The 112,001-nt window shown below is 70.5% G+C and carries 106 protein-coding genes; 46 read left to right on the top strand and 60 right to left on the bottom strand.

The window, feature by feature from the left end; genetic code table 11:
• Together AB0I98_RS13900 and AB0I98_RS13905 are read right to left on the bottom strand one after the other, a co-directional pair.
• On the bottom strand, positions 1-954 hold a 954-nt coding region (locus tag AB0I98_RS13900), incomplete at its 3' end, for a serine/threonine-protein kinase (protein WP_362940145.1).
• Between the two features lie 245 nt (positions 955-1,199).
• The gene (locus AB0I98_RS13905) at positions 1,200-1,943 is read right to left on the bottom strand and encodes a VOC family protein (RefSeq protein ID WP_362940148.1); all 744 of its coding nucleotides are present in this window, start codon (positions 1,941-1,943) and stop codon (positions 1,200-1,202) included.
• A 134-nt stretch (positions 1,944-2,077) separates the two neighbouring features.
• Here AB0I98_RS13905 and AB0I98_RS13910 point away from each other — a divergent pair, with 134 nt between their 5' ends.
• A complete protein-coding gene (locus AB0I98_RS13910) occupies positions 2,078-2,713 on the top strand; it encodes a TetR family transcriptional regulator (protein WP_362940720.1) in 636 nt (211 codons plus the stop codon).
• Positions 2,714-2,803: 90 nt separating this feature from the next.
• On the opposite strand, the gene AB0I98_RS13915 is transcribed toward AB0I98_RS13910, so the two are convergent.
• A complete protein-coding gene (locus tag AB0I98_RS13915; RefSeq protein WP_362940151.1) occupies positions 2,804-3,256 on the bottom strand; it encodes an Lrp/AsnC family transcriptional regulator in 453 nt (150 codons plus the stop codon).
• 82 nt (positions 3,257-3,338) lie between these two features.
• On the opposite strand from AB0I98_RS13915, the gene AB0I98_RS13920 reads away from it, so the two are divergent.
• Positions 3,339-3,959 carry a LysE family translocator gene (locus AB0I98_RS13920; protein ID WP_362940154.1) on the top strand — a complete coding sequence of 207 codons (621 nt, stop codon included), beginning with the start codon at positions 3,339-3,341 and terminating at the stop codon, positions 3,957-3,959.
• A 30-nt stretch (positions 3,960-3,989) separates the two neighbouring features.
• Here the strand turns inward: AB0I98_RS13920 and AB0I98_RS13925 are convergent, their stop codons facing one another.
• Positions 3,990-4,472, bottom strand: a complete 483-nt coding sequence (locus AB0I98_RS13925; protein ID WP_362940156.1) for a nitroreductase/quinone reductase family protein — start codon at positions 4,470-4,472, stop codon at positions 3,990-3,992.
• The gene (locus tag AB0I98_RS13930) at positions 4,472-5,794 is read right to left on the bottom strand and encodes an acyl-CoA dehydrogenase family protein (protein WP_362940159.1); all 1,323 of its coding nucleotides are present in this window, start codon (positions 5,792-5,794) and stop codon (positions 4,472-4,474) included. Before AB0I98_RS13930 ends, AB0I98_RS13925 begins: the two co-directional genes overlap by 1 nt.
• Before the next feature lie 76 nt (positions 5,795-5,870).
• On the opposite strand from AB0I98_RS13930, the gene AB0I98_RS13935 reads away from it, so the two are divergent.
• On the top strand, positions 5,871-7,043 hold the full coding sequence (locus AB0I98_RS13935; RefSeq protein WP_362940162.1) for an acetyl-CoA acetyltransferase: 1,173 nt from the start codon (positions 5,871-5,873) through the stop codon (positions 7,041-7,043).
• An 8-nt stretch (positions 7,044-7,051) separates the two neighbouring features.
• Here the strand turns inward: AB0I98_RS13935 and AB0I98_RS13940 are convergent, their stop codons facing one another.
• On the bottom strand, positions 7,052-8,260 hold the full coding sequence (locus AB0I98_RS13940) for an esterase-like activity of phytase family protein (protein WP_362940165.1): 1,209 nt from the start codon (positions 8,258-8,260) through the stop codon (positions 7,052-7,054).
• 172 nt (positions 8,261-8,432) lie between these two features.
• On the opposite strand from AB0I98_RS13940, the gene AB0I98_RS13945 reads away from it, so the two are divergent.
• Both AB0I98_RS13945 and AB0I98_RS13950 read left to right on the top strand, forming a co-directional pair.
• On the top strand, positions 8,433-8,858 hold the full coding sequence (locus tag AB0I98_RS13945) for a pyridoxamine 5'-phosphate oxidase family protein (RefSeq protein WP_362940168.1): 426 nt from the start codon (positions 8,433-8,435) through the stop codon (positions 8,856-8,858).
• Positions 8,859-8,896: 38 nt separating this feature from the next.
• A complete protein-coding gene (locus AB0I98_RS13950) occupies positions 8,897-9,562 on the top strand; it encodes a pyridoxal 5'-phosphate synthase (RefSeq protein ID WP_362940171.1) in 666 nt (221 codons plus the stop codon).
• A gap of 18 nt (positions 9,563-9,580) precedes the next feature.
• On the opposite strand, the gene AB0I98_RS13955 is transcribed toward AB0I98_RS13950, so the two are convergent.
• The gene (locus tag AB0I98_RS13955) at positions 9,581-9,958 is read right to left on the bottom strand and encodes an OB-fold domain-containing protein (protein WP_362940174.1); all 378 of its coding nucleotides are present in this window, start codon (positions 9,956-9,958) and stop codon (positions 9,581-9,583) included.
• A 709-nt stretch (positions 9,959-10,667) separates the two neighbouring features.
• On the opposite strand from AB0I98_RS13955, the gene AB0I98_RS13960 reads away from it, so the two are divergent.
• The 4 genes from AB0I98_RS13960 to AB0I98_RS13975 all read left to right on the top strand — a co-directional run bounded on the left by AB0I98_RS13960 (position 10,668) and on the right by AB0I98_RS13975 (position 15,746).
• Positions 10,668-10,943 (top strand): hypothetical protein, encoded by a 276-nt coding sequence (locus AB0I98_RS13960; protein WP_362940177.1) that lies wholly within the window; start codon positions 10,668-10,670, stop codon positions 10,941-10,943.
• A 281-nt stretch (positions 10,944-11,224) separates the two neighbouring features.
• A complete protein-coding gene (locus tag AB0I98_RS13965; RefSeq protein ID WP_362940180.1) occupies positions 11,225-12,460 on the top strand; it encodes an NAD(P)/FAD-dependent oxidoreductase in 1,236 nt (411 codons plus the stop codon).
• A 153-nt stretch (positions 12,461-12,613) separates the two neighbouring features.
• Positions 12,614-14,839 (top strand): acetate--CoA ligase family protein, encoded by a 2,226-nt coding sequence (locus tag AB0I98_RS13970; protein WP_362940183.1) that lies wholly within the window; start codon positions 12,614-12,616, stop codon positions 14,837-14,839.
• 64 nt (positions 14,840-14,903) lie between these two features.
• Positions 14,904-15,746 (top strand): enoyl-CoA hydratase-related protein, encoded by an 843-nt coding sequence (locus tag AB0I98_RS13975; RefSeq protein WP_362940186.1) that lies wholly within the window; start codon positions 14,904-14,906, stop codon positions 15,744-15,746.
• A 6-nt stretch (positions 15,747-15,752) separates the two neighbouring features.
• Here AB0I98_RS13975 and AB0I98_RS13980 read toward each other — a convergent pair whose 3' ends face one another.
• Positions 15,753-16,715 carry a hypothetical protein gene (locus AB0I98_RS13980; protein WP_362940189.1) on the bottom strand — a complete coding sequence of 321 codons (963 nt, stop codon included), beginning with the start codon at positions 16,713-16,715 and terminating at the stop codon, positions 15,753-15,755.
• Positions 16,716-16,798: 83 nt separating this feature from the next.
• Between AB0I98_RS13980 and AB0I98_RS13985 the strand changes: the two genes are divergently transcribed.
• Positions 16,799-17,392 carry a flavin reductase family protein gene (locus AB0I98_RS13985; RefSeq protein ID WP_362940197.1) on the top strand — a complete coding sequence of 198 codons (594 nt, stop codon included), beginning with the start codon at positions 16,799-16,801 and terminating at the stop codon, positions 17,390-17,392.
• Here AB0I98_RS13985 and AB0I98_RS13990 read toward each other — a convergent pair.
• On the bottom strand, positions 17,389-18,696 hold the full coding sequence (locus AB0I98_RS13990; protein WP_362940200.1) for an MFS transporter: 1,308 nt from the start codon (positions 18,694-18,696) through the stop codon (positions 17,389-17,391). The genes AB0I98_RS13985 and AB0I98_RS13990 overlap by 4 nt on opposite strands.
• A gap of 92 nt (positions 18,697-18,788) precedes the next feature.
• Here AB0I98_RS13990 and AB0I98_RS13995 point away from each other — a divergent pair, with 92 nt between their 5' ends.
• Positions 18,789-19,856 (top strand): helix-turn-helix domain-containing protein, encoded by a 1,068-nt coding sequence (locus AB0I98_RS13995; RefSeq protein WP_362940723.1) that lies wholly within the window; start codon positions 18,789-18,791, stop codon positions 19,854-19,856.
• Here AB0I98_RS13995 and AB0I98_RS14000 read toward each other — a convergent pair.
• The 4 genes from AB0I98_RS14000 to AB0I98_RS14015 all read right to left on the bottom strand — a co-directional run bounded on the left by AB0I98_RS14000 (position 19,764) and on the right by AB0I98_RS14015 (position 24,330).
• On the bottom strand, positions 19,764-21,017 hold the full coding sequence (locus tag AB0I98_RS14000; protein WP_362940203.1) for an MFS transporter: 1,254 nt from the start codon (positions 21,015-21,017) through the stop codon (positions 19,764-19,766). The genes AB0I98_RS13995 and AB0I98_RS14000 overlap by 93 nt on opposite strands.
• A 96-nt stretch (positions 21,018-21,113) precedes the next feature.
• Positions 21,114-22,163, bottom strand: coding sequence for a Zn-dependent alcohol dehydrogenase (locus tag AB0I98_RS14005; protein WP_362940206.1), 1,050 nt, complete (start codon positions 22,161-22,163; stop codon positions 21,114-21,116).
• Positions 22,163-23,314, bottom strand: a complete 1,152-nt coding sequence (locus AB0I98_RS14010; RefSeq protein ID WP_362940209.1) for an acyl-CoA dehydrogenase family protein — start codon at positions 23,312-23,314, stop codon at positions 22,163-22,165. The genes AB0I98_RS14005 and AB0I98_RS14010 overlap by 1 nt, the downstream gene beginning before the upstream one ends.
• A 107-nt stretch (positions 23,315-23,421) precedes the next feature.
• Positions 23,422-24,330: an SDR family oxidoreductase gene (locus AB0I98_RS14015; RefSeq protein WP_362940212.1), complete on the bottom strand. Its 909-nt coding sequence runs from the start codon at positions 24,328-24,330 to the stop codon at positions 23,422-23,424.
• Between the two features lie 85 nt (positions 24,331-24,415).
• On the opposite strand from AB0I98_RS14015, the gene AB0I98_RS14020 reads away from it, so the two are divergent.
• On the top strand, positions 24,416-25,342 hold the full coding sequence (locus AB0I98_RS14020) for a cyclase family protein (protein WP_362940215.1): 927 nt from the start codon (positions 24,416-24,418) through the stop codon (positions 25,340-25,342).
• Positions 25,343-25,739: 397 nt separating this feature from the next.
• Here the strand turns inward: AB0I98_RS14020 and AB0I98_RS14025 are convergent, their stop codons facing one another.
• From AB0I98_RS14025 to AB0I98_RS14035, 3 genes are all read right to left on the bottom strand, one after another.
• Positions 25,740-26,213 carry an ATP-binding protein gene (locus tag AB0I98_RS14025; protein WP_362940726.1) on the bottom strand — a complete coding sequence of 158 codons (474 nt, stop codon included), beginning with the start codon at positions 26,211-26,213 and terminating at the stop codon, positions 25,740-25,742.
• 481 nt (positions 26,214-26,694) lie between these two features.
• Positions 26,695-27,564, bottom strand: a complete 870-nt coding sequence (locus AB0I98_RS14030) for an acyl-CoA dehydrogenase family protein (protein ID WP_362940218.1) — start codon at positions 27,562-27,564, stop codon at positions 26,695-26,697.
• 8 nt (positions 27,565-27,572) lie between these two features.
• Positions 27,573-28,700 (bottom strand): acyl-CoA dehydrogenase family protein, encoded by a 1,128-nt coding sequence (locus tag AB0I98_RS14035; protein WP_362940221.1) that lies wholly within the window; start codon positions 28,698-28,700, stop codon positions 27,573-27,575.
• Between the two features lie 124 nt (positions 28,701-28,824).
• Here AB0I98_RS14035 and AB0I98_RS14040 point away from each other — a divergent pair, with 124 nt between their 5' ends.
• Positions 28,825-30,327 (top strand): AMP-binding protein, encoded by a 1,503-nt coding sequence (locus AB0I98_RS14040; RefSeq protein ID WP_362940224.1) that lies wholly within the window; start codon positions 28,825-28,827, stop codon positions 30,325-30,327.
• Between the two features lie 2 nt (positions 30,328-30,329).
• On the opposite strand, the gene AB0I98_RS14045 is transcribed toward AB0I98_RS14040, so the two are convergent.
• Positions 30,330-30,842 carry an EF-hand domain-containing protein gene (locus AB0I98_RS14045; RefSeq protein WP_301981852.1) on the bottom strand — a complete coding sequence of 171 codons (513 nt, stop codon included), beginning with the start codon at positions 30,840-30,842 and terminating at the stop codon, positions 30,330-30,332.
• A gap of 175 nt (positions 30,843-31,017) precedes the next feature.
• Entirely contained in the window at positions 31,018-31,398 is a 381-nt protein-coding gene (locus tag AB0I98_RS14050) for an STAS domain-containing protein (protein WP_362940729.1), read from the bottom strand.
• Positions 31,399-31,737: 339 nt separating this feature from the next.
• Between AB0I98_RS14050 and AB0I98_RS14055 the strand changes: the two genes are divergently transcribed.
• Together AB0I98_RS14055 and AB0I98_RS14060 are read left to right on the top strand one after the other, a co-directional pair.
• Entirely contained in the window at positions 31,738-32,316 is a 579-nt protein-coding gene (locus tag AB0I98_RS14055; RefSeq protein WP_362940227.1) for a sigma-70 family RNA polymerase sigma factor, read from the top strand.
• Positions 32,313-33,731: a zf-HC2 domain-containing protein gene (locus tag AB0I98_RS14060; RefSeq protein ID WP_362940230.1), complete on the top strand. Its 1,419-nt coding sequence runs from the start codon at positions 32,313-32,315 to the stop codon at positions 33,729-33,731. Before AB0I98_RS14055 ends, AB0I98_RS14060 begins: the two co-directional genes overlap by 4 nt.
• Before the next feature lie 169 nt (positions 33,732-33,900).
• Here AB0I98_RS14060 and purU read toward each other — a convergent pair whose 3' ends face one another.
• Both purU and AB0I98_RS14070 read right to left on the bottom strand, forming a co-directional pair.
• Entirely contained in the window at positions 33,901-34,782 is an 882-nt protein-coding gene (gene purU, locus AB0I98_RS14065) for a formyltetrahydrofolate deformylase (RefSeq protein WP_362940233.1), read from the bottom strand.
• A gap of 46 nt (positions 34,783-34,828) precedes the next feature.
• On the bottom strand, positions 34,829-35,329 hold the full coding sequence (locus AB0I98_RS14070) for a hypothetical protein (protein WP_362940236.1): 501 nt from the start codon (positions 35,327-35,329) through the stop codon (positions 34,829-34,831).
• 117 nt (positions 35,330-35,446) lie between these two features.
• On the opposite strand from AB0I98_RS14070, the gene AB0I98_RS14075 reads away from it, so the two are divergent.
• A complete protein-coding gene (locus AB0I98_RS14075; RefSeq protein WP_362940239.1) occupies positions 35,447-36,754 on the top strand; it encodes an ABC transporter substrate-binding protein in 1,308 nt (435 codons plus the stop codon).
• A gap of 66 nt (positions 36,755-36,820) precedes the next feature.
• Here the strand turns inward: AB0I98_RS14075 and AB0I98_RS14080 are convergent, their stop codons facing one another.
• Together AB0I98_RS14080 and AB0I98_RS14085 are read right to left on the bottom strand one after the other, a co-directional pair.
• Positions 36,821-38,728, bottom strand: a complete 1,908-nt coding sequence (locus tag AB0I98_RS14080; protein ID WP_362940242.1) for a hypothetical protein — start codon at positions 38,726-38,728, stop codon at positions 36,821-36,823.
• Between the two features lie 202 nt (positions 38,729-38,930).
• Entirely contained in the window at positions 38,931-40,316 is a 1,386-nt protein-coding gene (locus tag AB0I98_RS14085) for a transcriptional regulator (protein WP_362940245.1), read from the bottom strand.
• Between the two features lie 305 nt (positions 40,317-40,621).
• Between AB0I98_RS14085 and AB0I98_RS14090 the strand changes: the two genes are divergently transcribed.
• The 3 genes from AB0I98_RS14090 (at position 40,622) to AB0I98_RS14100 (ending at position 43,723) form a co-directional block, all read left to right on the top strand.
• Positions 40,622-41,284 carry a bifunctional DNA primase/polymerase gene (locus AB0I98_RS14090; protein ID WP_362940248.1) on the top strand — a complete coding sequence of 221 codons (663 nt, stop codon included), beginning with the start codon at positions 40,622-40,624 and terminating at the stop codon, positions 41,282-41,284.
• An 82-nt stretch (positions 41,285-41,366) separates the two neighbouring features.
• A complete protein-coding gene (locus AB0I98_RS14095; RefSeq protein ID WP_362940251.1) occupies positions 41,367-42,137 on the top strand; it encodes an ABC transporter ATP-binding protein in 771 nt (256 codons plus the stop codon).
• Positions 42,134-43,723 carry a transporter gene (locus tag AB0I98_RS14100; protein ID WP_362940254.1) on the top strand — a complete coding sequence of 530 codons (1,590 nt, stop codon included), beginning with the start codon at positions 42,134-42,136 and terminating at the stop codon, positions 43,721-43,723. The genes AB0I98_RS14095 and AB0I98_RS14100 overlap by 4 nt, the downstream gene beginning before the upstream one ends.
• A gap of 146 nt (positions 43,724-43,869) precedes the next feature.
• Here AB0I98_RS14100 and AB0I98_RS14105 read toward each other — a convergent pair whose 3' ends face one another.
• Complete coding sequence (locus AB0I98_RS14105; RefSeq protein ID WP_362940257.1) at positions 43,870-44,778, bottom strand: alpha/beta hydrolase; 909 nt, start codon at positions 44,776-44,778, stop codon at positions 43,870-43,872.
• Positions 44,779-45,408: 630 nt separating this feature from the next.
• On the bottom strand, positions 45,409-46,101 hold the full coding sequence (locus AB0I98_RS14110; RefSeq protein WP_133912046.1) for a metal-dependent transcriptional regulator: 693 nt from the start codon (positions 46,099-46,101) through the stop codon (positions 45,409-45,411).
• Between the two features lie 211 nt (positions 46,102-46,312).
• On the opposite strand from AB0I98_RS14110, the gene AB0I98_RS14115 reads away from it, so the two are divergent.
• Entirely contained in the window at positions 46,313-46,786 is a 474-nt protein-coding gene (locus AB0I98_RS14115; RefSeq protein WP_362940260.1) for a GNAT family N-acetyltransferase, read from the top strand.
• A 147-nt stretch (positions 46,787-46,933) separates the two neighbouring features.
• Positions 46,934-48,361 carry a PAS domain-containing protein gene (locus tag AB0I98_RS14120; RefSeq protein ID WP_362940732.1) on the top strand — a complete coding sequence of 476 codons (1,428 nt, stop codon included), beginning with the start codon at positions 46,934-46,936 and terminating at the stop codon, positions 48,359-48,361.
• Positions 48,362-48,406: 45 nt separating this feature from the next.
• On the opposite strand, the gene AB0I98_RS14125 is transcribed toward AB0I98_RS14120, so the two are convergent.
• The 3 genes from AB0I98_RS14125 to AB0I98_RS14135 all read right to left on the bottom strand — a co-directional run bounded on the left by AB0I98_RS14125 (position 48,407) and on the right by AB0I98_RS14135 (position 50,421).
• Entirely contained in the window at positions 48,407-49,162 is a 756-nt protein-coding gene (locus AB0I98_RS14125) for an SIS domain-containing protein (protein WP_362940263.1), read from the bottom strand.
• A gap of 139 nt (positions 49,163-49,301) precedes the next feature.
• Positions 49,302-49,679 (bottom strand): VOC family protein, encoded by a 378-nt coding sequence (locus AB0I98_RS14130; RefSeq protein ID WP_362940266.1) that lies wholly within the window; start codon positions 49,677-49,679, stop codon positions 49,302-49,304.
• A 295-nt stretch (positions 49,680-49,974) separates the two neighbouring features.
• The gene (locus tag AB0I98_RS14135; RefSeq protein WP_362940269.1) at positions 49,975-50,421 is read right to left on the bottom strand and encodes a DUF1772 domain-containing protein; all 447 of its coding nucleotides are present in this window, start codon (positions 50,419-50,421) and stop codon (positions 49,975-49,977) included.
• A 91-nt stretch (positions 50,422-50,512) separates the two neighbouring features.
• Between AB0I98_RS14135 and AB0I98_RS14140 the strand changes: the two genes are divergently transcribed.
• Positions 50,513-51,091, top strand: a complete 579-nt coding sequence (locus AB0I98_RS14140) for a TetR/AcrR family transcriptional regulator (protein ID WP_362940272.1) — start codon at positions 50,513-50,515, stop codon at positions 51,089-51,091.
• Positions 51,092-51,104: 13 nt separating this feature from the next.
• Complete coding sequence (locus tag AB0I98_RS14145) at positions 51,105-51,560, top strand: RRXRR domain-containing protein (protein WP_362940275.1); 456 nt, start codon at positions 51,105-51,107, stop codon at positions 51,558-51,560.
• A gap of 499 nt (positions 51,561-52,059) precedes the next feature.
• Here the strand turns inward: AB0I98_RS14145 and AB0I98_RS14150 are convergent, their stop codons facing one another.
• Positions 52,060-53,160, bottom strand: a complete 1,101-nt coding sequence (locus AB0I98_RS14150; protein ID WP_362940278.1) for a citrate synthase 2 — start codon at positions 53,158-53,160, stop codon at positions 52,060-52,062.
• A 355-nt stretch (positions 53,161-53,515) separates the two neighbouring features.
• Between AB0I98_RS14150 and pdxH the strand changes: the two genes are divergently transcribed.
• A complete protein-coding gene (pdxH, locus tag AB0I98_RS14155; protein WP_362940281.1) occupies positions 53,516-54,193 on the top strand; it encodes a pyridoxamine 5'-phosphate oxidase in 678 nt (225 codons plus the stop codon).
• On the opposite strand, the gene AB0I98_RS14160 is transcribed toward pdxH, so the two are convergent.
• The 11 genes from AB0I98_RS14160 to AB0I98_RS14210 all read right to left on the bottom strand — a co-directional run bounded on the left by AB0I98_RS14160 (position 54,183) and on the right by AB0I98_RS14210 (position 68,424).
• The gene (locus AB0I98_RS14160) at positions 54,183-54,788 is read right to left on the bottom strand and encodes a TetR/AcrR family transcriptional regulator (RefSeq protein ID WP_362940284.1); all 606 of its coding nucleotides are present in this window, start codon (positions 54,786-54,788) and stop codon (positions 54,183-54,185) included. The two genes, pdxH and AB0I98_RS14160, sit on opposite strands and share 11 nt — an antisense overlap.
• On the bottom strand, positions 54,776-55,510 hold the full coding sequence (locus AB0I98_RS14165; RefSeq protein ID WP_362940287.1) for an enoyl-CoA hydratase family protein: 735 nt from the start codon (positions 55,508-55,510) through the stop codon (positions 54,776-54,778). Before AB0I98_RS14165 ends, AB0I98_RS14160 begins: the two co-directional genes overlap by 13 nt.
• Entirely contained in the window at positions 55,507-57,075 is a 1,569-nt protein-coding gene (locus tag AB0I98_RS14170) for a 4-coumarate--CoA ligase family protein (protein ID WP_362940290.1), read from the bottom strand. The genes AB0I98_RS14165 and AB0I98_RS14170 overlap by 4 nt, the downstream gene beginning before the upstream one ends.
• A gap of 17 nt (positions 57,076-57,092) precedes the next feature.
• The gene (locus AB0I98_RS14175; RefSeq protein WP_362940293.1) at positions 57,093-58,226 is read right to left on the bottom strand and encodes an acyl-CoA dehydrogenase family protein; all 1,134 of its coding nucleotides are present in this window, start codon (positions 58,224-58,226) and stop codon (positions 57,093-57,095) included.
• A 57-nt stretch (positions 58,227-58,283) separates the two neighbouring features.
• Positions 58,284-60,125, bottom strand: coding sequence for a biotin carboxylase N-terminal domain-containing protein (locus tag AB0I98_RS14180; protein ID WP_362940296.1), 1,842 nt, complete (start codon positions 60,123-60,125; stop codon positions 58,284-58,286).
• A gap of 23 nt (positions 60,126-60,148) precedes the next feature.
• Positions 60,149-61,747: a carboxyl transferase domain-containing protein gene (locus AB0I98_RS14185; RefSeq protein WP_362940299.1), complete on the bottom strand. Its 1,599-nt coding sequence runs from the start codon at positions 61,745-61,747 to the stop codon at positions 60,149-60,151.
• Positions 61,744-63,420 (bottom strand): acyclic terpene utilization AtuA family protein, encoded by a 1,677-nt coding sequence (locus tag AB0I98_RS14190; RefSeq protein WP_362940302.1) that lies wholly within the window; start codon positions 63,418-63,420, stop codon positions 61,744-61,746. The genes AB0I98_RS14185 and AB0I98_RS14190 overlap by 4 nt, the downstream gene beginning before the upstream one ends.
• Positions 63,417-64,211, bottom strand: a complete 795-nt coding sequence (locus AB0I98_RS14195; protein ID WP_362940305.1) for a TIGR03084 family metal-binding protein — start codon at positions 64,209-64,211, stop codon at positions 63,417-63,419. The genes AB0I98_RS14190 and AB0I98_RS14195 overlap by 4 nt, the downstream gene beginning before the upstream one ends.
• A 160-nt stretch (positions 64,212-64,371) precedes the next feature.
• Positions 64,372-66,822, bottom strand: coding sequence for a hypothetical protein (locus AB0I98_RS14200; RefSeq protein ID WP_362940308.1), 2,451 nt, complete (start codon positions 66,820-66,822; stop codon positions 64,372-64,374).
• 76 nt (positions 66,823-66,898) lie between these two features.
• Positions 66,899-67,864 (bottom strand): EamA family transporter, encoded by a 966-nt coding sequence (locus AB0I98_RS14205; protein WP_362940311.1) that lies wholly within the window; start codon positions 67,862-67,864, stop codon positions 66,899-66,901.
• Positions 67,865-68,253: 389 nt separating this feature from the next.
• A complete protein-coding gene (locus AB0I98_RS14210; protein ID WP_362940314.1) occupies positions 68,254-68,424 on the bottom strand; it encodes a hypothetical protein in 171 nt (56 codons plus the stop codon).
• Positions 68,425-68,561: 137 nt separating this feature from the next.
• Between AB0I98_RS14210 and AB0I98_RS14215 the strand changes: the two genes are divergently transcribed.
• Positions 68,562-68,993: a hypothetical protein gene (locus tag AB0I98_RS14215; RefSeq protein WP_362940317.1), complete on the top strand. Its 432-nt coding sequence runs from the start codon at positions 68,562-68,564 to the stop codon at positions 68,991-68,993.
• A 205-nt stretch (positions 68,994-69,198) separates the two neighbouring features.
• Here the strand turns inward: AB0I98_RS14215 and AB0I98_RS14220 are convergent, their stop codons facing one another.
• The gene (locus AB0I98_RS14220; protein ID WP_362940320.1) at positions 69,199-72,078 is read right to left on the bottom strand and encodes an FAD-binding and (Fe-S)-binding domain-containing protein; all 2,880 of its coding nucleotides are present in this window, start codon (positions 72,076-72,078) and stop codon (positions 69,199-69,201) included.
• Between the two features lie 177 nt (positions 72,079-72,255).
• On the opposite strand from AB0I98_RS14220, the gene serC reads away from it, so the two are divergent.
• Positions 72,256-73,374 (top strand): phosphoserine transaminase, encoded by a 1,119-nt coding sequence (gene serC / locus AB0I98_RS14225; RefSeq protein WP_362940323.1) that lies wholly within the window; start codon positions 72,256-72,258, stop codon positions 73,372-73,374.
• Between the two features lie 67 nt (positions 73,375-73,441).
• Here the strand turns inward: serC and AB0I98_RS14230 are convergent, their stop codons facing one another.
• The 3 genes from AB0I98_RS14230 to AB0I98_RS14240 are packed head-to-tail and all read right to left on the bottom strand — an operon-like array spanning position 73,442 to position 75,653.
• A complete protein-coding gene (locus AB0I98_RS14230; RefSeq protein ID WP_362940326.1) occupies positions 73,442-73,807 on the bottom strand; it encodes a hypothetical protein in 366 nt (121 codons plus the stop codon).
• 56 nt (positions 73,808-73,863) lie between these two features.
• Positions 73,864-74,685 (bottom strand): ABC transporter permease, encoded by an 822-nt coding sequence (locus tag AB0I98_RS14235; protein ID WP_328502637.1) that lies wholly within the window; start codon positions 74,683-74,685, stop codon positions 73,864-73,866.
• Positions 74,682-75,653 carry an ATP-binding cassette domain-containing protein gene (locus tag AB0I98_RS14240; RefSeq protein WP_362940329.1) on the bottom strand — a complete coding sequence of 324 codons (972 nt, stop codon included), beginning with the start codon at positions 75,651-75,653 and terminating at the stop codon, positions 74,682-74,684. Before AB0I98_RS14240 ends, AB0I98_RS14235 begins: the two co-directional genes overlap by 4 nt.
• Before the next feature lie 89 nt (positions 75,654-75,742).
• Here AB0I98_RS14240 and AB0I98_RS14245 point away from each other — a divergent pair, with 89 nt between their 5' ends.
• Together AB0I98_RS14245 and AB0I98_RS14250 are read left to right on the top strand one after the other, a co-directional pair.
• Positions 75,743-76,519 carry a TetR/AcrR family transcriptional regulator gene (locus AB0I98_RS14245; RefSeq protein WP_362940332.1) on the top strand — a complete coding sequence of 259 codons (777 nt, stop codon included), beginning with the start codon at positions 75,743-75,745 and terminating at the stop codon, positions 76,517-76,519.
• 32 nt (positions 76,520-76,551) lie between these two features.
• On the top strand, positions 76,552-76,968 hold the full coding sequence (locus tag AB0I98_RS14250) for a PPOX class F420-dependent oxidoreductase (protein ID WP_362940335.1): 417 nt from the start codon (positions 76,552-76,554) through the stop codon (positions 76,966-76,968).
• A gap of 11 nt (positions 76,969-76,979) precedes the next feature.
• On the opposite strand, the gene AB0I98_RS14255 is transcribed toward AB0I98_RS14250, so the two are convergent.
• A complete protein-coding gene (locus AB0I98_RS14255; protein WP_362940338.1) occupies positions 76,980-77,948 on the bottom strand; it encodes a WD40 repeat domain-containing protein in 969 nt (322 codons plus the stop codon).
• An 89-nt stretch (positions 77,949-78,037) separates the two neighbouring features.
• Here AB0I98_RS14255 and AB0I98_RS14260 point away from each other — a divergent pair, with 89 nt between their 5' ends.
• The 3 genes from AB0I98_RS14260 (at position 78,038) to AB0I98_RS14270 (ending at position 80,125) form a co-directional block, all read left to right on the top strand.
• Positions 78,038-78,715 carry a GDSL-type esterase/lipase family protein gene (locus AB0I98_RS14260; protein WP_362940341.1) on the top strand — a complete coding sequence of 226 codons (678 nt, stop codon included), beginning with the start codon at positions 78,038-78,040 and terminating at the stop codon, positions 78,713-78,715.
• Positions 78,716-78,892: 177 nt separating this feature from the next.
• Positions 78,893-79,486: a Uma2 family endonuclease gene (locus AB0I98_RS14265; RefSeq protein WP_362940344.1), complete on the top strand. Its 594-nt coding sequence runs from the start codon at positions 78,893-78,895 to the stop codon at positions 79,484-79,486.
• A 12-nt stretch (positions 79,487-79,498) separates the two neighbouring features.
• The gene (locus AB0I98_RS14270; protein ID WP_362940347.1) at positions 79,499-80,125 is read left to right on the top strand and encodes a 1,4-alpha-glucan branching protein; all 627 of its coding nucleotides are present in this window, start codon (positions 79,499-79,501) and stop codon (positions 80,123-80,125) included.
• A 245-nt stretch (positions 80,126-80,370) separates the two neighbouring features.
• On the opposite strand, the gene AB0I98_RS14275 is transcribed toward AB0I98_RS14270, so the two are convergent.
• Together AB0I98_RS14275 and AB0I98_RS14280 are read right to left on the bottom strand one after the other, a co-directional pair.
• The gene (locus tag AB0I98_RS14275; protein WP_362940350.1) at positions 80,371-81,909 is read right to left on the bottom strand and encodes an MFS transporter; all 1,539 of its coding nucleotides are present in this window, start codon (positions 81,907-81,909) and stop codon (positions 80,371-80,373) included.
• Between the two features lie 285 nt (positions 81,910-82,194).
• Complete coding sequence (locus AB0I98_RS14280) at positions 82,195-82,596, bottom strand: hypothetical protein (RefSeq protein WP_362940353.1); 402 nt, start codon at positions 82,594-82,596, stop codon at positions 82,195-82,197.
• A gap of 83 nt (positions 82,597-82,679) precedes the next feature.
• On the opposite strand from AB0I98_RS14280, the gene AB0I98_RS14285 reads away from it, so the two are divergent.
• Together AB0I98_RS14285 and AB0I98_RS14290 are read left to right on the top strand one after the other, a co-directional pair.
• On the top strand, positions 82,680-83,492 hold the full coding sequence (locus tag AB0I98_RS14285; RefSeq protein WP_362940356.1) for a helix-turn-helix transcriptional regulator: 813 nt from the start codon (positions 82,680-82,682) through the stop codon (positions 83,490-83,492).
• Positions 83,489-83,725, top strand: coding sequence for a DUF397 domain-containing protein (locus AB0I98_RS14290; RefSeq protein ID WP_362940358.1), 237 nt, complete (start codon positions 83,489-83,491; stop codon positions 83,723-83,725). The genes AB0I98_RS14285 and AB0I98_RS14290 overlap by 4 nt, the downstream gene beginning before the upstream one ends.
• On the opposite strand, the gene AB0I98_RS14295 is transcribed toward AB0I98_RS14290, so the two are convergent.
• A complete protein-coding gene (locus AB0I98_RS14295) occupies positions 83,722-84,651 on the bottom strand; it encodes a nuclear transport factor 2 family protein (RefSeq protein WP_362940361.1) in 930 nt (309 codons plus the stop codon). The two genes, AB0I98_RS14290 and AB0I98_RS14295, sit on opposite strands and share 4 nt — an antisense overlap.
• A 125-nt stretch (positions 84,652-84,776) precedes the next feature.
• Here AB0I98_RS14295 and AB0I98_RS14300 point away from each other — a divergent pair, with 125 nt between their 5' ends.
• Positions 84,777-85,772: an aldo/keto reductase gene (locus AB0I98_RS14300; protein ID WP_362940364.1), complete on the top strand. Its 996-nt coding sequence runs from the start codon at positions 84,777-84,779 to the stop codon at positions 85,770-85,772.
• 120 nt (positions 85,773-85,892) lie between these two features.
• Here AB0I98_RS14300 and thpR read toward each other — a convergent pair whose 3' ends face one another.
• The gene (gene thpR, locus AB0I98_RS14305) at positions 85,893-86,465 is read right to left on the bottom strand and encodes an RNA 2',3'-cyclic phosphodiesterase (RefSeq protein ID WP_362940367.1); all 573 of its coding nucleotides are present in this window, start codon (positions 86,463-86,465) and stop codon (positions 85,893-85,895) included.
• A gap of 58 nt (positions 86,466-86,523) precedes the next feature.
• Positions 86,524-87,276 carry a hypothetical protein gene (locus AB0I98_RS14310; RefSeq protein WP_362940370.1) on the bottom strand — a complete coding sequence of 251 codons (753 nt, stop codon included), beginning with the start codon at positions 87,274-87,276 and terminating at the stop codon, positions 86,524-86,526.
• 77 nt (positions 87,277-87,353) lie between these two features.
• Here AB0I98_RS14310 and AB0I98_RS14315 point away from each other — a divergent pair, with 77 nt between their 5' ends.
• On the top strand, positions 87,354-87,923 hold the full coding sequence (locus tag AB0I98_RS14315) for a GNAT family N-acetyltransferase (protein WP_362940373.1): 570 nt from the start codon (positions 87,354-87,356) through the stop codon (positions 87,921-87,923).
• A gap of 72 nt (positions 87,924-87,995) precedes the next feature.
• Positions 87,996-88,583 carry a Uma2 family endonuclease gene (locus AB0I98_RS14320; protein WP_362940376.1) on the top strand — a complete coding sequence of 196 codons (588 nt, stop codon included), beginning with the start codon at positions 87,996-87,998 and terminating at the stop codon, positions 88,581-88,583.
• Positions 88,584-88,596: 13 nt separating this feature from the next.
• Here the strand turns inward: AB0I98_RS14320 and AB0I98_RS14325 are convergent, their stop codons facing one another.
• Together AB0I98_RS14325 and AB0I98_RS14330 are read right to left on the bottom strand one after the other, a co-directional pair.
• Positions 88,597-89,958 carry an MFS transporter gene (locus tag AB0I98_RS14325; protein WP_362940379.1) on the bottom strand — a complete coding sequence of 454 codons (1,362 nt, stop codon included), beginning with the start codon at positions 89,956-89,958 and terminating at the stop codon, positions 88,597-88,599.
• Positions 89,959-89,985: 27 nt separating this feature from the next.
• Positions 89,986-90,423, bottom strand: coding sequence for a MarR family transcriptional regulator (locus AB0I98_RS14330; RefSeq protein WP_210582160.1), 438 nt, complete (start codon positions 90,421-90,423; stop codon positions 89,986-89,988).
• A 153-nt stretch (positions 90,424-90,576) separates the two neighbouring features.
• On the opposite strand from AB0I98_RS14330, the gene AB0I98_RS14335 reads away from it, so the two are divergent.
• Positions 90,577-90,759: a ribbon-helix-helix protein, CopG family gene (locus AB0I98_RS14335; protein ID WP_362940382.1), complete on the top strand. Its 183-nt coding sequence runs from the start codon at positions 90,577-90,579 to the stop codon at positions 90,757-90,759.
• Between the two features lie 10 nt (positions 90,760-90,769).
• On the opposite strand, the gene AB0I98_RS14340 is transcribed toward AB0I98_RS14335, so the two are convergent.
• Positions 90,770-92,179 (bottom strand): NCS2 family permease, encoded by a 1,410-nt coding sequence (locus AB0I98_RS14340; protein WP_362940384.1) that lies wholly within the window; start codon positions 92,177-92,179, stop codon positions 90,770-90,772.
• Between the two features lie 138 nt (positions 92,180-92,317).
• Here AB0I98_RS14340 and AB0I98_RS14345 point away from each other — a divergent pair, with 138 nt between their 5' ends.
• Entirely contained in the window at positions 92,318-92,602 is a 285-nt protein-coding gene (locus tag AB0I98_RS14345; protein ID WP_362940387.1) for a DUF2530 domain-containing protein, read from the top strand.
• A gap of 104 nt (positions 92,603-92,706) precedes the next feature.
• A complete protein-coding gene (locus AB0I98_RS14350) occupies positions 92,707-95,100 on the top strand; it encodes a cation-translocating P-type ATPase (RefSeq protein ID WP_362940390.1) in 2,394 nt (797 codons plus the stop codon).
• Positions 95,101-95,115: 15 nt separating this feature from the next.
• Here the strand turns inward: AB0I98_RS14350 and AB0I98_RS14355 are convergent, their stop codons facing one another.
• From AB0I98_RS14355 to AB0I98_RS14375, 5 genes are all read right to left on the bottom strand, one after another.
• Positions 95,116-95,961 carry a hypothetical protein gene (locus AB0I98_RS14355; protein WP_362940393.1) on the bottom strand — a complete coding sequence of 282 codons (846 nt, stop codon included), beginning with the start codon at positions 95,959-95,961 and terminating at the stop codon, positions 95,116-95,118.
• A 92-nt stretch (positions 95,962-96,053) separates the two neighbouring features.
• Positions 96,054-96,950 carry a hypothetical protein gene (locus AB0I98_RS14360; RefSeq protein ID WP_362940396.1) on the bottom strand — a complete coding sequence of 299 codons (897 nt, stop codon included), beginning with the start codon at positions 96,948-96,950 and terminating at the stop codon, positions 96,054-96,056.
• A 203-nt stretch (positions 96,951-97,153) separates the two neighbouring features.
• Positions 97,154-98,002: a calcium-binding protein gene (locus tag AB0I98_RS14365; RefSeq protein ID WP_362940399.1), complete on the bottom strand. Its 849-nt coding sequence runs from the start codon at positions 98,000-98,002 to the stop codon at positions 97,154-97,156.
• A gap of 214 nt (positions 98,003-98,216) precedes the next feature.
• Positions 98,217-101,333 (bottom strand): molecular chaperone Hsp90, encoded by a 3,117-nt coding sequence (locus tag AB0I98_RS14370; RefSeq protein WP_362940402.1) that lies wholly within the window; start codon positions 101,331-101,333, stop codon positions 98,217-98,219.
• A gap of 78 nt (positions 101,334-101,411) precedes the next feature.
• A complete protein-coding gene (locus AB0I98_RS14375; RefSeq protein WP_362940405.1) occupies positions 101,412-102,338 on the bottom strand; it encodes a DUF3027 domain-containing protein in 927 nt (308 codons plus the stop codon).
• 438 nt (positions 102,339-102,776) lie between these two features.
• Between AB0I98_RS14375 and AB0I98_RS14380 the strand changes: the two genes are divergently transcribed.
• The 4 genes from AB0I98_RS14380 to AB0I98_RS14395 all read left to right on the top strand — a co-directional run bounded on the left by AB0I98_RS14380 (position 102,777) and on the right by AB0I98_RS14395 (position 106,316).
• The gene (locus tag AB0I98_RS14380; protein ID WP_362940408.1) at positions 102,777-104,198 is read left to right on the top strand and encodes an MFS transporter; all 1,422 of its coding nucleotides are present in this window, start codon (positions 102,777-102,779) and stop codon (positions 104,196-104,198) included.
• A gap of 141 nt (positions 104,199-104,339) precedes the next feature.
• Positions 104,340-104,819, top strand: a complete 480-nt coding sequence (locus AB0I98_RS14385) for a DUF2771 domain-containing protein (RefSeq protein WP_362940735.1) — start codon at positions 104,340-104,342, stop codon at positions 104,817-104,819.
• Positions 104,789-105,478 (top strand): futalosine hydrolase, encoded by a 690-nt coding sequence (locus AB0I98_RS14390; RefSeq protein ID WP_362940411.1) that lies wholly within the window; start codon positions 104,789-104,791, stop codon positions 105,476-105,478. Before AB0I98_RS14385 ends, AB0I98_RS14390 begins: the two co-directional genes overlap by 31 nt.
• Positions 105,468-106,316: a 1,4-dihydroxy-6-naphthoate synthase gene (locus AB0I98_RS14395; RefSeq protein ID WP_362940414.1), complete on the top strand. Its 849-nt coding sequence runs from the start codon at positions 105,468-105,470 to the stop codon at positions 106,314-106,316. Before AB0I98_RS14390 ends, AB0I98_RS14395 begins: the two co-directional genes overlap by 11 nt.
• Before the next feature lie 38 nt (positions 106,317-106,354).
• Here AB0I98_RS14395 and AB0I98_RS14400 read toward each other — a convergent pair whose 3' ends face one another.
• A complete protein-coding gene (locus tag AB0I98_RS14400; protein ID WP_301981923.1) occupies positions 106,355-106,738 on the bottom strand; it encodes a cold-shock protein in 384 nt (127 codons plus the stop codon).
• Between the two features lie 174 nt (positions 106,739-106,912).
• Here AB0I98_RS14400 and AB0I98_RS14405 point away from each other — a divergent pair, with 174 nt between their 5' ends.
• Positions 106,913-107,161 (top strand): hypothetical protein, encoded by a 249-nt coding sequence (locus tag AB0I98_RS14405; RefSeq protein WP_328362435.1) that lies wholly within the window; start codon positions 106,913-106,915, stop codon positions 107,159-107,161.
• On the opposite strand, the gene AB0I98_RS14410 is transcribed toward AB0I98_RS14405, so the two are convergent.
• Both AB0I98_RS14410 and AB0I98_RS14415 read right to left on the bottom strand, forming a co-directional pair.
• The gene (locus AB0I98_RS14410; protein WP_362940738.1) at positions 107,140-107,790 is read right to left on the bottom strand and encodes a haloacid dehalogenase-like hydrolase; all 651 of its coding nucleotides are present in this window, start codon (positions 107,788-107,790) and stop codon (positions 107,140-107,142) included. The two genes, AB0I98_RS14405 and AB0I98_RS14410, sit on opposite strands and share 22 nt — an antisense overlap.
• Positions 107,791-107,830: 40 nt before the next feature.
• Positions 107,831-108,838 (bottom strand): hypothetical protein, encoded by a 1,008-nt coding sequence (locus tag AB0I98_RS14415; protein ID WP_362940417.1) that lies wholly within the window; start codon positions 108,836-108,838, stop codon positions 107,831-107,833.
• A 196-nt stretch (positions 108,839-109,034) separates the two neighbouring features.
• On the opposite strand from AB0I98_RS14415, the gene AB0I98_RS14420 reads away from it, so the two are divergent.
• Together AB0I98_RS14420 and AB0I98_RS14425 are read left to right on the top strand one after the other, a co-directional pair.
• On the top strand, positions 109,035-111,560 hold the full coding sequence (locus tag AB0I98_RS14420) for a helicase C-terminal domain-containing protein (RefSeq protein ID WP_362940420.1): 2,526 nt from the start codon (positions 109,035-109,037) through the stop codon (positions 111,558-111,560).
• A gap of 256 nt (positions 111,561-111,816) precedes the next feature.
• The gene (locus AB0I98_RS14425; protein ID WP_282615195.1) at positions 111,817-111,945 is read left to right on the top strand and encodes a hypothetical protein; all 129 of its coding nucleotides are present in this window, start codon (positions 111,817-111,819) and stop codon (positions 111,943-111,945) included.
• Positions 111,946-112,001: the final 56 nt, after the last annotated feature.

The raw sequence follows: 112,001 nt of genomic DNA on the forward strand, positions 1-112,001 counted from the left end.
CGGCACGGCGGCGCGACCGCCGCTGCGGCCGGAACCCGGCGTGGACTTGGCCGGCGGGCGTCCGTTGCGGCGTGCCTCGATCAGGCTCACCGCCCGCTCGGGCAGCCACGCCGACGCCGTACCGCTGTCGTCGGAGCCGGAGCCGAAGAGGTGGGGGGCCAGCTGGGCCTGGAGGTCGGCCGGGTTGGGGCGGCCGGTGGCCTCCATCTGCATACAGGACTCGATCAGGGGGCGCAGCTCCTCCGGGAGGCCCTCCAGGTCCGGGCCCTCGCGCAGCAGCATGAAGACGGTCTCGACCGGGTTGGCGCCGTGGAAGGGGGCGTGGCCGGTGGCGGCGAAGACGAGCATCGAGCCGAGCGAGAAGACGTCGCTCGCGCCGGTCACGCTCCGCGAGTCCTTGGCCTGCTCCGGCGACATGTAGGCGGGCGTCCCCACGGCGACGTTGGTCATCGTCAGTCGTGTGTTGGAGACGCCGGAGGCGATACCGAAGTCGATGACGCGGGGACCGTCCTCGACCACGAGGACGTTCGACGGCTTGAGGTCACGGTGGACCAGACCGGCGCCGTGGATGGACTGCAGCGCCTCCGCCACACCCGCCGCGAGCCAGCGGACCGCCTGGGCCGGGAGGGGCCCGCACTCGTTCACTATTTCCTCGAGCGAGGGCGCGGGCACATACGCGGTGGCCAGCCAGGGCACGGCCGCTCGCGGGTCCGCGTCGACCACGGCCGCCGTATAGAAACCGGAGACCGCCCGTGCCGCCTCGACCTCACGCGTGAAGCGGACCCGGAAGAGCTGGTCCTCGGCCAGCTCCGTCCGGACCGTCTTGATCGCCACGCGCCGGCCCGAAGCCGAGCGCGCCAGATAGACCAGCCCCATGCCGCCGGCACCCAGCCGTCCCAGCACCTCGAACGGCCCGATCCGCCGCGGATCGTGCTGCGTCAGCTGATCCACCACTTGCCTGCCACCTCCCCGTACGAGCCGCGTCATTCCACATATGTACGCGACCCCGTGCAGCGTCTCACCACCGCACCGCCTTGGCGGCACGCACCCTGATTCTTCCTGTCCCGGGCACTGGTTGCGAACCCGGGGGCGGATCGGGGTGTCTTGGGACAAAAACACAGTGCCCTGGGACAGAAACACAGGTTCCGCTCCGCGCAAAGGCCCCTTTCGCATGCTGGACGCGGCATCTCAGCAAGGGATCAGCGTTGCAGCAGAGCGAAGGAAGCCCCCTGATTGTCCGTGACAACGGCCACCCTGCCGTATGACGCGTCGAAAGGGGGTGCCTGTACCCGTCCGCCGAGCCGCAGCACCGTTTCGAGTACGGCGTCGCAGTCGTCGGCACCGAAATGGACGAGGAGGTGGGGCGGCATCTCGGGCGGGAAGACGTCGGAGACGGGCGCGCGGCCGAAGTCGGGCTCGGCGTCCGGCCCGAACAGGGCGTCGGTGAACAGACCGCCGTAGAAGTTGTTCGCCCCCTCTGTGTCCCGCGTGTACAGCTCGGTCCAGGCGAAGGTGCCGGGCTCGTGCCGCCTGCCGAAGCCGCGGTGCGAGCCCGCCTGCCAGAGGCCGAAGACGGCGCCCTCCGGGTCGGCGACCAGGGCGGCCCTGCCCAGGTCGCCGACCGGCAGGGGCGCGGTGACGATCTGGCCGCCGGCCATCTGGACCCGCACGGCCAGCGCCTCCGCGTCCGGCGTCGCGAAGTACACCGTCCACACGGTGGGCATACGGCCGTCCGCCTTGCGCGCGAGCGCGGCGACGGGGGCGCCGTCGCGAAGGGCCCATACGGAGCCGCCGAGCGCCGCCGGCTGATCTTCGAAGGTCCACCCGAAAAGTTCTCCGTAGAACCGCTTGCCCGCCGCCACGTCGGGCAGCTGGGCCTCCACCCAGCACGCGACGCCCTCGCCGTATGCCTCTTCGCCCGCGGATGCCCTGTTTTCGGCCATGCCGTCAACGTAACGGGCCCGCACGCACCGCGCAGACCAGGCACACCACCCGCTCCACCCCCGTGCACCCCATTTGCAGTCGGCCGAATCGCGCTCCGATCACCCCTCGGTAAGCTGACGGCATGACAGGACAAGTGCGTACCGTCGACGGCCGCGTGGCCGGCCGGCGTGGGCAGGCGACCCGGCAGAAGCTGCTCGACTGCCTCAGCGAGATGCTCAGCTCCTCCCCGTACCGGGACGTCAAAGTCATCGATGTCGCCCGGAAAGCGGGCACTTCGCCCGCGACCTTCTATCAGTACTTCCCGGACGTCGAAGGCGCCGTCCTGGAGATCGCCGAGCAAATGGCCGCCGAGGGCGGCCAGTTGACCGAGCTGCTCGAGGGCCGGTCATGGGTCGGCAAGGCCGGCTGGCAGACCGCGCAGGAACTCGTGGACGGTTTCCTGGAGTTCTGGCGCAGGAACGACGCGATCCTGCGCGTCGTCGACCTCGGTGCCGCCGAGGGAGACAAACGGTTCTACAAGCTCCGCATGAAGATCCTCAACTCGGTGAACAACTCCCTGGTGGACGCGATCGCCGAACTCCAGTCCAAGGGCAGGGTGGACAAGGACGTGAACCCTGCCGCGGTCGCCGGTTCACTGGTCGCGATGCTCGCGGCCGTCGCCTCGCACCAGAAGGGCTTCCAGACATGGGGCGTCAAACAGGCTGAACTCAAGCCGAATCTGGCGCTGTTGGTGCACCTGGGTGTGACAGGGAAGAAGCCGACGAAGTAGCACGCTCGCTCTCTTCCTTCTCTTCCTTCCCAGGTTCCGAGTCCTGTCTGACGGGGGGCGCACACGCCGGGGGGGCCGCCGCCTGTCGCGCTATCCAGGGAGCGGCCGGTCCTTGACGACGTGCTTCATCACCAGCGTGGACGTCAGCCGCTGCACCCCCGGCAGCGTCGCCAGCCGCTCGTCGTACAGCCGCTGGAAGGCCGCCAGGTCGGCCGTGGCGACCCGCAGCAGATAGTCGGGCTCACCGAACAGCCGCTGCGCCTCCAGTACGTGCTCCACCTCGCTCAGCGCCCGCTCGAACTCGGCGACCGTGTCCCGGTCCTCCTGCCGCATCGACACAAAGACCAGCGCCTCGAAGGTCAGCCCGACCGCCGCCGGATCGACGACGGCCCGGTACCCCTGGATCGCCCCGGACCGCTCCAGCTCCCGCAGCCGCCGGTGACACGGCGAGACACTCAGCCGCACCCGCCCGGCCAGCTCGGTCACGGTCAGCCGCCCATCCTGCTGCAGCTCGGCAAGAATCTTCCGGTCCACGTCATCCATGAGGCAGATTTTCCCTCACATCCCGCGATCATGGGCAAAGTTAAGGAACACTTTCGGCCCATTCCCGCCTAATGTCCCCACCATGGACTCCGGAACGCTGATTTCTTTCCTCGCCGTCGACCTGCTGCTGGTCTGCGTACCGGGCGCCGACTGGGCGTATGTGATCTCGGCGGGCCTGCGTGGCCGCTCCCCCCTCCCGGCGGTGGCCGGCCTGGTCGCCGGCTACGCCCTGCACACGGTCCTCGCGGCGGCCGGTCTTGCGGTGCTCGTGGCCGGGTCGCCGGGCCTGCTGACCGCACTGACGGTGGCGGGAGCGGCGTACCTGGTGTGGCTGGGGTGGGGAGTGCTGCGGAATCCGGGGGTGCCGGGGGCGGACCATGCGGTCGAGACGAGCCGCGGCCGCGTCTTTCTGCGCGGCGCCACGATCAGCGGGCTGAACCCGAAGGGGCTGCTGCTGTATCTGTCGGTGCTGCCGCAGTTCCTGGTGACGGGGGCCGGGCAGCTGCCGGTACCGGTGCAGACGGCCACGCTCGGCGTCCTGCACATGGCGTGCTGCGCGGCGGTCTATCTGACGGTAGGCCTCCTGGCACGCGCGGTCCTCGGCGCCCGCCCGGCCGCAGCCCGCGCGGTCACCCGCACGTCGGGTGCGGCGATGCTGGGAATCGGCGCGTTTCTGCTGGTGCAGCGGTTGGGGACGCTTTAGCGATCATGGCCGTACGCATCGCCGTACGCATCACCGTCGTACGATCCTGAACACCCGGATCTCCCGCTCCACCCGCGCCTGATAGGCCGCATACGGCGGCCAGAACTCCAGCGCCGCCTTCCAGGCCGCCGCCCGCTCCTCCCCCTCCAGCAGCCGGGCCCGGACCGGAATGTCCCGTCCTTTCCAGCTGACCTCGGCGTCGGGACGGGCGAGGAGGTTGTGGGTCCAGGCGGGATGGCCTGGACGCCCGAAGTTGGAGCCGATGAGGATCCAGCTGCGCCCGTCCTCCTCCGGCATACAGGCGAGCGGCGTACGGCGGGCGGCCCCGCTCTTCGCCCCCGTCGAGGTCAGGATCACCCCCGGCAGCAGCTGCGCGCTCAGCAGCACCTTGCCGCGGGTGAGCCGGTGGACGGCGCGGTCCAGCGCGGGGATCACATGCGGGGCGACCTTGGCGAAGCCCGGCGTGGACGACACCTTCTGCACGAACCGCACCCCGACATCCCTGACGCCCATCAGACGCTCACCTCCCCGCCCGCGAAGAGCCGCGCCGCATCGGCGGCATGCGCCCGCAGCCGATGCACGGGCCCGAAGAGCAACTCGTCCCCCGCAGCCCGCTTGAAATACAGGTGAGCCTCATGCTCCCAGGTGAAACCGATGCCGCCGTGCATCTGTATCCCTTCGGCGGCAGCTCCCCGCAACGCCTCCAAGGCCTGCGCGAGCGCGAGCCCGCCCACCCTGAGCGGCTCCGACGAATTCGGCAGCGGTTCAGCAGCGCCCCGAAGGGGCGCGGGGCTGTGTACATATGCGGCTCCGCCGCGGGGCGCGACCAGCCCCAACGGTCCCGCGGACTGCTCCCCACCGGCGGTAGCCCACGCCGCGAAGTACGCAGCCGAGCGAGCGGCCTGTATCTGGACATACACATCGGCCAACCGGTGCTTCACCGCCTGGAACGACCCGATCGCCCGCCCGAACTGCTCCCGCTGCCCCACGTACTCCACGGTCCGCTCCAGCGCCCGGTCGGCGGCCCCGACGGCCTCGCAGGCAAGCACGGCGGCGGTGTGATCGCCGACCCGGGCGAGGGTCCCCAGGACATCGCCGCCCTCGTCCCCCAACAACTCCGCGTCGACGTCCCGCAGTTGAAGGCGGGCCTGCGGACGGGTCGCGTCGAGTGCGGTCAGGCGGGTGCGGACGAGCCGTGCCGAATCCGCGGGCACGAGGAACAGCAGCGTGCGCGAGCGGGCGAACCCCCCGGCGTGGGCGGCGACGATCAGCAGTTGCGCGCTGTGCCCGTCGAGGACCTGGTCGACCTGCCCGTACAACCGCCAGCCCCCGTCCTCCGTACGCCGCGCTTGGACGCCCCCCGCGCGCCCTCCTCCGGCCCAGTCGCCGCCATTGCTGCCGCCGTTGTCGCCGTTGTCGCCGGTCAGCCCGAGCGCCGTGGCGAGCGCGGCGCCGGGCACGCCGAGGGCCGCGGTGAGCGAGCCCGCGGCGAGGCGCGGCAGCAGCTCCGCGCGCTGGGCGTCGGTGCCGAGGGTGAGCAGCAGGGGCGCGCTGAGGACGGTGGTCGCGAGCAGCGGTGAGGGGGCGAGGGCCCGGCCCGTCTCCTCTGCCGCGAGGGCGAGTTCGGTGACCGAGCAGCCCACACCGCCGTAGGTCTCGGGAAGGGCGAGCCCGGGCAGGCCGAGTTGCTCGGCGAGGGCGGTCCAGAGGGCGGGATCGTGGCCGGCCGGCTGATCGACGGCGGCGCGCAGCTCTTCCGGTCCGCACCGCTTGTGGAGCAGTTCGCGCAGGGTGCGGCGGATCTCGTCCTGCTCGGTGGTGAAGCTGGCGTCCATGGCTCTTCCCTCCCGATCTGACGGGCCGTCATATTAGGAGCCCACGAACGATATGCCCAGGGGCAGGAGGCCTCTCATGATTCCCGGGAGCCGGAAAGTCGCCGTGGTCGGCGTCGCCCTCTCCGACTGCGGCCGCGTGGACGACACCACCCCGTACGCCCTGCACGCCCAGGCCGCCCGCCGTGCCCTGGCCGACGCGGGCCTCGACAAGTCCGTGATCGACGGCTTCGCGTCGGCGGGCCTCGGCACGCTGGCCCCGGCGGAGGTGGCCGAATACCTGGGCCTGCGTCCCACCTGGGTCGACTCGACCTCGGTGGGCGGCTCCACCTGGGAGGTGATGGCCGCCCACGCGACCGACGCGATAGCGGCCGGGCACGCGAACGCCGTCCTGCTCGTCTACGGCTCCACCGCCCGCGCCGACATCAAGGCGGGCCGCCGGACCGGCAACCTGTCCTTCGGGGCGCGCGGCCCGCTCCAGTTCGAGGTCCCGTACGGCCATACCCTCATCGCCAAGTACGCCATGGCCGCCCGCCGCCATATGCACGAACACGGCACGACCATCGAGCAGTTGGCGGAGGTGGCGGTGCAGGCGCGGGCGAACGCCGCCCTGAACCCGGAGGCGATGTTCCGGGAGCCGATCACCGTCGACGACGTCCTCGACGGCCCGATGATCGCCGACCCCTTCACCAAGCTGCACTGCTGCATACGGTCCGACGGCGGAGCGGCGGTGCTGCTGGTGGCGGAGGAGTACGTACGGGACTGCCGTACGGCGCCGGTGTGGGTGCTCGGCACCGGGGAGTACGTCTCGCACACGACGATGTCCGAGTGGCCGGACTTCACCGTCTCCCCGGCGGCGGTGAGCGGACGGCTCGCCTTCGAGCGGGCGGGCGTACGGCCGGAGGAGATCGACTTCGCGGAGATCTACGACGCGTTCACCTACATGACGTTGGTGACGCTGGAGGATCTGGGGTTCTGCGGGAAGGGCGAGGGCGGGGCGTTCGTCGAGAAGGGCCGGCTGAAAGTCGTAGGCGGGGAATTGCCCGTGAACACCGACGGGGGCGGGCTGTCGGCTCAGCACCCGGGGATGCGGGGGCTGTTCCTGCTGGTGGAGGCGGTGAGGCAGCTGCGAGGGGAGGTGGGCGAGGCGCGGCAAGTACTCAAGCCCGATGGGCGGTTGCCGCGCCTCGCGGTGGCGTCCGGGACGGGCGGGTGGTTCTGCTCGTCGGGGACGGTCGTACTGGGGCGTTGACCGCGTGGCTAGAGGAACGCGCGCCAGTCGGCGTGCAGGCGGTCGCCGAGCCGGATGGTGATGTACTCGTTGTTGTCCGCCTTGCCCGCCGTGCGGCCGGTGGAGAAGGGGAAGTTGTTGTCGTTCAGGACGGCGAGGGTGCGGTCGTCGAGCAGGACGACGTCCTCGATCGTCTGGAACGGGAAGGTGAACGTCTCGCCGAAGCCGCCGAGCTTCTTCGGGTTGGCGATGTTCATCAGGTCGGCGACGAGGGTCTTGTCCATGACGCCGTCGCCGTCGCGGTCCCGCGTGTCGGCGAGGTAGATCCGCTTGAACTTGGCGGTGTCGCCCTGTCCGCCGTCCCGCTCGATGACCAGGAAGCGGTGCTTGTCGACGGCGATGGCGTCGCCGATGGCGTGGGAGGCGGACTCCAGGCGGTAGGTGAAGTGCTTGCCGGTGTACTTGCCCGCCTTCAGGTCGAAGTCGTTGAAGCGCAGGTCGCCGGGGGTGTCACCGGTCACCGTGCCTTCGAGCAGCGGGTAGAGGTGCCGTCCGTCGACGGAACGGGCCATGCCCTCGAAGCCCTTGCTGCTGCCGAGGTTGGGCGTGCCGCCGTTCAGGAACGGGTTCTCGGGCGCCTGCACGCCCTTCAGGGAGATCGGCGCCTCCAGCAGCTTGCCGGTGCGCGAGAAGTGCAGCAGGAACGGGCCGAATTCATCGCCCATCCAGTACGTCCCGTCGTACGCCCGCACGATCGACTCGACGTCGAAATCGGCGCCGGTGAGGGTGCGGTCGGCGCGGGTGAGCGCGAACGGCACCTTGTGGTACGGGTCGGTCAGGTTGAACCCGCCGAGCACCTTGACCTTCCCGGTGCGTGTGTCCGGCTTGACGCGGTGGACGCGGAGCAGGAAGTCGGCGCTGTTGGCCTTGTTGCCGTAGCCGTTGTCCGACAGCACGTCGTAGGTGCCGTCGTGCCGGTTCACGATGCCGCTGAAGCCCTGCACCGGCTGCCCCGCGAACGGCGCCGCGATCCCGTTGAACGGGCCCGGCCCTATCGCGGCCCCGGACGGCTCGCTGCCCGGAACGTACGTCTCCGCAGGCAGTGACGCCCATCCGGTGAGCGTGGCCTGGCCGAAGTCGTCGGTCTTCGCACCGGTCTCCTCGCCGGCCAGGGCGGCGGGCGCCGTGAGGCCGACGGTCAGCGCGACGGCGCTGAGCATGATCGAGATTCTTCTCATGGCGGGCACAGTAGGGACACGGGGTGACGAACGGCCCAACGGCAGGCGACGGCCGGCCGGTGGGGGAACAGGTACCCGTCGGCGGACGTTGTGAACAAAGGAGCATCACAGAAGGACCACAGGAAGACCGCCGAACGATCCGAACGACTCGAGTCGCTGGAGGGATCCCGACATGGCCCTGACCCGCGAGGAGCGCGAGCAGTTCCTGGCCGAGCCGCACATCGCCGCGCTGGCGGTGGACGCCGAGGAGGGACGCGCACCGCTCAGCGTCCCGATCTGGTACCAGGTCGAGCCCGACGGCACGGTCTGGATCATGACCGGGCTGGACTCCCGCAAACACCAGCTGATCAGCAAGGCCGGCAGGTTTTCCCTGATGGTGGACCGGCTGGAACCCACGATCCGCTATGTGTCGGTGGAGGGCCCGGTCCTCGACACCACACCCGCCACCATCGAGAAACTCCGCGACCTCTCGGCCCGCTACCTCCCCGCCGAGAAGGTCGACGGCTATGTCGACTCCGCCTGGAAGAACCACGGCGAACAGGTGATCATCCGGATGCGCCCCGAACGGTGGGTGTCGTCCGACCTCGGCAACGTGTAGCGGCCACCGAGGCCCCCTGTGCGCGGGACAATCGGAGCATGGACTCCGAGTTTGTACGTCTGCTGCGGTCGGCCCGCGTCTGGGAGGCGGGAGTCACCGAACTCCGCCCCTTCGACCCGGCCACCGCACCCGCCTCCCCTCTCCCGCTCTTCACCACCTGGTTCGGGGAGGCGGTGACGGCAGGCCAGCCGGAGCCGCACACCATGTCGCTGGCGACCTCGGACGAGGCGGGCCTGCCGGACGTACGGACGGTCATGCTGCACGGAGCCGACGAGGACGGCTGGTCCTTCGCCACGCACGACCACAGCGCAAAGGGCCGCCACCTCGCGGCCCGCCCGTACGCGGCCCTCGGCTTCTACTGGCCGGCCCTCGGCCGCCAGATCCGCATCCGCGGCCCCGTCACCACCGCCCCCTCCCAGGAAGCCCAGTCCGACCTCCACGCCCGCTCCACCGGCGCCCTCGCCGCCGCCCTCACCGGCCACCAGAGCGAAGTCCTCGGCTCCTTGGAGGAGTTGGCGACGGAATCAGCAGCGGCCTGGGAACGCGCCGAGCGCAACCCGGACACACCGGTCCCGTCCTGGACGCTGTACCACCTCCAGCCGGACACGGTGGAGTTCTTCCAGGGGGACGCGGAGCGACGGCATGTGCGGCTGAACTACCGGCGGGCGGAGAGGGGTTGGACCAAGGAGCTTCTGTGGCCTTGAACGGACCGGGCCAGCGCCCTACACACCGAGAACCCGGAACACCGGCACCCCCTCCCGAAACCCCACCTCCAGCTCCATCCCCACCCGCAGCGCCCCGCCCCCCACGACCTCCGTCATCATCCGGGGCCCCTCCGCGAGGTCGACGACCGCGGCGACGTACGGGGTGCGCTCTCCGAAGGGTGGCAGGTCGTTGCGGTGGACGACGGACCAGGTGTAGAGGGTGGCGCGGCCGGTCGCGGGTTCCCAGGTGACGTCCTCGCTCCAGCAGTGCGGGCAGAACTCGCGGGGGTAGTGATGGGCCCGGCCGCACGCCCCGCAGCGGCGGATCAGCAGACGGCCCTCCGCGGCCGCGTCCCAGTACGTCTTCGTGAACGCGTCGATCTCCGGGACGTCCATGTGCGCTCCCCGTGACGGATAACGGATAGAGATCTGACGGTACGTCAGTTCAGCAGTGGCCGGCGCGGTCACGCAAGAGGCTGCCGGCTATCGACTGTCGGCGACCTGTCGAACCGGCCCGAATCTGTGAGCCCGCCTTGAGTTCGATGAGGAAATCCGCAGAAGAGCCGCAGATTGTTGACGATTTTGTCGACCCCAAACTACGTTCGCGCCAGCAAGGACGGACGGGCGGCCACGAGCCGCCCCGCCACCCGCAGCGAACTCGGGAGAGCACGTCGACCAGTCCATCTCGAAGGAGCTGCAGTCGCAGTTCGCCGAGTACCAGGCGTCCCTCAAGCTGCGCGGCCTGAACCGCTACGGCACCCTCACCGCCCGCAACTACGACGACTACCTGCTCACCACCTACCTCCAGCCGTCGGCCACCACCTACCTGGCCGCCCTCTCGGAGTCCGACCGCGCGACCTACCTGGCCGCGAACCCCTTCATCACCTGGGACGGCAAGAAGGCCACCTTCACCTGGGCCGACTTCCTCAGCCACGTCGGCGCCCGCAAGAAGGCCGTCCCCGCCTTCGACGCCTTCGACCTGTCCACCCCTGAGACCAACCTGTTCGGCAAGGACACCACCAAGGCCCGTCACTTCACGGCGTACGGCGCCAAGAACGACACCACCGGGCTCAGCAGCAAGCGCGTCGCCGGCGACATCCCCGAAGTGCTCGACCTGATGAACCCGATGTACCACCTCGGCGCCAAGAACCCGGCCCGCTCGAAGCACTGGTGGATCCGCCTCGGCACCGAGGACTCCGACACCTCGCTGACTGTCTCCGCCAATATCGCCGCCGCCGCGGCCAACCTCGGCGACGACGTCAACCACCTGTACTACTGGGACGAGGGACACGGCGCCAACACCGACCCCGGCGACTTCATCACCTGGATAGCCAAGGTCACCGGCTACAAGAACCAGGGCAAGAACCGGGCCAAGAAGTAACACCGGGAGGTCCGGCCCGTCCGGCCCTCCCCCACGAACGCGGCGTCGCTTCCCGTCATAAGAACGCGCGCCGCCAACCGCGACGTCGAGCCCTCCTCGCAACCCGGGCTCGGCGTCGCGGCGCATTTACCCGCCCGTGTCTACAGGCCCGTGAAAGTCCCCACAATCAGTCGCCCTACGCCACCGGTCCCACTCACTCCTCCTACATGCGTGATCAATCCGCAACCAATTCCGGTCTTGACCGAGACCCATCAATCAGACACGTGATTACGCTCGCGCTCATGGCCGACTCCACAGCGTCCGCATCTCCCGCGAAGCAAGCGGCGCAGAGCCCCGCGAACCCCGCGGCGCACAGCCCCGCAGACCGCCCGGTGTACATCATCGGCGCCGGTCCCGGCGGACTCGCCGCCGCGTACGCCCTCCGCGCTCGCGGCATACGCGCCGTCGTCCTGGAGAAGTCCGACCGGGTGGGCGCGTCCTGGCGGCGCCACTACGACCGGCTGCACCTGCACACCACCCGTCGCCTCTCGGGCCTGCCCGGTCTGCCCATGCCGCGTCGCTTCGGGCGCTGGGTGTCCCGCGACAACGTGGTCCGGTACCTGGAGAAGTACGCCGAGCACCACGAGCTGGAGATCGTCACCAGCGTCGAGGTCTCCCGCGTCGACCGCGCGCCCGAGGGCTCCGGCTGGCTGCTGCACGCGACCGGCGGCCGCGAACTCACCGGCGCCGCGGTCATCGTCGCCACCGGCTACAACCACACACCCCACCTCCCAGTCTGGCCCGGCCGCGACTCCTACACCGGGGACCTCCTCCACGCCGCCGACTACCGCAACGCCGAGCCCTACGCCGGCCGTGACGTCCTCGTCGTCGGCGTCGGCAACACCGGCGCCGAGATCGCCGTAGACCTCGTCGAGGGCGGCGCCTCCCGCGTACGGCTGTCCGTCCGCACCGCCCCGCACATCGTGCGCCGCTCGACCGCGGGCTGGGCCGCCCAGTACACCGGCGTACTGTGCCGGCGCCTCCCGGTCGGCCTCGTCGACCGGCTCGCCCGTCCGCTGGCCAAGGTCAGCGTGCCGGACCTCTCGGAACACGGCCTGCCCCGCCCCGACACCGGCCTCTACAGCCGGGTCAACGAGGGGTCGATCCCGGTGCAGGACGTCGGCCTCATCGACGCCGTACGCAAGGGCGCCGTCGAGGTGGTGGCCGCCGTCGACGGCTTCGAGGACGGCAAGGTCGTCCTCGCCGACGGCGACCGCATCGGCCCGGACGCCGTGATCGCCGCCACCGGCTACGCCCGAGCACTCGACGGTCTCATCGGCCACCTCGACGTCCTCGACACCCGCGGCAAACCGCTCGTCCACGGCGCCCGCACCCCCCAGCACGCCCCCGGCCTGTACTTCACCGGCTTCACCAACCCCATCAGCGGCATGCTCCGCGAACTGGCCCTCGACGCCGAGAAGATCGCAAAGGCCATCGCGAAGAACGGGGCGGGTTCGGTGTCCCGGCTGCCGGTCTGACGCCGGGGACGCACTTGTGGCGGGCGGGCCGCCGCAGGCGATGACAGTCACCCCCGCAGGACCGCCCCGGTTCAACGACTTCCTGACGAAGCGTCAGTTCAGTAATCTGACACTGCGTCAGTTAGTTGCTGTCACACAGGAGCGGGGCGACCGATGCTTGGATCAACCCACGGCACCCTTACCACCGACTCCCGCCGGGGCCGGGTCGTCGCGTGCGGCGAGCAGCCCGCCCCCGCCGTCCACGGCCGCCCGGCCGACGTGGACGACTACGACGTCAGCGGGCGTCCGCTGTACGCGGGCGTCCCCGATCTGGACCGGTTCTTCCGGCCCGAGTCCGTCGCCGTGATCGGCGCGTCGGACGGGGAGGGCCGGCCCAACACCGGCGTCACCCGGCAGCTGTTGTCCTGGGCCGAGCGGGTCGGGGCCCGGCTGTATCCGGTGCATCCCACGCGGGACTCCGTCTTCGGCATCTCCTGCTTTCCTTCCGTCCGCGACCTGCCCGAGCAGGTCGATCTCGCCGTACTACTGGTCGCCGATCCCATCCCCGTGATCGAGGAACTGGGCGAGGCCAAGGTGAAGTTCGCCGTCGTCTTCGCCTCCGGGTTCGCGGAGACGGGGGACGAGGGCGCCGTCGTGCAGGGGCAGTTGACGGCCGCCGTGGAGCAAGCCGGTGTGCGGCTGCTCGGGCCGAACACCAACCTGAACGCCTTCGAGCAGTTCCGGGACGACCTGGACGGTCCCTCCATCACCCTCATCACCCAGTCCGGGCATCAGGGCCGCCCCGTCTTCGCCCTCCAGGAACTCGGCATCCGGCTCTCCCACTGGGCGCCCACCGGCAACGAGGCCGATCTGGAGACCGCCGACTTCATCTCCTACTTCGCCGAGCAGCCCGAAGTCGGTGCCATCGCCTGCTATATCGAGGGGCTGAAGGACGGCCGCTCCTTTCTGCTCGCCGCCGACCGGGCCGCCCGGCGCGGGGTGCCGGTCGTCGCGGTCAAGGTGGGCCGCACCGAGACCGGCGCCCGCACGGCCGCCTCACACACCGGCAAGCTGACCGGCGCGGACGAGGTGGTGGACGCCGCGATGCGGCAGTACGGGGTGATCCGGGTCGACGGGCTCGACGAACTCCAGGACACCGCCGCCCTGTTGGCCCGCGCCCGGCCGCCCCGCGCCGATGGAGTCGTCGTCTATTCGATCTCGGGCGGCACGGGCGCGCACGTGGCCGACCTGGCGAGCGAGGCGGGCCTGCGGCTGCCGGAGCTGTCGGAGGCCCGGCAGGCCGAGCTGCACCAGTGGATACCGGAGTACCTCAGCGTGGCCAACCCGGTCGACAACGGCGGGCATCCGGTCGGCGACTGGCGCGGACGGAAGATCATCGACGCGATCCTGGACGACCCGGAGGTCGGCGTGCTGATCTGCCCGGTCACCGGGCCCTTCCCGCCGCTCAGCGACCGGCTCGTGCAGGACCTGGTGGACGCGGCCGAGCGGACCGACAAGCTGGTGTGCGTGGTGTGGGGGTCGCCGGTCGGCACCGAGCCGGCGTACCGCGACGTACTGCTCGGCTCCTCGCGCGTGGCCACCTTCCGCACGGTCACCAACTGTCTCACCGCGGTCCGCGCCCACCTCGACCACCACCGGTTCGTTACCGGCTACCGCTCCCCCTTCGACGAGGCACCGCGCACGCCTTCGCCCTCCTTCCGCAAGGCGCAGGCCCTGATGCGCCCAGGACAGCAACTGAGCGAACACGCGGCGAAACAGCTGCTGCGCGCCTACGGAATCCGGGTCCCGCGCGAGCAGTTGGTGACCAGCGCGGCGGCGGCCGTGCGCGCGGCGGGCCTCGTCGGCTACCCAGTGGTGATGAAGGCGTCCGGCGCGCAGATCGCCCACAAGACAGAGCTGGGTCTCGTGAAGATCGGACTGACCTCGGCCAGCCAAGTCCGGGACGCCTACCGCGAGCTGATCGACATCGCCCGCTACGAGGACGTCTCGCTGGACGGCGTGCTGGTGTGCCAGATGGTCGAGCGGGGCGTCGAGATGGTCGTCGGCGTCACCCACGACGAACTCTTCGGACCGACCGTGACCGTCGGGCTCGGCGGTGTCCTCGTCGAGGTGCTGCGGGACGCCGCCGTACGCGTGCCGCCCTTCGGTGAGGAGCAGGCGCGGGACATGCTCGGTGAACTGCGCGGTCGGGCCCTGCTGGACGGGGTCCGGGGGCGCCCCCCGTCCGACCTCGACGCGCTCGTCGAAGTCGTCCTGCGGGTGCAGCGCATGGCACTGGAACTCGGGGGCGACCTCGCGGAGCTGGACATCAACCCGCTGATGGTGCTGCCGAGGGGGCAGGGAGCGGTGGCGCTGGACGCGTTGGCGGTGTGTCGCTGAGATGAACCCGCCCAATGAACTGAGCCCGCCGCCGAATGAACAGAACCCGCCGAATGAACTGAACATGCCTGATGGACTGAACATCCCCGATTCCCCCCGTGAGTCCGGAAATTCCGTTGAGTCATTGATACGGCACACCACTGACAATCACGTCCGCAGAATCACCCTCAACCGCCCCGAAGCCCTCAACGCCATCACCCCTGACCTGCGAGAACGCCTGATCCAGATGCTCTCCGACGCCTCCGCCGACCCCGCCGTGAGAGCCGTCGTCCTCACCGGAACCGGCCGCGGCTTCTGCGCCGGCGCCGACCTGCGGGGCGGGGCGGCGGGCGGCGGGGAGCGAATCGCCGGTGACGTCGCCCGCACCCTCCGGCTCGGCGCTCAGCGGCTGATCAGTGCCGTCCTCGACTGCGAGAAGCCGGTGATCGCCGCCGTGAACGGCACGGCGGCCGGGCTCGGCGCGCATCTCGCCCTCGCCTGCGACCTCGTACTGGCCGCCGAATCCGCCAAGTTCATCGAGGTGTTCGTACGGCGTGGACTCGTGCCGGACGGCGGCGGCGCGTACCTCCTCCCCCGACTCATCGGCCCCCAACGCGCCAAGGAGCTGATGTTCTTCGGCGACGCCCTCACCGCCGCGGACGCCGAACGCCTGGGCCTGGTCAACCGCGTCGTCCCGGACGGCGAGTTGGACAAGACAGCCCGCGAGTGGGCCGACCGCCTCGCCACCGGCCCGACCCGGGCGATCGCTCTGACCAAGCAGCTCGTCAACGCCTCCCTCGACACCGACCGCACCACCGCGTTCGCCATGGAGGCGGCCGCCCAGGAGATCAACATGACGACGGCGGACGCGAAGGAAGGGGTGGCGAGCTTCGTGGAGCGCAGAAGTCCGGACTACCGGGGGCGGTGAGGGCCGTCATTCCCGCTTCAGAATCCGCAGGTCACCCGCGTCCGGGTCGCCGAACAGGACGAACAGTTCAGGCTCGCGTTCCGTGCCGCCGATCGTCCAGTACGTCTGCTCCGCGCAGCCGTCATCGAGTCGTACGACGACCCCGTCGCGCGTCTCCGGGCCCTCACCGGCCCACCGGTCGTCGCGGCCCTCCAGGTCGAGCCACCACGTGCCCATGCCGTCGCACACCTCGAAGTCCTCGGCGGAATCCGCTCCGAACTCGGGCTCGGCAGGCAGGTCTGTGAGGTGGGCCCGGCCGCCCGGAAGCAGTTTCAGCGCCGCGCCGTTGTCGCCGCGCCAGACTCCGGCGAGCTGCGCGGCGGACAGCTTCGGAGGCTCGTACTCCTTGATCAGTCCCGTGGCCGTGACCAGCGGCCCACCGATGAGGGCCAGCCCACACAGCCCGAAGCAGCCGAGGCCTCCACGCCACCAGACGCCCAGCGCTCCCCACCTCCGCCCGGTGGCCCGGGCGCGTCGACGGGCGTATGCGACACCGAGTACAGGGAGTACGCCGAGGCCCGCGAGCACCAAGGCCGTCGCCGTGAACGACCAGCCCCACAGGATCACGGGCAGGAGCGCCCAGCTGGCACCGAACAGCACGACGTACAGGAGGTGCCAGGCCCACCCGGGCCCGCGGAACCGGCGAGCCGACAGATGAGCCGGCAGGGCGGCCGGGGCGATCTGCGCGACCGTCTGGACCAGGCCCAGAACCGGCAGCACCAGCGGTGCGAAGAGGAGCACGCACGCCAGGCCCAGGGCCGGGCCGCCGGTACCGACGCCGTAGTCGTCCTCCGCGGAGCCGTTGAAGAGCGACAGCAGCCAGGCCGCCGGAAGCTGCGCCGCGCACACCCCCACGGCGACAGTCCGGTCGTCGTTCGTCCAGTTCAGCCGGGCTCTGCGCAGGCCCCGCCGGATCTTTCCCCACCCCATGGCCCGGAGCGTACGCCGCGGCCTCGGACGGTCTCCCGCACCCCTTCCCATCTGACACCCCGTCAGCTTCAATGGATGGCGTGATGGGACACGCAGGAATGGCGGCAGCAGCCGTCCGTTATCTCAGGTCCGGGCCCGCCCGCCCCGTGGAGGCGCTGCCGCGCCCGGAGTTACGGTGTGTGGGCGAAGACGAGCGGGCGCCGGTCGACCAGGCCGAGTTCCGGCGGGTGCTCGGGAACTTCGCGACGGGCGTGGCCGTTGTCACCTCACCAGCCACCGATGGCGCATCCGGCCCCGCCGGCTTCGCCTGCCAGTCCTTCTCCTCCCTCTCCCTCGACCCACCCCTCGTCGCCTTCATGGTCGGCCGTACGTCGACGACCTGGCCCCGCATCGCCCGCGCGGGCGCCTTCTGCGTGAACGTGCTCGCCGCCGGCCAGGGCTCGTTGTGCCGCGGCTTCGCGGTGAGCGGCGGGGACAAGTTCGCGGGCGTCGCCTACGACGCGGCTCCGGTATCCGGGTCACCGCGTCTCGCGGGCGCGCTCGCGTGGATCGACTGCACCATCCATGCCGTGCACACGGGCGGCGACCACCTCATCGTGGTGGGCCGGGTGGACGACCTCGGCACCACCGACACCCCTGAGGCGCCCCTGCTGTTCCACCGGGGCCGGTTCCTCTAAGCGGCCACCGGCCCGTCGGCGGTCGGCCGCCGCCGGATCACCAGCGCCATCAGCGCCGCCGCCGCACACAGCGCGCCCGACGCGTACCAGACCATGTCGTACGAGCCGGAGACATCGCGTACGACGCCGCCGATGAAGGCGACCAGGGCGGCGCCGACCTGGTGGGAGGCGAGGACCCAGCCGAAGACGATGGCGCTGTCGTCGCCGTACTGCTCGCGGCACAGGGCCACGGTGGGCGGGACGGTGGCGACCCAGTCGAGGCCGTAGAAGACGATGAAGAAGATCATCGGCGGGTGGACGCTGGGCGCCAGCAGCATGGGCAGGAACAGCAGCGAGATGCCGCGCAGCGCGTAGTAGACGGCGAGCAGTCGGCGCGGTTCGTAGCGGTCGGTGAACCAGCCGGAGGCGATGGTGCCGACCACGTCGAACACGCCGATGACCGCGAGCAGCGAGGCCGCCGCCGGGATGGGCATGTGCTCGTCGTGGGCGGCGGGTATGAAGTGGGTCTGGATCAGGCCGTTGGTGGAGGCGCCGCAGATCGCGAAGGAGCCGGCGAGCAGCCAGAAGGGGCCGGTGCGGGCCGCCTTGAAGAGGACGGTCACGGCGCGGCGCGCGGCGCCCGGCACCGGGTCCGGCTTCGGTACGAACTCCTTCGCGCCGTACGGCTTCAGGCCCACGTCGGCCGGGTGGTCACGCAGCAGCAGCCAGACGAAGGGGACGACCGCGAGGGCGGTGAGGGCGACCGTGACGGCGGCCGGGCGCCAGTGGCCCGCGTCGACCATCAGCGACAGCACGGGCAGGAAGATCAACTGGCCGGAGGCCGAGGCGGCGGTGAGGATGCCGGTGACCAGGCCGCGCCGTTCGGTGAACCAGCGGTTGGTGACCGTCGCGGCGAAGGCCAGCGCCATCGAACCGGTGCCGAGGCCCACCAGCAGGCCCCAGTACAGCAGCAGTTGCCAGGCCGCCGTCATCCACACCGTCAGGCCCGAGCCGATCGCGATCACGGTGAGCGCCGCCGCGACCACGCGCCGGATGCCGAAGCGGTCCATCAGGGCGGCGGCGAAGGGGGCGGTCAGTCCGTACAGGGCGAGGTTGATCGAGACGGCGGCGGCGATCGTGCCGCGTGACCAGCCGAACTCCTGGTGCAGCGGGTCGATGAGCAGCCCCGGCAGGGAGCGGAAGGCGGCGGCGCCGAGGATCGTCACGAAGGCGACGGCGGCGACGAACCAGGCGCGATGTATGCGGGTACGGCGTGGCTTGTGCGGGGTCCGGTCGTCGGCGGTGGCTTCGGTTGTCTGCGTCACGACAACGAGCTTCGGGCCTGCGCGCCGACAGATCCATTGGCCCGAAGGACAGCATTCGTTAGGATCGGGCCATGAGCCTGAGCCGGAGTGCCATGAGCGTGAGTGAGCCGGAGCGCCTGAGCTTGAGTGAGCCGGAACGCCACGCGCGTGAGGCGGAGTTCCGCCCGCACCGCGTCGTCGTCCTCGCCCTCGACGGGCTGCTCCCGTTCGAGCTGGGCATCCCGCACCGGATCTTCGGACGCCCCAAGGACGCCGCCGGGCGGCATCTGTACGAGGTCGTCACCTGCTCGGTCCGGCCGCCGGGCCCGGTCCAGACCGACGCCGACTTCTCCATCCACGTCGCACACGGCCCGGAGGCGCTGGCCACCGCCGACACCGTGATCGTCCCGGCGTCGTACGAGCTCGGCCCGGTCTTCGAAGAGGGCGTGCTGACCGACGAACTGGCCGCCGCGCTCTCCCGCATCCGCCCCGGCACGCGCGCCGCTTCCATCTGCACCGGCGTCTACGTCCTCGCCGCCGCCGGCCTGCTCGACGGCCGCCCGGCCACCACGCACTGGGCCGACGCCGAGCGCTTCCAGCGGCTGTTCCCGAGGATCAAGGTCGACGCGGACGTGCTGTTCATCGACGACGGCGAGGTGCTGACCTCCGCGGGCGTCGCCGCCGGGATCGACCTGTGCCTGCACATGGTCCGCCACGACCACGGCACGGCGATCGCCAACGACGTGGCCCGCCGCACGGTCGTACCGCCCCACCGCGACGGCGGCCAGGCGCAGTACATCCACCGCCCGGTCCCCGACCCGCAGCAGGCGACCACGACCACCGCCCGCGCCTGGGCGCTGGGCCGCCTCCACGAGCCGATCCAGCTGCGCGACATGGCGGAGCAGGAGGCCATGTCCGTACGGACCTTCACGCGCCGCTTCCGTGAGGAGGTCGGCGTCAGCCCCGGCCAATGGCTCACCCAGCAGCGGGTGGAACGCGCCCGCCACCTCCTGGAGTCCACCGATCTCTCGGTCGACCAGGTCGCCCGGGACGCCGGCTTCGGCACGGCCCAGTCGATGCGGCAACACCTACAGGCGGCGCTCGGCGTCACACCCACCAGCTATCGGCGCACCTTCCGCGCCGGCAGCAACGCCGACGTCCAGGTCCCCAGCCGCACTTGAGCCGTCCCGGCGAGCCTCTCCCCACCAGCCGAACGCCGTCAGCAGCAGGGTCAGCACCACACCGGCCAGCATGGCCGTGGACGGCGCCACCACCTGAAGCAGGCCACCGGCGAGAGACCCCGTCGCCGCGTAGCCCGCACCCGCGGCGGCATACATCACGGAGTAACCGGCCGCCAGCGCGCCCGGCGGCAGTGCCTCGCGCAGGGACAGGTTGCGGGTGATGAGCGCACCCGACTGGAGCGTGCCCGCCAGCGTGAGGGCAATCGCGATTCCGGCCGCCCCCGGTATCAGCGCGGTGAGGCTCACGAAGGCCGCCATGCCGCACATCAGCACCACACTCCGCGTACGAAGCCGCCCCGGCCACGGTCGCACGCCGTACAGGAACGCCCCGATCCCCGCCCCCACCGCGAGTCCCGCCAGCATCGGGCCGGACCAGCCCACGCCGATGCCGCGCTGCTCCAGCAGGGCGGGCAGGGTGAGTTCGGCCAGGCCGAGCAGGGTGAGGCTGGCCGCGCCCGTGACGTACACAGGCCAGGCGCGTATCAGCACGCGGAGCTTCCCCCGGCCCGCCTCCCCGTCCTGATCCTCCTTGGCCCAGCCCGCCGGAAGCAGCCAGTGGCCCGCTATCGACGACGCCATCAGGGCGGCCCCGAGGAGCAGTGGCACCCGAGGCGCCACCCCGAGGGCGAGGCCGGCCACCGCGACCGGGGAGACGGCCCACACACCGGACATCAGCATCGACTCGGCCGACAGCGCCTGCGTCACGGCACGCTCCGGAACCAGCGAGGTCAACAGCGCACGCTGCCCGCCCGCGACGGCCGCCGGAGCGGCACCGGCCAGAAACGCGAACACCCCCAGCACGACAGGATGTGCACCGGCCAGCACCCCGAGCCCCGCGAACCCCACCGCCCCGCCCGCGAGCCCCACGGCCAGATGCCGCCGACCACGCGCCGGATCCAGCCGCATCCCGAGGACCGGCGCCCCGATGATCTCGCCGATCACATAGGCCGCCGCGAGCGCCGCACCCAGCGTGTAACCGCCGGGCCGCTCCCGCACCAGGAACACCAGCGCCAACGGCGCCATGGCGACCGGCATGCGGGAGCCGACGGCAGTGCAGGCCCAGATCAGGACCTGCTTGGAGGCGACATCGCGATAGGTCATGAGATGAAGGTAGGCGGCGGCACTGACAACGCGGCAGCCGATTTCCGGGCCTGTGGATAACTCCGCGAGGACAGCGCCAACCAAGCACCGAATGACTCAGAACGTGAGCACCCCGCGAGCCACCTTCCCCGCCTCCGCATCCGCCGCCGCCCGCTCGAACTCCTCGACGGGATACGTCTGCGTCACCAACTCGTCCAGCAGGAGCCGCCCGTTGCGGTACAGCTCGGCGTAGAGCGCGATGTCCCGCTGTGGGCGCGACGACCCGTACCGGCACCCCAGGATCGACTTGTCCAGATACATCGAGGACACGACGAAGGAGGCCTCGGCGCCGGCCGGCGGCACCCCCAGCAGAATCGCCTGCCCATGCCGGTCGAGCAGGTCGACGGCCGCACGGATCAACCCGACGCGTCCCACGCACTCGAAGGCATGGTCCGCCCCCGTCGGCAGCAGTTCCCGCACGCCTTCCGTCGAGGTCAGGAAGTCGGTCGCCCCGAACTGCCGCGCCACCGCCTCCTTCGCCGGATTGGCATCGACGGCGACGATCCGCAGCGCACCCGCGATCCGCGCCCCTTGAAGGACGTTGAGCCCGATGCCCCCCGTACCGATGACGAGCACGCTGTCCCCACGGTCCACCTTCGCCCGGTTGAGCACGGCGCCCACCCCGGTCAGCACCCCGCACCCGATGAGCGCGGCCGAGGGCAGGGGAATGTCCTTCGGAATCCGCACCACCTGCACGGCCTTCACCACGGTCCGCTCGGCGAACGCGGAGTTGGACGCGAACTGGAAGACGGGCCGCCCACCGCGGACGAACGGCTGCCCGGGGCGCCCGATCGCCTGCCGGCACATCGTCGGCCGCCCCCGGTCGCAATCCGCGCACGTGCCGCAGTTGGCCAGCGTGGACAGGGCGACATGGTCACCGGCCGCCACATGCGTGACCCCCGCGCCCACGGCCTCCACCACCCCGGCCCCCTCATGCCCCAGCACCACGGGAACAGGGAACGGAATCGTGCCGTCCACCACGGACAGATCGCTGTGGCACAACCCCGCCGCCGAGATCGACACCAGCACCTCACCCGGCCCCGGATCCCGCACCTCCAGATCGTTCGCGACCTCGACCCGCTTCCCGTCGAACACCACGCCGCGCATCACACAACCCCCTTGGGTTCCCTCGGCAGCCCGAGCACCCGCTCGGCGATGATCGTGCGCTGAACCTGGTCCGAGCCGCCGTAGATGGTGTCGGCCCGCGAGAACAGGAACAGATGCTGCACCTCGTCGAGTTCGTACGGCGCCGAGACCGACCAGTCCGCGGGACCCACGCCCGCCCGCGCCCCCCGCACCTGCATCGCCAGCTCCCCGAGCCGCTGATGCCACCCGGCCCACAGCAGCTTGGCCACACTGGGCGCCCCCGCATCGCCCGAACTCCCCAGCGTCCGCAGGGCGTTCCACCGCATCACCCGCAGCTCCGCCCACTGCCGCACAAGCCGATCCCGTACGACCGGATCACCGACCGTCCCCGTCTCCACGGCCGTCCCCACGATCCGCTCCAACTCCCGTGCGAAGCCGATCTGCTGGGCCAGGGTGGAAACACCGCGCTCGAAGCCGAGCAGACTCATCGCCACCCGCCAGCCATTGCCCTCACCCCCGACAACATGCTCCACGCGCGCGTGCGCCCCGTCGAAGAAGACCTCATTGAAGTCACTGGTGCCGGTCATCTGCCGTATCGGCCGCACATCGATGTGATCCGGCTGATCCATCGGCACCAGCAGAAAACTCAGCCCCTGATGACGCCGGGAATTCACATCCGTCCGCGCCAACACAAAACACCAGTCCGCCTCATGCGCGAGCGACGTCCAGATCTTCTGCCCAGTGATGCGATACGTCCCCTGCGACTCCCGCGTCGCCACGGTCCGTATCCCCGCCAGATCCGACCCCGCGCCAGGCTCGCTGTACCCCTGGCACCACAGCTCCTCCCCCGCGGCAACCGCCGGCAGAAAGCGCCCCTTCTGCTCATCGGTGCCATGAGCAATCAGAGTCGGGGCAAGCAAATTCTCCCCGATATGCCCCGACCGCGGAGGCGCCACAGAACGCGCATACTCCTCGGCCCAGGCAACCTGCTGAGTAAGCGTGGCCGACCGATTCCCGTACCCGCTCTCCCCCCAGGAAAGCCCAATCCACCCAGCCTCTCCGAGAACCCGTTCCCAACTACGCCGGTCCCGCACACTCCCGGCATGCCCGTCGAGCCACGCCCGAGCCTCCACCCGAAACGCTTCATCCTCAGCCGTGAACCCGAAGTCCATGGGGCCTCCTAAAATCACCGGCAACTGGAGCGCCCCTCCAGGGGCGCGGGGAACTGCGCGACCAGCCACAACGAACCCGCACACGCCACACCACAGCACCCCCCGAGCTACTGGGCGTTAGGCCGCCCCCCATCCCGAGCGGCCCTCTCCATCCCCGCCACCTCGGAGAGCATCGGCATCGGATCCACCCCCACCGACCCCGGCAAAAACTCCGCGATCCGCTCCGGCGTCCAAGAACCCTCCGCATAAGCCGAACGCAGTTCCCTCGGCTGCGCCCACACCGCGATCTTCGGCCCGGCAATCGTGTACACCTGCCCGGTCACCCCCTGAGCCCGATCCGACAACAGGTAGACCACCAGCGCCGCCACATCCTCCGGCTCCCCGATCTCCGCCAGCTCCATCGGCACGTTCGCCGACATCCGCGTACGAGCGACCGGCGCCACCGCATTGGCGCTCACCCCGTACTTGTGCAACCCCAGCGCAGCGCTCCGCACCAGCGAGATGATCCCGCCCTTCGCGGCGCTGTAGTTGGCCTGCGACACGGACCCCTGATGGTTGCCGCTGGTGAAGCCGATCAGTGTCCCGGCCCGCTGCTTGCGCATCACCGCGGACGCCGCCCGGAACACCGTGAACGTGCCTTTGAGGTGCGTGGCCACAACCGGGTCCCACTCCTCCTCGGTCATGTTGAACAGCATCCGCTCACGCAGAATCCCGGCCACGCAGACCACACCGTCGAGCCGGCCGTACGAGTCCAGTGCCGTGTCGACCACGCGCTGCCCACCCGCCATCGTGGCGACGTCGTCGGCCACGGCGACCGCCTCACCGCCCGCCGCCTCGATCTCCTTGACGACGGCTTCGGCGACCTCGCTGGTCGGGGACGCGCCGTCGATCGCCACGCCGTAGTCGTTGACCACGACCTTCGCTCCCTCGGCGGCCGCCGCGAGCGCGACCGCCCGGCCGATACCCCGTCCGGCGCCGGTCACGGCGACGACCTTGCCTGCCAAGAAGTTCCCCACGCCCGGCCCCTTCCCGCGGTTTCTGACGGACCGTTAGATTCTAAGTCCCGTCAGACGCCTGGAGACAAGCCCCGGGGAGGCTCGCATGTCACTACCGGCCGAGTTCCATGACATCGCCAAGCGGGTCAACAACTGGGGCCGTTGGGGGTCCGACGACGAGATCGGGACCCTGAACCTCATCACCGACGAGGTCGTACGGGAGGCAGCCGCCTGCGTCCGCAGCGGACACCGGATTCCGCTAGCGCTCCCCCTGAGGCAGGACGGCGTCCAGACCGGGATGATCCCGGGGCGCGTCAATCCGCTGCACGCCATGGTGCAGATCAACCAGGAGATCTTCGGCCCCGGAACGGTCGCGTGCAGCGACGACGCGGTGACCATGGGGCTGCAGGCCGGCACCCATTGGGACGCGCTCACGCACGTCTCGCACTCGGGCCGGCTCTACAACGGCCGCCCGGCCGACACCGTCACCCCGCACGGCGGCGCCGAGTTCAGTGGCATCGACAAAGCGCGGCACATCGTCTCGCGCGGAGTGCTGCTCGATGTGGCGAAGGCGCACGGCGTGGACCGTCTCGACGGGGGGCATGCCGTGACCCCGGAGGATCTGGACGCCGCCGAGGAACTCGCGGGCACGCGCGTGCGTGCCGGTGACATCGTGCTCGTACGGACCGGGCAGGTGCAGGCGTATCTCGCCGGGGACAAGCACGCGTACGCCTATCCGTCACCAGGGCTGTCGATCCGCACCCCGGAGTGGTTCCACGCGCGCGACGTCGCCGCCGTCGCGAACGACACCCTCACATTTGAGATATTTCCGCCGGAGATCGAGGATTTGTGGCTGCCCGTGCATGCGCTCGACCTCGTGGAGATGGGGATGCTGCAGGGCCAGAACTGGAATCTCGAAAAGTTGTCCACAGCCTGTGGACAAGCGGGCCGCTACGAGTTCCTGCTGTCGGCGATGCCCGAGCCGTTCGTCGGCGCCACGGGAACTCCGGTGGCCCCGGTGGCCGTTCTCTAGTCGCCGGCCACGCTTCCGCCTCCCCGGGCGCGGCCGGCTGGCGACGCGCCGCGCCCGCCCCGAGCACGGTGTCGCGCGCCGCCATCCGGCTTCGGCGCACCCGCCCCGGTTCCTCATGGCCCCAAGCAGAACCGACGCCGAATCACGACCCACACTCGCCGAGGGCTCCCGTCACCGAAACCCTCGTCGTCCCCTCGCGGCGAATCGCTGACCACCAGCGTGATCAAACGGTCACGTCGCGTCAACACCCGAAAGGGGATTCATCACTTACGCCCCGATTTTGATGGCCGCGCACAGAAGCACATCCGGGCGCATGCGCCCTGCCGGCCGGAGGAGGGCGGTAAGCGTTTGCCGCCCTGCCCGCGACCATGCGCCGGGGGCACACACCCACGAGCGGCTATACGGCCTCGTAGGCCAGCCCCTCATACCCTTCATAGGCCGAAGTCCCGCCACTGAACGCCGTCGCCGCCTGGGGCTGGTCCGTACAGCGGTCCAGTTCGCACCAGATGCGCTTGCCGGCGCCCTCGGGGCTCCAGCCCCAGCGGTCGGCCAGGCCGTCGACGAGGGCGAGGCCACGGCCGCCCGTCTGCTCGCCGTCCACGCACCGGGGGACGGGCGCCCGGTCGCTGGCGTCGGCCACCTCCAGCCGGACCGGAGCAGCCGACTCCGCCGCCTCCCCGGGCAGCGACAGCCGGAGCACGGCTGGGCAACCGGTGTGCACGACGGCGTTGGTGACAAGTTCGGAGACGAGCAGGATCAGCGTCTCGGCAAGCGGCTCGTCGGCCTCTATCCCGGACCCGGCGAGCCGCGAACGGGCCCACCGCCGGGCACGCCCCACCTCTGCGGGGTCGGGCCGGATCTCCAGCTGCACTTGAAGCACCTGCACCGCTCACACCATCCGAACCGGCGGACTCATGACCTCGCGCCACACGAGTGCCACGATCGTAGCCATTCTTTGCATGACCAGAACAATGGTCAGAGCCGGGTTCACAGAACGTGAATCCCTTACGAGACAGCATGGTTGACGTACAGTCACCCCAACAAGCGCTTCGGGCATATTCCAGCGCGAAGGAGTACCCGTGCGGCATACTGTGCGACGCTCGTCATGGCGAGTCGAACAGGGGCACATCGCCGGATCCGGGGCCGCCTCAGGGGCAACACCGGCAAGGCTCGTGCTCGGACCCGCTCGCATCCCACACAAGGTACCGGAGCGGCACAGAGACTCCAGGCCGTGACGAGTCACCCTTAGGACACAACCCGATATCAACGCTCCGTAATTCCGGTATGCCACAATCCGCGACATCCGCGCCGCCTTCGTGTGCGATACCGCAGCCCAGCGCCCCATTTGCCGCTCAGGCCACCAGATCCGCCGCGAGCACTTCCTCACTCTCCGTGCTCGCGCCAGCACGTCGAGCACGCACCCAGGCGCGCTTCAGATGGAGATGCACCTCGGACTCCCAGGTGAAGCCCATGCCGCCGTGCACCTGAAGGCAGTCACGTGCGCCGCGTACCGCGGCATCGTCGGCGAGCAGCCGGGCCGCCGCGATGTCCGTGCGGTCGGCGGTGACGGCAGCGGCATATACCGCCGCCCGGGCCACCTCCGTCCGCACCAGCATTCCGGCGCACAGATGCTTGACCGCCTGGAAGGCCCCGATCGGCTGCCCGAACTGCTCACGGGTCCGGGCGTGTTGCACCGCCAGCTCGCACACCCGCCCGGCCGTGCCCAACTGTTCGGCGGCGGTCAGGAGTACGGCGACAGGGTCCACCGCCACCCCGCCCTCATCCACCCGGTGCAGCGGAGTCAGCGGGTCCACCGACCGCAGCGGTACGGCCCCGGCGGCGTCCCCTCGTACGACGTCCGCCTCGGCCAGCCACTCCACGAGCCCGCTGCCGTCCACGGCGGCGACCACGGTCTCCCCGTCCGCGGCGCCCGCCACCTCCCCCGCCGCCAGGTGTGTGGCGATCAGCGGCCCCGGCAGCAGCGCCCGGCCCGCCTCCTCGAAGGCCAACACCGCTTCGGGCAGCCCGAGTCCGACCCCGCCGTCCACTTCCGGCAGCCGCAGCGCGAAGAACCCCGCCTCGCCGAGCGCTCGCCACAGCCCACGGTTCAGCGCGGGTGCGTCCACGGCGGCCCGCAGCGCCTCGGCGTCGAAACGCCGTGCCAGCAGCTGTCGTACCCCGTCACGCAATGCCCGCTGATCCTCGGTGAGTTGGAATTTCATACGCGCCGTCACCGTCCCTTCGGCAGCCCGAGGATGCGCTCGGCCACGATGTTCTGCTGGATCTGCGAGGTGCCGGCGGCGATGGTGTAGGAGAGGGACGACAGGCGGTCCAGCGTCCAGGGCCGCTCGAGGTCGAGACAGTCCGCGCCCAGGACGTCGGCCGCGGTGTCGTACAGCTCCTGCCGCGCCTGCGAATACCTCAGTTTGAAGACCGAACTCCCTACCCCGGGGACCCCGCTCTCCGCCTCGCTCACATTCCACTGGGTCAGCCGCCACAGCGCCCGGAACTCTGCATTCAGCCGCCCCAGCCTGCGCCGCAGCGAGGGATCGTCCCAGCGGCCGTTCTTCCGTGCCTCACCGGCGAGTTCGCGCAGGACGCGGCGGCAGGCGACCACCTCGCCGACGAAGGCCGTGCCGCGCTCGAAGGAGAGGGTCACCATCGTCACGCGCCAGCCGTCGTCCTCGTCGCCGACGCGGTTGCCGACCGGGATGCGGACCTCGTTGAGGAACACCTCGGCGAACTCGGCGGATCCGGCGAGCGTGCGCAGTGGACGTACGGTGATGCCCGGGGCGTCCATGGGCATGGCGAGCCAGGTGATGCCGCGGTGCTTGGGCGCGGCGGGATTCGTGCGGACCAACAGCTCGCACCAGTCGGCCACTTCGGCATGGGAGGTCCAGATCTTGGACCCACTCACTACGTAGTCGTCGCCGTCCCTACGCGCGCGCGTGCGCAACGCGGCGAGGTCCGATCCGGCGTCCGGTTCGCTGAAGCCCTGGCACCAGACCTCCTCGCCGCGAAGGATCGGCGGCAGCCAGCGCGCCCGCTGCTCCTCGCTCCCCTCGGCGGCGATCGTCGGCCCCGCGTGGAGCAGCCCGACGAAACCCGCCCCCACGTAGGGAGCGCCCGCCTTCTCCGTCTCCTCCAGGAAGATCAGCCGTACGGTCGGGGAGGCGTCCCAGTGCACGTGCGCGTACCCGGCGTCGTAGAGCATGCGCTGCCAGCCGAGGTCGTACGCCCTGCGCGCGGGCCAGTCGTCCGGGGACGGCTTCGGCGGCAGCGTCGGAAGGACCTTCCCCAGCCACTCCCGCAACCGCGCCCGGAACTCGTCTTCTTCGGGCGTGTACGTGAGGTCCATCCATCACCTGCCTGACGAACCGTCAGATTCAGCAGCAGGCTAGCCCCGCACCCCTGGACCGACAAGGCGTCGCGCCCTACGCTCTCCGCACGATCTGACATACCGTCAGCCAGAGGGGGTCGTCGTGAACGACACCGCACACGCCCTGGGTTCCTCGCGCACGCTCTGGGAACTGGTCACACGCCGTGCCGAACTGACCCCCGGCCACCCCGTCCTCCTCCAGGACGACCGCACGCTCACCTTCGGTGAGCTGCATGACCGTGCCGAGCGGGTGGCGGCCGGCCTTTACGGCAGGGGCATCCGCCCCGGCACGGTCGTCGCCTGGCAGCTGCCGACCCGCATCGAGACCGCCCTGCTGTCCTTCGCGCTGGCCCGCCTGGGCGCCGTGCAGTCGCCGGTCATCCCGTTCTACCGGGACCGCGAGGTCGGCTTCGCCCTGCGGGAGTCGAAGGCGGAGTTCTTCGCGGTGCCGGGCACCTGGCGCGGCTTCGACCACACGGAGATGGCCCGGCGGCTCGGCGCCAAGGGGATCTTCGAGGCGTACGACAGTCTCCCGGACGGCGACCCGGCCGTACTGCCCGCCCCGCCCACCGACGGCACCTCCGTCCGGTGGATCTACTGGACCTCGGGAACCACCTCCGACCCCAAGGGCGTTCTCCACACGGACCGTTCACTCATCGCGGGCGGGTCGTGCCTCGCGCACGCGCTGCACCTGTCGGCGAACGACGTGGGCTCGATGGCCTTTCCGTACGCGCACATCGCCGGCCCCGACTACACCGTCATGCTCCTGCTGTACGGCTTCCCGGCGGTGATGTTCGAGCAGTTCGCGCTGCCGGACGCGCTGGAGGAGTACCGCAAGCACGGGGTGACGGTGGCGGGCGGGTCGACGGCGTTCTACTCGATGTTCCTCGCCGAGCAGCGCAAGCAGCCGGACCGGAAGGTCATTCCCTCGCTACGGCTGCTCGCGGGCGGCGGAGCACCCAAGCCGCCGGAGGTGTACCACGCCGTCGTGCGCGAGATGGGCGTGCAGCTCACCCATGGGTACGGCATGACCGAGGTGCCGATGATCACCATGGGGGCGCCGGACGACACGGTGGAGAACCTGGCGACGACCGAGGGGCGGCCGCCGGAGGGCATGGAGATCCGGATCGTGGACGGGGAGGTGCGGCTGCGCGGGGAGGCGGTGTGCCGGGGGTATCTGGATCCGGCGCAGACGGCGGAGGCGTTCGACGGGGAGGGGTTCCTGAGGACCGGTGACCTCGGGCGGCTCACCGACAGCGGGCATCTGGTGCTGACGGGGCGGCTGAAGGACGTGATCATCCGCAAGGGCGAGAACATCTCCGCCAAGGAGATCGAGGATCTGCTGCACCGGCACCCGGACGTCGGGGACGTGGCCGTGATCGGGCTGCCGGACGCCGAGCGCGGGGAGCGGGTGTGCGCGGTGGTGGAACAGCCGCCGGGGGCCGGGGAGTTGACGCTGGAGGCGGTGTCGTCGTACCTGCGCGCGGAAGGGCTGTCGGTGCACAAGCTGCCGGAGCGGCTCGAGGTGGTGGACGCCCTTCCGCGCAACGAGACCTTGCGGAAGGTGCTCAAGTACAAGCTGCGCGAGCGCTATTCAGACAGGTGACGTCATTCGGGCACGGTGAAATAGCGGGCGAAGGAGGAGACGATCTCCGCCTCGCCGATCTTGCCGTCGCCGTCGGTGTCGAGGGTGGCGGCGGCCGTCGCGGCCACGTCCTGGCTCACGCCGAGAGCGGTCAGCACGCGCGCGGTGTCGCCGACGGTGGCCGCTCCGTCGCCGTCCCGGTCGGCGAGGTCGAGCGCGGCATGCAGAAAAGGGCGGGCGATCTCCGCGAACCGGTCCGGGTTGTCGCGCAGGCGCTTGACCGCGCCGCCGACGAACTCGTCCCGGGTGATCCGCTGGTCGCCGTCCCGGTCCGCTATGCCGGCCATCCCCTGCCAGAACGCCTCGGCGCCGATGTACAGGGCCTGTCCCTTGTCGGAGCGGGCCGCCGTACCGAACTCCGCGAGCAGCCTCTTGGCCGCCGCGCTGAAGTCCTCACGGTCGATGTAGCCGTTGCCGTCCTGGTCGAAGGTGGCGAACCGGGCGGCGATCCTGCGCTCGTACTCGCTGCTGACCATGTCTGTTCGTGCCGCCTTACGTCACGTGGGTGCGTACAGGCAGGGAGCGTACGACGCCCGGAGCGGCCTTGGCGCGGAAAACGTCGCTTGTGCCAAGACCGGGCTAATTTTGCGACAACGACGTGGCAGAGCGGCGTGTGACGTGCACTGAGTGCGGAGATCCGGTAGCGGCGGGTCACGCCGAGAGCGGTTCGGCCCCCTCGTCGACCGCCGCCGCCACGTCCGGGTACACCTCGAACAGACGGCGTACGCCGAGGGCGCCGAGCACCCTGTTGACGTGGGAGCCGTCCACGGCCCCCTGGGCGGGCAGTATCAGGCGCAGGCTGCCCTGGCACGAGCGGATGAGGCGGCGGGAGCCGATGAGCACGCCGACGCCGCTGGAATCGCAGAACAGCACCTCGGAGAGGTCGAGGACGAGACTGTGCCGGCCCTCGGCCACCACGTCGTGCACCCGCTGACGCAGCACGGGCGACGTCACGAGGTCCAGTTCGCCCGACACTTGGAGCACGGCCCACTCGCCCTGCTCGTCGCCGCTCACGTAGAACGCCACCACCAGGCCCTTCGTTCGCCGGAAACGGAAGCCTCACCTACGCTTCCTTGCAGCGCGGCTGCCCAGCGGCCGTTCCCCGAAACCAGGTACTGGAAACGGAAACCAATCAGAACAGGCTTGTTTCAGTCGTATTCGATCCTGTTCGATCGAGTCTGATCGCCCCGGGAGTGGGTAGGCGCGCGATGGCACAGGGGCCGAACCGGGCCTGGAAGGCCCACTACCACCTGCGCCTGAGCGGGGAGCGCCCATTGCCACAAAGGGGCGTGCGTTGTCAGAGGTGCCGACTACATTCGAGATGACGGTGGACGCAGGCCGGACCGGAGAAGAGCAGGGTGAGGGGGCCGTATGGCGAAGAAGGACGCGCCGCCCCGCTGGGACCGCAAGATGCAGCAGCGGCTCGCACGCGGAGAGGCGGCGGCCCTCGGCGAGCTGTACGACCGCTTCGCTTCGCTCGTGCACGGCCTCGCCCACCGCGTGCTCGGCGACGAGCGCGCGGCCGACGGCATCACCAGGGACGTCTTCGCCCATGTCTGGCAGCACCCGGAGGCGTACGACCCCAAGCAGGGCCCGCTGCGCTCCTGGGTCGCCACGCTGACCCATCGCCTGGCCGTGCAGCGGCTGCGCGCCACCGAGACCGCCGCCCTCACCCAGGGCGGCGGCTCCACCGAGGACCTGGAGCGCAAGGTCCGCCAGGCCTCCGTCGCCGCCCGCGCCGACTACATCGTCCAGGCCATGCCCGTCCCCCTGCGCACCGCCCTGGAGCTGGCCTACTTCCAGCGCCGCGACTACCGCCAGACCGCCGCCGACCTCGGCGTCACCGAGGACGAGGCCCGCCGCCGCCTCCGCCTCGGCCTGCAACTCCTGTCCACCGCCCATGACGCCGGCGCCCCCGGGGCGCCGCCGGGTTACGGGGGTGCCGTGTGACCGGGCCGGAGCGGTTCGAGGCGTTCGACGACCACGAGGGATACGGCGACGCCGGGTACGGCGGCTACGACGGCCCGGGCAACGAGAAGGAGCAGCACGGCGTCCCGGACGACGAGGACCGCCCGGAGGTGACCGAGCCCGGCGGCCCGGGCAGCGTGGACGGATCCGACGGCCCGGGCAACGGCGGCGGACAGGACCCCGGCCGTGGGCAGGAGCCCGGCCACCCGCCCCGCATACCTCTGCCGCGCTCCTCCGTCGAGGACGGCGGACGGCCGCTGCCGTCGCTGGCGGAACTGGGCGACCTGGCGCCGCGGCCCGCCCCGCCGACCCTTGAGCACCACGTCCTGAAGGCGCTGCTCGGCGCGTGGGCACTGGCCGCCTGCTCACCGGAGGAGACGGCGGCCGTCGAAGACCACCTCGGCACCTGCGGCACCTGCGCCGACGAGGCGCTGCGGCTGCGGGAGGCGGTCGGGCTGCTGCACCCCCCGGAGAGCCTCGACCTCGACCCGGGCCTGCGCACCCGCGTCCTGACGGTCTCCTTCGACCGGCGGCCACCGCGCATCCCGGTGCCCGAGTGGGCCGGTCCCTACGACGCCGAGACCGCCCGTCTCGACGCCCTGCTGCAGGACATAGGGGACTCCGAGTGGCACGCGCCCGTGCGGCTGCGGTGGTTCGAGGCCGACGAGGAGACGACCCGGCGTACGACCGTCGCCGGGGTCATCGCGCACCTGCTCACCGTCGACGGCCTCGTCGCGCTCGCCCTCGGCCTGGACGACCCCCTGGGCGACATCCCGTCCGCGGCACCCACGCCCGCCGAGCGCACGGAGGCGTACTGGGCGGCCTCCCACTTCCCGCCCACCCGGTCCGTGCGGGGTCCCTGGCGGGAGCAGAGCCATGACCTCGTGCGGACCGTGTCCTTCACCGGCAGCAACTCCGGCTCGCTACCGGTGTCGTACGGCGCCTGCGAGCTGCCGCTGCGGGACGCGATGCTGGACCGGGCGTTCGAGTGCTGGGTCCACGCGGAGGACATCGCCGAGGCGGTCGACTACCCGTACGAGCCGCCCGCGCCGGGTCATCTGCACGGCATGATCGATCTGGCGGCGCGGATGTTGCCGGGGGTTCTGGCCGCACGTCGCGATGGCCGCCGGCGTCACCTGGTGCCGGTGGGCGAGCCCGGCCGCAGCCTGCGGCTGGAGATCGAGGGGCTGGGCGGCGGGGAATGGCTGATCCCGCTGGACTCCCCCGGGTTGGGCTCCACCGAGCATGAGGTCGCCCATGTCGCGCTGGATGGCGTGGAGTTCTGCCGGTTGGCGGCGGGTCATGTGTCGCCGCAGGAGGCGGCGGCCGGGCAGGTCGGTGACCGGGAGGCGATCAGGGATGTGCTGTATGCGGCGGCGAGCTTGAGCCGGATGTAGGGGCGGGTTGCGGGTGCGTGGGCGGCTGCGGGTGTGTGGGGGGTTGTTCGCGCAGTTCCCCGCGCCCCTGAAAAGCACGTGCAGTGAACGCCCCTTTAGGGGCGCGGGGAACTGCGCGACCAGCCCACGACTACCCGCAGCCGCCCCTGAAACCGAACCCACCGACCCCCTAGGCGAACACAACCGTCCGTCGCCCATTGAGCAGAATCCTCCGCTCCGCATGCCACTTCACCGCCCGCGCCAGCGCCTGGCACTCCACATCACGCCCCACCGCCACCAGCTGATCCGGCGTGACGTCATGCCCCACCCGCTCGACCTCCTGCTCGATGATCGGCCCCTCATCGAGATCCGCGGTGACATAGTGCGCGGTCGCCCCGATCAGCTTCACGCCCCTCGCATGGGCCTGGTGATACGGCTTCGCGCCCTTGAAGCTCGGCAGGAAGGAGTGGTGGATGTTGATGATGCGGCCGCTGAGCGCCTTGCAGAGGTCGTCGGAGAGGACCTGCATATAGCGGGCCAGCACCACCAGCTCGACGTTCTCCTCGCGCACCAGCTCCAGCAGCTGCGCCTCGGCCTGCGGCTTGTTGTCCTTCGTCACCGGAATGTGGTGGAAGGGAATGTCGTACGAGGCCACCAGCTCGGCGAAGTCGGTGTGGTTGGACACCACCGCGGCGATCTCCACCGGCAGCGCCCCGATCCGCGCCCGGAACAGCAGGTCGTTCAGGCAGTGGCCGAACTTGCTGACCATCAGGACGACGCGCATCTTCTCGTCGGCCCGGTTGATCTGCCACTCCATGTGGAAGGCGTCACCGATCGCCGCGAAGCTCGCCCGCAGCTTGTCCACGGTCACCGGCGCCTCCGCCGAGAAGTGGACGCGCATGAAGAACAGTCCCGTGTCGTGGTCGCCGAACTGCTGGCTGTCCTCGATGTTGCAGCCGGTCATGAAGAGGTAGCTCGACACGGCGTGCACGATGCCCTGCTTGTCGGGGCAGGACAGGGTGAGGACGTACTGGTCGGGCGCGACCGCGGGTCGGTTGGACTGCTCGTTCATGCAGGACAGGGTCCCATATCGGCCCAGCCCCGGCGGACCCCGTCCGCTACGCGGACCTCGTCATGATCTGCAGCACCTCGAGACTCCGGGGAGGCGTATCGGGGTCGTCCCCGTCACTCGCCGAGAGGCGCACGTGCGCGTCCCGGGCCGCCCGTACGGCCTCCGGCCACGCCTGGTTCTCGAGGTAGGCGGAGACGGGGGCGTCCGGCCCGACCTGGTGCATGATCCGCAGCACGCGCAGGACGGCGGTGTCGACGAGCGCCGCCTCCTGGGAGTCCCGGAAGATCGTGCCCACGTATTTCTCGGCGGACCAGTTGTCCAGCCAGGTGTCCTCGACCAGGCGGTACACGGCGTCGGTGACGTCTCCGTACCCGTCGACTCCGGCGAGCCAGACCTCTCGCTGGAACACCGGATCGGAGAGCATGTGCAGCGCGGAGCGCACATTGCTGCGCCAGCGCCACCAGGGCATGTCGTTCAGTGGCATGCCGCCCATGGTGGAGGAGCGACGGCCGCGACGGGAAGAGTTCTCCGAACCTTGCACGGTCACCGATCGTACGTTCTTTCTCATACGACGCTCAGGGACCCCCGTAATTCACCTTGACGTCACCTACCGTTGACCGAGGGTCACTCCCGGGTTAGCGATGTGGCGGAATCGTGCGTGTCCATGACCGGCAGGCGCCACCACCGCAAGACCCACCTCCCCACGTTCACCCGACCCGTCAGAACCACCGTCCGCAGAGCGGCGGCCCTGGTCGCGTGTGCGTCGCTCGCCGTCGGTTGCGGGGTCGTCCCCGGTGTCTCGGGGGGCGCCGGGGACGACGCCATCACCGTCATGACCTGGGCCCCGAGTGAGACGGGCGCGACGAACAAGCCCGGCATGCCCGCCCTCGCCCTCGCCTACGCGCGCTGGGTCAACTCCAACGGCGGCATCAACGGCCACAAGCTCAAGGTCCTGATCTGCAACGACCACAACGACACCGTGGACGCGGCCAACTGCGGCCGGCGCGCGGTCAAGGAGAACGTCGTCGCGGTCGTCGGCTCCTACAGCCAGTACTCCGACTCGTTCTTCCCGCCCCTGGAGGGCGCGGGCATCCCGTACATCGGCGGCTACGGCCTCACCGAGTCCGAGTTCACCAGCCCGCTGTCCTACCCGGTCAACGGCGGCCAGCCCGCCCTGCTGGCCGGCCTCGGGCAGGCGCTCGCCAAGGACTGCGGGCGCGTCGCCCTGGTCCGGCCCGACACCATCGCGGGTGACGAGCTGCCCGCGATGCTCAACTCCGGCCTGAAGGCGGGCGGACACGCGTCGGCCGGCAATCAGCTGGCCAAGGACGACGCCACCGAGTACTCGGCCCCGGCCGAGCGGGCCCTCGAGTACGCCACCGCCGACTCGACGGAAACCGGCTGTGTGGTGCCTGCCCTCGGCGACCGCACCAGCACCTTCATGGACTCGTTCCGGCGTGCCCGCGCGGACTACCCCGACGTACGGGCGGGCACCGTGCTCGGCAGCGTCGACCAGTCGGTGATCAACCAGAGCGGCGGTGCCTCGTCGCCGTACGAGGGGTCGTTCATCACGGGCTGGTACCCGGTCTCCACCGACAAGCGGTGGGACGAGATGAAGCAGGTCATCAACAAGCACGCGTTCGGCGACAACCGCATCGACACCGGGGACGTCGGCGTACAGACCACATGGATCGCCTACACCGTGTTCAAGGCGGTCGTGGAGTCACTCGGCGACGGCGAAGTGAGCGCCGACTCCGTGCGCAAGGCCCTCGACGGCGGCCTCAAGGTCTCCACGGACGGGCTCACCCCGACCCTGCGCTGGCAGTTCCAGGACAAGCTCGCCTCCATCGGCCTCCCGCGCATGGTGAACGCCGATGTGACCCTCCAGGTCGTACGCAAGGGCCAGCTCGTCGCGGCACGCAAGGGCTTCACCGACATGACGGACACGCTGAAGCAGGCGGAAGTGAGCTGACCGAGCTGACCCGTGGAGCCGGCCGGCTCGTGTGGTGACTCCCACACGGCCGGCCGGCTCCGGCGCTCACAGCTGGGTCGGCTGGCGCTGGGTCAGGCCGTGCGTCTTGGCGATCGCGTTCCACAGCTGGGCCGCCTTCGCCTTCTGCGTGGTCGCGGTGCCGCTCGCACGGTTGCCGGCCGCGGTCTGGCCGGTGGTGCGGGCCTGGCCCTTCTTGCAGAGATTGCCCTTCTTGGCCGCGACCTGGTCGGCCCACGCCGCGTAGTGGTTGTCGGCCGACGCCGACGCCTGCCATGCGCTGTTGAGGGCCGAGGTCAGCGCGGCATGGTTCGGGAGCTTGTCGACGGACAGCTTCGACAGTCTGGTGACCAGGCCGGTGCGCTGCTTGGCCGCGTCCCGCAGGTCGGCCGCCGCCTGCCCCATGTTCTTGCACGTCTTCACATCGGCGACTGCCTTGATCACGGTGGCCCGGCTGTCGCCGCTGTCGGCCAGCAGCTTGTCCAGCGCGATGGCCTGCTGCTCGGCCGCGTCGGCGGACGGCGAGGCGGAACCCTCGGTCGCCGGGGCGGTGGCGGACACCGTCTGGTTCTTGTCGTCGCTCTGGTCGTCGCCGCCACCGCTCGCGAGCAGCGCGCCCGCGCCGACCCCGAGGACGGCGATGCCGACCCCGATGGCCGCGATGAGCGGCACCCGCGAGCCGGTACGGCCGCCGCGGCCACCGTGCCCGCGATGGTCGTCGGCGCCGGGCGGGACGTAGGCGGGCTGGGCATGCGCCTGCGGCGGCTCGAAGCGAGGCAGCTGCTGGGTGGCCGCGGCGGGATGCTCCGCCCGCGGCTCGCTGCGGAAGAGGCTGTCGAATTCGGCGGGCGGCTGCCGGTCCTGCCCGGCCGCCACCGGCGGGATGTACTGCGTCGCCTCGGCATCGGGATTGGCCGGCGGCAACGGGCCCGGGTTCTGCCGCGCGCGCCCCAGATAGCGGGTCTCCTCACCGGCCGCCCCGGCAGGCACCTCGGGCGGCAGCGCACCGGGCCCCACCGGCGGGATGTACTGCGTCGCACCCTCGTCGCCGGGGCCGGAAGGCGCCGCGGCGACGGGCGGTATGTACTGCGTCGCCCCGTCCGGCGAGGCATGCGCGGGCGCACCCCCACCGGCAACCGGCGGTATGTACTGGGTCGCGCCGTCGTCGGCGGGCGGCAACGGCGCCCCGAAGCCGCCGGGTCCGGCAGGCGGCAGCGGCGCGGCGGCACCGGAGCCGTACGCGCCGGGGGCCGGGCTGCCGTAGCCATCCGCTGCGGCCGGGGGCTGGTGCTGGGGCTGGGCAGCCGCCGGAGGGCCGTAGCCGGGCGTGGGCGGCTGGACCGACCCGGAAGGGGAAGTCCCGTATCCGCCGGCCTCCGCGGGCGGCAGAGCGCCACCTGCCGCATGCCGGCCCTGACTGCCGCTCGGGGGCTGGCTGTTCGGTGCGTGAGAGGTGTACGACGACTCGGGGGTCGGCGCGTGAGAGGTGTACGACGGCTGCTGCGTGCCCGGTGCCTGGGGTGGCTGCGCATGTGACGTGTACGACTGCTGAGGTGCCGGCTCCTGCGGCGCATACGTCGGCTGCGCGCCCGATCCCGGCAGCGCCTCACCGCCGTATGCCGCGTCGTGCGTCGGCTGCGGCTGGGCCGGGATGGCGCCCGCCTGGTCCGGTGTGCCCCAAGCGGCCGGTGCCGGCTGCTGGTACGGCTCCGGGGAGCCCCAGCCGTGGCCCTGCGGTGGGGACGGGGGCTGGTGCTGGTCGGGGCCCCAGGGGGTGCCCCAGGCCTGGCCCTCGGGCGGCGGGGCGGGAGTCGGCGGGACGGGGCGGCCGTACTGCGGACCGCCCTGTCCGTTCGTCGTGCCCGGCAGCAGGGGCTCGCCACCGTCCGATGGCAGCACGATGCCTTCGCGCGCTTGCCGCGGCGAGGGCTCCTCGCCCTGTCCACTCTGCGTCACCGGGACTCCTACGAATGGGGGACCTTCGGAATCGTCGGCTCACGCTACCGGGTCCCCAGAGCCCGGTGCCATGCAGCACAGGACCTGACCTCCTTCCCTGTGACCGCCGTAACAAAACCGGGCCCTCATCCGCTCTATATGCCCCTCCTTCACCACCAGTGCCTTTGTTTCCCATGCGTTCACACGGGCTTATCCGCGTCTTTCACGCCGCCGCCTGCACATCCAGCCGCGCCCCGAACTCCCTTACCACCGGCTCGTCCCGGAACGGCTCCAGCCGCTGCTGGAAGTCCTCCAGATACTCGGCGCCCCGGTTGGAGCGCAGGGTGTCCAGCAGTTCCACGGCCTTCAGTCCCGTATGCACGGCCTGTTCGACCTCGCGCTGCTGGACCTGTGCGGTGGCCAGCAGGACGTAGCCGATCGCCCGGCGCCGCGCCCGCGACTCCGGCAGCCCGGACAGGCACTCCTCCGCCCGCCGTGCCGCCGCCTCGGCCTGCCCCAGGTCACGGTGGCAGTGCGCCAACTCGTCGGCCAGATAGGCCTCGTCGAAGTGGGCGATCCAGGTCGGGTCGTCGCCGGAGGACGGGTCGGCCGACTCCAGCGCGCTCACCGCACGCCCCGACGCCGCGTGGGCGGCCCGCGCGTCCCCCATCAACGCGTGCCCCCGGGCCTCGGCCGCGTAGAACATGGCCTCCGCGCGCGGGGTCACGCGACCCCGCGCCCCCTCCTGCGCCGCCCGCGCCAACTGCGCGATCTCCCGTGGGTTTCCGAGCTGCGCGGCGAGATGGCTCATGGACGCGGCGAGCACATACCCGCCGTACGCACGGTCGCCCGCCGCCTGCGCGAGCCGCAGCGCCTGGATGTAGTAGCGCTGGGCCAGGCCCGGCTGCCCGGTGTCGATGGCCATATAGCCCGCAAGCTCCGTCAAACGGGCCACCGCGGCGAACAGTTCACGCCCCACGGCCTCCCGGTACGACCCCGCCAGCAGGCCGGAGACCACGCTGTTCAGGTAGTGCACGACCACCGGGCGCACATGCCCGCTGCCGTACTGGTGGTCCAGGTCGACCAGCGCCTGGGTCATGGCCTTCACGGCCGCCACGTCGGACTCTCCCACCCGCGGGCCCGCCGAGCGCGCCACCTGCGAGTCGGGCGAGGAGATCAGCCAGTCCCGGCTCGGCTCCACGAGCGCGGACGCGGCGACGGAGGAGCCGGACAGGAAGTCCCGCCGGCCGACGTCGCTGCGCCACAGCTCACAGACCTGCTCGATGGCTCCCAGTACCGTCGGCGAGAACTGGAGGCCGACGCCCGAGGCGAGGTTCTTGCCGTTGGCCATACCGATCTCGTCGATCGTGACCGTACGGCCCAGCTTGCGCCCCAGCGCCTCGGCGATGATCGCCGGAGCGCGTCCGCGTGGCTGCTGTCCGCGCAGCCAGCGGGCGACGGACGTCTTGTCGTAGCGCAGGTCGAGGCCGTGTTCGGCACCGCACATGTTCACTCGGCGGGCCAGCCCGGCATTGGAGCAACCCGCTTCTTGAATGAGCGCCTGCAGCCGTTCGTTCGGCTGCCGCGCGACGAGAGGCCTTGCGGCCATGGCGTACCCCCTGTGGCTGCGGTGCCTGCCCACGCACCGAGTTGATGTGTCTTCCGCGGCCGGGTGCCTTCCGGTGAGCGAAAGAATCCGGCCGTGAAGATCAATGCCCCGCCGACATGACGAAAATGCGAGGCTTGCGAGGATTGCCGGGGTAAAGGCCGAAGCCGACCCCACTCGTGGCTACCCAGCAGAGGCCATGGATCCTCCTGCGCGCCCCCACACATGCACCCATGCGCCCCAGTTGCGGAATCAGTGCTCCTCCCCCGCGCGCGCTACAGCCGTAACCGGAGGTGGGTGCGGGAGTTGTGATGAGCGTGGAAGAGACGATCGCGAGCACCGAAGCCGCCCAAATTCCGCAGCAGCGTGGGGAATCGCTGCTGGACACCGCCGTTCGCTACGCCGAGGAGCGCCACTGGGACGTCTTCCCGGGCGCCTGGCTGGAAGCCGTCGACGGGGTGCAGCGCTGCTCGTGCGGCGACGTCGCGTGCGCCGCGCCCGGCGCACATCCGACCCGGCCGGACTGGGCGACGCAGGCGACGGGCAGTGCGACCGTTGCGCGCCGGATGTGGCAGAAGCAGCCGACGTCGTCGATTCTGCTGCCGACGGGGCGTACGTTCGACGCGATTTCCGTTCCGGAGACGGCGGGGTTTCTGGCGCTGGCCCGGATGGAGCGGATGGAGCTGACGCTGGGGCCGGTGACGCTGACTCCGGACCGGCGGATGGAGTTCTTCGTGCTGCCGGGGGCCGCGGTGAAGGTTCCCGATCTGGTGCGCAAGCTGGGGTGGGCGGTCGCTTCGCTGGATCTCGTGGCGCTCGGGGAGGGGGCGTGGGTGGCTGCGCCTCCTACGCGGTTCGGGTCTCGGGGGGCTGTGCAGTGGGCTTGTCGGCCTACGCCGGCGAATCGGTGGTTGCCGGATGCGGAGGAGTTGATCTCGCCGCTTGCGTATGCGTGTGGGCGGGATCGGTAGGTCGGCGGCTGCGGGTTCGTCGTGGTTGCTCGCGCAGTTCCCCGCGCCCCTTTCCGGCGTTGCCCCACCGTAGGGTTCAGGCATGACGTCTGCTGTGGTGGTGCGTGGGCTCTGGAAGCGGTTCGGGCAGCAGGTTGCTGTTGCCGGAATCGATCTTGAGCTGCCCGCGGGGAAGTTCATCGGGCTGGTTGGGCCCAATGGTGCGGGCAAGACCACCACCCTCTCCATGGTCACCGGGCTGCTCCGGCCCGATCAGGGGTCCGTCGAGGTCGTCGGGCATGACGTGTGGCGGGATCCGGTCGAGGTGAAGGCGCGGATCGGGGTGCTGCCGGAGGGGCTGCGGCTGTTCGAGCGGCTGTCGGGGCGGGAACTGCTCGGCTACACCGGGCGGTTGCGGGGGCTGCCCGGTGCCGAGGTGGACAAGCGGGCGACGCAGTTGCTGGATGTGCTGGATCTTGCCGGGGCCCAGCACAAGCTGGTCGTCGACTACTCGACCGGGATGCGGAAGAAGATCGGGCTCGCGACGGCGCTGCTGCACAATCCCGAAGTGCTGTTCCTGGACGAGCCGTTCGAGGGCGTCGACCCGGTGTCCGCGCAGACCATCCGGGGTGTGCTGGAGCGGTACACCGGCTCCGGGGCGACCGTCGTCTTCTCCTCGCATGTGATGGAACTCGTGGAGTCGCTGTGCGACTGGGTGGCCGTGATGGCCGCCGGGCGCATCCGGGCGCACGGGCCGCTGACCGAGGTGCGGGGCGACGCCGCCTCGCTTCAGCAGGCGTTTCTGGAGCTCGTGGGGGCGAACGGACGGAACGCCGGGTCCGATCTCGACTGGCTGGGCGGCGGGGCACGATGACCGCCGACATCACCCCGGTCGTCGTACGGCTGAAGCTGTCGCTGCTGCGCAACGGACTACGGCAGTCCGGCGGGCGCAAGGCCGCCTACATCGCGTCCGCCGTCATCACGCTGCTCTTCGCCGTACTGCAACTGCTCGGGCTGATCCTGCTGCGCGGCAACGAGCACGCCACGTCGGTGGTCGTGCTCCTCGTCGCGGTGCTGGCGCTGGGCTGGGCGGTGATGCCGCTGTTCTTCCCCAGCGGCGACGAGACCCTCGACCCCACCCGCCTGGTGATGCTGCCGCTGCGTCCCGGGCCGCTCGTGCGGGCGCTGCTGGTGGCCTCGTTGGTCGGCATCGGGCCGCTGTTCACGGTGTGCATGCTCGCCGGTTCCGTCGTCGCGGTGGCGCACGGGGGTGTGGCGTACGTCGTCGGCGTCGTCGGTCTGGTGCTGGCGCTGCTGGTGTGCGTGGCCCTCGCGCGCGCCGTCGCCGCCGCCAACATCCGGTTGCTGACCAGCCGCAGGGGCCGGGATCTCGCGGTGCTCAGCGGTCTGGTGATCGCCATCGGGGCGCAGCTCGTCAACTTCGGGGTGCAGCGGCTGGGTTCGGCCGGACTCGGACAGCTCGACCCGTTCGCCGATGTGCTGAAGTGGGTGCCGCCCGCGTCGGCGGTCGGGGCGGCGGATTCGGCGAGCGAGGGCTCGTACGGCATCGCTCTCCTCCAACTCGCCCTGAGCGCCCTGGCGCTGTGGCTGCTGCTGCGGCAGTGGTCGGGTCATCTGAACCGGCTCATGACCGCACCCGACGGGTCCACCCTCCAGAGCGCCGAGGGCATCGCCCGCGAGCGGACCTCGACCGGACTGTCGCGTCTCCTGCCCACCGGCCGGACCGGCACCGTCATGGAACGCAGCCTGCGCTATGTATGGCGCGACCCCAAGACCAAGGCCGCCTGGGTGACTTCGCTCGCCATCGGCCTGATCGTGCCCGTCTTCAACGCCCTCCAGGGCACCGGCTCGATCTACTTCGCCTGCTTCGCCGCCGGGATGCTCGGCATCCAGATGTACAACCAGTTCGGCCAGGACACCTCCGCGTTCTGGATGGTCGCGATGACGATCTCGTCCACGAAGGATGCGTACGTCGAACTGCGCGCGCGTGCCCTCGCGTTGCTGGTGATCACGTTGCCGTACGCCGCACTGGTCACCGTGCTGACGACGGCCCTGCTCGGCGACTGGGCCAAGCTGCCCGAGGTGCTGGGTCTGTCCTTCGCCCTGCTCGGCGCAATGCTGGCGACCGGGGCCTGGACGTCGGCACGCTTCCCGTACTCCATCCCCCAGGAGGGCTACAAGAACGTCGCCCCCGGACAGGCCGGCCTCGCCTGGATCGCCATCTTCGGCGGCATGGTCGCATCCGCCCTGCTCTGTGCCCCGCTCGTCGCCGTCACGATCTGGCTGAACGTGACCGCGGACGGCGACAACTGGACGTGGGTGCTGCTGCCGGTGGGCGTCGCGTACGGGGCCACTGTCGCTTGGCTGGGCCTGAGGCTGGCGGCCCCCAGGACAGCAGAACGACTGCCAGAGATCCTGACGGCGGTAAGCAAGGGCTGAGGGGACTTGGAAGGAGCGGCTGGGCAGCGCACCTAAGGGGCGCGGGGCTGTATCGATATGCGGCTCCGCCGCGTGGGCGCGACAAGCCACAACGAGCCCGCACCCGCCCACGAACATCCCCCGGCAGACGAAAACGCGCCCATAACTCACAGCGCATTCAAAAACGGCTCAATCGCCGCGCGCCACCCCTCCGGCTGGTCATAGTGGACAAGATGCCCCGCATCAGCCACCTCCGCGTACTCCCCGAGAGGCAACACCCGCACCATCTCCTGCGCCTCGGCCCGCCCCAACTCCCCATCCAGCCCACGCACGACAAGCGCAGGGCACTGCACCTGAGCAAGCTCCTCCCAGTGCGCGTCGTACACCCACGTCTCCCGGGACTTGAGCATCTGGTCGGGTTCGAAGACGGGCCGCCAGCCGTCGGCAGACTCATGCATCACCTCGGCATAGAACTCGCCGCGGGACGGAATGGGCCGCTCCACCCAGGGATCGTCCTCACCGAACCACTTGCGGACATCGGCAAGCGTGGCGAACGGAACGGGCCAGGACTTGAACCACTGGGCCCACTCCCGCTGCGAGGCCGCGCCGAGCGCGGAGGCCCGCATATCGCAGATGATCACTCCGCGGACCAGATCGGGGCGCTTGGCGGCGAGTTGCCAGGCGGTCAGGGCGCCCATGGCGTGACCGATGAGGACGGCCGGGCCGAGGCCGAGCTGTTCGAGGGCGGCCTCGGCGTCCTCGACATAGGCCTCGCGGGTGAAGGAGGCCTGCGGGGGCTTGTCGCTCTGGCCGTGGCCGCGCTGGTCAAGCGCGACGGCGCGATGGCGTCCGGAGAGCCAGCGGGCGGTGGAGGCCCAGTGCGAGGCGCGGCCCATCAGGCCGTGGAGTAACAGCACGCCGGAGAAGCGGTCCTGTTCACCGGGCCCGGGCGGCTGGTGCGGGGCCTGTTCCGTCTGCCCTGTCGCGTGTGCCGGATCGGGCTTGGGAGGGTCGCCGAACTCCCAGGCCGCCAGGCGTACGCCGCCCGCCCCGGTCACGTCGATGCGTCGCGCCATGGATCCTGGCACCCCCCTAGCTCCGCTCGGACCGCTCGCTCCCGCTCGAGCCGGCCGGTCCTGTGAACCGTGTCCTGCCTGCCGTGGTACCACTCTCTGCCGGGGCCGGTCGGGGCCCTCACCCATCTGCCGACATGCCGCGCCTACTGGGTGAAGCGCAGGTTCCGCATGCCGTGTCACCCTCAGACTATCGAATACACATTCGAAGATGCGGGGTCTGCCGGTAACACCCCTCGTACGAGTGACCTCGGTCAGGGATTGACCGCCCGCGGCGAGGGGAGATCTTCTGCGGGAGGCGGACCGCTCGGGGAAAGCGGTCCGAGGGGAATGACCCTGAGAGCTCGGGGCTCCGGGTCAGCACAGGGGAGGACAGGCCCCGGCGCCACACGGCGCCGGGGCCCTCTCCACTTCTACGGCACATCCTCCCCGCCCCCTCCCCGGCCGGCCGACATCGCTGTCGCACCACGGCCAAGAATCCCTCAGGTCATATGCCTCACGCTCACGCGACAGCCTCGCACGTGAACCGTCCGAGCGCTGCAATTCGGCGCTGTGAATCCTGGAATCGACAAGATCACCGCGGCGTGCCGGACCGCCTCGCCACCCCGGAAGCCAACGGCTCCCGGCGCCCGGTCAGCGCTTGGCGACGAACACGTGGGAGGCGACGTCCGACTCCAGCTCGGCCGCCTCGCCGCCACTGCCCACCAGCACCCCGCCGGCCGACTCCGTCACGCTCACCACCGAGCCGGGCTGCACACCCGCGCGGCGCAGCGTGTACATCAGCTGTGCGTCCGTCTGGATCGGCTCGCCGATACGGCGCACGACGACCGTCTTGCCCTCCGTCCCGGGGTCCAGGTCGGCCAGCGACACCATGCCCTCGTCCAGGAACGGGTCGGCGCCGTCCTTCTCGCCCAGCTCCTCCAGGCCCGGGATCGGGTTGCCGTACGGCGACTCGGTGGGGTGGCGCAGCAGCTCGAGCACGCGGCGCTCCACGGCCTCGCTCATCACGTGCTCCCAGCGACACGCCTCGGCGTGCACCTGCTCCCACTCCAGCCCGATCACGTCGACGAGCAGGCACTCCGCCAGGCGGTGCTTGCGCATCACGCGTGTCGCCAGCCGGCGGCCCTCGTCCGTGAGCTCCAGGTGCCGGTCGCTGGCGACGGACACCAGTCCGTCCCGCTCCATCCGCGCCACGGTCTGGCTGACCGTCGGCCCGCTCTGGTCCAGCCGCTCGGCGATCCGGGCGCGCATGGGGACCACACCTTCCTCCTCCAGCTCGAGGATGGTGCGGAGATACATCTCCGTGGTGTCGATCAGTCCGGACATACGTGCCCCTCATGAGATCTGCCGGAAGCACGACAGCTTCCCGGCTTGTGCGCTGGCCCTGGCTTCAATTCTGCCGGATACCACTGACAAGCGTGCCGTGCCGGGGAAACCGGGGATCGCGGCGGCGCGGAACGGGAGTGTGATGCGCGTAGTGTGGAGCGGCGATCTTGGTACTCGACGCGGTGGGACACGGTCGCCTAGCGTTCCGCACATGACAGAGCGGCGAGCGATACTCAGTGACCTCCGCCTGAAGCCGGTGACCGGCGACGCCATGCTCGAGCAGTGGCGGTACGTCCACAACGTGATCGTGCCGCCCGCCGCCATGGATCTCGACGAGGTACGGGAGCGCAGTGGCCGCTACCGGCTGGAGAACGCGTATCTCGGCGACGAGCTCGTGGGGTGCTCCACCGTGCGGCCGCCCGAGGGCGAGGAGGCCGTCGCGACGGTGATCGCACGTGTGCTGCCCCGGTATCGGCGGCGCGGGTTCGGGAACGCTCTGTACGAGAACGGGCTTGCCCACGCGCGCGTGCTGGGTGCCGACGTGATCGAGACCTGCGTGCTGGCCGCCAACGAGGACGGGGTGCGGTTTGCCGGGGCGCGCGGATTCGTGGAGGTGGAGAGGTATGTGCTGCCGGGTGCGAACGACCTGTGGATCGACCTCCGGCTCGCCACCTCCCGACGGTAAGGAGGGGTTCACGCCGCGTTTCCGGCGTGCAACGATTCTCTCAATCTTGCGGGAACTCGATGTGTGCTGCGTCACGTTCGAGTTGAATGATTGTTAGTGAGCGAACCGACGTGCCGTACGTACGGACGCAGCCTGCAGGGGGTCCAGGTGAGTGCTTCCCGGCGTAGTGGGACAACCGACGAGCTGGGGCCGGACGAGCCCGAACGGGAAGGTCCGGAGGGCTCGGGCGGTTCCGACCTGCTGGCTGCGCTGCTGGACGGCATGGACGCGGCCCTGTGTGCCTTCGACGCCGACGGTGTCGTCACGCACTGGAACCGTGAGGCCGAGCGGATTCTCGGATGGACCGCGAGTGAGGCCGTGGGCCGGCACGGGTTCGCCGGGTGGGCCGTAAGGCCGGCGGACGCCGAAGAGGTCGAGTCCCGGCTGATGGCCGCCATGCACGCGCCGGGACGCCAGGTCCATGAGTTCGCGCTGCTCACCAAGGACGGCGGCCGGGTCCTCGTACGGACCCAGTCCGCGGCCGTCCGCGGCCCCGACGGAAAGCCCGCCGGTCTGTACTGCGCCTTCAGCGAGGTGCACACCCAGATCGACCTCGAGCGGTCCATCGCACTGAGCGAGGCCCTCTTCGACGACGCGAGCTGGGGCGTCGTCCTCGTCGACGCCGACCTGCGGCCCGCCGTGGTGAACGCGCACGCGGCCCGCGCGCTGGGCATCGGGCGTACGTCCGTACTCGGCAGACCGCTTGGTGAACTGCTCTCCCAAGGCGTCGAGGAACTCGAGAGCGCCCTCACCCATGTGCTCGCCGAGGGCGCTCCGCCCGCGCCCGCAGAGATCTGGGTCGGCGTACGCACGCCGGAGGGCGAGAAGCGGCGCTGCTGGCGCTGCGGCTTCGTACGGCTGGCCTCACCGCTCGCCGAGGAACCGGTACCGCTCGGCGTCGGCTGGCTGTTCAACGACGTCACGGAGGCCAAGCAGGCCGAGCAGGAGGCGTCGTTGCTGCGGTTCCGCAGCAATCAGCTCCACCGTGCCGCACGGGCCGCCGCCGAGTGCGAGGACCCGGCCGAGGCCGCCATCGTCCACCTGGACTTCGCGCTCGCGGGGTTCGCCGACCACGCCCTGATCGACCGCGCGGCGGGCGGCGCGATCACCGACGCGGAGACCGCCGAGCCCGTACGACTGGTACGCATCGCCGCCACACCCGCGGGCGCGCCCGGGCCCAGCCTGGTCACCGGTCAGGCCGGCCTGCCCATCCGCTACGGCGAGGGGCACCCCGCCCTGCAGTGCGTTCAGCGGGGCGGCTCCGTGCGGGCCAGCGTCGGCACCGTACCGGCCGAACAGGCGCGCGCCTGGGCGCTGGCCCGGCAGTGGCCACCGGACGCCGTGCACGCGCTGTGCGCGGTGCTGCGCAGCCGGGGGCGGACGCTGGGCGTCGTGACGTTCCTGCGCGGGGCCGGACGCAGCGCGTTCGAACGGCCCGACGCGGCGTACGCGGAGGATGTCGCCGTACGGATCGCGGGGGCGCTGGATCTGGCGGGGGCGGTGCGCGGGGACTGGCCGCCGGAGGGTTCGGAGTAAAGGCTGGGCCGGGCGGTTCGTAACGGCTGGGCCGGGCGCTTCCGGCTAACGGCGATAGAAGATCCGGTCCCCGTACTCCTCCATCACCCGCCCGTTCCAGTCATGGCCCCCGTCGACGTTGCCGGAGCGCAGCAGCGGCGGCTCGACACCGCGCGCGGCCAGCGCGGCGGCCGCTTCGGCCATGACCGCCTGGAGCAGGGCCGATGTGACGACCGTGGAGGCCGGGGCGAAGGGCGCCGGGACGGTGTCGAGGGTGAGTTCCGCGTCACCGACGGCGATCTTCGAGTCGAGGACGATGTCGCAGTGGTCCTTCAGATACGTCCCCGAGGAGTGCCGCGACTTCGTCTCCGACGCGTACGCCACCGAGGTCACGCCGATCACCTTCACGCCCAGGGCACGGGCGTTCATGGCCATCTCCACGGGCAACGCGTTGCGGCCGGACAGTGAGATGACCACCAGGGCGTCACCCTCGCGGACCGGAGACGTATCGAGCACGGCGCTCGCGAGACCGTCGACCCGTTCCAGCGCGGAGCCGAGGGTGGCCGGGACGACATCGACTCCTACGACGCCCGGAACGGCCAGCAGATTCATCAGTGCGAGCCCGCCGGCCCGGTAGACGACGTCCTGCGCCGCCAGCGAGGAGTGCCCCGCGCCGAAGGCGAACAACCGGCCACCGGCGACGACCGTCTCCGCGAGGAGCACCCCGGCCGCCGTGATCGTCTCGCCCTCCTCGTCCCGCACCCGTTGCAGCAGCCCGATCGCAGCATCGAAGAACTGACCGGACGGCTGGCTGTCGCTCATACGGGGTCCCTTCGGGGGCGGGTGTGGCGGCGCGCGGCGGCGATGTGCTGCGGATCACGGTGCGGTCTGGACCAGCGCGGTGTCAATACGGCCGTCGCTGCGTGACGTTGTTCTTTGGGACGGGTGCCGCACCCGTCCTTCAGTGGCGGACCAGGCAGAACGGATGCCCAGCCGGATCGGCATAGATGCGCCAGCTCCGCCCGTCCGCACCGTCGTCCAAGACCGTCGCCCCGCGAGCCAGCACCTGCTGCTGGGCTTGGTCCAGGTCCGCGACACCGAAGTCCAGATGGAACTGCTGGGGCCGGGCAGGATCGGGCCACACCGGCGGCAGGTAGTCCGCCACCCGTTGGAACGCAAGGACGAGCCCGGACGGCGTGTGCAGTGTCGCCCAGCCGTCGCCGAGCGCCCACCGCTTGTCCCGCTGATTGACTGTCCCGCCCAGCAGGGAGTGGTAGAACGCGGCGAGTTCCGCGGGATCGGAGCAGTCCAGCACTACGCACTGCAGGTCGGCGATCATGGGCAGATCCTAGGTGGCTGCCCGCGAGGACGGCCCGTCGCTTCCCTAGATGGCGGAGGCTCCCCTCGCGCTGATCTTCGATCCGGTAGATGTCTTGCATGACACGTGCGCAACTGGCCGACGTGGAATGGGAGTTCACCGAGCCGTACCTGCCGATCGGCGAGTTCGGTGCCCGGTCGATCGCAGGTGTGGACTCTCAGCGGCAGTTGCATGCCCGGACGTCGGGATTTCGGTGGCCCGCTGCCGCCCGGCGGGTGGGGATTGCGCGCCACCGGCGCCGCGCCGGTCCGCGGACTCAGGTGAGGGCGGCCGCCAGGCAGGCGAAGGCGGCGATGATGACGGCGACGCGGACGTAGTGCCAGCGGTCCCAGCGCTTCATCTGCTCCTTCCAGTCGGCCGGCCGGCTGCCGGCTGTCCACGTCTTGACCCGGTTGTTGATCGGGACGAGCACCAGGATCGACATGAGCACGCTGACGATCAGCAGCGCGGCGGCGGTCACGACGAGGCCGGTGCCATCGTCGTCCCATCCGGCGACGACCCAGACCCCGACGAGGACGAGCGAGCCGATGTACCAGAACGGCATCACGGCGCCGCCCAGCCGGGCCCCGTGGACGCGGCCGCGCAGGCCGTTGTCGCCAGGGAGTGCGTTGAGGATCGGATTGCTGAAGAAGGGGACGGAGAACTCCACCCCCACCATCACGCCGACGACCACGATGGTGAAGACCTCGAGTGCATTGAGCATGATGACCCCTCCTGGGATCTAGCGCTGCTAGATGATGAGGCAACGCTAGCCCTTCTATCGCTCGCTTGTCTAGCGGTGCTAGGGTTGAATCATGTCGGTAAAGGAACGCAAGGAGCGGGAGCGGGCGGGCCGCGAGCGCCTCATCGTGGCGACGGCCCGCGAACTCGCCGAGCAGCAGGGCTGGGACGCGGTCACCACCCGGCGGCTCGCCGAACGCATCGAATACAGCCAGCCCGTCCTCTACAGCCACTTCCGCGGCAAGCGCGAGATCATCGGCGCCGTCGCCCTGCAGGGCGCTTCCGAGATGGCCGTGGCGATGCGGGCCGCGACCGCCGCCGCCGACGGCCCCCGCGCCCGGGTCACCGCGCTGGCCCGTGCCTACCTCGCCTTCGCCGAACGCCATCCGGCGGTCTACGACGCCCTGTTCCAGCTCGACGGCGGCCTGGCGTACGCGCAGGAGGACACCCCCGAACCGTTGAAGGACGCCTTCGCCGCGCTGCTGGAGTGCCTCGCCGAAGTCGCCGGGGACGGCGTGCGCCCGGAGCTGTTCACCGAGACGTTCTGGGCGTCCCTGCACGGACTGGCCACCCTGACTCGAGCGGGACGGCTCCCGCCGGAGGACACCGAGCGCAGGACGGAGCTGCTGGTGGACCGGCTCGCCATGCTCTGACGCACCGTCCCGGATGGCACACGGCCGGGGCCCTCGGGCCCCGCTGCCTGCCTGCGTCATCGCCTCCAGTCACTCGCGCCCACACGGCGCAGCCGCAGATGGCCGGCTCCGTACCCCCGACGGGGCCCTCGATGACTACGTTTCCTGCAGGCGAGCAGACCCACCAGGCTGTGCTTCCTCAGCAGCCTGCTCTGGAATCCGTGGGAGCAGACAACCCTGGGAGCAGGGACGAAACGGCTCACGGACACCCCGCCACCGCGCGGGGCACCGGAAGGGAACATGGGCGAGGGGAGACCGGCGGGCAGGGCCCCGGAGCCCGTCGGCGTCACGTCAAGCTCGCTGCCACGGCAGCAGGGTCTTCGTCCTCTCCAAGGACGGACAGCCCCTCATGCCGTGCCACCCCGCCCGCGCCCGCGAACTCCTACACCCTCGATGCGCCATGCGTCGGACGTCTGGACCACGAGAGTGACAACACAGTCGTCCGGTTGCTCTCGTACGTGCCGTCGTGCCTGCCGGTAAATGGGCGGGCACATGGACGGGCCGCGCCCCGGTCCGTGCGGACGGCCCAGCGTCACGACGCCGATGGGCCGGATCGACGTGTTCCACCGGAATCTGCGACTCCTGCAGCGGGGCGACGGATACGGCTATGCCTTCCGGCCAGAATCGCGTTCGTCAACATCCCGAAAAACCGGTTGATCCGTGGCCAACAGCTTCTTAGTGTTGCTGTCACTTCGGAAAGGAGGTGGTTCGGCAGATGTATGCATACCGGACGGAAGAGGTGGCTGCGGGCTAGCGGCCCGCCACCACACTCAGTGCGGTGCCGGACCAGCGTGTGCGCGAAACACGCAGCCGGCCAATCCAACGCAGTCACCCGACCCGCGAGCTCGCCGGTACGTACGGCCGGCTTCTCCGCCGAGAGGCGGAGGGACCAGAGCTCGCGGGTCGTCTGCGTGTGGGGACTACGAGACTCAGTGCGCGATGTCGCCGTAGCCCTCGATCTCCCGCGGATCCCGAGACCCCGGCCCGACATACCGGGCGGAGGGGCGGACCAGGCGGCCCGTGCGCTTCTGCTCCAGGATGTGGGCGGACCAGCCGGCCGTGCGGGCGCAGGTGAACATGGAGGTGAACATGTGGGCCGGGACCTCGGCGAAGTCGAGGACGATGGCGGCCCAGAATTCGACGTTCGTGGCGAGGACTCGGTCGGGGCGGCGGCTGTGCAGCTCCGCCAGGGCCGCCTTCTCCAGAGCCTCGGCTACCTCGAAGCGAGGGGCGCCCAGTTCGCGGGCGGTGCGGCGGAGGACTCGGGCGCGGGGGTCTTCGGCGCGGTAGACACGGTGGCCGAAGCCCATGAGGCGTTCGCCCTTGTCGAGGGCTTGTTTGACGTAGGCCTCGGCGTCGCCCGTGCGCTCGATCTCCTCGATCATGCCGAGGACGCGGGAGGGGGCGCCGCCGTGCAGGGGGCCGGACATGGCTCCTACGGCGCCGGAGAGGGCGGCGGCGACGTCGGCTCCGGTGGAGGCGATGACGCGGGCGGTGAAGGTGGAGGCGTTCATGCCGTGTTCGGCCGCGCTGGTCCAGTACGCGTCGACGGCGGCCACGTGCTTGGGGTCGGGCTCGCCGCGCCAGCGGATCATGAAGCGTTCGGTGATGGAGTTGGCCTTGTCGATCTCGCGCTGCGGGACCATGGGCCGGCCCTGGCCGCGGGCGGACTGGGCGACGTAGGACAGGGCCATGACGGCGGCGCGGGCGAGGTCCTCGCGGGCCTGGGCGGAGTCGATGTCGAGCAGTGGTTTCAGGCCCCAGACGGGGGCGAGCATGGCGAGTGCCGACTGGACGTCGACGCGGATGTCGCCGGAGTGCACGGGGATCGGGAACGGTTCGGCGGGCGGCAGGCCGGGGTTGAAGGCGCCGTCGACGAGCAGGCCCCAGACGTTGCCGAACGAGACGTGGCCGACCAGGTCCTCGATGTCGACGCCCCGGTACCGGAGTGCGCCGCCCTCCTTATCCGGTTCGGCGATCTCCGTCTCGAACGCGACGACTCCCTCGAGTCCGGGTACGAAGTCGGACATCAGGCGGCTCCTCATGATGTGTGCGACGGGTGGTGTGTGTGGTGTGGCTTGTGGGGGTGATGTTGCGAGAGTTCTGTTCGTTCTTTGGTGGCTGGGGTGTGGGGTTGCTGCCGTGCTTTTCGTGGTTCGTGGTGGTGTTCCGCCCGGTGGATCCGCGGTCGGTGCGCTGTGGAGACTCGCGGTCCTGGGCGTCATCCCTGTGATGCCCCGTGCGGTCGGCGGTCACCCCAACCGGAACGGCATCTGAACGATATCTCCGAGTGTCACCCTTGGGGAGGTCTCGCGGCACTCAGTGCCACTCAGTGATGAAGGACACCGTGGCGAACGGCGCGTGCGGATACGGCAAGATGACCGCGTGAACGATCGTGACGCTGTGTCCGCCGTCCCCCTTGATCCCGCGTTGATGCGCAAGCAGTACCGGGCCGAGGGTCTGGCCGAGTCCGATCTGGCCGGCACGCCGGTGGAGCAGTTCGCGCGCTGGTTCAGGCAGGCCGCGACGCAGGCCCATCTGTTCGAGCCGAACGCGATGGTCGTTTCGACGGCGGACGGTGAGGGGCGGCCCAGTTCTCGTACGGTGCTGTTGAAGCAGTTCGACGAGCAGGGTTTTGTCTTCTACACCAATTACGACTCCCGCAAGGGCCGTGATCTGTCCGAGAACCCGTATGTGTCGCTGCTGTTCCCGTGGCATCCGATGGCCCGGCAGGTGATCGTGTCCGGGGTGGCGCGGCGTACCGGCCGTGATGAGACGGCCGCCTATTTCCGTACCCGGCCGCATGGTTCGCAGCTCGGGGCGTGGGCGAGCGCCCAGTCCTCGGTGATCGCCACACGTGCCGATCTCGACGCCTCGTACGCCGAGTTGGCGGCCCGCTATCCGGAGGGCGAACAGGTACCGGTGCCGCCGCACTGGGGTGGTTTCCGGGTGGCTCCGCAGTCCGTGGAGTTCTGGCAGGGACGCGAGAACCGGCTGCACGACCGGTTGCGGTATGTGGCGGAGCCGGACGGGAGTTGGCGGGTTGAGCGGCTCAGTCCGTGAGCACCTCGTCCAGCAGTACGGCCCACTGCGCCACCACGCGTTCCCGGCGCGGGCGGTCGTCGGTGAGCAGATTGGCCAGGCCCAGGCCGCGCGCCATGTCCAGCAGACCCTGAACCGTCTCCCGTACGCCGGCCCGGGACTCGTCCGCGCCGAGCAGTTCGACCGCGATGCGGTGGGTCTCGCGGCCGACGCGGGCCTCCAGTTCGGTGACCCGCGGGCGGAGCTGCTCCTCGTTGGAGGCGGCGACCCAGAGGTGGAGGGCTGCGCGGAACAGGGGGCCGGTGTAGAGGTCGACCAGGGCCGACACCGCCGTACGCCGGTCGACCGTCGTGTCCTGCGGGAACAGTGCTCGCAGGGCGCCGGACCGTTCCTCGGCGACGTACTCGACCGCCGCCGTGAACAGGTCCTCGCGGGTCGGGAAGTGGTGCTGGGCGGCGCCGCGGGAGACGCCGGCGCGTTCGGCGACGACGGAGACGGTGGAGCCTGCCCAGCCGTGTTCGGCGAGGCAGGCCACGGCGGCTTCGAGGAGCCGTTGCCGGGTGGCCCGGCTGCGGTCCTGTTTGGGTGCACGGTCGACCGTGCTCAGAGCACCCATGGCGGTTCCCGTCGTTCTAGGAAGGCCGTCATGCCCTCGCGGGCGTCGGCGGAGGCGAACAGCCGGGCCGAGAGCGCGGTGAGGTCGGCCGCGTCCCGGTCGAAGGCTTCCAGCACCCTAGCTGTGAGCAGCTGTTTCGTCTCGGCCAGGGCCTGTGGGGAGGCGCGGCGCAGTCCGTCGAGGACGGGTTCCAGTACGGCGTCGGCGTCGTCGCCGGAAGCAGTCAGCAGGCCGATACGGGCCGCCTCCGCGGCGTCGAAGCGTTCGCCGGTGAGGTAGTAGCGGGCGAGGGCGCGGGGGTCGGTGCGGGGCAGGAGCGGGAGGGTGATGACTGCGGGGGCCACGCCGATCCGTACCTCGGTGAAGGCGAAGCTCGCCTCGTTCGACGCGGCGGCGATGTCGCAGGCGCCGAGCAGTCCGAGGCCGCCCGCGCGGACGTGTCCGGTGACGCGGGCGACGACGGGTTTGGGCAGTTCGACGATCTGCCGGAGCAGGCCGACGAGTGCGTCGGGGGGCGGTGGGTCGCGCAGATCGGCGCCCGCGCTGAACGTGTTGCCGGTGTGGGTGAGGACGACCGCGCGGATGTCGCCGTCCTTCCCGCAGTCGGTGAGCGTGTCCGCGAGTTCGCCGACGAGGGCCGCCGACAGGGCGTTGCGGTTGTGCGGGGAGTCGAGGCCGATCGTTTCGATGCCACGCGCGCGCGTACGGCTGATCAACGTCACGTGCGCTCCCTCAGTTCCCGGCGCAGGATCTTCCCGGAGGCGGCGCGCGGTACGCCGTCGATGAAGGTGACGTGCCGGACGCGCTTGTAGGGGGCGACGCGTTCGGCGACGTACATCATGACCTCTCCTTCGGAGAGGTCGGTGGCGGTGGGCTGGCGGACCACGTAGGCGTGGGGGACTTCGTTGCCCTCGTCGTTGTAGGCGCCGATGACGGCGGCGTCGGCGATGCCGGGGTGGGTGAGCAGGAGGGCTTCGAGTTCGGCGGGGGCCACCTGGAAGCCCTTGTACTTGATGAGTTCCTTGACGCGGTCGACGACGAACAGCCAGCCGTCGGCGTCGACATGGCCGACGTCTCCGGTGTGCAGCCAGCCGTCGGTGTCGATCATCGCGGCGGTGTCGTCGGGGCGGCCCAGGTAGCCCTTCATGATCTGAGGTCCGCGGATGAGGATCTCGCCGGGTTCGCCGATGCCGACGTCCTTGGCGGGGTCGTCGAGGGAGACGATGCGCATCTCGGTGCCGGCGATGAGTTTGCCGACGGTGCCGGGGGGCGCGTCGTGCATGGCGTTCAGGGGGACGACGTGGGTGCCGGGCGACAGCTCCGTCATGCCGTACGCCTGGCCGACCGGCGGCAGGTTCAGGCGCCGGGAGCAGGCCGCGGCGAGGTGGGCGTCGAGCGGTGCGGCGGCACTGACGAGGTACTTCAGGGACGACAGGTCGTACTCGGCGACGAGCGGGTGTTTGGCGAGGGCGAGGACGATCGGTGGGGCGACGTACAGGCCGGTGATGCGGTGGTTCTGGATGGCGGCGAGGAAGGTCTCCAGGTCGAAGCGGGGCAGGACGACGACGGTGGCGCCCAGCCGCAGGGGCGCGTTCATCAGCGCGGTGAGCCCGTAGATGTGGAAGAAGGGCAGCACGGCGAGGATGCGGTCGCCGGGGCCCGCGCCCATGACGGGTTCGAGCTGGGCGAGGTTGGTGGCGATCTGGCGGTGCGTGAGCATCACGCCTTTGGGCATGCCGGTGGTGCCCGAGGAGTACGGGAGGGCCGCCACGTCCTCCACGGGGTCGATGTCGATCTGTGGTTCGGGGGCGGTCGAGCCGAGCATGTCGATGAGGGACCGGTGTCCTGGCGCGCTGTCGCAGACGAAGATCTCCTCGACGCCGCCCGCGAGTTCGGCGGCCCTGCGGGCGGTCTCCAGCAGCGGGGAGACAGTGATGATCCAGCGGGCGGCGGAGTCGCGCAGCTGCTTGGCGAACTCCTCGGCGGTGCACAGCGGGTGCACGGTCGTGACGGACGCCCCCGCGCGCGTGGCGGCGTAGAACGCGGTCGGGAAGGCGACGGTGTTCGGGCTGTGCAGGGCGAGCACATCGCCCTTGCGGACGCCCGCCTCGGCCAGCGCGGCGGCGACACGGCGGTGGAACTGGTCCACCTGCGCGTACGTGAGGGTCATGCCGTTGGTGCCGTCGATCAGCGCGGGTGTGTCGCCGAACTCGGCGGCCCGGCCCAGCACGGCTTCGTGGATGGGGAGTTCTACGGGCGGGACGTCTGCGTACTCGCTGCGGAACATCGTTCCTCCAAGACGGCCTAGTACGACTTGGGCAGGCCCAGGGTCTGGTGGGAGACGTAGTTGAGAATCATCTCCCGGCTCACTGGGGCAATACGAGACACGCGCGCCGCCGTTATCAGCGAGGCGAGGCCGAATTCCCGGGTGAGGCCGTTTCCGCCGAGGGTGTGCACGGCCTGGTCGACGGCTTTCACGCAGGCCTCTCCGGCCGCGTATTTGGCCATGTTGGCGGCTTCTCCCGCGCCGGTGTCGTCTCCGGCGTCGTACAGATGGGCCGCCTTCTGCATCATCAGGCGGGCGAGTTCGAGTTCGATGTGCGACTGGGCGAGGGGGTGCGCGATCGCCTGGTGGGCGCCGATGGGGGCCTTCCAGACGGTGCGTTCGCGCGCGTAGGTGACGGCTTGGGCGAGGGCGTAGCGTCCCATGCCGATCGCGAAGGCGGCGGTCATGATGCGTTCGGGGTTGAGGCCGGCGAAGAGCTGGAGGAGGCCTGCGTCCTCGTCGCCGACCAGGGCGTCGGCGGGGAGTCGTACGTCGTCGAGGGTCAGCTCGAACTGCTTCTCCGCGGCGTTGAGTTCCATGTCGATCTGCCGCCGTTGGAAGCCTTCGGCGTCTCTCGGGACGATGAACAGGCAGGGTTTGAGGTTGCCGGTGCGGGCGTCTTCGGTGCGGCCGACGATGAGGGTCGCTTCGGCGATGTCCACGCCGGAGATGAAGACTTTGCGGCCGGTGAGCAGCCAGTCGGCTCCGTCGCGGCGGGCGGTGGTGGTGATGCGGTGGCTGTTGGAGCCGGCGTCGGGTTCGGTGATGCCGAAGGCCATCGTGCGTTTGCCTTCGGCGAGGGCGGGGAGCCATTCGCGTTTCTGGGCCTCGGTGCCGAAGCGGGCGATGACGGTGCCGCAGATGGCCGGGGAGACGATCATCATGAGCAGGGGGCAGCCTGCGGCGCCGAGTTCTTCCAGGACGATGGAGAGTTCGGCTATGCCGCCGCCTCCGCCTCCGTATTCCTCGGGGAGATTGACGCCCAGGTAGCCGAGTTTGCCTGCGTCGGACCAGAGGTCTTCTCGGGTGTAGGTGCGGCCGTGGCGGGTGCCTAGGGCGGCGACTGCGGCTCGTAGGGCTCTTTGTTCTTCGGATTCCAGAGTGGGGAGCATGGGACTCCTTCCGGGTGCGGGTTTCGTTGTGGCTGGTCGCGCAGTTCCCCGCGCCCCTTAGGTTTCTCGCACTACCGCCAGCAATTGGCCGACTGTTACCTGTTGTCCAGGTACTACGTCCAAGGCGCTCAGCGTTCCTGTCGTCGGCGCGGACACGCGGTGTTCCATCTTCATCGCCTCCAGCCACACAAGGGGCTCTCCAGCCCGCACAGACGCTCCTACGGCCACCCCCTCCGCGATCCGCACCACCGTGCCCGGCATCGGTGCGAGCAGGGAGCCCGGTGCGTGCTGGGTCGTCGGGTCGGGGAAGCGGGGTAGGGCCTTGAGGGCGGTGGTGTTGACGAAGATGTCGTCGCCGTAGCGCGTCACCTCGAACTTGCGCTGTACGCCGTCCATTTCCAAGACGACCAGATGCGCTTCGGCGTGGACGACCCGCACTCCGTCCGCCTCCAGGCCTGTCCGGGTGTGCCGGTACTGGACCTCGTGTTCCTCGCCCGCCATTTCGTAGCGCTTGGTGTGGGGCTGGGAGGGGAGATTACGGAAGCCGCCGAAGCGGGAGCGGGTGTGGGTGTCGGCCAGGGCTGCGGCGAGGGGGGCGTGGGGGTCGGGGGTGAGGGCGGTGAGTTCGGGGAGGTGGCGGTCGTAGAAGCCGGTGTCCATGCGGGCGGTGGTGAACTCCTTGTGCCGCAGGGAGCGGACGAGGAGGTCGCGGTTGGTGGGTGGGCCGTGGACGGCGGCGCGTTCGAGGGCGCCGGCGAGTTTGCGGATGGCCTCCGCGCGCGTGGGGGCGTGGGCGACTGCCTTGGCGAGCATGGGGTCGTAGTGGACGCCGATCGTGTCGCCGTCGGTGTAGCCGGTGTCCAGGCGGATGCCGTCGGGGACGGCGAGGCGGTGCAGGGTGCCGGTCTGCGGGGCCCAGTCGCGGGACGGGTCCTCGGCGTACAGGCGGGCCTCGACGGCGTGGCCACGCGCGCGTGGGGGGTCGATGTCGAGGGCGTGACCTTCGGCGACGCGGAGTTGGAGGGCGACGAGGTCGATGCCGTACACGGCTTCCGTGACGGGGTGTTCGACCTGGAGGCGGGTGTTCATCTCGAGGAAGTGCGGTGTGTCGGCGGCGACGAGGAACTCGACGGTGCCGGCGCCTACGTAGTCGACGGCGCGGGCGGCGCGTACGGCCATCTCGTACAGGGAGTTGGTCAGTTCGGGTTTCAAACCCGGCGCCGGGGCCTCCTCGACGACCTTCTGGTGGCGTCGCTGGAGGGAGCAGTCGCGGGTGCCGAGCGCCCACACGGTGCCGTGTGTGTCGGCGAGGATCTGCACCTCGACGTGCCGACCGTCCTCCACGTAGGGCTCGATGAAGACTTCGCCGTCGCCGAAGGCGCTGTGGGCCTCGGCGCGGGCGCCCTCCAATTGCGCAGGCAGGTCCTCAAGGCGCCGGACCACACGCATCCCGCGGCCCCCGCCGCCCGCCGCCGCCTTCACCAGCACCGGCAGGTCCGCCTCGGTGACCTCGTGCAGGGGCTCGATGCCCATCAACTCCTTGGCGCGCGTCTTGGACGCCATCGCCTCGACCGCTTCCGGGGGCGGGCCGATCCAGGTCAGGCCGGCGTCGATGACCGCGCGGGCGAAGCCGGGGTTTTCGGAGAGGAAGCCGTAGCCGGGGTGCACGGCGTCCGCGCCGGCCGCGAGTGCCGCCTTCACGATCAGGTCGCCGCGCAGATACGTGTCGGAGGGCGCCGCCCCCGGCAGCCGTACCGCCGTGTCGGCCACGCGCGCGTGGAGGGCGTTTTCGTCGGCGTCCGAGTACACGGCGACGGTCCGGATTCCCAACTCACGGCAGGTGCGGAAGACCCGGCAGGCGATCTCGCCCCGGTTGGCGACGAGCACAGTCGCAATCATGTGATCCCGATCCCTCATATCCGTCACATCCGGAAGACGCCGAAGCCACCGCGCGCGCCCTCGTAGGGAGCGGTGTGGACGGCCGACAGGCACAGGCCGAGGACGGTGCGGGTGTCGCGCGGGTCGATGACGCCGTCGTCGTACAGCCGCCCGGACAGGAACATGGGCAGGGACTCGGACTCGATCTGCTGCTCCACCATCGCCCGCAGCGCCGCGTCGCCCTCTTCGTCGTACGGCTGTCCCTTCGCGGCGGCCGACTGACGGGCGACGATCGACAGCACGCCGGCGAGCTGCTGCGGGCCCATGACGGCGGACTTGGCGCTGGGCCAGGCGAAGAGGAAGCGGGGGTCGTAGGCGCGGCCGCACATGCCGTAGTGCCCGGCGCCGTACGACGCTCCCATGAGCACGGACAGATGCGGCACCGTCGAGTTGCTGACCGCGTTGATCATCATCGCGCCGTGCTTGATGATGCCGCCCTGCTCGTACTCCTTGCCGACCATGTAGCCGGTGGTGTTGTGCAGGAAGAGCAGCGGGATGTCGCGCTGGTTGGCGAGCTGGATGAACTGGGCGGCTTTCTGCGACTCCTCGCTGAAGAGGACCCCTTGGGCGTTCGCCAGCACCCCTATGGGGTAGCCGTGGAGCGTCGCCCAGCCGGTGACGAGGCTGGTCCCGTACAGCGGCTTGAACTCGTCGAAGTCGGAGGCGTCGACGATCCGGGCGATCACCTCGCGCGGGTCGAAGGGGGTGCGCAGGTCGCCGGGGACGATGCCCAGCAGTTCGTCCGCGTCGTACTTGGGCAGCTCGGCCGGGCCCGGATCGCCGTATGCCTTGCGGTGGTTGAGCCGGGCGACGACGCGTCGCGCCTGCCGGAGCGCGTCCTGCTCGTCCACGGCGAAGTAGTCCGCGAGGCCCGACACGCGCGCGTGCATCTCGGCGCCGCCCAGGGACTCGTCGTCGCTCTCCTCGCCGGTGGCCATCTTCACCAGGGGCGGCCCGCCGAGGAACACCTTCGCGCGCTCCTTGACCATGATCACGTGGTCGGACATGCCGGGGATGTACGCGCCGCCGGCGGTCGAGTTCCCGAAGACGACGGCGAGGGTCGGGATTCCGGCGGCGGAGAGCCGGGTGAGGTCGCGGAAGATGGCGCCGCCCGGGATGAAGATCTCCTTCTGGGACGGGAGGTCGGCGCCGCCGGACTCGACCAGGTTGATGCACGGCAGCCGGTTGGCGAGCGCGATGTCGTTCGCGCGCAGAGCCTTCTTCAGGCTCCAGGGGTTGCTGGCACCCCCGCGCACGGTCGGGTCGTTGGCGGTGATCAGGCACTCCACGCCCTCGACGACCCCGATGCCGGTGACGAGGGAGGCGCCGACCGTGTAGTCACTGCCCCAGGCGGCCAGCGGCGACAGCTCCAGGAAGGGCGTGTCGGGGTCGAGGAGCAGCTCGATGCGCTCGCGGGCGAGGAGTTTGCCGCGTTTGCGATGCCGCTCGACGTACTTCGGGCCGCCCCCGGCGAGCGCCTTCGCGTGCTCGGCGTCCAGGTCGGCGAGCTTGGCGAGCATGGCCTCGCGGTTCGCCCGGTAGTCCGCGCCGGCGAGGTCGAGGGCCGTGCTGAGAACCGTCACAGGAGGGCCTCCGGGATGTCCAGGTGGCGGGAGCGCAGCCATTCGCCGAGGGCTTTGGCCTGCGGATCGAAACGATGCTGGGCGGCGACGCCTTCGCCGAGGATTCCCTCGACGACGAAGTTGAGGGCGCGGAGGTTGGGGAGCGGGTGCCGGCTGACAGGCAGGTCGGCGGTCTCCGGGAGGAGCTCGCGGAATCGGTCGACGGTCAGCGTGTGCGCGAGCCAGCGCCAGGCCTCGTCGGTCCGGGCCCAGACACCCACGTTCGCGTTCCCGCCCTTGTCGCCGCTGCGGGCGCCGGCGACGAGACCGAGAGGAGCACGGCGCATGGGCCCCGGAGGGAGAGGCTCGGGCGGCGGTGGCTCCGGCACTTCTTCGAGTACGACGGTGTCCTGGGCCGGTGCCACAGGAACCCGCCGTCCGTCATGGAGGACCGCCACATGGGGGACGGCGCCATGGGGGACGTACACATCCTCGAAGACCCCATAAGGCGCGCCCTTGCCAGGTGGGGCGAGCACATGGAAGCCGGGGTAGCTCGCGAGCGCGAGCTCGATGGCGGCCCCGCTGAGCACCCGTCCCACGGCCTCCTGGTCGGGGTCCCGTACGACGAGCCGCAGCAGCGCACTCGCGGTCTCCTCGGTGTCGGCGTCGGGGTGGTCGGTGCGGACGAGGTCCCAGCGGACGTCGGCGGGCCGGGACTTGGCCAGCGCGTCCGTCATCTGCTCCCGTACGAGGTCGGCCTTGGCCTCGATGTCGAGCCCGGTCAGCACGAAGGCGACCTCGTTGCGGAAGCCGCCGAGCCGGTTGAGGCCGACCTTGAGGGTCGAGGGCGGGGCCTCGCCGCGTACGCCGTCGATACGGACGCGGTCGGGGCCGTCCTGGGTGAGGCGGACCGTGTCGAGGCGGGCGGTGACGTCGGGCCCGGCGTACCGGGCGCCGCCCGTCTCGTACAGGAGCTGCGCGGTCACCGTGCCGACGTCGACGAAGCCGCCGGTGCCGGGGTGCTTGGTGATGACCGCCGTGCCGTCCTCGTGGAGCTCGGCGAGGGGGAAGCCGGGGCGTCGGACGTCCCCCTCTTGGAAGAACGAGTAGTTCCCGCCGGTCGCCTGCGTCCCGCACTCCAGCACGTGCCCGGCGACGACGGCCCCCGCCAGCCGGTCGTACTCCCTGGGCCCCCACCCGAAGTGCGCGGCGGCGGGCCCCATGACCAGGGCCGCGTCCGTCACCCGCCCGGTGACCACGATGTCGGCGTCCTCCCGCAGACAGGCCGCGATGCCGAAGCCGCCGAGGTAGGCGTGGGCGGCGAGGCTGCCGGGGTGTTGGGCGGTGAGGTCGTCGCCCTCGACGTGGGCGACGCGGACGGGGATGCCGAGCCGGTCGGCCAACTCCCTCACGCGGTCGGCGAGTCCGGCGGGGTTGAGGCCGCCCGCGTTGGTGACGATCCTGACGCCGCGCTCGTGGGCGAGGCCGAGGCACTCCTCCAGCTGGCGGAGGAAGGTGCGGGCGTAACCGGCGCTCGGGTCCTTCAGCCGGTCCCTTCCCAGGATGAGCATGGTGAGTTCGGCGAGGTAGTCGCCGGTGAGGACGTCGAGTTCGCCGCCGGTGAGCATCTCGCGCAGGGCGTCGAAGCGGTCGCCGTAGAAGCCGGAGGCGTTGCCGATACGGAGAGTGCTCACCCCGCTTCCCCCTTCGGCGGGCGTCCGCTGCCCGGTGGGCCCGCGAAGGCCTGGGCGATGTCGAGCCAGCGGTCGGCGTCGGCGCCTTCGGTGCGCAGGGCCAGGTCGGTGCGGTGGGCTCGCTGGGTGACCAGGAGGCAGAAGTCGAGGGCGGGGCCGGTGACGCGGTCGGTGGCGTTCTCGGGGCCGTAGACCCACAACTCACCCGAAGGGGCGGTGAGTTCGATGCGGAACTCCTCGAAGGGCGGGGTCAGTCCGTGCACGCCGAAGGAGTAGTCGCGGGTCCGGACGCCGAGACGGGCGATGTGGCTCAGCCGGTCGGTGGGGGTGCGGGTCACGCCGAGTGCGTCCGCCACGTCCAGGCCGTGGGCCCAGGTCTCCATGAGGCGGGCGGTGGCCATGGAGGCGGTGGACATGGGCGGGCCGTACCAGGGGAAGCGGGCGCCTTCGGGGGCGGCCCGCAGGGCGTCGGCCAGGTCCTCACGTCCCGCGCGCCAGTACGCGAGCAGCCGCGCGGGAGGCTTCCCGGCACCCTCCTCCGCTCCGTTGTCCACGAAGTCGCCGGGCGCGGCCAGCGCCTTCTCGACCTCGCGTGAGAAGGCGTCCTGATCGGTCACCGCCAGCAGGGCGGAGTGGTCGGTCCAGGCGAGGTGGGCGATCTGGTGAGCGACGGTCCAGCCTGGGGCGGGGGTCGCGAGCTCCCACTGCTCGGGGCTCAACTTCGCCACGAGCAGGTCGAGTTCGTCGCTCTCGGCGCACAGATCGTCGATGACGGGCGTGGGGTCGGCCATGGGGCGAGGATGGCAGCGCGACCAGAAACAAGCAAGCGTGCTTGCATTATTACTCCCACCGAGCCTCTCACAGGGGGCCAGGTGATGAGGTGATGGGCAGATGTGTCCCCAAGGTGGGGTTCGGTCACCTGGGGTTTTGCTCTTCGGGGTGTCCTCTCCGTCACCCCCGGAGCCTTCGCTCACTTCGTGACGGCAGCCGGGGGCGGTGTCCTCCGCTGACGCGTGAAGGCGGGACGGCCGGAGGCGGTGGCGGCTGCGCCTCGGCGAGGCCGTCGAGGAGGCGTCTGCGGATCGGGCGGAGTCGCGGCGCGCGGCGGTAGCCGAGGTGGCGTTCCAGGGGCCAGAAGACGGGCTGGCCCGTGGTGCGTCCTGGGTCCGCCGTGACGGGTTCGGCTGTCGGGTCCGCCCCGTCCTTCCACTCCACGTCCTCGAATCCGCCGTTCTCCCCCGCGCCCCCGACGACGGGTCCCGCCAGTACGTCGGTCGTGCGGTGGATGTTGATCCAGGCGTGCAGGGTGTCCAGGGCGTGGATCGAGTCGGCGGGCGCGTAGCCGGGGTAGTGGCGCTGGAACACCACACCGACCGGACTGCCCGTGGTCAGCAGGGCGATGCGCCAGCGCAGGTCGGGCCGTACCTGCCACAGGGCCGCCACGGCGATCACGGATCCCATGGAGTGTGCCTGGATCAGCATGCGGCGGCGGTCGCTCTCGTCCAGCAGGTGCTCGATCCGGTGCACGAGTTCGGGGACGGTGCGCACCGCCCAGGCCGCCGGGGTGAACGGGTGCGCGGCGCGCGGCCAGAACGCGCCGAACGCCCAGGCCAGCCCCGCGTTCCGGCGCATCTCGGGCCGCAGCACGATGGCTCGTACGGCGAACACGGCCACCGCGACGAGACCCACGAGGATGACGGCTCCGAGTGTCGTCAACTGCTGTAGTACGTCGACCATGACGTCCCGTACGCCCGCCAGCCAGGAGCCGTCGCCGACCCAGTAGGCCCCGTACATGGCGCAGGTCAGGACGACGACCAGGACCGCGAGGGTGGCCAGGCCGCGGTCGTACCAGATCAGGGCGCGGACTCCGGCGTGCTCCGCGAACCGCAGTCTTCTCCACTGGCGTTCGTTGTCGAGGTTGTCGTCGGGGTCCGTGCGGGGTTCTGGGTCCGGAGGTGTGAGGCCCCGTCGCCAGGGGTGGCGCAGGGCCGTGCACGCGGCGGCGATGGCGCCCACCGCCACCCCGATCAGCACGACCAGCGGGAAGGCCGCCGCGACCACCTGGACGGCCCGTGGGATGAGGGTCGCGTACGGGTCACCGTCGGGGGTGAGCCAGCCCTGGAGCCACAGGGAGAACGCGGCGGTGTACAGCCAGCCCGTGAAGCAGGCCAGCACGCCCACCACGGGCCCCAGCAGCCCGTACAGGGTCGTCCTGGACGCCGAACCGGTCTCTCCGCGGACCATGGCGAGACAGGCGATGACCATGAGCACGAGGCCGACGCCCTGGGCGATCACCACGCAGTTCGCCTCCGCCCCCATGCCGGGCAGCATCGTGGAGCGTTCGCGGGCGGCGTCCCAGTCCCGGGACGGCACCGCGCAGCACAGCATGGCGGCGATCGTCACCAGTGAGCAGGCGCCGACAGCGGACTTCGCGTACCGCAGGGGCCATCGGAGCCTGCGCCGTGGACTGCCCATGGTTCCGTCGCGCTGGACGTAGGTGGCGCGGAAGTACGGGCCGTCGATCACCACGAGGAGGGCCATGACCAAGGTCAACACGAACACGGTCAGGGCCGGGGTGGCGTCGCCCTCGCGCAGGTCGTACTGGAGCGGCGGGACGATGAGCAGCATGGCCACGGTGAGCAGTCCCGCACACAGGTGCCGTGTCGTCAGGCCCTTCGCCCGCGTGTTGTGCTCCCAGAAGCCGCGGACCTCCAGGGGCCGCCGGGTGCTGTGTCCGTTGCGCCGGTGCCGGTCCCGTTCCTCGGCCTGCTCGTAGGTCTCGCACGAGGCGGTCCTGAGCACCGGGCGGTACTCGCGTTTGGCGTCCCGGGCGCTGAACGCCATCAGGGTGCCGACGATCAGCGGCGCGAGGGACGCAAGGGCCAGGCCCGCCCCGGTGTCCAGTTTCCGAGCCGCGGTCACCGCGAAGTTCCCCGAGACGCAGTCGGCGGTCTCGGCTCCGCACTGCCAGACGACCTGGTCCATGGCCGCCTGCCCGAAGACGCCGACCAGCATCACGGTCAGGGAGAGTCCGAGCAGCCGCGCCCCGAAGCTGTACAGGGAGCCCTGCCATGAGCGTTCCGGTAAGCGTGGCTGCATCCACGTCACCAGGTTGATCACGAGAAACGGCAGGAGGAAGAGCCAGGCGGCCCGGCCGGCCCCGCCGATCAGCAGCCGGGGCCAGTCGTACACCTCCCGCAGGGTGCGCGGCCCGTCCGTGCCCTCCTCTGCGGGCCGGTACCAGCCCGCGCTGTCGTCCCCGCTCACCTGGCGTACCCCGGGCGGCCGGAGAACCTCCTCGCGGTCCACGACACCGGTGCCGGGTATGACCAGTTCGACCAGTTCGACCGGCCCCGGCGGGGGTGGTTCACCGACGTGCGCGCCCGGTGTTCCGTTGTCCATGACAGCTCAGCGTGAGGCTGCCGACTGCCGCTGACAATGCGCAGAATGTACGAGATGCCGACGGGCGGGCGAGGCGTCAACTGCCCAAGGTGTCCGGCGACTTCGCCTTCCCCCGCCCCACCTGAGTCCGCACCGCCCCCATGCTCGCAGCGATCACCAGCGCGATCGCCGCCGACTCCGTGGCGGTCAGGGCCTGGTTCAGGACGAGGAAGCCGGCCGTCGCGGCGATGGCCGGTTCCAGGCTCATCATGATCGCGAAGGTGGAGGCCGGGAGACGGCGCAGGGCGACGAGTTCGAGGGTGTAGGGGAGGACGGAGGAGAGGACCGCCACCGCCGAGCCGAGGGCGATCGTCGTGGGGTCGAGGAGCTTCGCGCCGGATTCGGCGATGCCCAGCGGGAGGAACACCAGCGCCGCGACCACCATCGCGAGGGCGAGCCCGTCGGCCTGCGGGAAGCGGCGCCCCGTACGGGCGCTGAAGACGATGTACGCCGCCCACATGGCACCGGCACCCAGGGCGAACAGGACACCGACGGGGTCGAGGCCGCCGAAGCCTCCGCCGCTGAGGAGGAAGACACCGGCGAGGGCGAGAGCCGCCCAGACGAGGTTGACCGCCCGGCGGGAGGCGGCGACCGAGAGCGCCAGGGGGCCCAGGACTTCCAGGGCTACCGCCGGGCCCAGGGGGATGCGGTCGATGGACTGGTAGAAGAGCCCGTTCATCCCGGCCATCGTGATGCCGAAGACGACGACCGTGCCCCAGTCCGCACGCGTGTACCCGCGCAGCCGCGGCCGGCAGACGACGAGCAGGACCAGCGCGGCGGCCACCAGCCGCAGGGTCACCACCCCGGACGCCCCGGCCCGCGGCATCAGGCTCGCCGCGAGGGCGCCGCCGAACTGCACGGAGATGCCCGCGGACAGCACCAGGCCGATGGAGCCCAGGGAGCCCCAGCGGCGCGGGGCACCCGCCGGAGCGGGCCCATGATCCGTCACGGGAGCGGCAACCGAGGTCGGGTCGGACGGGGCGGCGGCGCTGGGGGTGCTCACGGGGCCTTCCAGAGGATCAGCTCGGGGTTCGTTCATCATTTCGTTCAGCATGATGCACTGCTCGGTCCAGGGTAGTGGACTCCGTCAGGCGTGTGAACTCGTTATGCCACTGTCTTTCATGCCGAGACGGGCGATCGCTGCGCCCCCGTGTCCATCGGAGAGCGGAAGCGGAAACACCGCATTGACGCACTCCGGGCCTCTGGTGAAAGTCCTGACCGGTACGGAGCGGGCTGAGACCGTGAGCCGGTGACCCAGCCCCCGGCGCAGCCCCTCCCACCTCTCCCGCCCCTCCTGTCCCGCCGCGCCGTGCTCCGCGGAGGAGCCGCCGCAGTGGCCGGTCTTGCCCTCGCCGCGAGCACCCGTCAGCCCGCCTTCGCCACGCCGCCCCGTCACCGTCGGCGGCTGCGGGTGCTGATCGCCACCAACGAGCCCTGGGGCACGTACCACATCCGGCCGCTCCTCGCCGAGACCGGGCGGCGGCGCTGGTCGGTGACCCAGTTGGTGCCCGACCTGTCGCGCATCACGCCCGGGGACCCGGTGCCGGTGGCGACGCCGGGCACGGCGCCCGCAGCGGACCTGCTGGTGGTGACCGGTGCCGGCGACTGGTCGCTCGAATGTACCGAGCGGTTCGCGCGGCTGCCGCTGGCGGCGAGTTCGCTGGTATCTGGGACCTCAAGAGGCGCCCGGAGCACGGCAGTTGCGCCCCCGGCTGCGTACGATCACCTCCTCGTCGCCCGCCGAGGCGCGGGCCTTCGCCGGGTACCTGGGCACGCGGCGCCGGATCCGCGTGGTCGGCTCACCCCAGACCGACACGCTGCCGGAACACCGGCCTGAGCCGGGCCTCGTCCTGGTGCTCACCAGCGTCACCCGCCCCGACGACACCGGTGGCTCCGCGCCCGGCACGGAGCTGCTGCTCGCCGCCACGGAACAACTCGCGGCATCCGGCCGACGGATCCTGGTCGGCCTGCACCGTTCCTTTGGACTGAACAGGAGTGGCCCATTCAGCCGCACGCCCCGAACGGTCTTGGGCGCACTGGTCCCCGGCGTACTCGACCCCGGGGCGGCGACACGCATCCTGTGCGTGGTCCGAGCCCGGGAGGCCAGTTCCCTGTACGACCTGGCCAGATGAGCACGGCCAGTGGCGACGGGGAGGCCCTGAACCATCACTCCGGTGGAGCAGGGGCCCCGCACGCTGGCGCCGAACTCGGCGTCCCAGATCGCACGACCACGTTAACCCGGATGGTCCAGGGCGCCGCAAGCCTGCAAGCGGACCATCACACGATCGAGCTAAAGCGACCTTCTGCACGCCTCTCAGCGAGCAGTTACTAACCCCCTCAGCCGCGGCCTGAACCGGCACCTCGCGGAAGCACATCCAAAGCCTCCGCCAACACCTCCGCCACATGCCGCCCCCGCACCCCCGTCACCTCCCCCAACTGCGTCCGGCAGGAGAACCCGTCCGCCAGCACCACCGCCCCCTCACCCGCGCCCCGCACCGCCGGCACCAACTGCTCCTCCGCGCACGCCACCGACACCCCGAAGTGCCCCTTCTCGAAGCCGAAGTTGCCCGCGAGACCGCAGCAGCCTCCGCTCAACTCACCCTCCAAGCCAGCCAATTGACGCAACCGCCGATCCGCCGCGTCACCCAGCACCGCGTGCTGGTGGCAATGGGTCTGGCCGACCACCGGACGGTCCACGCGGGGCGGCGTCCAGTCGGGCGCCAGCTGCTCCAGGGCCTCCGCGAAGGTCAGGACGCGGTCGGCGAGGCGGTGGGCGCGGGGGTCGTCGGGGAGGAGTTCGGGGACGTCGGAGCGCAGGGCTGCCGCGCAGCTGGGTTCCAGGACGATGACAGGTACGGGCCGGTCCAGCAAGGGCTCCAGGAGGTCGAGCGTACGGCCCACCACCCGCCGTGCCCGGTCGAGTTGGCCCGTCGACACATACGTCAGTCCGCAGCAGACCCGCCCCCGGCGCCCCGCCATCGTCCTCGTCGGCGGCAGCACCGCCGAGATCCCCGCCGCCTCCAGGACCCGTACGGCCGCCTGCCCCACCGTCGGCGACAGATGCTCGGTGAAGGTGTCCGGCCAGAGCAGGGCGACGGTGTGGAGGCCGTCGCCGAAGGAGGCGTCCCCTTCCCGTACCGGCCTCAGCACCCGTCCGGCCCGCTCCTTGACCCGCCGCCCCCACCACCGGCTGAACGTCTCCGTCGCCAGCCGCGGAATCTCCCGTTCGGGCGCGATCCCGCCCAGCCGTTTCGCGACCCGGGCCAACGGCCGTAGGGAAGCAAGGGCATTGACCACCGGCGCCGTGCGCGTAACCGCCCGCAGCCACACCGGCAGCCACCCCATGCTGTAGTGCGCGGCCGGGCGGCGCCGCCCGGCGTAGTGGTGGTGCAGGAACTCCGCCTTGTACGTGGCCATGTCCACCTCGACCGGGCAGTCCGACCGGCACCCCTTGCAGGACAGGCACAGATCCAGCGCGTCCCGGACCTCCTCGGAGCGCCAGCCGTCGGTCACCAGCTCGCCCGCCAGCATCTCGTGCAGCAGCCGGGCACGCCCGCGTGTGGAGTGCTGTTCCTCGCCGGTCACCCGGAAGGACGGGCACATGACGGAAGGCCCGGACACCGACGTCGTACGGCATTTGGCGACCCCCACGCACCGCCGTACCGCCGCCGAGAAGTCGCCGCCGTCGGACGGGTAGCCGAACACGACGTCCACCGGCTCGCGCGGCAGGACGGAGAAGCGGAGGTTGGTGTCCAGCGCCGCCGGCCGGACCAGCATGCCCGGGTTGAGCAGGTCGTCCGGGTCCCAGACCCCCTTCGCCCGCTCGAAGAGCCCCACCATCTCCTCCCCGTACATCTTCGGCAGCAGTTCCGCCCGCGCCTGCCCGTCCCCGTGCTCCCCCGACAGCGAGCCGCCGTGCGCCACGACGATCTCGGCCAGCTCCTCCGAGAAGCGCCGGAAGCGGCCGATCCCCGCGTCGGAGAAGAGGTCGAAGTCGATCCGGACGTGGATGCAGCCGTCCCCGAAGTGCCCGTACGGCGTCCCGCGCAGCCCGTGAGCATTCAGCAGCCCCCTGAAGTCCCGCAAATATGCGCCCAGTCGCTCGGGCGGCACCGCGCAGTCCTCCCAGCCCGGCCAGGCCTCGCTGCCGTCCGGCATCCGGGTGGCCGTACCGCTCGCGTCCTCCCGGATGCGCCACAGCGCCCGTTGCCCGGCCGGATCGGTCATCACCAGCGCGTCCACGACATCGGCGGCCCGCACGATCGCCTCCGCACGCGCGCGTGCCTCCGCCGTGTCCGACCCGCCCGTCTCCACGAACAGCCAGGCCCCGCCCCGGGGCAGCGCGGTCGCCGACGGCACCAGGTCCGCCGCCATCCCCTCCACCGTGAGCGGCCCGTACGGCAGCAGCCCGGCCGCCGCCTCCGCCGCCGCGCTCTCGTCGGCGTACGCCAGCACGGCCAGCGCACGCGCGCGTGGCGCCTCCACCAGTCGTACGACCGCCTCGGTGAGGACGCCCAAGGTGCCCTCGCTGCCGCAGAAGGAACGGGCGACATCGGCGCCCTTCTCGGGCAGCAGCGCGTCCAGCGCGTATCCGGAGATACGGCGGGGCAGGTCCGGGAATCCGGTCCGCAGCCTCGCCAACTCACCGTCCACCAGGGCCCGTAGCCCCTCCGGCGCCCCGGCCCACCCCTGCCCGAGCCGCAGTCGCTCGCCGCGCGCGGTGAGCACGGACAGTTCCCGCACGCTGTCCGCGGTGGTCCCCCACGCCACCGAGTGCGAGCCGCAGGAGTTGTTGCCGATCATTCCGCCGAGCGTGCACCGGCTGTGGGTGGAGGGGTCGGGCCCGAAGCGCAGGCCGTGCGGGGCGGCGGCGTCCTGAAGGCGGTCGAGGACGAGGCCGGGCTGGACGACGGCGGTGCGGGCCTCGGGGTCCAGGGACACGAGCCGGTTCATGTGACGGGTGAAGTCCAGCACGATGCCGGTACCGGTGGCCTGTCCGGCGATGGAGGTACCTCCACCCCGGGCCACCACCGGCACCATGTGGTCCCGGCACACTTCCAGCACGGCGGCGACGTCGTCAGCGTCATGTGGTGCGACCACACCCAAGGGGACACGCCGGTAGTTGGACGCGTCCATGGTGGTCAGCGCCCGCGAGGTGACGTCGAACCCGACCTCGCCACGGACGACGGAACGCAGCGCAGCCTCTAGATCCCTCATTCCTCCAGCAAACCAGCCGACGTCCGGCAATCCAGCCCGTCCGGCGTTTGAGGACGAGGCCGTTCAGGCCGAAGCGGGGGTCTGGGGGCGGCAGCCCCCAGGGACGGTCACCCAAACGCCGTCTCACCCGACGGACGAGGTTTCACCCAGGTTTCCCCCACCGGCTAACCTCACCCCGTGGCTGAGATCCAGATTCCCGCTGACATCAAGCCCGCCGACGGACGTTTCGGCGCTGGCCCCTCCAAGGTGCGGACGGAAGCGCTGGACGCGCTGGCCGCCACCGGCGCCTCTCTCATGGGCACCTCCCACCGCCAGGCCCCGGTGAAAAACCTGGTCGGCAAGGTGCGCGAGGGCGTGCGCGACCTGTTCCAGCTGCCCGAGGGCTATGAGGTCGTCCTCGGCAACGGCGGCTCGACCGCGTTCTGGGACATCGCGACCCACGGCCTGATCGAGAACAAGTCCCAGCACCTCACCTTCGGCGAGTTCTCCTCCAAGTTCGCCAAGGCCGCCAAGCTCGCCCCCTGGCTCGCCGAGCCGGACGTCATCTCCACCGACCCGGGCACGCACCCGGAGCCGGTCGCGGCGGAGGGCGTCGACGTCTACGCCTTCACCCACAACGAGACGTCCACCGGTGTCGCCATGCCGATCAAGCGGGTGGCCGGTGCCGACGAGGGCGCCCTCGTCCTGGTCGACGCCACCTCGGGTGCCGGCGGCCTCCCGGTCGACGTGTCCGAGACCGACGTCTACTACTTCGCCCCGCAGAAGTCCTTCGCCTCCGACGGCGGCCTGTGGATCGGCGTCTTCTCCCCCGCCGCGATCGAGCGCGCCGAGCGCATCCACGCGTCCGGCCGCCACATCCCGGAGTTCTTCAGCCTCCCCACGGCGATCGACAACTCCCGCAAGAACCAGACGTACAACACCCCCGCCCTCGCCACCCTCTTCCTCCTGAACGACCAGCTGGAGTGGATCAACGGCCAGGGCGGCCTGGACTGGGCGGTCCGCCGCACCGCCACCTCCGCCCGCACGCTGTACGGCTGGGCCGAGGACATCAAGTACGCCAACCCCTTCGTCACCGACCCGGCCAAGCGCTCGGCGGTCATCGGCACGATCGACTTCACGGACGAGATCGACGCCGCCGCCGTCGCCAAGGTCCTGCGCGCCAACGGCATCGTCGACACCGAGCCCTACCGCAAGCTCGGCCGCAACCAGCTGCGCGTCGCGATGTTCCCGGCGATCGACCCGGCCGACATCGAGGCGCTGACCAAGTGCATCGACTACGTGATCGAGAAGCTCTGATCGCAGCCGTACGAGGATGAGGGGCGCCCGGAACTTTCCGGGCGCCCCTCATCGTCGTACGGCCTGATCACACCATCTGGGACTTCACATGGTCGATGACCTGGTCGAACTCGGCCGTCGGCGAGAAGTCGATGTACTCGCAGTCCTCCAGCGCCAGCGGAACGTGACCGGGTGCCCAGTAGAACGCCTGCCCCGGTTCATAGGTCTCCTCGCCCTCGGGGGTCCGCATCTGCAGACGGCCCGAGAACAGGTAGCCCCAGTGGGGGCACTGGCACATGTCATCGGGCAGGCCCTTCAGGGCCGGCGCCATGTCCGTGCCCTTCGGCAGCCGGACGAACGCGACGCTCATCTCTCCGCCGATGGTGGTCTTGCGCAGTTCCACGCCCTCGCCCTCCAGGGCGACCGCGGTACCTTCCTTCGTCACCGCTGTCATGATTCCTCCAGGTTCGTCACCTTCAGTCTCCCGCCGGAGGACGAGGGATGCCCACCTCAGCGGCTGAGCTTCTGGAACCGCCGCACCGCGAGCGGCAGGAAGATCAGCGTGAGGATCACCGGCCACACTCCCGCCATCAGCAGCGCGTGCTGCTCCACCCAGGAGTCGCCGGTCGCGCCCGGTGAGCCGAAGAGGTCGCGGGTGGCCGCCGCCGTGGAGGAGATGGGGTTCCAGGCCGCGACCCAGCCGAGCCAGTCCGGCATCAGCTGCGGGGCGACGAAGATGCTGGAGATCATCGTCAGCGGGAAGGCGACCGCGAAGAGTCCGCCCGCCGCCTCGGGGTTGGGTACGAGCAGGCCCAGCCACACGCCGATCCAGATCAGCGCGAACCGCAGCCACAACAGCAGTCCGAAGGCCGCGAGGAAGCCGAAGCCGCCGTCCGGGCGCCAGCCCATCGCGAAGGCCGTCAGCATCATGATGCCGAGTTCCGCGCAGGCCACGACGAGGTCGGTCACGCCGCGTCCGGCGACGACCGCGGAGGAGGCCATCGGCATGGAGCGGAACCGGTCGATGACGCCCTTGGTGGAGTCGTACACCACGACGGTCGCCGTGTTGATGAAGCCGAAGGCCATGGTCATCACGAACATGCCCGGCATCAGGAAGTCCTGGTAGTTCCCGCCGCCGGGCACCTTCATGGCGCTGCCGAAGACATAGCCGTAGAGGAGGACGGACAGGATCGGGAAGCCCAGCTGCCAGGCGATGTTGACGGGCTGGCGCTGGTAGTGGGTGAGGCCGCGGCGGACGATGTTCCAGCAGTCGGCGAGTGCCCAGTAGGTGCGGCTGCGGGTGGGGTGCCCGGTCAGGTCGAGAGCGCTCACTTCGCGGCCTCCTTCTCGGTCTTCTCCGTACGGTGTCCGGTCAGCCGCAGGAACACGTCGTCCAGGCTGGGCCTGCGCAGCCCTATGTCCTCGACCGGCACGCCCTCGTCCTGGAGGGTGCGGGCGACCTCGGTGAGCGCGGACACCCGGTCGGTCACCGGCGCGTGCACGCGCAGTTCGGTCTCGTCGGCCTCGGGTTCACCGTCCGAGACACGGGCGACCACCTTCACCACGCGCGGGATGTCGGACCGCTCGGCGACCACGACCTCGATACGGTCACCGCCGACGAGGTTCTTCAGCCCGTCCGGGGTGTCGTCGGCGATGGACCGCCCCTGGTCGATGACGGTGATGTGCGAGGCCAGCTTGTCGGCCTCCTCCAGGTACTGCGTGGTCAGCAGTACGGTCGTACCGCTGGCGACCAACGCCCTTACCGACTCCCAGACTTCACCCCGGCTGCGGGGATCGAGTCCCGTCGTCGGCTCGTCCAGGAAGAGGACCGCCGGGGCGAGGATCATCGACGCGGCGAGGTCGAGGCGGCGCCGCATGCCGCCGCTGTAGGCGCCCACGCCCTTGTCGGCGGCGTCGGCCAGGTCGAACTGGTCCAGCAGCTCGGTGGCCCGCAGCCGCGCCCGCTTTCCGCCGAGGTGGAACAGCCGGCCGAACATCTCCAGGTTCTGCCGCCCGGTGAGCACCTCGTCCACGGCGGCGTACTGCCCGGTCAGCCCGATCCTCGCGCGCACGTCGCGGGGATGCCGTACGACGTCCAGGCCGGCCACCGTCGCGCTCCCGCCGTCCAGCCGGACCAGCGTGGACAGGATGCGGACGGCGGTGGTCTTGCCGGCGCCGTTCGGCCCGAGCAGGCCGTGGACGGTGCCCTCGCGCACGGTGAGGTCGAAGCCGTCGAGGGCGCGTTTCTCGCCGTATCGCTTCTCCAGGCCCTCCGCCCGGACCGCGTAACCGTCACTCATGGGGTCCCCCTTCTCATCAACTGAGTACACCGTACCCGATTGCGCGTACACTGTACCCAGTTTTTGCTCGAGGATCTAAGCTGAGCGTCATGAAGAGCGGCAAGGGCGGTACCGGCTCCACGGAGACCAGCGGCAGCGGCGACATCGGGCGCACGCTCAAACTGCTGTGGGACACCGGCCGACGGCCCAGCCGCGGCCCGAAGCCGGGGCTGAGCCTTGACCAGATCGTGGAGGCGGCCGTCCGGATCGCGGACGCGGACGGCCTGGAGGCGCTCTCGATGCGCCGTGTCGCCACCGAACTCGGCACCGGCACCATGTCCCTCTACCGCTACGTCCCCGGCAAGGGCGAGCTGCTCGACCTGATGCTGGACCGCGTCCAGAAGCCGTCCGAGAACCCGGCCGACCTCGGCGAGGGCGACTGGCGCTCGGCGCTGGAGGCCCTGGGCCGCGCCACCCTCGACCTCTACCGGCGCCACCCCTGGCTGCTCCAGGTCAACCAGACCCGCCCGATCCTCGGCCCGAGCGCGCTCGACGGCATGGAGAAGGTGCTCACGCTCATCCGGCCGATGGGGCTGAGCGACCCCGAACTGGTCTCGGCGATCATCATGATCGACGGGTACGTCGTCGGCGCGGCCCGCACGCAGCTGTACCAGCAGGAGGCGGAGCGCCGGACCGGCCTCACGGACGCGGAGTTCTGGCAGGCCCAGGTGCCGACGCTGGAAAAGGTCCTCGCGTCGGGCCGCTACCCGGTGATGGCCTCCCTCTCCGAGGACGCCTTCGGCTCCGACTTCGACCACTTCGAGTTCGGACTGCAGCGGATCCTGGACGGCCTGGAGGTGTTCGTCGCCCGGCGCGGCGAAGGGTGACAGAGCAGGCGATCGGTGCCTGTATGGAAGGCATGGATACGCCGAGCACGAGCCCCGAGCTCACCCGCTTCACCAAGCAGTGGGCCGTCCTCCTCACCAGCCACAAGAAGGACGGCACCGGAGTCGGCACCCCCGTGAGCATCGCCGTCGAGGGTGACCACGCGTACTTCCGCACGCCGGGCGCCGCCGCGAAGGTGAAGCGCCTGCGCAACAACCCGGAGGTGGAGATCGCCCCCTCCACCGTCCGCGGCGCCCCGACCGGTCCGGCGATCCACGCGCGGGCCCGGCTGCTGGACCGCGGCAGTGACGAGGACAAGCACGCGGCCCGGCTGCTGCGCAAGAAGTACCCCTTCCTGCAAGGGGTGTTCGTGCCGCTGACCCACAAGGTGATGCGGACGCAGACGCTGCACTACGAGGTGCGGCCCGTGGCGGAGAAGCCGCAGGACTGACGCAGGCGGGCCTACGACCGCCGCAGCAGCCGCCTGAACCAGAGGCCGACGCCGAGTGTCGCGACGACGGCGATGGCGCCGATCTTCAAGGTTTCACTGTCGCCGTCACCGTCCCCGCCCGCCGCCGAACTCCCGTTCCCGGAGGGCGACTCGGACTCGTCGGCGCGGTCGGGCGCGTCCCTGGCCTCCACCTCGCTGTTCGCGCCCTCGCTCCCGAGCATCAGCTTCGTGCCGTCGACGCTGTAGCTGACGGACTCCCCCTGGCCGATCGGCACGCTGATCCGCCCCTGCCGCTTGATCTTCCCGTCGTTCCAGTCGTAGGAGATCCCGCCGAAGTATCCGCGTACGGCGAGCTGCTTGCCGTCGGGTGAGAAGGCGGCGTCGGTGGCCCACAGGTCGACGGCGGCGGCGGGCTTGAAGACGTTGCTCCCGGAGGTGGAGAGCTTGGCCGGGCCCTCGTACAGATGCCCGCCGTCCTCCTGCTTGTCGATGATGTAGACGCGCCCGGTCTTGGGGTGGACGACCATCGACTCGGCGTCCCGCGAACCGTTCGAGTACTTCACGACGTACTGCGTGGCCCGGACGCTCTGGTCTGTGAGGTCCTTGGGCTCGGGCAGCTGGTAGATCCACACATAGGGCCAGGTGACACCGTCGTTGTCGCCGATGTCGCCGACCCAGATCTGGTTGTCCGGCCCGATGGCGATGGCCTCGACGTCGCGCGGCATGCCCACGCCGGTCATGGTGATCCGCGCGACGGTCTCGCCGGTGGCGCTGTCGACGGCGTACAGGTAGGCGCCGTCGTCCTGGTCGTTGTGCGTCCAGTAGATGCCCGGGTGCTGACGTGAGGCGGCGAGGCCGCTGGACTCGGTGATGCGGGGGTCGCTGATGGAGAAGGTCTCGTCACCGTCGGCGGCGGAGGCGGGCAGGGCGAACACACCCACGAGGAGGACCCCGGCAAGGAACGCGAGCAGTCGGCGCATGCCCCCAAGCCTGCCATCCCGAGCCCGCGTTCACGGAGCGTGTCGGGCTTCACATCCCACCGCCGCCGCTGATCGTCCATCATGAGCGGATGCTCAGGTTCATGCCCGTCGGCGACTCCCAGACGATCGGAAGCGCGGGCGAACACACATGGCGTTACCGGCTGTGGCAGCACCTGCGCGAGACGTACGGCGGCCCGTTCAAGCTGGTCGGCCCGCGCGAGACGCTGTACGACCAGGCGACGGGCACCCCCACGTCGTACGAGTACGCCGACCCCGACTTCCCCCGCGCCCATCTCGCCGGCTGGGGCGAGGGCTGGCTGCACATGACCCCGCTGATCGGCGAGGCGGTGCGGTCGTGCCGGGCGGATGTGCTCTTGGTCTCCCTGGGCCTGATCGACCTGGGCTTCTACACGAACGCCGACCAGACGGCGGAGAACGCCCGGGCCTTCGTGGCGGCGGCACGGGCGGCGAACCCGAAGGTGCGGATGGTCGTACTCCCGGTGATCCCGAACGTCCGCGCCGACACGGACGCCGCCTTCGCCGCCCAGGTCACCCGCTTCAACGAACTGCTGGCCAAGGCGGTCGCCGACCTGGACGAGCCCCGCTCACCCCTGCTGCTGGCGTCGCCGCCACCGTCGTACGACATCAACTTCGACACCTACGACGGCACCCACCCGAACGCGAGCGGCGAGCACAGGATCGCGGCGGCCTTCGCGGACGCGATGTATCAGGCGTGGGATGTGGGGGAGCCCTACGAGGCCGACTGACCGTCAATGGCCTTTCAGAGGAACTCGACGCAGCGCCCAGTCGGCGGCGTCCTTGGGCGCGCGGGCCGGGCGCCTGGGTCTGGCATGTGAGCTTCCTCTCCGTGCCCTGGTCACCGTGCGTATCGTTGGACTGCGCGGCCGCACTTGTGCGAGGGGCGGCCGGGGAGGAGCGCCACGATGACCGTCATTGAAGACAGGATCGCGATGGCCCAGAGCGACGACACGTACTGGCTCGACGAGATGTTCGAGCGGCTCGAGAAGATGCCCGTCCCCGAGGGATACAAGGTCGAGATCGTCGAGGGGACCATCTACATGTCGCCACAGCGGGACATCCACTGGGAGACCATTCGCGCGATCATCTGGGCGCTTGAGGACCGCTTCGGCAGGCGCGCGAAAGTGTTCTCGGACGTCCGCATCGACTTCCCCGGCCGTAAGAACGGTCTCGCCCCGGACGTGGCGAAACTGCGCGACGGTGCGGAGAAGAACTCCGAGGGCCGCTGGCGTTACGAGGACGTCGAGTTCATCGCCGAGGTCATCTCCACGGACACGGCCAAGAACGACTACGGCCCCAAGAAGACCGCATACGCCCTCGCCGAAGTCCCCGTCTACCTCATCGCCGACCCTTACACGGGCAAGTGCCACTTGTTCACCCAGCCCAAGGACGGCGACTACGTTAGCGACACGTCCGTTGCCTACGGCGGGGACGTCGACATGACCACCACGTTCCTCGGCCTCACCGTCAAGACCGACGAGTTTCCCCGCGACCGATGAGAGGCTGAGGGCATGGCCTTCATCCACCGCACCACCCTCAAGCCGACCAAGCTGGAACTGCTCACGACCTGGCTGCCCACCCGCCCTTGGTACGAAGGCGGCGCGGGCGCACCGGAGTTGACCAAGGCGGGCGGCTTCCGGCTGGACGACCCGGAGGGCGAGGTCGGCATCGAGTTCATGGTGGCCACCGACACCTCCGGCCCGCACCCCGCCTCCTACCTCGTGCCGCTCACCTACCGAGGCGCCCCGCTCGACGGCGCGGACCACGCCATCGTCGGCACGATGGAGCACGGCGTGCTGGGCAAGCGCTGGGCCTACGACGGCTGCCACGACCCCGTCCTGGTAGCCCAGCTGCTGGCCTTCATCGAAGGCCGCGTGCAGGCCCAGGCGCAGAGCATCAGCGACACCCCGGACCACGAGGTCGCCCGCTCCTACACGGGCCCCGCCCTCCCCTCCACCGCCACAGCCACCGACGACAAGGACGGCACCGAGCTCCGCCTCGCCGACGGAACGCTCCTCCAACTGCACCGACGCCTGCGGCCCGGCACGGAGGTGCCCGAGGGCGCGGTCGGCCACATCATCGGCGCCTGGGAGTTGCCGGACGGCACGCGGGTGCGGGCGCCGTTCGCCGTGCTCTGACCCCGCTCACGACCGGCGACTTCCCCCGGGACCGGACTCGCGCGGCTCCGCAGGAGCCATCAGGTGATCCTCCGCCCAGAACGCGAGCGCGGCGAGCGGGATGAGGAAGGCTCTGCCGCACGGTGCTCCCCGGCCCACCCGTCCGCTCCCAGTACGCCCTGACCGCATGCCGGGTGTCCGGTGCCTGCGAGCGGTGGGCAGCGGACACCCGGCCTTCGCGCCGAGTCGTCGGCGTGGGATGGATGTCAGCCCATGTGGACGGGTGTCGCCGATTCCTCGACGTGCTGCCTTCCGGCGTTGACGGCGAGGGCGGTGACGACGAGCCCGGCCAGGAACATCCCGGCCGCTGCCGCGAAGGCCACGGTGTAGCCGTGGGTCAGCGCGTCGCCCGCCCTGGCGACCAGGGCGAAGTCCTCGGTGGCCAGGCCCCGGTAGAGGGCTCCGGCGGCCTCGGGCAGCTTGTCGTCAGCGGCCGACGTGGAGATGGTGGACAGGACGGCGAGACCGAGCGCGCCACCGATCTGCTGGGCGGTGTTCAGCAGCGCCGAGGCGACGCCGGTGTCCGCGTGGGAGACACCGCTCACCGCACCGAGGGTCATCGGCACGAAGCTCATGCCGAGTCCCAGCGCGGTGACGAACATCGCCGGCATCAGATGCGCCGCATACGACGAGTCCGGCTCCAGTGTGGCGAACCAGAACATGCCGACGGCCGCCACCAGCAGCCCCGGCCCGGCAATCAGCCGGGGCGCGACATGCGTGACCAGCTTCGCGCTGATGCCGGCAGCCGCCGCCATCCCGAAGCTGAACGGCAGATACGCGAACCCGGTCCTGACCGGGCTGTAGCCAAGAATCAGCTGCATATACAGCGTCAGGAAGTAGAACGTGGCGAACATGCCGGCCCCGATGAACAGCATCGTGGCGTAACTCCCCCACCGATTACGGTCCTTGAACAACCGCAAGGGCATCATCGGATCGCCGGTCCGCGCCTGAAGCACCAGGAACACAACCAGCAGCACGGCCGCGACAGCGAAGGAGACGAGCGTGAGGCCGTTGCCCCACCCGTGCTCACCGCCGCGGGTGATGCCATAGACGAGGGCGATCAGCCCACCGGTACCGGTGATCGCACCGGGCACGTCCAAGCGCCCGGGGTGCCGTTCGGCCTCGACGAGATTCCGCGTCCCGGCCAGCACCACCAGTCCAATGGGAATGTTGACGTAGAACACCCAACGCCAGTCGAGCACATCGGTGAGCATGCCGCCGAGCAGCAGCCCGACGGTGGCGCCGACGCCGCCCATGGCCGCGTAGACACCCATGGCCGTATTACGCGACTTCCCGACGGGGAAGGTCGTGGTGATCAGCGCGAGCGCACTGGGCGCGGCCAGCGCGGCGCCGATGCCCTGAAGAATGCGGGCCCCAATGAGCAGCCCCTCATTGGGCGCGAGCCCGCCCAGCAGGGACGCGATGGTGAACACAGCGATACCGACCTGGAACATCCGCCGACGCCCGTACAGATCCCCGGCCTTGCCGCCGAACAGCAACAGACCACCGAAGGCGAGCGCATACGAATTCACCACCCACGCCAGATTCGAGTCCGACACACCAAGGTCGGTCTGGATGGCGGGCAGAGCGATATTCGTGATCGTGGCGTCGAGAATCACCATCAACTGCGCGGCGGCGATCACGAAGAGGGCGAGACCGAGATGTCGGCCTCCGGACGCGGGGCCGGACCCAGTGGTATCCGACCCCGTCGGGGCAGCGACAGCCGTGCTGTCAGCAGCAGACATGAAGAAACTCCAAGAGTGGGCTGGAAGCTTCTCCCCCGGTTCATGAAAGCGACTCCACGTTCAAGCCGACTTCCACAACGAGAGAGGAAATCGGGCGAACGGAATCGAATGAAGCGGGACGCCCACACATTTCCGAGACGGGGGCCGATATGGCTCAGCGCCTCGGAACGAGTTCGACCCTAACACCCACCGAACCCCGGTGGCGGCACGGAAATCCGGCCTTCCGATGTGGCAATTCTCGCCCTTGACGAAACACTTGAGGCTGTGGGCACGGCGCCGTGCAAATCACCTCACCGCCAGTTCCCACAGCAGCTCCCCTGCCACAAAAGGAACGTCCGCCGTAGGTACCGATCGCCAGCCCAGCGGCCAGGTGACCCCTGTCAACGCCGGTACGCCCACGTACGCCAGGATGCCGTCACCGCGCGTCAGCGCGCGCACGCCGGGCGGCCAGCGGTGCGCGGACGCGGTTTGCGGGGGCAACAGGAAGTACATGTTCCGTTCGCCGCTGAACTCCTGGACGACGGGGCCCGCGTCGAAGTCCGTGGCCGACATCAGCTCGTTGGCGATGCGTTCCCCTTCAGCTCCTCTGATGCGTACGGCGTCGAAGTGAATGCCGGCGTGACGGAGGGCGAGGCCGGAGGCGGGGATCCAGGTCGGGATCCAGGGGGCGGCGATTCTCTCGTTCATGCCGCAAATGGTTCCGGGTGCTCACATACTGTGACCAGCGGTTCGCAAGCGCGGTGCGGGGCTGTGCAGTTGGGGAGGTTCGTGTGCACGCGAGTGAACAGGGCTCGGGAAACCTGGAGATGTTCGGCTCGTTGTTGCGGTTCTATCGGGAGCGCGCCGGGATGACCCAGGAGGCTCTGGGCAAGTACGTCGGGTACTCCAAGTCCCAGGTGGCCATGGTGGAGCGGGGAGAGCGGCCACCCAAGGGCAAGCTCGTCGAGATCGCGGGCGAGGTGCTGGGTGCACAAGGTGCACTTCTGGCCGCGGGCAGGAAGCTGAAGGCGAGCCGGTTTCCGTCGTGGTTCGAGGACTACGCGGACCTGGAGGCGAAGGCGACCGCGATCTACATGTACGCGAACCATGTGATCCCGGGGTTGCTTCAGACCGAGGCGTACGCGCGGGCGACTTTCGAGGTCCATCGCCCGTCACTGGACGACGACGAGATCGAGGCCCGGCTCGCCGCCCGGCTGGACCGGCAGCGGGTGCTGGAGCGCAAACCCGCGCCGGTCGTCGCCTTCGTGCTGGAAGAGCACATCCTCAGGCGCCCACTCGGCGGCGAGCAGGTCCTCAAGGACCAACTGAGCCACATCCTCGCCATCGACCAGCGTCGCCACATCGAGATCCAGGTGATGCCGACCGACCGCCAGATCCACGCCGGGCTCGACGGACCCATGATCCTGCTTGAGGCCGACGACCCCGATCGCATCGCGTACGTCGAGGGCCCGAACAACGGCTACTTCGTCAGCCAACAGCCCGACCTGGGCCAGATGTTCGCACGATATGGCATTCTGCGGGCGCAGGCCCTCAACCCCGAGGAGTCGGCGCAGTTGATCAGCGAGGTGGCAGGCAGGCTATGAGCACGGACCTGGACTGGTTCAAGAGCAGCTACAGCAGCGGCCAGGGTGGCGAATGCGTCGAGGTCGCTCTGAGCTGGACCAAGTCGAGCTACAGCGGCGGCCAAGGCGGCGAGTGCATAGAAGTCGCATCCACCCCCACCACCATCCACATCCGCGACTCCAAGAACCCCACACCCCCCCACCTCGAAGTCGCCCCCACCACCTGGTCCGCCTTCCTCAACTCCCTGCTCTAGAACATCCCGTTGTCGTTCGCGGAGCTCGCCGGCACATCCTGGATCACATCCCAGTGCTCCACGATCTTCCCGTTCCGCACCCGGAACAGATCCACGATGGCTTGACCCCGCTCGCCCGGCGAGTTCACGTAGTGGCTGTGGACGGCCACCAAGTCGCCCTCGGCGATAACCCGCTTCGGCGTGACCTTCAGCTGCGGGAACGCCTCGAAGAACCCGCCGAGTCCCGCCTTCACACCGTCCACGCCATCCGCGATGTTCGGGTTGTGCTGGTGGTACTCCGGACCCCAGTACCGGTCGATCGCGGACAGATCCTTCCGCACGAGCAGCTGGTCGAACGCCTTGGTGACCAGCTTCTTGTTGTACGCGGTCAGCCACCGCGGCCCCGGCTGCTCCGTCCGCGGCCAACTCTCCGTGGAGAACATGTCGTTGCCGTTGACGGACGACTCCGGCACCTCCTGGCCCACATCCCAGTGCTCCGCGATCTTCCCGCCCTGGAACCGGAAGATGTCCACGACAGCCTGCCCTCGCGCACCGGGAGTCATCACGACGTTCGAGTGCACCAGCACGAGATCGCCCTCGGAGATGACCCGCTTGACGTCGTACTCGGCGTCCGGGAACTGCTGGTGGATCGCGACGCCGAGGTTCTTCAGCGTCTCCGCACCGTCCGGCGCCAGCGGGTTGTGCTGGATGTAGTCGGCGCGGACGTACCGGTCCACGACCTCCGTGTCGCCCTGCTCGAACACGCCCTTGAGGACGCGGACGGTGACGTACTTCTGGTAGGCGAGGCGGGCGGAATCGCCGTAGCCGGCGTGCCGACCGGAGGCAACCGGCGCAGACGCGACGGCCGGCACCGTGGCGGCGCCCAGAAGCGCGGCGGAGGCCAGCGCGGCGACGAGTGCCTTGCGGACAGGGGCGGTGGGGGGCATGGCGTCTCTTTCCGAGCAGGGAAATTGAAAGTTCAAGCTCACACTGCCCACAGGAAAGCACTAACCCCCAGTTAGTGTCAAGATCGCTTGCCTAGAGCGCACTCCACGCCGTTGGCTAGGAAGTTATGAAGTACACGCAGCTCGGACGCACGGGACTCAAGGTCAGCCAACTCGTCCTCGGCACCATGAACTTCGGTCCGCAGACGGACGAAGCGGACAGTCACGCGATCATGGACGCGGCGCTGGACGCGGGCATCAACTTCTTCGACACGGCGAACGTGTACGGCTGGGGCGAGAACAAGGGCCGTACCGAATCGATCATCGGCAACTGGTTCGCGAAGGGCGGCGAGCGGCGCGACAGGGTCGTGCTCGCCACCAAGGTGTACGGAAACATGGCGGCGGACGGCACCCCCGTCTGGCCCAACCACGACAAGCTGTCGGCGCTGAACATCCGCCGGGCGGTGGACGCGTCGCTCAAGCGGCTGCAGACGGACTACATCGACGTCTACCAGTTCCACCACATCGACCGCTCGACTCCCTTCGAGGAGATCTGGCAGGCCATCGACGTGCTGGTGCAGCAGGGGAAGATCCTCTACGTCGGCTCATCCAACTTCCCCGGCTACAAGATCGCCCAGGCCAATGAGGCAGCGGCCAGGCGCGCCGGCACCATCGGCCTCGTCAGCGAGCAGTGCCTCTACAACCTGGCCGAGCGCCGCTCCGAGATGGAGGTCATCCCGGCCGCGCAGGAGTACGGCCTCGGGGTCATCCCCTGGTCGCCGCTGCACGGCGGTGTGCTGGGCGGGGTCATCAAGAAGGAGGTCGAGGGCGGACGCCGGGCCAGTGGGCGGGCCGCGGACTACCTCGCCAACCCCGCCACCCGCGCGCAGATCCAGTCGTACGAGGACCTGCTCGAAAAGCACGGCGTCGAGCCGGGTGAGGCCGCTCTCGCCTGGCTGCTCACCCGTCCCGGCGTGACCGGCCCGATCGTCGGCCCGCGCACCGCGGAGCAGCTGGAGTCCGCGCTGCGGGCGGTCGAGCTGGAGCTGAGCGAGGAGCTGCTGTCCGGGCTGGACGAGATCTTCCCGGGCCCGGGTCCGTCGCCGGAGGCCTTCGCCTGGTAGCGCCGGAGGCGCGCGGCGGCGTTACTTTCCGAGCGCCGCCGCCAGCGCCACCATCACGAACATCAACACAAGCGCACCGGCCATGATCCGGTTCCGGGTTTTCGGCTTCACGTATCGAGCCTAACCGGCCCCTCCGAGCGGCCATCGGGCGACCACCTCGTAGCGCGGCTGCTCACCCGGTACGCCCGATTTCGGCAGATTGCTACGGACCAGCGCCAGTTCGTCCACCGTCCACGTCCTGCCGGTGAACCGGCCGAGGGCCTCGACATACGGCCGTACATCCACCGCGTCCCGGCTCCTCGCCACCGTCAGATGCGCCTTGTACCGGCGGTGCTCCCCCATCGGCACCCCCGCCTTCCGCGCGGCGGCCTCCGCCCGGTCCGCCAGCAGCCGCAGCGCGCCGAGGTCCCCCTCCGCCCCCACCCACAGCGCCCGCCCGCGCCCGAACTGCCCGCCGCCCCGGAGCGCCAGCGGGAAGCGGCCGGTGCGGTGCGCGGCCCGCTCCAGCCTCGCCGACAGATCCGCTACGAGGTCGTCGCCGACCTCCCCGTAGAACGCCATCGTGAAGTGCCACCCGGGCCGCCCGGTCCACCGCAGCCCGTCCGCCCCGGGCAGCTTCCGCAACGCGTCGATCTCGACGGCGAGTTCACGGACGACGTCGTCGGGGGGCAGCACGGCGGCGAAGAGTCTCACGGACGCCACTGTTCCAGGGAACGGATCATCCGGCGAGCTGTCTGTCTGCCACGGGCCTTCAGACGTCGACCTCGAGCTTGATGGTCAGCTCGGCGCGGCCGGTGACGCGCAGCGGAATGTGCGCCGCCGGGTTCAGTGAGTCGTTGACGGCCATCAAGGCGCCTCGGAGGTCGGCCGGGGCCGGCAGCGTGATCAGGTCCAGTCCGGCTTCCAGCACCTCACGGAGTCCCGGTGCCGCGCATGTGAAGTTCAGCAGGCGGTCGTGCGTCGCGTGGGAGATGTGCAGCTCGACGGTCTCGATGGCGTGGGCGGCGGCGAGGAACTCCTGGACGTCGCCCATGCCGACCAGCATGGCGGTGTCCAGGTCGATGTCCATCGACGGCAGCGCGAGCGAGGCGCGCAAGAAGCCCGGGTGCGCGTCGAGGTAGAGGGACGCTCCGTCGTCCTCGATCGCCTCACCCACGTCGTAGAGGTTCCGGCGCTGGTCCCGTGTCAGTTCGACCACGATGGCCGCTCGGCCGCCGAGCCCCATGTAGACGACCGAGCCGGCTTCGGCATGCGTACTGTGACTCGTGTGGACGTCCACCGGTCCGGTGCCGGCGGGAAAGCTCCGCCGGGTCTGCGCCGCCGTCTGGTCCGTGATGCTCGGGGCGATGATCGGGGGCAGCCGCCGGCCGCCGACCGTCAGTCCCAGACGCTGGAACGATCCCGTCACCGCTCCGGGATCGAACACGCTGACCGCTACGGGCGGCTGCTTCTGCCCCGCCTGCTCCTGCCCCGCCTGCTTCTTCTTCCGTCGCCACCACGTCATGCCCCGACCGTAAACACACCGCCCCGGGACGGGTCCCGGCCTCAACAGACCGGCGCCGTACGGGAGATCATGGGGCCATGGACAACGGGAGCACGATCAGCATCAGGGAAGGCGGACCCGGCGACATTCCCGCGATACTCGCCATGCTCGACAGCTGTGTCGAGTGGCTGGTCTCGCAGGGGCGCACGGGGCAGTGGGGAACGCAGCCGCTGTCGCAGAGCCCGAAGACGGTGGAGTCGGTGGCGCGTTACATGGACGAGGGCGACGTCTTCATCGCCGAGGTCGACGGCGAGCCGGCCGCCACCCTCACCCTCACCGACTCGCCCGGCCCCTACCTGGCCCACCTCCCGCCGACCGGCGAGCCCGAGCGGTACATCCACTGGCTCGCCTCCGACCGTCGCTTCAAGGGCCACGGCACGGGCAGCGCCCTGCTCGCACACGCCGCCGAGGTGACCCGCCGGGCGGGCATATCGCTGCTGCGGGTGGACTGCTACGCGGGCGACGACGGCAAGCTCGTCCGCTACTACGAGAGCCAGGGCTTCGTCCGTACCGAGACCTACGTGGGCAAGGGCGACTGGCCGGGGCAGGTGCTGGCGCGGAGGGTCCAGCCTCCGCGGGGCCGCGAGGGTGACCATCGCCACACGTGACGCGGTCACCGTGCGTATCGTTGTACTGCGCGGCTGTCCGTGACCGAGCGGCGGCCGGGGAGGAGCGCCACGATGACCGTCCTTGACGACAGGATCGAGATGGCCGAGAGCAGCGGCGAACTCACGCTCGACACGATGTTCGAGTGGCTGGAGAAGATGCCCGTCCCCGAGGGATACAAGACCGAGATCGTCGGGGGGCACATCTTCATGTCGCCACAGCGGGACACGCACTGGGACATCATTGCGGACATCTACGACCAACTGCGCACCAAGTATCCGCGCAAGCGCGTCAAGTCCGACGTCCGCATCGACTATCCCGGGCATCTCAACGGGTTCGCCACCGACGTGACGGCTCTCGCGGAGGACGCCCAGAAGGACGACAAGGGCCGCTGGCAATACAAGGATGTCGAGTTCGTCGCCGAAGTCATCTCCAAGGACACCGCCGCCAACGACTACGGCCCCAAGAAGACCGCCTACGCCCTCGCCGAAGTACCGGTGTATCTGATCGTGAACCCGTACACCGCGGAGTGGCACCTGCACACGCTCCCGAAGGACGGCGAGTACCACGGCGAGGTCAGCTTCAGCTTCGACGACGAGATCGACCTGACCGGGACAGTCGTCGGCCTGGTCCTCAAAACCGACGAGTTCCCCCGCGACTGACCCGCCACCCCTCCTACGCCACCGTCGCCATCTCCTCCCGCCGCTCCCTCGGCACGAAGCGGACCACCGGATGCCCGTGGTTCCAGCGCACCGACAGCCGCAGGCCGCCCGCGCGGGCGAGGATCAGGCCGATCACCGTCGCCGCCGTCGCGGCGATCGTGCCGCCGACCGCGAAGCCGACGCGCGCGCCGTAGGTGTCCGTGATCCAGCCGACGATGGGTGCGCCGACGGGTGAGCCGCCGAGGAAGACCATCATGTAGAGGGACAGGACGCGGCCGCGCATGGCGGGGTCGGTCGCCATCTGGATGCTGGTGTTGGCGGTGACGTTGACCGTCATCGCGGCGATGCCTATCGGGGCCATGAGCAGGGCGAACAGCCAGAGGGAGGGGGCCAGCGAGGCCACCACTTCCAGTGCGCCGAAGGCCACGGCCGCCGCGATCAGGACGCTCATCTTCGCCGTTCCCCGGCGTGCCGCGAGCAGGGCGCCCGCCACCGAGCCGACGGCCATCAGCGTGTTGAAGAGGCTGTAGGAGCCGGCGCCCGCGTGGAAGATGTCGTCGGCGAAGGCCGACAGATAGACCGGGAAGTTGAAGGCGAACGTGCCGACGAAGCCGACGAGGACGATCGGCCAGAGCAGTTCGGGGCGCCCGGCGACATACCGCAGACCTTCACGCATCTGTCCCTTGCCGCGCGGAGCGCGCTCGACGACGTACAGCTCACGCGCCCGCATCAGCAGCAGACCGACGATGGGGGCGACGAAGGACAGGCCGTTGAAGAGGAACGCCCAGCCGGTGCCGACGCCGGTGATCAGGACGCCCGCGACGGCGGGGCCGATGAGGCGGGCGGACTGGAAGTTGGCGGAGTTCAGGCTGACGGCGTTCTGGAGCTGATCGGGGCCGACCATCTCGGAGACGAAGGACTGCCGGGCCGGGTTGTCGAGGACGGTGGCGAGGCCGACCGCGAAGGCGGCTACGTAGACGTGCCAGACCTCGACGTGTCCGGTGATCGTGAGGAACGCGAGCGCCAGGCCCGTCAGGCCCATCGCCGTCTGGGTGACCAGCAGGGTCGGGCGCTTGGGGAGGCGGTCGACGAGGACGCCGCCGTACAGGCCGAACAGCAGCATCGGGAGGAACTGCAAGGCAGTCGTTATGCCTACGGCCGTGGAGGAGCCGGTGAGGCTGAGTACCAGCCAGTCCTGGGCGATGCGCTGCATCCAGGTGCCGGTGTTGGAGACGACCTGGCCCATGAAGAAGAGGCGGTAGTTCCGGACCTTCAGCGAGCTGAACATCGAGGACTTGCGCTCGACGGGGTCGTCGGGGGTGGTGTCGGGGGTGGTCGGTGCGGGTGCGGAGTCTGCTCCGGGTCCCGTACTCAACAGCGTTCGCCTCCTTGGACGGTGGGGTTACAGATGTGCGAGCTTCTCCAGCACGGGGGCGGCGGCGCGCAGTTTCGCCCACTCGTCCTCGTCGAGGCCCTCGACCAGGGAGGCCAGGAACGCGTTGCGCTTGCGGCGGCTCTCCTCGAGCATCGTCACGGCCTCCTCGGTCTGTGTGACGACCTTCTGGCGCCGGTCCTCGGGGTGCGGCTCCAGCCGGACCAGCCCCTTGGCTTCGAGCAGCGCGACGATGCGGGTCATCGAGGGCGGCTGCACATGCTCCTTACGGGCGAGCTCCCCCGGGGTGGCCGTGCCGCAGCGGGCGAGGGTGCCGAGCACCGACATCTCGGTGGGGCTCAGCGATTCGTCGACCCGCTGGTGCTTGAGCCGACGGGACAGCCGCATCACGGCAGATCGCAGGGAGTTCACGGCGGCAGCGTCGTCGCCATGGCTAAGGTCCGACATCTCTTTAGCGTAACTCATTACTCTCCCTAAAGACCACTACGGCGCGCACGATTGCCCGTGACCCGGGCCACTGAACCCTCAGATCACCCATCCGGGTGAGTTGGTTCCGAAAAGTGACGCGGTACTCGCTTCGGTCCGGCAACCCTCGTACGCATGGGGACCAGCGTGCTCAGCCTGCGGATAGACGGGGAGCTGCTCGAACGGCTCCGGGACCGTGCGGCGAAGAGGGGAATGAGCGTCCAGGACTATGTGATCCGGACGCTCGTCCGGGACGACTTCGACGAACGGTTCCAGGCCGCCGTCGAGGAGACGGAGCGGTTCTACGGGGTCACGTGACTCACGTGACTCAGGTCAGACCCAGCGCCGGCATCAGGTAGTAGAACGCGAACACCGCCGAGACGACGTACATCGCGACCGGGATCTCCTTGCCGCGGCCGGCCGCCAGGCGCAGCACGACGAAGGTGATGAAGCCCATGCCGATGCCGTTGGTGATCGAGTAGGTGAACGGCATCATCAGCATCGTCACGAAGGCCGGGATCGCGACCGTGTAGTCCGCCCAGTCGATCTCCTTGACCGAGCCGGCCAGGATCAGGAAGCCGACCGTGAGCAGGGCCGGAGTGGCCGCCTGCGACGGGACCATCGTGGCGACGGGCGTCAGGAACAGGGCTACGGCGAACAGCGCGCCGGTGACGACATTCGCGAAGCCGGTGCGGGCGCCCTCGCCGACGCCGGCCGTGGACTCCACGAAGCAGGTGGTGGCCGAGGAGGAACTGGCGCCGCCCGCGGCGACCGCAATGCCGTCGACGAAGAGCACCTTGTTGATGCCGGGCATATGGCCCTGGGCGTCGGTCAGCTTGGCCTCGTCGCTGACGCCCATGATCGTGCCCATCGCGTCGAAGAACGTCGACAGCAGGACCGTGAAGACGAAGAGGGTGCCGGTCAGGACGCCGACCTTGGAGAACCCGCCGAACAGGCTGACCTCGCCGATCAGACCGAAGTCGGGGGTGGCCACCGGGTTGCCCGGCCAGGTCGGGGTGGTCAGGCCCCAGGAGGGGATGTCGGCGACCGCGTTGATGATGACGGCCAGCACCGTCATCGCGACGATCGAGATCAGGATCGCGCCGGACACCTTGCGCACGATCAGCGCCAGCGTGAGCAGCGTGCCGAGGATGAAGATCAGCACCGGCCAGCCGGTGAGGTGACCGTCGCCGCCCAGCTGGAGCGGGACGGTGGTCTGCGCGGCGTCCGGGATGCGGGAGACGAAACCGGAGTCGACCAGGCCGATCAGCATGATGAACAGGCCGATACCGATGGAGATGGCCTTGCGGAGGCTGTAGGGCACGGCGTTCATGACCCGCTCCCGCAGGCCCGTGACCACCAGCAGCATCACGATGAAACCGGCCAGCACCACCATGCCCATCGCGTCCGGCCACGCCATCCGCGGGGCGAGCTGGAGCGCGACGACGGAGTTCACGCCGAGGCCGGCGGCGAGCGCGATCGGTACGTTGCCGATGACGCCCATGAGCAGCGTGGTGAACGCCGCCGTCACGACGGTCGCGGTGACCAGCTGGCCGCCCGCGAGCTGGTTGCCGTACACGTCCTTCGCGCTGCCGAGGATGATCGGGTTCAGCACGATGATGTAGGCCATCGCGAAGAAGGTGGCGATACCGCCGCGGATCTCGCGCGGCAGCGTGCTGCCCCGCTCGGAGATCTTGAAGTAGCGGTCGAGTGCGCCGTAGGCGGGCCCGGCAGACATGTATTTGGCGGTTCCTACGAAGAGAAATGGACAGGCACAAACCGTTTCAGTATGAACGTATAAGGCTCGGGTCGGCCATCTCCGCGCGTAGACAAAGCCCTCCCCTCAGACACCCGATCGCCTCGTAAGCTGTCCCCCATGGCGAAGTGGACCCCAACACACGAGGCGCCGGAGCCCCTGGAGGGCCCCGTGGTCGGCACCATCACGGGCGGCACGATCCTCTGGTTCGTCCTCTTCCTGGCGCAGCTGCCCTTCTACGGCTGGTTCGACGACCACGGCCGCACCTGGTGGGTGTGGACCTGCCTGGCCGGCGGCGGGCTCGGACTGATCGGTATCTGGTACGTCCGCAGGCGCGATGCCGCACTCAAGCGAGCGGCCCTCGAGCAGCCCAAGGAAACGAGCGGCGAACCCCAGTCGTCCTGATGTGTCCGCGCCCTACAACCAGGGCACGACACCCCTCCTCCCCAAGTCGGAACTTCCGCGCACTCAGCGGGTGAAGGCGTAAATCCGCACGTACCGTCGAATGCATGACGCATATCGACGCGGGCGCCGAACTCGAATCCGCGCACCCGATACCCACCGACGTGGCAGTGACCGGGCTCACCGCCACCGAGGTGGCCGAGCGGGTCGCGCGCGGGGAGGTCAACGACGTCCCGGTGCGCAGCAGCCGGTCCACCGTCGACATCGTCCGCGCCAACGTCTTCACCCGGTTCAACGCGATCATCGGCGTGCTGTGGGTGATCATGCTGTTCGTCGCGCCGATCCAGGACAGCCTGTTCGGCTTCGTGATCCTCGCCAACACCGGCATCGGCATCATCCAGGAGTGGCGGGCGAAGAAGACCCTCGACTCCCTGGCGGTGATCGGCGAGGCCCGGCCGACCGTACGGCGGGACGGGGTGGCCGTCGAGGTCAGTACCTCGGACATCGTCCTCGACGACCTGATCGAGATCGGGCCGGGTGACAAGGCCGTCGTCGACGGGGTGTGCGTCGAGGCCGACGGTCTGGAGATCGACGAGTCACTGCTCACCGGTGAGGCCGATCCCGTCGTCAAGCAGCCCGGGGACCAGGTGATGTCCGGCAGCTTCGTGGTCGCGGGCGGCGGCGCGTTCAAGGCGACCAAGGTGGGCCGCGAGGCCTACGCCGCCCAGCTCGCCGAGGAGGCCTCCCGCTTCACGCTGGTCCACTCCGAGCTGCGCACCGGCATCTCCACGATCCTCAAGTACGTGACGTGGATGATGGCGCCGGCCGCGATCGGCCTGATCATCACCCAGCTGGTCGTCAAGGACAACGACTTCAAGGACTCCGTCGCCCGCACCGTCGGCGGCATCGTCCCGATGGTCCCCGAGGGCCTGGTCCTGCTCACCTCGGTCGCCTTCGCGATCGGCGTGATCCGTCTTGGCCGGAAACAGTGCCTCGTCCAGGAACTCCCCGCCATCGAGGGCCTCGCCCGCGTCGACACGGTCTGCCTCGACAAGACGGGCACCCTCACCGAGGGCGGCATGGACGTCAGCGAGCTGAGGCCCCTCCAGGGCGCCGACGACACGTACATACGACAGGTGCTGGGCGCCCTCGGTGAGTCCGACCCCCGCCCGAACGCCTCCCTCCAGGCCATCATCGACGCCTACCCGGACGCCGACGAATGGCGCTGCACCGAGTCCCTCCCCTTCTCCTCCGCCCGCAAGTACAGCGGCGCCTCCTTCAGCGAGGGCAACGGCGAGTCCAGCACCTGGCTCCTCGGCGCCCCGGACGTCCTCCTCGCCGACGACGACCCCACGCTCGCCGAGACGGACCGGCTCAACGAGCAGGGTCTACGAGTCCTGCTGCTGGCCCGCGTCACCCGCGACCTCGACGACCCCGAGGTCGCCCGGGGCGCCAGCCCCACCGCCCTGGTCGTGCTGGAGCAGCGGCTGCGCCCGGACGCCGCCGACACCCTGCGCTACTTCGAGGAGCAGAACGTCCGGCCCAAGGTCATCTCCGGCGACAACGCGGTGTCCGTCGGCGCGGTCGCCAGCAAGCTGGGCCTGTCCGGTACGACGGTCGACGCCCGCCGGCTTCCCTCCGACAAGGACGGCATGGCGGACGCCCTCGACGAGGGCACCGTGTTCGGGCGGGTCACCCCGCAGCAGAAGCGGGACATGGTCGGCGCGCTGCAGTCCAAGGGGCACACGGTCGCGATGACCGGCGACGGCGTCAACGACGTACTCGCCCTGAAGGACGCCGACATCGGCGTGTCCATGGGGTCGGGCTCGGAGGCCACGAAAGCCGTCGCCCAGATCGTGCTGCTGAACAACAGCTTCGCCACGCTGCCGTCGGTGGTGGCGGAGGGCCGGCGGGTCATCGGCAACATCACGCGCGTCGCGACGCTGTTCCTGGTCAAGACGGTCTATTCGGTGCTACTGGCGATTCTGGTGGTGTGCTCGCAGGTCGAATACCCGTTCCTACCGCGCCACTTGACCCTGCTGTCCACGCTGACCATCGGCGTCCCGGCGTTCTTCCTCGCCCTCGCGCCCAACAAGGAACGGGCAAGGCCCCATTTCGTGCGGCGGGTGATGCGGTACTCGATCCCGGGCGGGGTCCTGGCCGGACTGGCGACCTTCGCGACGTACCTGATAGCCCGCAGCTACTACACCGGCGAAGGCTCGTTGGAAGCGGAGACGAGCGCGGCGACTCTGACGCTGTTCCTGATCTCCATGTGGGTCCTGGCGATCGTCGCCCGCCCCTACACCTGGTGGCGGATCCTCCTGGTCGCCGCCATGGGCTTCGGCTTCCTGGTCGTGCTGGTCGTCCCCTGGCTCCAGGAGTTCTTCGCGCTGAAGCTGGTCGGGGTGACGATGCCGTGGATGGCGGTGGGGATTGCGGTGGTGGCGGCGGTCGCCCTGGAGGTGCTTTGGAGGTGGGTCGACCGCCGCTTTCCCGTCTAGCGGTAATGCCGTGACTTACTGCACGTCGACGTAGTCACCGGCGACCGTCGTCGGCGCCGTGGTCGCCGTGCCCGCGAAGGTGAAGCGGTAGTAGCCGTCCGTGGCGGCGGTGACCGTCGTCTTCAGGGCGCCCGTCGAGGTCGACGTGATGCCCTTGACGTTGGTGTAGTTGGTGGTGCCCGCCTTGCGGAACTGCAGCACGACCTTCTGGGTGCTGTAGCCGGCGTAGGTGTTGGTGTCCCAGTTGGCGCGGGACAGCTTGCCGGTGACGGTGATGGTCCTGCCCTTCAGCACCGGCTCCGGCGCGGCGTTGACCGTCAGCTTGGCGGCGCGGAGGACCTTGCGGGTGCCCAGGTCGCCCTGCCACTTGGTGTCCTCGTCGGCGGTGACGGCGAGACCGCCCGCCTTCCAGGTGCCGGCCTCGGAGCTCGACAGGTCGCCGTCGGCCGGGCGGATGTTGATCACGGCCGAGCAGTTGAGGACCGTCGACGAGGCGGCGGTGCAGGTGCCCGGGTCGTCGCTGATGATGACGTTGGTCGCCGACTCCACCGAGGAACCGCGGTAGATGAAGGGACCGCTGGCGAAGTTGTCGGCGCTGGTGTCGAGGTCGGCGGCGTGGGTCAAGGTGTACGTGACCGGCACGGCGACCTGGGCCGTGGTGCCGACGACGATCGACTTGCCCTTGTTGACCTGCATGTTGGAGAAGGTGACGTCGAGCTCGGCGGCGGTGGCCGCAGTGCCGGCAGAGCTCAGGGGGAGCCTGTCGGAGGAGGGCGCGTCGGCGGCCTGGGCGGCCGGGACGACGAGAGCGGAGAGGGCGAGGGCGCCGGTGACGGCGGCCACGGTGGCACGGATGCGCATGAACTTCCTCAGGTGGGTCGAGCAAAGGTGGGGAGAGTGCCCGACCCGGGGCACGGGCCCCGGGTCGGCGACGAACGCTTCTCGGGGGCCGCTTACTTCACGTCGACGAAGTCGCCGGCGACGGTGACCGGCGCCATGGCCGTGGTGCCCTTGAACTGGAAGCGGTAGTAGCCGTCGAGGGACGCCTTGACGGTGGTCACGAGCTTGCCCGTCGTCCTGGTCTTGATGCCCTTGACGTTCGTGTAGTTGGTGGTGCCCTTCTTGCGGAACTGCAGCACCACCGACTGGTTGCCGTAACCGACGTACCTGCTGTTGTCCCAGTTGGCGTGGGCCAGCTTGCCGGTGATGGTGATGGTCTTGCCCTTCTTCACCGGCTCCGGCGCGGCGTCGACCGTCAGTTGGGACTGACGCAGGAACCTGAAGGAGTTCGTCGGGTCCTTCACCACGACGCCGATGTTGTCCGGGTCCTCCGGCTCGTCGGGGTCCTCGCCGTTGTACGCGACCGCGAACGCGGCCGCCTTCCAGGAGGCGGCGTCGTCGTTGAACAGGTAGAACGGGTCGATCGCGACGGTGGCCTTGCAGGAGGCGACGGTCGCGGACGAGTCCGTGCAAGTGGCGTCGGTGCTCGTGAAGTCGGAGACGGAGTCACCGAACGACGCGCCGCGGTACAGCTGGACGGCCGCGACGAAGTCGGCGGCGTGGATGTCGACGTTCGCACCATGGGTCAGCGTGAAGGACACCGGCACCTTGACGGTGGCGGTGGTGCCGACGGTGATGTCCTTGCCGCTGTTCACCTTCACGTTGGAGAAGGAGGCGTCCAGGACGTACGCCGCGGCCGTGGCGAACGCCGACGTGTCGTCGGACGCGGTGTCGAGGGCGGCGGCCACGTTCGCGGGGACCTTCGGCTCGGCGGCCGTCGCGACCGGAGCGGCGACGGCGGAGAGGGCCAGGGCGCCGGTGACGGCGGCCACGGTGGCTCGAATACGCATGCGTTCCCCAAGTGGAGAAAGGGGGCCCCGGCGCTGGTCGTTCCCGACGGCTCGTCGTCGGCACGGGGCCCAAATGATCACGGAGTCTGTTGACTCACGTGATCAGATCTGTGGCGGAGGGGAATGGTTGTACGGATGGTGCGAAATTTGTGCGGGAAATATCAAGATTCCCCTCCGCATCCCCCTCCGCCACAGGGTCGGGCTTAGCGCACGCCGACGTAGTCGCCGGTCGCGGTGACCTTCCCGGTGCTGGAGATGCCCGCGAAGCTGAAGCGATGGTGACCGTCGACGGTCGCCTTCGTGGTCGTCTTCACAGCGCCGCCGGTGGTGGAGTTGACGCCCTTCACGGTGGTGTACGCGCTGGCGTCCGTGCCACGGAACTGCAGCTGCAGCGCCTGGCCGCTGAGGCCGACGTACGTGCCCCTCTCCCAGTCGGCGCGGGTCAGCTTGCCGGAGACGGTGATGGTCTGGCCCGCGTTCACCGGCTCGGGCGCGGCGTCGGCGGTCAGCTTGGCGAGGCGCTGGACCTTGTGGGTCTTGAAGAAGTCGTTCTCGTAGGTCTCGCCTTCATTGGGCCAGACGTACGCGCTGACGTGCCAGGTACCGGCCAGCGCGTTGGCGTACAGCTCGCCGATGTAGTCATCGTGCAGACCGGGCATGGCCGTGATGGTCTGCTTGCAGTTCGACGTCGTCTCGCTGATCGGCGTGCAGTTGGCCACTTCCTCGTTCGGCGGGAGGTAGCCGTCGACGTTCTCGACATCCGAGCCGTGCCAGAGGTCCATGTAGGCGTCCAGGATGCCGCTGGGGTGGCTGGCGGTCAGGGACACCTCGAAGGTCCTGACGGTCGTGGTGCCGAAGACGAGCGCCTTGCCGGCGTTGACGGTCACGTTGGACACCTCGGGCGCGGCCTGGGCGGCGAAACCGGACCTGGCCGAGGAGGCCCCGAAGCGCTCCTGAGCGCTCGGCTTGTCGATGCTCACGCCCTGGCCGTCGGCCTGCGCGGCCGGCACGGCAAGGGCGGACAGGGCCAGGGCGCCGGAAAGGGCAGCCACAGTGGCTCGAATACGCATGCGTTCCCCACGTCGTATGCGGACCCCGACGCCGGTCGTTCCTCACGGCTCGTCGTCGGCGCGGGGGCCCAAGTGATGGTGGAGTCTGTTGACTCCGGTGAGGAGATCCGCGGCGGTGGTGAAAGGTTGTACGGATGCGGTGAATTGTGTTCGCGAACTCACCGTCAGTGAATGGAAGTTGACGGGACAGCCAATCTCAGTCGAACCACCGATCCCGAGCCAGCTCCGCCGTCCGTGAAGGATCCTCCAGCAGCGCCGCCACCTCGAACCGCCTCGGCCACTGCCGGGCCGCCCAGGCCAGCCCCGCGGCCACGCCCTCCAGGGTCGCGGCATGCAGCACACCGTCAGTCGTCAGCCGCCAGTCGATCTCCACCCCGTCCACGACGAGTTCCTCGTGCTCGACGTACGACTCCGGCGTTCGCGGGCCCAACAGCACCCGCACCGACTCCGGTACGGCGTGCTCCGTGCCCTCGGAGTCCACCGAACCCGTCACGGACTCGCTCAGTCGCCGGACTTGGAACAGCTCGGCCAGTTCGGCGGCGCGGGAGGGGCGGACGGGGAGCAGGGGGACGCCTTCCGTGAAGGGGAGCAGGTCGGGGGAGTCGACGACCACGGCGTCGGCCGCGTCCACGACGACCACGTCGCCGTCCACCACGGCCCGCAAGTCGTCCGGCAGGGTCACCTGCTCGGGGTCGAGGTCGGCCAACGCGCTGTAGAGGGCGTGCAGTTGGGCGTCGGTGACCTCGCGGTCGGGGTCGGCGAGGCGGTCCAGCAGCTCGGCGGCGCCGCCCGGCTCGTCGAGCAGTGCGGACACCGACGTCCGTACGCCCAGCGCCCGCAGTACCTGCTCGTCCTCGAACCCGGTCGCGTCGGCCTCCTCGTACAGGCCGCGGAGGAGGGGGTCGCCGCCCGCCGCCAGCAGACCGGCCGGGCGGCGGCCGTCCAGGACCGGGTTTCCGCGCAGCCACCATGCGGTGTAGGGACGTACGACCTCATGGGTGCCGTCCGGGAGGAGGATCCGGACCGGCTGGACGATCGCGTCACGCAAGGGGGGTTGCGAGAGGAGCGCCAGCGCCTGGGGCCAGCGGTCGTCGTCGATCAAGTCCAGGTCGCGTACGGCTACCAGCTCCGTGGCGACCGGCGGGACCGGCGTGTCCGGGAAGCGGTCCAGGATGTCCTCGCACCAGACGTCCACGGCGTCCAGCAGTCCCGCGTCGTCGGGCTCGGCGAAGTCACCCTCGCGCGGCTCCAGTTCGTCCGGGTCCAGCACCACGTCCGTGGCCCGTACGAGTGCGAAGCCGGCCAGTACCCCGCAGGCCGCCAGCGGCTGCTCGCCCCACTTCTCGGCCAGCTCGGCGTCCACGGTGGCGAGTTCGCCCTCCCGCATGACCTGGTGGAAGGGACTGCCGGGGAAGACGAGTTCACCGGCGGGCACCGACTCCCCCTCCTCGTCCGGCAATGCCAGCGCGCCGAGCCATGGCTCGTCACCGGGCTCCAGCCCCGCGTCCCGGACGAGGGCGAGGACGGTGTCGGCCAGCTCCTCGGCGTCGAGCGTGGCGTCCTCCTCCCAGGAGATCCCGCCGTCCTCGTCCAGGGAGGCGGCGACGGCGGCCCGTACCTGAGGGGTGGTGAGCACGGCGCGCGGGGTCGCGGGGAGCGCGCCCAGCTTCTCCAGGAGCGGATGCGCGCCGTCCGGGTGGGCGACCTTGAGGCCGAGCCGGGCGAGCATCTCCGGGTCGATACGGGAGGCGTCCGGGGTGGGGAGCAGGACCTGCCGGGGGCCGATCGTCGTACGGCCGTCGGCAAGCGGCACGGGCAGGCCGGAGAGGCGATCCGGGTCGACGCCCGCGAGGCTGTCGTAGAGCCGCCGCCACCAGTCCGGCTCCTTCTCCAGCCCGGCGAGGCGGTCGATCGCGTCGGTCAGCGGAACCCGCGCGACGCCCAACGTCCGCAGCTCCACCCGCCGTTCGAGCCCGGCGGGCAGCAGCGTGGGCAGCACCTCGGCCAGCACCCGCACGGTGTCGGCACCGGCGCCCTCGACGATCTCGGCTTCCCGGGGGCGCAGGGAATCGGGCAGCTCCTCGTCATCGCCCTCGGCGGCCGGGGGCAGGAAGGACGTCCGGGGCAGGCGCTGGAGGATCGCCTGGCGCAGCGCACCGTCCAGCTCGCCCTTGCCGAGCGGCCCGGGGACGAGGCCGATGATGCCGGTGCTCACGGGGCGCCAGTCGGCGAGCAGCTCGGCGTACGCGTCCGCGGCCTGCTCCACGAGGAAGTCGGTCAGCGGGCCGGGGGCCGCGTGCCGCCGGGTCGTGTCGAGGGGGAAGGAGGCGATGAGCAGGGCGGGGACGCCGAGGGGCTCGTCGCTGGGGGTGGGGGCGTGGACGACGGCGCTGGTGCGCGGGCGGGCCGGGGAGCCGTCGCTGTCGACCGGGACGGCCCAGGTGACGGACCAGTGCGGGCGCAGGCGCTCTTCGGTGGGCCGGTCGGCGAGCAGTTCGGGCGCGAGCGGTCCGTGCCCGGCGACCGTACGCCACCGGGTCGTGCCCTCCCTGGAGTCCTCTACGACCGTCAGGGCGCCCTCGGTGCGGCGGCGCAGGGTGCGGACGTCCTCGGTCTCGATCACGACCTCTTCGAGGCCGGGCAGGGCGAGGAGGAGGGCGTCGTCGACGGCGTGCAGCAGGCGCTCGGCGAGGTCGGCGGCGGCCGTGTCGCGCAAGGGCAGGATGACGACGGTGTCGTACGGGTCGGGGGCGGTGCCCTCGGCGGCGAACGGGAGGCGGAGGAGCGGGACGTGGCCGTCGCGCCGGCGGATCTCGTCCCCGAGGCCGGGACTGTGCCGTGCGGTCTCCGCGGACAGCTCACGTGCCTCGGCGAGGGACCAGCGGACGCCGCCGTGCCGGCCGACGACCGCGGGCTCGTCGGTGACGGCGAGGACGGCGGCGAAACCGACGCCGAAGCGGCCGATCGCCGTTTCCGCGGTCTCGCGCTTGGCGGAGGCGCGAAGGGTGGCGAGGGACTCGACACCGGCCGCGTCGAGGGGGGCGCCGGTGTTGGCGGCGAACAGGACGCCGTCGCGGAGGGTGAGCCGGAGCCGTCCGGGTACGCCTGCCCTGGCCGCGGCGTCGGCGGCGTTCTGAGCGAGCTCGACGACCAGACGGTCCCGGTAGCCGCCGAGGACGAGATCTTCCTCGGCGTTGGCGTCCTCACGGAACCGGGCCGGGCTGGTCGCCCACGCGTCCAGCACTCCGCGCCGCAGACGAGCCGTCCCGAAGGGGTCCGCGCCTTCGGCGGCCGGCCGCACGAACTTGCTCACGATCACTCTCCTCATCGGCGTGAGGATGAAGGTATCGCGCTGAGGAGGCGTGTTGTCCCGCTGGGACTTTCTGCGGGACTACGAGTGTCCCAACTCCACGGACTCCTCGTCCGCCGCGACCGGCACCGATCCGGAATCCGGGGAGGGCCGCAGCGGGAAGGGGTCCACTCGGGTCTCGTCGATGACCGGCGGGGCCGGCCGTGGCGGCTTCGGCATGACCGCTGCCTCGGAGTGGCCGCCGCAGCCGTAGGCGAGGGACACGACGTGGCCGTCCGCCGGTGAGAACTCGTTCGCGCACACCCCGAAGGCCTGTCCCATCGCGCCACCGATCGGCGCAAGGAAGCCGCAGCTCACGCAGGACGCCGGTGCCGCCTGGGCCATCGCGGTCTTGGGGCCGTACGCGTCCTCCCAGCGGTCAGCTGCGACGTGCAGGCCGTAGCGGGACAGGACGCGGGCCCGGCGCATGCCGAGTTCCTCCGCGACCGACGCGATCGAGCCGCGCGAGGGCGTCACGGAGAAGTTCGCCGGCGGGCCCGCCGTCACCTCCGCGTCCTCCGCCTCGACCAGCTCGGCCATCTCGTGCGACAGGACGGAGTTGGGCGGCGGCTCGTCCTCGCCGGTGTAGCCGGGCTCCAGACGCAGATCCTCGGCGTCGGTGGGGAGCAGATCGCCGGGGCCCATGTCGCCGGGGCGCAGCCGCTCGCTCCACGGCACCCACTCGGGGGCCAGCAGCGCGTCGGGGCCGGGGAGCAGCACCACCTCGTCCAGCGTGACGAACTTGGCGCGGGAGGCGCGGGCCACCGTCACGGCCCAGCGCCAGCCGCGGTAGCCGAGCTCCTTGCACTCGAAGAAGTGCGTGACGACACGGTCGCCCTCCGACACCAGCCCCGCGTGCTCGCCGACGACGCCGGGCGCGGCGGCCTCCTCGGCGGCGGAGCGGGCGAGGTCGACGGCCTCGGCACACAGGCGGTCGGGGGTGCGGCTTCGCGTGGTCGCTGCGCTCACTGGTATCGCTTCTCTCCTACGCCAGTCTCTCGGGTGCGCCTTTGCCTGAAGGCGGTCGGGCGGAACGGAGCGGACCATGGGGCCGCGTCGACGTCCGCGCCCGATCGTGCTCGGGCGCACCTGCTCCATCCATTCTGCGGGATGACCGAGAGGCGCGCGGCCGAGAACGTTCGCCACGACGCGCTACGCACGCTACCTGTTCGCTGGCGCTGGGCCTACACCGACGTGGGTTTCCGTGGGCTGTTGAGGCTCGGTCGTGTTTGATGCGCCTTCTGACGTGCCATGTCCTGCCGTCTGGCGGGTGCTGCGTCGCTGTGGCTGGTCGCGCAGTTCCCCGCGCCCCTGACGGGGCGCTGCAGAGACCGAAACTATGCAAAAGTGCGGCGCTTCCGTGCCGTAACCGCACTACCCGTGGCCATCTCGGGGCACTATGGCGGAATGGCAGGTGCAAGGACGCCCCACGGTGCCACCCGTGTCGGTGGGATCAAGGGGAGCCGACGGAACGGGACGGGCCGGGTGGGTGGGTCGCTGCGTTCGGTGGGGCGAGCTCTGCACTTCCCGGTGACGGGGGCTGCTCGCGGTATCCGGAAGGCCACCCATGCGCAGGGCGCCGGGGAGTCCGGCCTCGGGAAGCTGATCGAGCTCCACGGGGTGAACGGCGCCGGGGACATGATGATCACCGTCGCGCTTGCCTCCACCGTCTTCTTCTCCGTCCCCACCGACGAGGCCCGCGGGCGGGTCGCGCTGTACCTCGGTATCACCATGGCGCCGTTCACGCTGCTGGCCCCCGTGATCGGCCCGCTCCTCGACCGCATCCCGCACGGCCGCCGTGCGGCGATGGCGATGGCGATGCTGGCCAGGGCGCTGCTGGCGCTGATCCTGGCCGGTGCCGTCAGTTCCGGCTCCATCGAGCTGTACCCGGCGGCGCTGGGCGTGCTGGTCGCGTCCAAGGCGTACGGCGTGGTCAGAAGTGCCGTCGTGCCCCGGCTCCTGCCACCCCGTTTCTCGCTGGTGAAAGCCAACTCGCGGGTCACCCTCGGCGGGCTCCTCGCCACCGGTGTGGCCGCGCCGATCGGGGCCGGGCTGCAGTCCGTCGGGGATCGCTGGCCGCTCTACGGCGCCTTCGTGATCTTCGTCGCCGGTACGATCCTCTCCTTCTCGCTGCCGCCGAAGGTCGACTCGGCGAAGGGTGAGGACACCGCGCTGCTCGCGGCCGACGAGGAGCATCTGCACGGCCCGCACCGCAAGCCCGTCAAGCGTCCCGGGCTGCGCACCGTCGGCATCGCCGTCACCCACGCCCTCGGCGCCAACGCCGCTCTGCGCTGTCTCTCCGGCTTCCTGATCTTCTTCCTGGCGTTCCTGCTGCGCGAGCATCCGCTGACCGGTGAGAGCGCGGCGGTGTCGCTGGGCATAGTGGCGGTCTCGGCGGGCGCGGGCAACGCGATCGGTACGGCGGTCGGGGCATGGCTCAGATCACGCGCACCGGAGATCATCATCGTGACGGTGGTGGCGTTCGTGCTCGGTGCGGCGATCGCCGCGGCGATCTTCTTCGGGGCGGCGATGGTGGCTGTTCTGGCGGCCTCCGCCGGGTTCGCGCAGGCGCTGGCCAAGCTGTCCCTGGACGCGCTGATCCAGCGGGACGTACCGGAGACGGTCCGCACCTCCGCCTTCGCCCGCTCCGAGACGCTGCTCCAGGTGTCGTGGGTGTTCGGCGGCGCGGTCGGCATCGTCCTCCCCCTCGAGGGCGGCTTCGGCCTCTCGGTGGCCGCCGCGATCGTCGCCACCGGCTGGCTGACCACGGTCCGCGGCCTGCTCAAGTCGGCCCGGCAGGGCGGCTCACCAAGGACACGCGTGGAGTGACTGGAGCGCCCCGTAAGGGGCGCGGGGCTGTATCGATATGTGGCTCCGCCGCGTGGGCGCGACCAGCCCCCACCGACCCGCAGGTTCGCCACCCCGCCTCCAGCGGAGCGAGGACATGCCCGATAGCCTTCGCCCATGACCATGCAATCCGCTGTGCGACGCCGCCGCGCTGTCGCCGCCGCCGGCGCCGTATCCGCCGGACTGCTCGTCCTGTCGGCCTGTGACAAGCCGACCCCGATGTCCACGATCACCGTCGGCACCTCCTCGGTCAGCGAGGAGGCCACCTGCGGCGGTGAGGGCGAGGCCCTCAAGTCCGCGGACCTGACGAAGTGCCTGAAGGACACCGGCGTCAAGTCGATCACCGTGGACCCGGACGAGACCATCCGCTTCGGTGTCGACCCCGAGGTCGCCGACAAGCGCTGGACGATCCTGATGAACGGTCAGCCGCTCACCGAGGACACCGACAAGACGTACCGCACGATCCCGGGCAGCGTGTTCTTCAACGCCCAGTACGGCGCCCAGGGCGACTCGACCCTGGTCTCCATCAAGGCGGCCGACGGCAAGAAGAACAGCAACACGGTCACCGGCCTGTGGTCCTTCAAGCTGAAGAAGGACGACTGACCACGCCTGCCGTACGCGTCCTCGTGGCCACCGCCGTCCCTGCCGAACGGGACGCGGTGGCACGGGCGTTCACGGGGCCGTTCCCCGGTGACGTCCTCGCCGTCGGAGTCGGTCCCGCCCGCGCCGCCGCCACCACCGCAACGGCCCTCGCCGGAGCCTCGTACGACCTGGTGATCTCGGCCGGAATCGGCGGCGGCTTCCAGCCGTCCGCCCCCATCGGCTCCCTCGTCGTCGCCGACGAGATCACCGCCGCCGACCTGGGCGCCGAGACACCCGACGGCTTCCTGCCGGTCACGGAGCTGGGCTTCGGCGCTGTCACCCATCGTCCGCCGGAATCACTCGTACGAGAGCTCGCGGCAGCCACCGGAGCCCGTACCGGCGCGGTACTCACCGTCTCCACCGTGACCGGCACCGCCGCCCGCGCTGCCGCCCTGCTGGAACGCCATCCGACCGCGCTCGCCGAGGCGATGGAGGGCTTCGGCGTCGCCGAGGCCGCCGCCGCGCACGGCGTTCCCGTGCTGGAGATCCGCGCCGTCTCCAACCCCGTCGGCCCGCGCGACCGCGCCGCCTGGCGCATCGGCGACGCCCTCGCCGCACTCACCGAGGGCTTCGGGAAGCTCGCGCCCGTACTGGAGAGTTGGAACAGGCATGACCGCTGAGCCGCTGCAGATCGCCTACTCCCCCTGCCCGAACGACACCTTCGTCTTCGAGGCCCTCGCCCACGGCCGCGTCCCCGGCGCCCCCGCGCTCGACGTGACCTTCGCGGACATCGACATCACCAACGGCATGGCCGAGCGCGGCGAGTTCGACGTGCTGAAGGTGTCGTACGCCGTCCTGCCGTACGTCCTCGACGAGTACCGGCTGCTGCCGTGCGGCGGCGCGCTGGGCCGGGGGTGCGGGCCGCTGGTGCTGACGCGCGAGCCGGGCGTGGACCTCGCCGGCCGCACGGTCGCCGTGCCGAGTGAGCGGTCGACGGCGTATCTGCTGTTCCGTCTCTGGGCCGCAGACTCCGTCGACGGTGGCGTCGGCGAGATCGTGGTGATGCCGTTCCACGAGATCATGCCGGCCGTCCGGGACGGAAAGGTCGACGCGGGACTCGTCATCCACGAGGCGCGCTTCACGTACCAGAACTACGGCCTGCACAAGCTCGCCGACATGGGCGAGCACTGGGAGAACACCACCGGCCTGCCGATCCCGCTGGGCGCGATCATCGCGAAGAAGTCGCTGGGCGCGGACACGCTGCGGCTGCTCGCCGAGTCCATCCGCACCTCCGTGAAGGCCGCCTGGGACGACCCCGAGGCCTCCCGCCCGTACGTCATGGAGCACGCCCAGGAAATGGACCCGTCCGTCGCCGACCAGCACATCGGCCTGTACGTCAACGAGTTCACCCACGACCTCGGCCCGGACGGCTATGCGGCGGTCCGGGGCCTGCTGACCCGCGCGGCGGCCGAGGGGCTGGTGTCGCCCCTCGGCCCGGGTGCGCTGGATTTCCCCTAGAAATCCGGAAGATCTCCAGGATCCATACGTCCTACGTCCTATACGTCGAGCTGGTCGGCGACCGCTCGCAGCAGGCCGGCGATCTTCGCGCCGGCGGCCTTGTCGGGATAGCGGCCCCTCTCGAGCATCGGCGTGATGTTCTCGAGGAGGGTCGTCAAATCCTGGACGATGGAGGCGAGCTCGTCCGGCTTCTTCCGAGTGGCGGCCGCGACGGACGGAGTCGGGTCGAGAAGCGTCACCGAAAGCGCCTGGTCACCGCGCTGCCCGGCGACGACCCCGAACTCAACTCGCTGACCCGGCTTGAGTGTCTCGACTCCGGCGGGGAGGACCGAGGAATGGACGAAGACGTCGCCGCCGTCGTCACGGGAGAGAAAGCCGAAGCCCTTCTCGCTGTTGAACCACTTGACCTTGCCGGTAGGCACGTCTGTCCTCGTCCTCGTACTCGTCGGAAAACTGCTTCGGAAAACGCCAGGGAACTGCTCTTGATAGCACTGGGGCGGGTCGTCGGGACCCGCCGGTACCAAGGCTAATGGTCTTCCACCCGGTGACAAGACGTCACCCGGTTGTTCCTTCGCGCAGGGAACTACCCTGGTCGGGTGCGTGACAAAACCCAAACGAATTCCGCCGCCCCCGGCGACCGCCTGGTCCGTGCCGGAGCCATCGTCTTCTTCGCCGGTGCCGTGGCCACACTCGTCACCGTGGCCCCGCTTCTCCTCGGTACGACGCCATTTCCGACGTACATGTTCGGATTGAGCATGCTCATGGGCGTCGGCTTCCTGGTGGCGGGGGCCGGTGTCTTCCAGTCGATTGCGGCCGGCCGCCGTCAGGCGCGCGCCGGGCGGTAGTCCGCGAGCCAGGCCGGAAAGTGGGTGAGGTCCGGCAGGACGACATCCGCTCCGGCCGCCCGCAGTTCGTCGCCGTCGCACGGCCCGGTCGTGACGGCCACGGAGAGCGCTTCGGCGGTACGGGCCCCGCGCACGTCGCCGATGTGGTCGCCGACGTACACCGCCGCGCCGTGCTCGCGCAGCGCCTCCGCCTTCTGCTCGGCCCACAGGTCGCCTATCACCGCGTCGGCGTCGATGCCGAGGTGCTCCAGGTGCAGCTTGGCGTTGGGCTCGTACTTGGCGGTGACGACGATCGCCCGGCCGCCCGCCGCGCGCACGGCGGCGATCGCCTCGCGGGCGCCGGGCAGGGCGGGCGTGGCGGCGATGGCGATCGTCGGGTACATCGAGCGGTACAGATCGCCCATGGCCTCCACCTGCTCCGCCGGAAACCAGTTGATCAGTTCGTCCACGAGCGGCGGCCCGAGCCGGGTGATCGCCAGATCGGCGTCGATGAACGTCCCCGTCCGCTCGGCCAGCGCCAGGTAGCAGGCGTGGATGCCGGGCCGGGAGTCGATCAGCGTCATGTCGAGGTCGAAGCCGACGGTGAGGGAGGCGACGGGAGGCAGGGCGGCAGAGGTCATATGGGCCATTGTGCCCAGGCGGGCGGCGATCAAGACGCCCGGTCCCGCCCTACCGCTGCCGCTGGGACCGCCACAGCAGGAACAGCGCGGAGGCGATGGCGGCGCCCCGGACGACCCACGGCCAGGTGTCGGCGACGGCGGCGTTCATGTGCCCCTCGGCGATGGGATCACCCCACCGCCCTTCGTTGCGTCCCCACAGCCAGACGAGCCCGGCGGTGAGCGCCGCGCCCGGCAGCCACATGACCGCCACCTGCCGCTCCCCCTGCGTCAGCCGCCGGGAGGCGTAGGCGATGAGCCAGCCGAAGAGGAGCACGAGCAGGTTGCTCAGGAAGGTACCGGCGACGAGGAGGGACGCGCCGAGCAGGAGAAAGGGGTTGCTCCACTGTCCGGGACGGGGAAGGCGGAGGCGTCGGCGCCCGGAAGCGCCCTGCTCGCCCTTCTCCGCCTTCTCGACAGAGACAGGCTCGTCCCGTACGACATCCTTGTCCGCCTTCTCAGCCTTCTCGGTCTCCTTCGGCCTCTCTTTCGGTGGCGGAGGCTTCAGCAGATCCGGAATCTCCACCCCGCCGACGAACCCCGGCACCTCGTCCCCGACCCCGAACGGACTGTTGTCCACCCGCCACCAGTCGGGGTGCGTCGCACTGTTCCCGAGTTCGTCGGCACCGGCGAGATGGGGCGGGGTGGGCGCATCCGCGGGACCCTCGACGGGTTCGGCGGGCCGAGGCCGGGGCACCACACGCCGCAATCCCTTGGCCCTGGGCCGCTCCTCCGCCCGGTCCGGCTGTACGGGCACGGAGGCGCCCGGCACCTGCGGCCCACCGCCACCGCCGCCGCCACCGGCGTTGGCGACGACCTCATCGGGGCTGCCCAGCCGCGCGAGGATACGGCGCACGGCGGCAGGACTGTCCACCGGCGTCTTCGCCCGACGCCGGTCGATCTCGTTCCGCAACTCCGAGACCAGCCGCATCCGATCGGACGACGGCAACTGCCGCTGCTGAGCCACGTCACCGACGCGGCTCAGATACTCGTAGACGACCTGGTCGCTCTCGATCCCCACGAAGTCCCCTCCGGGGCGGGTGCGTTGGATAACCCCGTGGTGACAGACGTTACCGCGAGGAGCGCCCCGAAGGGGCGCGGGGAACTGCGCGACCAGCCACGACGGACCCGCAGACGAGCGACGGCCCATCGCGGCACTTCCGTCGGCACTTCCCGCGGCAACGAAACCGACGTAGTCACCCGGTACCGTGAGTCGGATGAGCACCGAGGACAAGCCGGCGGCCCCCCGTTCACTCGCGGAGGCACTCCGTGGGCGGGACGACGCCGCCCTCGCCGCGCTGCTGCGCAGCCGCCCCGACCTCATCACACCCGTCCCGACGGACCTCACGCAGCTCGCGACCCGTGCCGGCACCCGCGCCTCGGTCGTGCGTGCCCTGGAGCGGCTGGACCGCTTCGCCCTGCAGACGGCGGAGGCGCTCGCCGTCTCCGCGGACCCGGCGCCGTACGAAGAACTCCTCGGCCTCATGACTGGCGACGAGGCGGACCAGACCGTCGCCGCCGCGCTTCCGCACGCCCTCGCCAACCTGCGCGAACAGGCCCTCGTCTGGGGCCCCGACGACCGTCTCCGGCTCGTCCGTACGGCCCGCGAGCTGCTGGCCCCGTCCCCGCAGCACCCGTCCCCGACCGGCCTGGGCCCGACGGTGCAGGAGGCGACGTCGGGCATGTCGCCGGGCCGTATCCAGGAGATCGTCACGGCGGCCGGGCTGGCGTCGACGCACGACGCGGTCTCGGCGGTCGCGGCGCTGACCGCTCTGTTCAAGGACCGCAAGCGGATGACGGCCCTGCTCGCCGGTGCCCCCGAGGAGTCCCTGGAGGTGCTGCGCCGCCTGGTCTGGGGCCCGCCGTACGGGCAGGTCACCGCCGATCCGGCGGCCCGGCTGCGCTGGCTCCTCGACCGCGGGCTGCTGCTGCCGACGGCGCCCGGGACCGTCGTACTCCCCCGCGAGGTGGCCCTGCATCTGCGTCACGGCCACGCCCACCGTGCCACCGAGCCGCTGCCGCCCCCCGTCGAGCCCGCCGCCACGCACCGTCCACAGGTTGTGGACGCGACAGCGGCCGGACAGGCGTACTCGGCGCTGGCGACCGTCGAGGAGCTGCTGAGGGACTGGGACGAGGGCGGCCCGACGGTGCTGCGGGCGGGCGGGCTGAGCGTCCGGGACCTGAAGCGGACGGCCGTCGCCCTGGACGTACCGGAGCCGATCGCGGCGTTCTGGGTGGAGCTGGCGTACGCGGCGGGCCTGATCGCGTCGGACGGTGAGGCGGACGAGCGGTACGCGGCGACCCCGGCGTATGACGAGTGGCTGGAACAGCCCGCGGACCAACGCTGGGTGCGGCTCGCGGAGGCCTGGCTGGCGGCGACCCGCACGGCGGGTCTGGTCGGCGGCCGGGACGCCAAGGAGCGCACCATGTCGGCCCTCGGCCCCGGCCTGGACCGCTCCGCCGCGCCGGAGGTACGGCACCGGGTGCTGGCCCTGCTCGCCGAACTGCCGGAGGGCGCCGCGCCGTCCGCCGAGTCGGTGCTGGCCCGGCTGCGCTGGGAGCGCCCGCTGCGGGCACCGCAGCGCGACGACGACCTGCGCACCCGGCTCGCCCGGTGGACGCTCTCGGAGGCGGAACAGCTCGGCGTCACCGGCCGCGGCGCGCTGTCCGCGCACGGGCGGGCGCTGATCGGAGCGCCGGCCGCCAAGCCGGCCGCGGACGCGCCCGCCGGCCCCGGCGACAAGCTCCCCGTCCACCACAAGCACCACAGGGTCCCGCCCCGCGAACCCCTCACCCCCGCCGAACAGGCCGTCGCCTCGGCGGCCGCCGCCCGGCTCCTCGCCCCGCTCCTCCCGGAGCCGCTGGACCACGTCCTCCTCCAGGCCGACCTCACGGCGGTCGCCCCCGGCCCGCTGCAGCGCCCGCTCGCCGACATGCTGGACGTCCTCGCGGACGTGGAGTCGAAGGGCGGGGCGACGGTGTACCGGTTCACCCCCGGTTCCGTACGCCGTGCGCTGGACGCCGGCCGCAGCGCCTCCGACCTGCACGCCTTCCTCGCCGCGCACTCGCGTACGCCGATTCCGCAGCCGCTGACGTACCTGATCGACGACGTGGCCAGGAGGCACGGCCATCTACGGATCGGCGCGGCTTCGGCGTACGTCCGCTGCGACGACGACGCCCTGCTGAACGAGATCCTCGCCGACAAGCGCGCCGCCGCCCTCCACCTGCGCCGCCTCGCCCCGACCGTGCTGGCCGCCCAGGCCGACCCGGCGGCCCTGTTGGAAGGCCTGCGTGGGATGGGATTCGCGCCGGCCGCCGAATCCGCCGAGGGCGACGTCCTGATCACCCGCGCCCACGCCCACCGCACCCCGCCGCGCACGGCCCCCGAGCCGGTCCCGGACGGCCCCCGGGCGCCCGACCCGACGCTCCTGACGGCCGCGATCCGCGCGATCCGGGCGGGCGACCTCGCCTCCACGACCCCGCGCAAGCAGACCCCCGTGACCAACGGCGAACTCCCCCGCACCGGCTCCGCCGAGACCCTCGCCACCATGCAGGCCGCCGTCCTCACCGGCGAGACCCTCTGGATCGGCTACGTGAACGCGGAGGGCTCCGCCAGCCAGCGCGTCATCGCCCCCATCAAGGTCGAGGGCGGCTTCGTGACGGCGTACGACCACACCGCGGATGAAGTGCGCACGTATCCGCTGCACCGGATCACGGGTGTCGCGGAACTCGCCGACGACTAGAGCGCCCTAGAGGGGCGCGGGGCTGTATCGATATGCGGCTCCGCCGCGTGGGCGCGACCAGCCACGACGGACCCGCAGACGACAGACACCCCGGCGCGGCACTTCCTTCCCTCGGACGGGTGTACGCCCAGGTTCATGCACGCCACGCCGGACACTTCCCACCCATGAGGGAACGCGCAGCTCACCCCGCATTCCAGCCCGGAGGGCCGGGCAGCAAACGGATGTCCTGATCCGCAGTGAAAGGAAGTCCACGCCCATGCGTGCTGCCCGTCGTGTCGCCGCCGTCCTGTCCGCCACCGCCGTGATGATCGGCGCCTTCGCCACCCAGGCCGCGGCCATCGGCATCGACGTCGCCGGCCTGATCATCGAGACACCGGCCATCTGACCCGTCCCCCGCACTCCCCGGGCCGGTCCCGGTGTCCCCGGGTCCGGCCCACCCCG

This window comes from Streptomyces sp. NPDC050211, assembly GCF_040656035.1.
In the GTDB taxonomy this organism is placed as follows: Bacteria; Actinomycetota; Actinomycetes; order Streptomycetales; family Streptomycetaceae; genus Streptomyces.

What these genes read in the sequence shown, in the direction of transcription:
- AB0I98_RS14425 (WP_282615195.1), top strand. Translation starts at nt 111,817, where the DNA reads ATGCGTGCTGCCCGTCGTGTCGCCGCCGTCCTGTCCGCCACCGCCGTG.
- AB0I98_RS13980 (WP_362940189.1), bottom strand. Translation starts at nt 16,715, where the DNA reads ATGGGGTGGGGAAAGATCCGGCGGGGCCTGCGCAGAGCCCGGCTGAAC.
- AB0I98_RS14135 (WP_362940269.1), bottom strand. Translation starts at nt 50,421, where the DNA reads ATGCTCAATGCACTCGAGGTCTTCACCATCGTGGTCGTCGGCGTGATG.
- AB0I98_RS13920 (WP_362940154.1), top strand. Translation starts at nt 3,339, where the DNA reads ATGGACTCCGGAACGCTGATTTCTTTCCTCGCCGTCGACCTGCTGCTG.
- AB0I98_RS13950 (WP_362940171.1), top strand. Translation starts at nt 8,897, where the DNA reads ATGGACTCCGAGTTTGTACGTCTGCTGCGGTCGGCCCGCGTCTGGGAG.
- AB0I98_RS14195 (WP_362940305.1), bottom strand. Translation starts at nt 64,211, where the DNA reads ATGGCCGACCCCACGCCCGTCATCGACGATCTGTGCGCCGAGAGCGAC.
- AB0I98_RS13930 (WP_362940159.1), bottom strand. Translation starts at nt 5,794, where the DNA reads ATGGACGCCAGCTTCACCACCGAGCAGGACGAGATCCGCCGCACCCTG.
- AB0I98_RS14275 (WP_362940350.1), bottom strand. Translation starts at nt 81,909, where the DNA reads ATGTCTGCTGCTGACAGCACGGCTGTCGCTGCCCCGACGGGGTCGGAT.
- AB0I98_RS14360 (WP_362940396.1), bottom strand. Translation starts at nt 96,950, where the DNA reads ATGCGTATTCGAGCCACCGTGGCCGCCGTCACCGGCGCCCTGGCCCTC.
- AB0I98_RS14100 (WP_362940254.1), top strand. Translation starts at nt 42,134, where the DNA reads ATGACCGCCGACATCACCCCGGTCGTCGTACGGCTGAAGCTGTCGCTG.
- AB0I98_RS13985 (WP_362940197.1), top strand. Translation starts at nt 16,799, where the DNA reads ATGGGACACGCAGGAATGGCGGCAGCAGCCGTCCGTTATCTCAGGTCC.
- AB0I98_RS13955 (WP_362940174.1), bottom strand. Translation starts at nt 9,958, where the DNA reads ATGGACGTCCCGGAGATCGACGCGTTCACGAAGACGTACTGGGACGCG.
- AB0I98_RS13925 (WP_362940156.1), bottom strand. Translation starts at nt 4,472, where the DNA reads ATGGGCGTCAGGGATGTCGGGGTGCGGTTCGTGCAGAAGGTGTCGTCC.
- AB0I98_RS14075 (WP_362940239.1), top strand. Translation starts at nt 35,447, where the DNA reads ATGACCGGCAGGCGCCACCACCGCAAGACCCACCTCCCCACGTTCACC.
- AB0I98_RS13945 (WP_362940168.1), top strand. Translation starts at nt 8,433, where the DNA reads ATGGCCCTGACCCGCGAGGAGCGCGAGCAGTTCCTGGCCGAGCCGCAC.
- AB0I98_RS14330 (WP_210582160.1), bottom strand. Translation starts at nt 90,423, where the DNA reads ATGTCGGACCTTAGCCATGGCGACGACGCTGCCGCCGTGAACTCCCTG.
- AB0I98_RS14380 (WP_362940408.1), top strand. Translation starts at nt 102,777, where the DNA reads ATGGCAGGTGCAAGGACGCCCCACGGTGCCACCCGTGTCGGTGGGATC.
- AB0I98_RS14290 (WP_362940358.1), top strand. Translation starts at nt 83,489, where the DNA reads ATGAGCACGGACCTGGACTGGTTCAAGAGCAGCTACAGCAGCGGCCAG.
- AB0I98_RS14280 (WP_362940353.1), bottom strand. Translation starts at nt 82,596, where the DNA reads ATGAACGAGAGAATCGCCGCCCCCTGGATCCCGACCTGGATCCCCGCC.
- AB0I98_RS14085 (WP_362940245.1), bottom strand. Translation starts at nt 40,316, where the DNA reads ATGGCCGCAAGGCCTCTCGTCGCGCGGCAGCCGAACGAACGGCTGCAG.
- AB0I98_RS13975 (WP_362940186.1), top strand. Translation starts at nt 14,904, where the DNA reads ATGCCTGATGGACTGAACATCCCCGATTCCCCCCGTGAGTCCGGAAAT.
- AB0I98_RS14255 (WP_362940338.1), bottom strand. Translation starts at nt 77,948, where the DNA reads ATGCGCCGACTGCTCGCGTTCCTTGCCGGGGTCCTCCTCGTGGGTGTG.
- AB0I98_RS14250 (WP_362940335.1), top strand. Translation starts at nt 76,552, where the DNA reads ATGGATACGCCGAGCACGAGCCCCGAGCTCACCCGCTTCACCAAGCAG.
- AB0I98_RS14055 (WP_362940227.1), top strand. Translation starts at nt 31,738, where the DNA reads ATGGCGAAGAAGGACGCGCCGCCCCGCTGGGACCGCAAGATGCAGCAG.
- AB0I98_RS14005 (WP_362940206.1), bottom strand. Translation starts at nt 22,163, where the DNA reads ATGCGCGGCGTGGTGTTCGACGGGAAGCGGGTCGAGGTCGCGAACGAT.
- AB0I98_RS14340 (WP_362940384.1), bottom strand. Translation starts at nt 92,179, where the DNA reads ATGTCTGCCGGGCCCGCCTACGGCGCACTCGACCGCTACTTCAAGATC.
- AB0I98_RS14265 (WP_362940344.1), top strand. Translation starts at nt 78,893, where the DNA reads ATGACCGTCATTGAAGACAGGATCGCGATGGCCCAGAGCGACGACACG.
- AB0I98_RS14200 (WP_362940308.1), bottom strand. Translation starts at nt 66,822, where the DNA reads ATGGACAACGGAACACCGGGCGCGCACGTCGGTGAACCACCCCCGCCG.
- AB0I98_RS14395 (WP_362940414.1), top strand. Translation starts at nt 105,468, where the DNA reads ATGACCGCTGAGCCGCTGCAGATCGCCTACTCCCCCTGCCCGAACGAC.
- AB0I98_RS14260 (WP_362940341.1), top strand. Translation starts at nt 78,038, where the DNA reads ATGCTCAGGTTCATGCCCGTCGGCGACTCCCAGACGATCGGAAGCGCG.
- AB0I98_RS14110 (WP_133912046.1), bottom strand. Translation starts at nt 46,101, where the DNA reads ATGTCCGGACTGATCGACACCACGGAGATGTATCTCCGCACCATCCTC.
- AB0I98_RS13940 (WP_362940165.1), bottom strand. Translation starts at nt 8,260, where the DNA reads ATGAGAAGAATCTCGATCATGCTCAGCGCCGTCGCGCTGACCGTCGGC.
- AB0I98_RS14240 (WP_362940329.1), bottom strand. Translation starts at nt 75,653, where the DNA reads ATGAGTGACGGTTACGCGGTCCGGGCGGAGGGCCTGGAGAAGCGATAC.
- AB0I98_RS13905 (WP_362940148.1), bottom strand. Translation starts at nt 1,943, where the DNA reads ATGGCCGAAAACAGGGCATCCGCGGGCGAAGAGGCATACGGCGAGGGC.
- AB0I98_RS14035 (WP_362940221.1), bottom strand. Translation starts at nt 28,700, where the DNA reads ATGGACCTCACGTACACGCCCGAAGAAGACGAGTTCCGGGCGCGGTTG.
- AB0I98_RS14355 (WP_362940393.1), bottom strand. Translation starts at nt 95,961, where the DNA reads ATGCGCATCCGTGCCACCGTGGCCGCCGTCACCGGCGCCCTCGCCCTC.
- AB0I98_RS14270 (WP_362940347.1), top strand. Translation starts at nt 79,499, where the DNA reads ATGGCCTTCATCCACCGCACCACCCTCAAGCCGACCAAGCTGGAACTG.
- AB0I98_RS14170 (WP_362940290.1), bottom strand. Translation starts at nt 57,075, where the DNA reads ATGTTCCGCAGCGAGTACGCAGACGTCCCGCCCGTAGAACTCCCCATC.
- AB0I98_RS14295 (WP_362940361.1), bottom strand. Translation starts at nt 84,651, where the DNA reads ATGCCCCCCACCGCCCCTGTCCGCAAGGCACTCGTCGCCGCGCTGGCC.
- AB0I98_RS14115 (WP_362940260.1), top strand. Translation starts at nt 46,313, where the DNA reads ATGACAGAGCGGCGAGCGATACTCAGTGACCTCCGCCTGAAGCCGGTG.
- AB0I98_RS14350 (WP_362940390.1), top strand. Translation starts at nt 92,707, where the DNA reads ATGACGCATATCGACGCGGGCGCCGAACTCGAATCCGCGCACCCGATA.
- AB0I98_RS13915 (WP_362940151.1), bottom strand. Translation starts at nt 3,256, where the DNA reads ATGGATGACGTGGACCGGAAGATTCTTGCCGAGCTGCAGCAGGATGGG.
- AB0I98_RS14000 (WP_362940203.1), bottom strand. Translation starts at nt 21,017, where the DNA reads ATGACCTATCGCGATGTCGCCTCCAAGCAGGTCCTGATCTGGGCCTGC.
- AB0I98_RS14320 (WP_362940376.1), top strand. Translation starts at nt 87,996, where the DNA reads ATGACCGTCCTTGACGACAGGATCGAGATGGCCGAGAGCAGCGGCGAA.
- AB0I98_RS14385 (WP_362940735.1), top strand. Translation starts at nt 104,340, where the DNA reads ATGCAATCCGCTGTGCGACGCCGCCGCGCTGTCGCCGCCGCCGGCGCC.
- AB0I98_RS14245 (WP_362940332.1), top strand. Translation starts at nt 75,743, where the DNA reads ATGAAGAGCGGCAAGGGCGGTACCGGCTCCACGGAGACCAGCGGCAGC.
- AB0I98_RS14180 (WP_362940296.1), bottom strand. Translation starts at nt 60,125, where the DNA reads ATGATTGCGACTGTGCTCGTCGCCAACCGGGGCGAGATCGCCTGCCGG.
- AB0I98_RS14020 (WP_362940215.1), top strand. Translation starts at nt 24,416, where the DNA reads ATGTCACTACCGGCCGAGTTCCATGACATCGCCAAGCGGGTCAACAAC.
- AB0I98_RS13995 (WP_362940723.1), top strand. Translation starts at nt 18,789, where the DNA reads ATGAGCGTGAGTGAGCCGGAGCGCCTGAGCTTGAGTGAGCCGGAACGC.
- AB0I98_RS14345 (WP_362940387.1), top strand. Translation starts at nt 92,318, where the DNA reads ATGGCGAAGTGGACCCCAACACACGAGGCGCCGGAGCCCCTGGAGGGC.
- AB0I98_RS14220 (WP_362940320.1), bottom strand. Translation starts at nt 72,078, where the DNA reads ATGAGGGATCTAGAGGCTGCGCTGCGTTCCGTCGTCCGTGGCGAGGTC.
- AB0I98_RS14125 (WP_362940263.1), bottom strand. Translation starts at nt 49,162, where the DNA reads ATGAGCGACAGCCAGCCGTCCGGTCAGTTCTTCGATGCTGCGATCGGG.
- AB0I98_RS13970 (WP_362940183.1), top strand. Translation starts at nt 12,614, where the DNA reads ATGCTTGGATCAACCCACGGCACCCTTACCACCGACTCCCGCCGGGGC.
- AB0I98_RS14310 (WP_362940370.1), bottom strand. Translation starts at nt 87,276, where the DNA reads ATGACGTGGTGGCGACGGAAGAAGAAGCAGGCGGGGCAGGAGCAGGCG.
- AB0I98_RS14130 (WP_362940266.1), bottom strand. Translation starts at nt 49,679, where the DNA reads ATGATCGCCGACCTGCAGTGCGTAGTGCTGGACTGCTCCGATCCCGCG.
- AB0I98_RS14420 (WP_362940420.1), top strand. Translation starts at nt 109,035, where the DNA reads ATGAGCACCGAGGACAAGCCGGCGGCCCCCCGTTCACTCGCGGAGGCA.
- AB0I98_RS14010 (WP_362940209.1), bottom strand. Translation starts at nt 23,314, where the DNA reads ATGGACTTCGGGTTCACGGCTGAGGATGAAGCGTTTCGGGTGGAGGCT.
- AB0I98_RS14095 (WP_362940251.1), top strand. Translation starts at nt 41,367, where the DNA reads ATGACGTCTGCTGTGGTGGTGCGTGGGCTCTGGAAGCGGTTCGGGCAG.
- AB0I98_RS14140 (WP_362940272.1), top strand. Translation starts at nt 50,513, where the DNA reads ATGTCGGTAAAGGAACGCAAGGAGCGGGAGCGGGCGGGCCGCGAGCGC.
- AB0I98_RS14105 (WP_362940257.1), bottom strand. Translation starts at nt 44,778, where the DNA reads ATGGCGCGACGCATCGACGTGACCGGGGCGGGCGGCGTACGCCTGGCG.
- AB0I98_RS14300 (WP_362940364.1), top strand. Translation starts at nt 84,777, where the DNA reads ATGAAGTACACGCAGCTCGGACGCACGGGACTCAAGGTCAGCCAACTC.
- AB0I98_RS14150 (WP_362940278.1), bottom strand. Translation starts at nt 53,160, where the DNA reads ATGTCCGACTTCGTACCCGGACTCGAGGGAGTCGTCGCGTTCGAGACG.
- AB0I98_RS13935 (WP_362940162.1), top strand. Translation starts at nt 5,871, where the DNA reads ATGATTCCCGGGAGCCGGAAAGTCGCCGTGGTCGGCGTCGCCCTCTCC.
- AB0I98_RS14045 (WP_301981852.1), bottom strand. Translation starts at nt 30,842, where the DNA reads ATGGTCAGCAGCGAGTACGAGCGCAGGATCGCCGCCCGGTTCGCCACC.
- AB0I98_RS14145 (WP_362940275.1), top strand. Translation starts at nt 51,105, where the DNA reads ATGGCACACGGCCGGGGCCCTCGGGCCCCGCTGCCTGCCTGCGTCATC.
- AB0I98_RS14335 (WP_362940382.1), top strand. Translation starts at nt 90,577, where the DNA reads ATGGGGACCAGCGTGCTCAGCCTGCGGATAGACGGGGAGCTGCTCGAA.
- AB0I98_RS14230 (WP_362940326.1), bottom strand. Translation starts at nt 73,807, where the DNA reads ATGACAGCGGTGACGAAGGAAGGTACCGCGGTCGCCCTGGAGGGCGAG.
- AB0I98_RS14160 (WP_362940284.1), bottom strand. Translation starts at nt 54,788, where the DNA reads ATGGGTGCTCTGAGCACGGTCGACCGTGCACCCAAACAGGACCGCAGC.
- AB0I98_RS14410 (WP_362940738.1), bottom strand. Translation starts at nt 107,790, where the DNA reads ATGGCCCATATGACCTCTGCCGCCCTGCCTCCCGTCGCCTCCCTCACC.
- AB0I98_RS13965 (WP_362940180.1), top strand. Translation starts at nt 11,225, where the DNA reads ATGGCCGACTCCACAGCGTCCGCATCTCCCGCGAAGCAAGCGGCGCAG.
- purU (WP_362940233.1), bottom strand. Translation starts at nt 34,782, where the DNA reads ATGAACGAGCAGTCCAACCGACCCGCGGTCGCGCCCGACCAGTACGTC.
- AB0I98_RS14030 (WP_362940218.1), bottom strand. Translation starts at nt 27,564, where the DNA reads ATGAAATTCCAACTCACCGAGGATCAGCGGGCATTGCGTGACGGGGTA.
- AB0I98_RS14315 (WP_362940373.1), top strand. Translation starts at nt 87,354, where the DNA reads ATGGACAACGGGAGCACGATCAGCATCAGGGAAGGCGGACCCGGCGAC.
- AB0I98_RS14175 (WP_362940293.1), bottom strand. Translation starts at nt 58,226, where the DNA reads ATGCTCCCCACTCTGGAATCCGAAGAACAAAGAGCCCTACGAGCCGCA.